Annotated in this window: 107 protein-coding genes (2 of these 107 running past the window's edge); 46 read left to right on the forward strand and 61 right to left on the reverse strand. The window is 44.1% G+C overall.

The features are described from left to right. Both ABXS85_RS09445 and rhaI read left to right on the forward strand, forming a co-directional pair. Positions 1–635 carry the 3' end of a bifunctional rhamnulose-1-phosphate aldolase/short-chain dehydrogenase gene (locus ABXS85_RS09445; RefSeq protein WP_353666277.1) on the forward strand. It extends 1456 nt beyond the left edge of the window, so only the last 635 of its 2091 coding nucleotides appear in the window; the start codon falls outside the window, past its left edge; it ends in the stop codon at positions 633–635. 61 nt (positions 636–696) lie between these two features. Next, complete coding sequence (gene rhaI, locus ABXS85_RS09450) at positions 697–1989, forward strand: L-rhamnose catabolism isomerase (protein WP_353666278.1); 1293 nt, start codon at positions 697–699, stop codon at positions 1987–1989. Between the two features lie 64 nt (positions 1990–2053). On the opposite strand, the gene ABXS85_RS09455 is transcribed toward rhaI, so the two are convergent. The 4 genes from ABXS85_RS09455 to kdgR form a co-directional block, all read right to left on the reverse strand. Beyond that, positions 2054–2995 (reverse strand): pectinesterase family protein, encoded by a 942-nt coding sequence (locus ABXS85_RS09455; RefSeq protein WP_353666279.1) that lies wholly within the window; start codon positions 2993–2995, stop codon positions 2054–2056. A gap of 116 nt (positions 2996–3111) precedes the next feature. Further along, positions 3112–3750: an RpiB/LacA/LacB family sugar-phosphate isomerase gene (locus ABXS85_RS09460; protein ID WP_353666280.1), complete on the reverse strand. Its 639-nt coding sequence runs from the start codon at positions 3748–3750 to the stop codon at positions 3112–3114. Between the two features lies 1 nt (position 3751). Beyond that, positions 3752–4108 carry a cupin domain-containing protein gene (locus ABXS85_RS09465; RefSeq protein ID WP_353666281.1) on the reverse strand — a complete coding sequence of 119 codons (357 nt, stop codon included), beginning with the start codon at positions 4106–4108 and terminating at the stop codon, positions 3752–3754. Positions 4109–4384: 276 nt separating this feature from the next. Then, a complete protein-coding gene (gene kdgR, locus ABXS85_RS09470; protein ID WP_353666282.1) occupies positions 4385–5176 on the reverse strand; it encodes a DNA-binding transcriptional regulator KdgR in 792 nt (263 codons plus the stop codon). A gap of 284 nt (positions 5177–5460) precedes the next feature. Between kdgR and ABXS85_RS09475 the strand changes: the two genes are divergently transcribed. Beyond that, the gene (locus ABXS85_RS09475; RefSeq protein WP_353666283.1) at positions 5461–6612 is read left to right on the forward strand and encodes an oligogalacturonate lyase family protein; all 1152 of its coding nucleotides are present in this window, start codon (positions 5461–5463) and stop codon (positions 6610–6612) included. 118 nt (positions 6613–6730) lie between these two features. Here ABXS85_RS09475 and glmS read toward each other — a convergent pair whose 3' ends face one another. The 3 genes from glmS to ABXS85_RS09490 form a co-directional block, all read right to left on the reverse strand. Beyond that, the gene (gene glmS, locus ABXS85_RS09480; RefSeq protein WP_353666284.1) at positions 6731–8557 is read right to left on the reverse strand and encodes a glutamine--fructose-6-phosphate transaminase (isomerizing); all 1827 of its coding nucleotides are present in this window, start codon (positions 8555–8557) and stop codon (positions 6731–6733) included. 101 nt (positions 8558–8658) lie between these two features. After that, positions 8659–10020, reverse strand: a complete 1362-nt coding sequence (glmU, locus tag ABXS85_RS09485; RefSeq protein ID WP_353666285.1) for a bifunctional UDP-N-acetylglucosamine diphosphorylase/glucosamine-1-phosphate N-acetyltransferase GlmU — start codon at positions 10018–10020, stop codon at positions 8659–8661. Between the two features lie 265 nt (positions 10021–10285). Continuing rightward, the gene (locus tag ABXS85_RS09490) at positions 10286–11191 is read right to left on the reverse strand and encodes a LysR family transcriptional regulator (RefSeq protein WP_353666286.1); all 906 of its coding nucleotides are present in this window, start codon (positions 11189–11191) and stop codon (positions 10286–10288) included. Between the two features lie 163 nt (positions 11192–11354). Here ABXS85_RS09490 and ABXS85_RS09495 point away from each other — a divergent pair, with 163 nt between their 5' ends. Next, positions 11355–11948, forward strand: a complete 594-nt coding sequence (locus ABXS85_RS09495) for an FMN-dependent NADH-azoreductase (RefSeq protein WP_353666287.1) — start codon at positions 11355–11357, stop codon at positions 11946–11948. 81 nt (positions 11949–12029) lie between these two features. Here the strand turns inward: ABXS85_RS09495 and ABXS85_RS09500 are convergent, their stop codons facing one another. Next, on the reverse strand, positions 12030–14192 hold the full coding sequence (locus tag ABXS85_RS09500; protein ID WP_353666288.1) for a Tex family protein: 2163 nt from the start codon (positions 14190–14192) through the stop codon (positions 12030–12032). Between the two features lie 371 nt (positions 14193–14563). Between ABXS85_RS09500 and ABXS85_RS09505 the strand changes: the two genes are divergently transcribed. Next, on the forward strand, positions 14564–14962 hold the full coding sequence (locus ABXS85_RS09505) for an H-NS histone family protein (protein ID WP_353666289.1): 399 nt from the start codon (positions 14564–14566) through the stop codon (positions 14960–14962). A gap of 92 nt (positions 14963–15054) precedes the next feature. On the opposite strand, the gene ABXS85_RS09510 is transcribed toward ABXS85_RS09505, so the two are convergent. From ABXS85_RS09510 to ABXS85_RS09535, 6 genes are all read right to left on the reverse strand, one after another. Further along, positions 15055–16185, reverse strand: a complete 1131-nt coding sequence (locus tag ABXS85_RS09510; protein WP_353666290.1) for a Wzz/FepE/Etk N-terminal domain-containing protein — start codon at positions 16183–16185, stop codon at positions 15055–15057. Positions 16186–16260: 75 nt separating this feature from the next. Next, positions 16261–17007 (reverse strand): tRNA (guanosine(46)-N7)-methyltransferase TrmB, encoded by a 747-nt coding sequence (gene trmB / locus ABXS85_RS09515; protein ID WP_353666291.1) that lies wholly within the window; start codon positions 17005–17007, stop codon positions 16261–16263. A 108-nt stretch (positions 17008–17115) separates the two neighbouring features. Beyond that, on the reverse strand, positions 17116–17478 hold the full coding sequence (locus ABXS85_RS09520; RefSeq protein ID WP_353666292.1) for a DUF423 domain-containing protein: 363 nt from the start codon (positions 17476–17478) through the stop codon (positions 17116–17118). 15 nt (positions 17479–17493) lie between these two features. Beyond that, a complete protein-coding gene (locus ABXS85_RS09525; RefSeq protein WP_353666293.1) occupies positions 17494–18477 on the reverse strand; it encodes a hypothetical protein in 984 nt (327 codons plus the stop codon). Then, complete coding sequence (gene rsd, locus ABXS85_RS09530) at positions 18449–18919, reverse strand: sigma D regulator (RefSeq protein WP_353666294.1); 471 nt, start codon at positions 18917–18919, stop codon at positions 18449–18451. The genes ABXS85_RS09525 and rsd overlap by 29 nt, the downstream gene beginning before the upstream one ends. Positions 18920–19019: 100 nt before the next feature. After that, entirely contained in the window at positions 19020–19529 is a 510-nt protein-coding gene (locus tag ABXS85_RS09535; protein WP_353666295.1) for a disulfide bond formation protein B, read from the reverse strand. 138 nt (positions 19530–19667) lie between these two features. Here ABXS85_RS09535 and ABXS85_RS09540 point away from each other — a divergent pair, with 138 nt between their 5' ends. Beyond that, positions 19668–20084, forward strand: a complete 417-nt coding sequence (locus tag ABXS85_RS09540; RefSeq protein WP_353666296.1) for a flagellar basal body-associated FliL family protein — start codon at positions 19668–19670, stop codon at positions 20082–20084. Positions 20085–20156: 72 nt separating this feature from the next. On the opposite strand, the gene ABXS85_RS09545 is transcribed toward ABXS85_RS09540, so the two are convergent. The 4 genes from ABXS85_RS09545 to ABXS85_RS09560 form a co-directional block, all read right to left on the reverse strand. Then, complete coding sequence (locus ABXS85_RS09545; RefSeq protein WP_353666297.1) at positions 20157–20441, reverse strand: oxidative damage protection protein; 285 nt, start codon at positions 20439–20441, stop codon at positions 20157–20159. 77 nt (positions 20442–20518) lie between these two features. Continuing rightward, complete coding sequence (gene chrA / locus ABXS85_RS09550; protein WP_353666298.1) at positions 20519–21715, reverse strand: chromate efflux transporter; 1197 nt, start codon at positions 21713–21715, stop codon at positions 20519–20521. Positions 21716–21747: 32 nt separating this feature from the next. Next, positions 21748–22803 carry an A/G-specific adenine glycosylase gene (gene mutY, locus ABXS85_RS09555; protein WP_353666299.1) on the reverse strand — a complete coding sequence of 352 codons (1056 nt, stop codon included), beginning with the start codon at positions 22801–22803 and terminating at the stop codon, positions 21748–21750. A 38-nt stretch (positions 22804–22841) separates the two neighbouring features. Beyond that, positions 22842–25190, reverse strand: coding sequence for an AsmA family protein (locus ABXS85_RS09560; protein ID WP_353666300.1), 2349 nt, complete (start codon positions 25188–25190; stop codon positions 22842–22844). Positions 25191–25430: 240 nt separating this feature from the next. Here ABXS85_RS09560 and hisB point away from each other — a divergent pair, with 240 nt between their 5' ends. The 5 genes from hisB to ABXS85_RS09585 all read left to right on the forward strand — a co-directional run bounded on the left by hisB (position 25431) and on the right by ABXS85_RS09585 (position 29982). Continuing rightward, on the forward strand, positions 25431–26024 hold the full coding sequence (gene hisB / locus ABXS85_RS09565; RefSeq protein WP_353666301.1) for an imidazoleglycerol-phosphate dehydratase HisB: 594 nt from the start codon (positions 25431–25433) through the stop codon (positions 26022–26024). Positions 26025–26048: 24 nt separating this feature from the next. Continuing rightward, positions 26049–26711, forward strand: a complete 663-nt coding sequence (gene hisH / locus ABXS85_RS09570; protein WP_353666302.1) for an imidazole glycerol phosphate synthase subunit HisH — start codon at positions 26049–26051, stop codon at positions 26709–26711. Between the two features lie 33 nt (positions 26712–26744). Beyond that, positions 26745–27518 (forward strand): imidazole glycerol phosphate synthase subunit HisF, encoded by a 774-nt coding sequence (gene hisF / locus ABXS85_RS09575; RefSeq protein WP_353666303.1) that lies wholly within the window; start codon positions 26745–26747, stop codon positions 27516–27518. Positions 27519–27785: 267 nt separating this feature from the next. Next, positions 27786–27998: a DUF2892 domain-containing protein gene (locus ABXS85_RS09580; protein WP_353666304.1), complete on the forward strand. Its 213-nt coding sequence runs from the start codon at positions 27786–27788 to the stop codon at positions 27996–27998. A gap of 79 nt (positions 27999–28077) precedes the next feature. Next, the gene (locus ABXS85_RS09585) at positions 28078–29982 is read left to right on the forward strand and encodes an EAL domain-containing protein (protein WP_353666305.1); all 1905 of its coding nucleotides are present in this window, start codon (positions 28078–28080) and stop codon (positions 29980–29982) included. A gap of 19 nt (positions 29983–30001) precedes the next feature. Here ABXS85_RS09585 and yghU read toward each other — a convergent pair whose 3' ends face one another. Further along, complete coding sequence (gene yghU, locus ABXS85_RS09590; RefSeq protein ID WP_353666306.1) at positions 30002–30847, reverse strand: glutathione-dependent disulfide-bond oxidoreductase; 846 nt, start codon at positions 30845–30847, stop codon at positions 30002–30004. A gap of 163 nt (positions 30848–31010) precedes the next feature. On the opposite strand from yghU, the gene msrA reads away from it, so the two are divergent. The 3 genes from msrA (at position 31011) to ABXS85_RS09605 (ending at position 34528) form a co-directional block, all read left to right on the forward strand. Then, complete coding sequence (gene msrA, locus ABXS85_RS09595; protein WP_353666307.1) at positions 31011–31646, forward strand: peptide-methionine (S)-S-oxide reductase MsrA; 636 nt, start codon at positions 31011–31013, stop codon at positions 31644–31646. 86 nt (positions 31647–31732) lie between these two features. Continuing rightward, positions 31733–32470 carry an oxygen-insensitive NADPH nitroreductase gene (gene nfsA / locus ABXS85_RS09600; protein WP_353666308.1) on the forward strand — a complete coding sequence of 246 codons (738 nt, stop codon included), beginning with the start codon at positions 31733–31735 and terminating at the stop codon, positions 32468–32470. Between the two features lie 480 nt (positions 32471–32950). Beyond that, a complete protein-coding gene (locus ABXS85_RS09605) occupies positions 32951–34528 on the forward strand; it encodes an EAL domain-containing protein (protein ID WP_353666309.1) in 1578 nt (525 codons plus the stop codon). Between the two features lie 15 nt (positions 34529–34543). Here ABXS85_RS09605 and ABXS85_RS09610 read toward each other — a convergent pair whose 3' ends face one another. Continuing rightward, positions 34544–35572 carry a cache domain-containing protein gene (locus tag ABXS85_RS09610; protein WP_353666310.1) on the reverse strand — a complete coding sequence of 343 codons (1029 nt, stop codon included), beginning with the start codon at positions 35570–35572 and terminating at the stop codon, positions 34544–34546. 143 nt (positions 35573–35715) lie between these two features. Here ABXS85_RS09610 and ABXS85_RS09615 point away from each other — a divergent pair, with 143 nt between their 5' ends. The 4 genes from ABXS85_RS09615 (at position 35716) to ABXS85_RS09630 (ending at position 45234) form a co-directional block, all read left to right on the forward strand. Next, on the forward strand, positions 35716–36123 hold the full coding sequence (locus tag ABXS85_RS09615; protein ID WP_353666311.1) for a redoxin family protein: 408 nt from the start codon (positions 35716–35718) through the stop codon (positions 36121–36123). 359 nt (positions 36124–36482) lie between these two features. Further along, on the forward strand, positions 36483–41372 hold the full coding sequence (locus ABXS85_RS09620) for an alpha-2-macroglobulin (RefSeq protein ID WP_353666312.1): 4890 nt from the start codon (positions 36483–36485) through the stop codon (positions 41370–41372). Further along, positions 41372–43660, forward strand: coding sequence for a penicillin-binding protein 1C (gene pbpC / locus ABXS85_RS09625; RefSeq protein ID WP_353666313.1), 2289 nt, complete (start codon positions 41372–41374; stop codon positions 43658–43660). The genes ABXS85_RS09620 and pbpC overlap by 1 nt, the downstream gene beginning before the upstream one ends. A 425-nt stretch (positions 43661–44085) precedes the next feature. Next, positions 44086–45234: an IS256 family transposase gene (locus ABXS85_RS09630; RefSeq protein WP_353666314.1), complete on the forward strand. Its 1149-nt coding sequence runs from the start codon at positions 44086–44088 to the stop codon at positions 45232–45234. Positions 45235–45267: 33 nt separating this feature from the next. On the opposite strand, the gene ABXS85_RS09635 is transcribed toward ABXS85_RS09630, so the two are convergent. From ABXS85_RS09635 to hutU, 7 genes are all read right to left on the reverse strand, one after another. After that, entirely contained in the window at positions 45268–45519 is a 252-nt protein-coding gene (locus tag ABXS85_RS09635) for a helix-turn-helix domain-containing protein (protein WP_353666315.1), read from the reverse strand. After that, positions 45516–45653, reverse strand: coding sequence for a hypothetical protein (locus ABXS85_RS09640; protein WP_353666316.1), 138 nt, complete (start codon positions 45651–45653; stop codon positions 45516–45518). Before ABXS85_RS09640 ends, ABXS85_RS09635 begins: the two co-directional genes overlap by 4 nt. A 44-nt stretch (positions 45654–45697) precedes the next feature. Beyond that, positions 45698–45832, reverse strand: a complete 135-nt coding sequence (locus ABXS85_RS09645; protein WP_353666317.1) for a hypothetical protein — start codon at positions 45830–45832, stop codon at positions 45698–45700. A 249-nt stretch (positions 45833–46081) separates the two neighbouring features. Continuing rightward, complete coding sequence (gene hutG, locus ABXS85_RS09650; RefSeq protein ID WP_353666318.1) at positions 46082–46897, reverse strand: N-formylglutamate deformylase; 816 nt, start codon at positions 46895–46897, stop codon at positions 46082–46084. Next, entirely contained in the window at positions 46894–48129 is a 1236-nt protein-coding gene (gene hutI / locus ABXS85_RS09655; RefSeq protein ID WP_353666319.1) for an imidazolonepropionase, read from the reverse strand. Before hutI ends, hutG begins: the two co-directional genes overlap by 4 nt. Before the next feature lie 40 nt (positions 48130–48169). Further along, complete coding sequence (gene hutH, locus ABXS85_RS09660; protein WP_353666320.1) at positions 48170–49708, reverse strand: histidine ammonia-lyase; 1539 nt, start codon at positions 49706–49708, stop codon at positions 48170–48172. A 12-nt stretch (positions 49709–49720) separates the two neighbouring features. Further along, entirely contained in the window at positions 49721–51418 is a 1698-nt protein-coding gene (hutU, locus tag ABXS85_RS09665) for a urocanate hydratase (protein WP_353666321.1), read from the reverse strand. A gap of 272 nt (positions 51419–51690) precedes the next feature. Between hutU and ABXS85_RS09670 the strand changes: the two genes are divergently transcribed. After that, entirely contained in the window at positions 51691–53076 is a 1386-nt protein-coding gene (locus ABXS85_RS09670; RefSeq protein ID WP_353666322.1) for a formimidoylglutamate deiminase, read from the forward strand. A gap of 110 nt (positions 53077–53186) precedes the next feature. Here ABXS85_RS09670 and hutC read toward each other — a convergent pair whose 3' ends face one another. Both hutC and ABXS85_RS09680 read right to left on the reverse strand, forming a co-directional pair. Then, positions 53187–53945, reverse strand: coding sequence for a histidine utilization repressor (gene hutC / locus ABXS85_RS09675; RefSeq protein WP_353666323.1), 759 nt, complete (start codon positions 53943–53945; stop codon positions 53187–53189). A gap of 73 nt (positions 53946–54018) precedes the next feature. Continuing rightward, positions 54019–54669, reverse strand: coding sequence for a cytochrome b/b6 domain-containing protein (locus ABXS85_RS09680; RefSeq protein ID WP_353666324.1), 651 nt, complete (start codon positions 54667–54669; stop codon positions 54019–54021). Between the two features lie 163 nt (positions 54670–54832). Between ABXS85_RS09680 and ABXS85_RS09685 the strand changes: the two genes are divergently transcribed. The 3 genes from ABXS85_RS09685 to ABXS85_RS09695 all read left to right on the forward strand — a co-directional run bounded on the left by ABXS85_RS09685 (position 54833) and on the right by ABXS85_RS09695 (position 60022). Then, the gene (locus ABXS85_RS09685; RefSeq protein ID WP_353666325.1) at positions 54833–55891 is read left to right on the forward strand and encodes an AraC family transcriptional regulator; all 1059 of its coding nucleotides are present in this window, start codon (positions 54833–54835) and stop codon (positions 55889–55891) included. Positions 55892–56185: 294 nt separating this feature from the next. Continuing rightward, complete coding sequence (pepQ, locus tag ABXS85_RS09690; protein ID WP_353666326.1) at positions 56186–57484, forward strand: Xaa-Pro dipeptidase; 1299 nt, start codon at positions 56186–56188, stop codon at positions 57482–57484. Positions 57485–57880: 396 nt separating this feature from the next. Next, on the forward strand, positions 57881–60022 hold the full coding sequence (locus ABXS85_RS09695) for a methyl-accepting chemotaxis protein (RefSeq protein WP_353666327.1): 2142 nt from the start codon (positions 57881–57883) through the stop codon (positions 60020–60022). A gap of 121 nt (positions 60023–60143) precedes the next feature. Here ABXS85_RS09695 and ABXS85_RS09700 read toward each other — a convergent pair whose 3' ends face one another. From ABXS85_RS09700 to purU, 6 genes are read right to left on the reverse strand one after another with little or no spacing between them, the layout of a single operon-like run. Further along, on the reverse strand, positions 60144–60731 hold the full coding sequence (locus tag ABXS85_RS09700; protein WP_353666328.1) for a sarcosine oxidase subunit gamma: 588 nt from the start codon (positions 60729–60731) through the stop codon (positions 60144–60146). A gap of 1 nt (position 60732) precedes the next feature. Beyond that, positions 60733–63648, reverse strand: a complete 2916-nt coding sequence (locus ABXS85_RS09705; RefSeq protein WP_353666329.1) for an FAD-dependent oxidoreductase — start codon at positions 63646–63648, stop codon at positions 60733–60735. Beyond that, positions 63645–63953, reverse strand: a complete 309-nt coding sequence (locus ABXS85_RS09710; RefSeq protein ID WP_353666330.1) for a sarcosine oxidase subunit delta — start codon at positions 63951–63953, stop codon at positions 63645–63647. The genes ABXS85_RS09705 and ABXS85_RS09710 overlap by 4 nt, the downstream gene beginning before the upstream one ends. Before the next feature lie 10 nt (positions 63954–63963). Beyond that, positions 63964–65211, reverse strand: a complete 1248-nt coding sequence (locus ABXS85_RS09715; RefSeq protein ID WP_353666331.1) for an FAD-dependent oxidoreductase — start codon at positions 65209–65211, stop codon at positions 63964–63966. 15 nt (positions 65212–65226) lie between these two features. Then, the gene (gene folD / locus ABXS85_RS09720) at positions 65227–66120 is read right to left on the reverse strand and encodes a bifunctional methylenetetrahydrofolate dehydrogenase/methenyltetrahydrofolate cyclohydrolase FolD (protein ID WP_353666332.1); all 894 of its coding nucleotides are present in this window, start codon (positions 66118–66120) and stop codon (positions 65227–65229) included. A gap of 17 nt (positions 66121–66137) precedes the next feature. Next, a complete protein-coding gene (gene purU, locus ABXS85_RS09725; RefSeq protein WP_353666333.1) occupies positions 66138–66998 on the reverse strand; it encodes a formyltetrahydrofolate deformylase in 861 nt (286 codons plus the stop codon). Between the two features lie 182 nt (positions 66999–67180). Between purU and ABXS85_RS09730 the strand changes: the two genes are divergently transcribed. Continuing rightward, entirely contained in the window at positions 67181–67939 is a 759-nt protein-coding gene (locus tag ABXS85_RS09730; RefSeq protein WP_353666334.1) for an IclR family transcriptional regulator, read from the forward strand. Between the two features lie 126 nt (positions 67940–68065). Here the strand turns inward: ABXS85_RS09730 and ABXS85_RS09735 are convergent, their stop codons facing one another. Genes ABXS85_RS09735 through ABXS85_RS09755 form a run of 5 tightly spaced genes read right to left on the reverse strand, consistent with a single transcriptional unit; the run spans position 68066 to position 72910 of the window. Next, complete coding sequence (locus tag ABXS85_RS09735; protein WP_353666335.1) at positions 68066–69556, reverse strand: aldehyde dehydrogenase; 1491 nt, start codon at positions 69554–69556, stop codon at positions 68066–68068. Between the two features lie 17 nt (positions 69557–69573). Then, positions 69574–70608, reverse strand: coding sequence for an LLM class flavin-dependent oxidoreductase (locus tag ABXS85_RS09740; RefSeq protein ID WP_353666336.1), 1035 nt, complete (start codon positions 70606–70608; stop codon positions 69574–69576). Beyond that, positions 70605–71513, reverse strand: coding sequence for a flavin reductase family protein (locus ABXS85_RS09745; protein ID WP_353666337.1), 909 nt, complete (start codon positions 71511–71513; stop codon positions 70605–70607). Before ABXS85_RS09745 ends, ABXS85_RS09740 begins: the two co-directional genes overlap by 4 nt. Further along, a complete protein-coding gene (locus tag ABXS85_RS09750) occupies positions 71500–72339 on the reverse strand; it encodes an alpha/beta hydrolase (protein WP_353666338.1) in 840 nt (279 codons plus the stop codon). Before ABXS85_RS09750 ends, ABXS85_RS09745 begins: the two co-directional genes overlap by 14 nt. Beyond that, positions 72311–72910 carry an amino acid synthesis family protein gene (locus ABXS85_RS09755; RefSeq protein ID WP_353666339.1) on the reverse strand — a complete coding sequence of 200 codons (600 nt, stop codon included), beginning with the start codon at positions 72908–72910 and terminating at the stop codon, positions 72311–72313. The genes ABXS85_RS09750 and ABXS85_RS09755 overlap by 29 nt, the downstream gene beginning before the upstream one ends. A 166-nt stretch (positions 72911–73076) precedes the next feature. Between ABXS85_RS09755 and ABXS85_RS09760 the strand changes: the two genes are divergently transcribed. The 7 genes from ABXS85_RS09760 (at position 73077) to ABXS85_RS09790 (ending at position 78645) form a co-directional block, all read left to right on the forward strand. Next, a complete protein-coding gene (locus ABXS85_RS09760; protein WP_353666340.1) occupies positions 73077–73739 on the forward strand; it encodes a GntR family transcriptional regulator in 663 nt (220 codons plus the stop codon). Further along, complete coding sequence (locus ABXS85_RS09765) at positions 73736–74134, forward strand: carboxymuconolactone decarboxylase family protein (protein WP_353666341.1); 399 nt, start codon at positions 73736–73738, stop codon at positions 74132–74134. Before ABXS85_RS09760 ends, ABXS85_RS09765 begins: the two co-directional genes overlap by 4 nt. A gap of 11 nt (positions 74135–74145) precedes the next feature. Further along, positions 74146–74445, forward strand: coding sequence for a DUF1330 domain-containing protein (locus tag ABXS85_RS09770; RefSeq protein ID WP_353666342.1), 300 nt, complete (start codon positions 74146–74148; stop codon positions 74443–74445). Between the two features lie 301 nt (positions 74446–74746). Further along, entirely contained in the window at positions 74747–75763 is a 1017-nt protein-coding gene (locus tag ABXS85_RS09775; RefSeq protein WP_353666343.1) for an ABC transporter substrate-binding protein, read from the forward strand. Between the two features lie 75 nt (positions 75764–75838). Continuing rightward, a complete protein-coding gene (locus ABXS85_RS09780; RefSeq protein WP_353666344.1) occupies positions 75839–76690 on the forward strand; it encodes an ABC transporter permease in 852 nt (283 codons plus the stop codon). A gap of 1 nt (position 76691) precedes the next feature. Continuing rightward, the gene (locus ABXS85_RS09785) at positions 76692–77492 is read left to right on the forward strand and encodes an ABC transporter permease (protein WP_353666345.1); all 801 of its coding nucleotides are present in this window, start codon (positions 76692–76694) and stop codon (positions 77490–77492) included. Between the two features lie 22 nt (positions 77493–77514). Beyond that, positions 77515–78645: an ABC transporter ATP-binding protein gene (locus ABXS85_RS09790; protein ID WP_353666346.1), complete on the forward strand. Its 1131-nt coding sequence runs from the start codon at positions 77515–77517 to the stop codon at positions 78643–78645. A 184-nt stretch (positions 78646–78829) separates the two neighbouring features. On the opposite strand, the gene ABXS85_RS09795 is transcribed toward ABXS85_RS09790, so the two are convergent. From ABXS85_RS09795 to glnT, 4 genes are read right to left on the reverse strand one after another with little or no spacing between them, the layout of a single operon-like run. Then, positions 78830–80158, reverse strand: a complete 1329-nt coding sequence (locus ABXS85_RS09795) for an FMN-binding glutamate synthase family protein (protein ID WP_353666347.1) — start codon at positions 80156–80158, stop codon at positions 78830–78832. A gap of 18 nt (positions 80159–80176) precedes the next feature. Further along, the gene (locus ABXS85_RS09800; RefSeq protein WP_353666348.1) at positions 80177–80860 is read right to left on the reverse strand and encodes a protein glxC; all 684 of its coding nucleotides are present in this window, start codon (positions 80858–80860) and stop codon (positions 80177–80179) included. Between the two features lie 12 nt (positions 80861–80872). After that, the gene (locus tag ABXS85_RS09805; RefSeq protein ID WP_353666349.1) at positions 80873–81772 is read right to left on the reverse strand and encodes a glutamine amidotransferase family protein; all 900 of its coding nucleotides are present in this window, start codon (positions 81770–81772) and stop codon (positions 80873–80875) included. A gap of 46 nt (positions 81773–81818) precedes the next feature. Next, on the reverse strand, positions 81819–83153 hold the full coding sequence (gene glnT / locus ABXS85_RS09810; protein ID WP_353666350.1) for a type III glutamate--ammonia ligase: 1335 nt from the start codon (positions 83151–83153) through the stop codon (positions 81819–81821). A 243-nt stretch (positions 83154–83396) separates the two neighbouring features. On the opposite strand from glnT, the gene ABXS85_RS09815 reads away from it, so the two are divergent. The 5 genes from ABXS85_RS09815 (at position 83397) to arsB (ending at position 86785) form a co-directional block, all read left to right on the forward strand. After that, positions 83397–84050 carry an XRE family transcriptional regulator gene (locus ABXS85_RS09815; RefSeq protein WP_353666351.1) on the forward strand — a complete coding sequence of 218 codons (654 nt, stop codon included), beginning with the start codon at positions 83397–83399 and terminating at the stop codon, positions 84048–84050. Between the two features lie 160 nt (positions 84051–84210). Continuing rightward, positions 84211–84546 carry a metalloregulator ArsR/SmtB family transcription factor gene (locus ABXS85_RS09820; protein WP_353666352.1) on the forward strand — a complete coding sequence of 112 codons (336 nt, stop codon included), beginning with the start codon at positions 84211–84213 and terminating at the stop codon, positions 84544–84546. 13 nt (positions 84547–84559) lie between these two features. Further along, entirely contained in the window at positions 84560–85030 is a 471-nt protein-coding gene (locus ABXS85_RS09825) for an arsenate reductase ArsC (RefSeq protein ID WP_353666353.1), read from the forward strand. Further along, a complete protein-coding gene (gene arsH / locus ABXS85_RS09830) occupies positions 85030–85749 on the forward strand; it encodes an arsenical resistance protein ArsH (protein WP_353666354.1) in 720 nt (239 codons plus the stop codon). Before ABXS85_RS09825 ends, arsH begins: the two co-directional genes overlap by 1 nt. A gap of 19 nt (positions 85750–85768) precedes the next feature. Next, positions 85769–86785, forward strand: a complete 1017-nt coding sequence (gene arsB, locus ABXS85_RS09835; protein WP_353666355.1) for an ACR3 family arsenite efflux transporter — start codon at positions 85769–85771, stop codon at positions 86783–86785. Positions 86786–86926: 141 nt separating this feature from the next. Here arsB and aroQ read toward each other — a convergent pair whose 3' ends face one another. Both aroQ and ABXS85_RS09845 read right to left on the reverse strand, forming a co-directional pair. Then, positions 86927–87388: a type II 3-dehydroquinate dehydratase gene (gene aroQ, locus ABXS85_RS09840; protein ID WP_353666356.1), complete on the reverse strand. Its 462-nt coding sequence runs from the start codon at positions 87386–87388 to the stop codon at positions 86927–86929. Between the two features lie 41 nt (positions 87389–87429). Then, positions 87430–88380 (reverse strand): AEC family transporter, encoded by a 951-nt coding sequence (locus ABXS85_RS09845; RefSeq protein ID WP_353666357.1) that lies wholly within the window; start codon positions 88378–88380, stop codon positions 87430–87432. Positions 88381–88502: 122 nt separating this feature from the next. Between ABXS85_RS09845 and ABXS85_RS09850 the strand changes: the two genes are divergently transcribed. The 4 genes from ABXS85_RS09850 to ABXS85_RS09865 all read left to right on the forward strand — a co-directional run bounded on the left by ABXS85_RS09850 (position 88503) and on the right by ABXS85_RS09865 (position 93502). Next, complete coding sequence (locus ABXS85_RS09850; RefSeq protein WP_353666358.1) at positions 88503–89711, forward strand: LysR family transcriptional regulator; 1209 nt, start codon at positions 88503–88505, stop codon at positions 89709–89711. Between the two features lie 124 nt (positions 89712–89835). Continuing rightward, positions 89836–90783, forward strand: a complete 948-nt coding sequence (locus ABXS85_RS09855; protein ID WP_353666359.1) for a Gfo/Idh/MocA family oxidoreductase — start codon at positions 89836–89838, stop codon at positions 90781–90783. Positions 90784–90888: 105 nt separating this feature from the next. Then, entirely contained in the window at positions 90889–91869 is a 981-nt protein-coding gene (locus tag ABXS85_RS09860) for an aldo/keto reductase (RefSeq protein WP_353666360.1), read from the forward strand. A 319-nt stretch (positions 91870–92188) separates the two neighbouring features. Further along, the gene (locus ABXS85_RS09865) at positions 92189–93502 is read left to right on the forward strand and encodes a PAS domain-containing methyl-accepting chemotaxis protein (protein WP_353666361.1); all 1314 of its coding nucleotides are present in this window, start codon (positions 92189–92191) and stop codon (positions 93500–93502) included. 90 nt (positions 93503–93592) lie between these two features. On the opposite strand, the gene ABXS85_RS09870 is transcribed toward ABXS85_RS09865, so the two are convergent. The 8 genes from ABXS85_RS09870 to ABXS85_RS09905 form a co-directional block, all read right to left on the reverse strand. Then, the gene (locus ABXS85_RS09870; RefSeq protein ID WP_353666362.1) at positions 93593–94444 is read right to left on the reverse strand and encodes a class III extradiol dioxygenase family protein; all 852 of its coding nucleotides are present in this window, start codon (positions 94442–94444) and stop codon (positions 93593–93595) included. Beyond that, entirely contained in the window at positions 94444–94803 is a 360-nt protein-coding gene (locus ABXS85_RS09875; RefSeq protein WP_353666363.1) for a protocatechuate 4,5-dioxygenase subunit alpha, read from the reverse strand. The genes ABXS85_RS09870 and ABXS85_RS09875 overlap by 1 nt, the downstream gene beginning before the upstream one ends. A 36-nt stretch (positions 94804–94839) precedes the next feature. Next, entirely contained in the window at positions 94840–95715 is an 876-nt protein-coding gene (locus tag ABXS85_RS09880; protein ID WP_353666364.1) for an amidohydrolase family protein, read from the reverse strand. 63 nt (positions 95716–95778) lie between these two features. After that, a complete protein-coding gene (locus ABXS85_RS09885; RefSeq protein ID WP_353666365.1) occupies positions 95779–96858 on the reverse strand; it encodes a 4-oxalomesaconate tautomerase in 1080 nt (359 codons plus the stop codon). Beyond that, the gene (locus ABXS85_RS09890) at positions 96851–97528 is read right to left on the reverse strand and encodes a 4-carboxy-4-hydroxy-2-oxoadipate aldolase/oxaloacetate decarboxylase (protein ID WP_353666366.1); all 678 of its coding nucleotides are present in this window, start codon (positions 97526–97528) and stop codon (positions 96851–96853) included. Before ABXS85_RS09890 ends, ABXS85_RS09885 begins: the two co-directional genes overlap by 8 nt. 10 nt (positions 97529–97538) lie before the next feature. Continuing rightward, positions 97539–98546, reverse strand: coding sequence for an amidohydrolase family protein (locus tag ABXS85_RS09895; RefSeq protein ID WP_353666367.1), 1008 nt, complete (start codon positions 98544–98546; stop codon positions 97539–97541). Between the two features lie 216 nt (positions 98547–98762). Beyond that, positions 98763–99245, reverse strand: a complete 483-nt coding sequence (locus ABXS85_RS09900; protein WP_353666368.1) for a peroxiredoxin — start codon at positions 99243–99245, stop codon at positions 98763–98765. 61 nt (positions 99246–99306) lie between these two features. After that, on the reverse strand, positions 99307–101283 hold the full coding sequence (locus ABXS85_RS09905) for a HAMP domain-containing methyl-accepting chemotaxis protein (protein WP_353666369.1): 1977 nt from the start codon (positions 101281–101283) through the stop codon (positions 99307–99309). A 561-nt stretch (positions 101284–101844) separates the two neighbouring features. Here ABXS85_RS09905 and ABXS85_RS09910 point away from each other — a divergent pair. The 3 genes from ABXS85_RS09910 to ABXS85_RS09920 all read left to right on the forward strand — a co-directional run bounded on the left by ABXS85_RS09910 (position 101845) and on the right by ABXS85_RS09920 (position 104380). Continuing rightward, entirely contained in the window at positions 101845–103197 is a 1353-nt protein-coding gene (locus ABXS85_RS09910; RefSeq protein ID WP_353666370.1) for a PLP-dependent aminotransferase family protein, read from the forward strand. 207 nt (positions 103198–103404) lie between these two features. Continuing rightward, entirely contained in the window at positions 103405–103815 is a 411-nt protein-coding gene (locus tag ABXS85_RS09915; protein ID WP_353669769.1) for an energy transducer TonB, read from the forward strand. Between the two features lie 49 nt (positions 103816–103864). Continuing rightward, entirely contained in the window at positions 103865–104380 is a 516-nt protein-coding gene (locus tag ABXS85_RS09920; RefSeq protein WP_353666371.1) for a DUF501 domain-containing protein, read from the forward strand. Between the two features lie 60 nt (positions 104381–104440). Here ABXS85_RS09920 and ABXS85_RS09925 read toward each other — a convergent pair whose 3' ends face one another. Together ABXS85_RS09925 and glpK are read right to left on the reverse strand one after the other, a co-directional pair. Continuing rightward, positions 104441–104737, reverse strand: a complete 297-nt coding sequence (locus tag ABXS85_RS09925) for a hypothetical protein (RefSeq protein ID WP_353666372.1) — start codon at positions 104735–104737, stop codon at positions 104441–104443. Between the two features lie 91 nt (positions 104738–104828). After that, positions 104829–106316: a glycerol kinase GlpK gene (gene glpK, locus ABXS85_RS09930; RefSeq protein WP_353666373.1), complete on the reverse strand. Its 1488-nt coding sequence runs from the start codon at positions 106314–106316 to the stop codon at positions 104829–104831. A gap of 151 nt (positions 106317–106467) precedes the next feature. Between glpK and ABXS85_RS09935 the strand changes: the two genes are divergently transcribed. The 3 genes from ABXS85_RS09935 (at position 106468) to ABXS85_RS09945 (ending at position 109787) form a co-directional block, all read left to right on the forward strand. Then, on the forward strand, positions 106468–107241 hold the full coding sequence (locus tag ABXS85_RS09935) for a DeoR/GlpR family transcriptional regulator (RefSeq protein ID WP_353666374.1): 774 nt from the start codon (positions 106468–106470) through the stop codon (positions 107239–107241). A 180-nt stretch (positions 107242–107421) separates the two neighbouring features. Further along, the gene (gene glpD / locus ABXS85_RS09940) at positions 107422–108906 is read left to right on the forward strand and encodes a glycerol-3-phosphate dehydrogenase (RefSeq protein ID WP_353666375.1); all 1485 of its coding nucleotides are present in this window, start codon (positions 107422–107424) and stop codon (positions 108904–108906) included. Positions 108907–109016: 110 nt separating this feature from the next. Continuing rightward, positions 109017–109787 carry a TSUP family transporter gene (locus ABXS85_RS09945; RefSeq protein ID WP_353666376.1) on the forward strand — a complete coding sequence of 257 codons (771 nt, stop codon included), beginning with the start codon at positions 109017–109019 and terminating at the stop codon, positions 109785–109787. Here ABXS85_RS09945 and gcvA read toward each other — a convergent pair. From gcvA to ABXS85_RS09965, 4 genes are all read right to left on the reverse strand, one after another. Then, a complete protein-coding gene (gene gcvA, locus ABXS85_RS09950; RefSeq protein WP_353666377.1) occupies positions 109777–110724 on the reverse strand; it encodes a transcriptional regulator GcvA in 948 nt (315 codons plus the stop codon). The genes ABXS85_RS09945 and gcvA overlap by 11 nt on opposite strands. A 395-nt stretch (positions 110725–111119) precedes the next feature. Continuing rightward, positions 111120–112493, reverse strand: a complete 1374-nt coding sequence (locus ABXS85_RS09955; RefSeq protein ID WP_353666378.1) for a glyceraldehyde-3-phosphate dehydrogenase — start codon at positions 112491–112493, stop codon at positions 111120–111122. Positions 112494–112754: 261 nt separating this feature from the next. Then, the gene (locus tag ABXS85_RS09960; RefSeq protein ID WP_353666379.1) at positions 112755–113084 is read right to left on the reverse strand and encodes a DUF3392 domain-containing protein; all 330 of its coding nucleotides are present in this window, start codon (positions 113082–113084) and stop codon (positions 112755–112757) included. A gap of 14 nt (positions 113085–113098) precedes the next feature. Beyond that, positions 113099–113650 (reverse strand): uridine kinase, encoded by a 552-nt coding sequence (locus ABXS85_RS09965; protein WP_353666380.1) that lies wholly within the window; start codon positions 113648–113650, stop codon positions 113099–113101. Between the two features lie 131 nt (positions 113651–113781). Here ABXS85_RS09965 and ABXS85_RS09970 point away from each other — a divergent pair, with 131 nt between their 5' ends. Continuing rightward, positions 113782–114393, forward strand: coding sequence for a uridine kinase (locus ABXS85_RS09970; protein WP_353666381.1), 612 nt, complete (start codon positions 113782–113784; stop codon positions 114391–114393). Positions 114394–114439: 46 nt separating this feature from the next. On the opposite strand, the gene dnaJ is transcribed toward ABXS85_RS09970, so the two are convergent. Further along, positions 114440–115343, reverse strand: partial view of a molecular chaperone DnaJ gene (gene dnaJ / locus ABXS85_RS09975; RefSeq protein ID WP_353666382.1) — the 3' portion only. 224 nt of this gene lie beyond the right edge of the window; only the last 904 of its 1128 coding nucleotides appear in the window; its start codon lies beyond the right edge, outside the window — the gene reads right to left on this strand; it ends in the stop codon at positions 114440–114442.

Genomic DNA, 115343 nt, shown 5'->3' on the forward strand with positions numbered 1-115343 from the left:
GCGCTGCAAGCATCAAAATGGATGTGACTCAGGAAGAGGATGTTGTTCAAGCAGTAAAACACTGTGCTCTTGCGTTTGGCGGCTTGGATATAGTGGTCTCCAATGCTGGCATTGCCTCTTCTGCCCCGCTAGAAGAAACCTCGCTTGAACTATGGAATAAAAATCAAAGCATTTTATCAACAGGGTATTTCCTAGTTGCACGAGAAGCCTTTAGCTTGCTTAAACAGCAAAACATGGGCGGCAATATGGTGTTTATCGCCAGTAAAAATGGTTTGGTTGCCTCTGCCAATGCTAGTGCCTATTGTGTCGCTAAGGCAGCGGAAATCCAGCTTTCTCGATGTGTTGCGCTTGAAGGCGCACCTCTTGGCATTCGCTCTAACGTGGTAAACCCCGACGCGGTTCTGCGCGGTTCAAAAATCTGGACCGGTAAATGGAAAGAAGAGAGAGCAAGTGCTTATCAACTGTCAACAGATGATCTGGAAGAGCACTATCGTCAACGCAGTATGTTAAAACTGAACGTGCTACCAGAGGACATTGCAGAGGCCATCTACTTCTTTGCCTCAGCCGCCTCTGCTAAGTCCACTGGCAACATTCTTAATGTGGATGCGGGTCACGCGCCATCCTTTACTCGCTAACACATTAATAAATAACATTGAACAAGAACCGACTAAATAAGAAAGATAAAAGGATTCGATCATGACTCTATTAATTGATCAAAACTTGTTACAAGAACAAAACACTAAAACAGCATCGGCACTAAACACAGATTACAACGCACTTGCAGAGAAGTTAGGCCGTTCAGGTATTCAAATTGACACCATCTTAGAGCAAGCAAAACAGTTTTCAGTCGCCCTTCCTTCTTGGGGCGTCGGCACAGGCGGAACTCGTTTCGCTCGCTTTCCAGGCCAAGGTGAACCTCGTAATATTTTTGAAAAGCTCGATGATTGCTCAGTTATTCAGCAACTTTCTCAAGCCACACCAGCAGTCTCATTACACATTCCTTGGGACAGACCAAAGGACCCAAAGGAACTACGACAATATGCTGAGCAATATGGCCTGCATTTCGATGCAATGAACTCCAATACGTTCCAAGATCAAATTGGTCAGAAGGAGTCATATAAATTTGGTAGCTTGACACACACCAATAAAGCAGTGCGTGAACAAGCCATTGCTCATAACATTGATGTGGTGGAATTGGGTCAAAAACTTGGATCGAAAGCACTAACTGTCTGGGTAGGAGATGGTTCTAACTTTCCGGGTCAACAGGATTTCAAAAACAGCTTTAGTCATTATTTAGACAGCATCAAGACGGTTTATAACAGCTTACCTAATGATTGGAACATGTTGCTAGAACATAAGATATTTGAGCCAGCCTTTTACTCAACTGTGATTCAAGATTGGGGCAGCAACTATCTGGCCGCCAAAGAAACCGGCGAACGCTGTTTATCCTTGGTGGATTTAGGGCACCATGCGCCAAACGTTAATATAGAAATGATCGTTAGTCGGCTAGCACAATTTGGTAAGTTAGGTGGTTTCCACTTTAATGACAGTAAATACGGCGATGATGATTTAGACAGCGGGTCAATCAATCCCTATCAGTTGTTCTTAATTTTCAACGAATTAACCAACATACGCGCTCAAAATCCTGCTTACAGCCCTTTCTATATGTTGGATCAGTCGCACAATGTAACCGATCCCATAGAGAGTCTGATGTACAGTGCAGCTGAAGTACAACGTGCTTTTGTAAAAAGCTTACTTGTCGACCGCCAAGCACTATCTCAGTATCAAGAAGATAATGACCCCATGATGGCACAAGCTACTCTAAAAGCAGCATATAACCTAGATGTCGAGCCAATACTGCAAATGGCCAGACAACAAAAAGGTGGAGCCATAGACCCCATTGCATGTTATCGACACAGTAAATATCGCCAAAGATGTGCTAAGCAACGTCCTATTGACCCAAATTCAAGCGGATCAGGCATAGTGTAACAGGAGAAATTAAATTGCCTGGAAAGTACTAACCTCTACTATTTCAGGTTCACAAATACGAAATTTAGGCTCTGCGTTGTGCTCCCGGGCCGGTATTATTCCTCTCATAAAATCTTGCGTCGGTGTCTGGATAAAAAAAGCGTTTGTCGCCGTTTTTATCCAGACCATGCATCTTATCCCAACCATAGATATGATCATCCAAATAACACTCAATAAAAGCGGCATAGCCTATCGCATCAGGATCAGCATAACGGCCATCATGGAAATCTTTGGTCGGATGCCAAGGCCGACCTAATGCATAAGAACCCACTTTAACATCAATATTTTCACGAACAACACTACATCGTAGAAAAACCAAACCAACTTCATTTAGCTTTGAAGTACTGGGTGCTGACACATAACCCATTACCTTTGAGGTGGTTGGGTACGCCTTACAAACCAACTCACACTTTTCAAATAACGCATGGCCTGAACCAAATATAAAATCTATGTTGCCTTTAATCACACACTGCTTCAGCTGACTTTTTCCGCCTAAGGTACAAAAAGTATCTTGAAAACTATCAAGGCACAGGTGTTCAAGCTGAATATCTTTACTATTTTCCGTTAACAATAAAGCAACCGCTTGAGGGTGATGAATTTTAGTTGAGTCAGAAACTTGTTTTTTGACATTGGCGATATAATCCCAACGATTTGAGATGCTAAGGTGCTTTACAGAGACTTGCTGAGCATTTATTGCAACAATTCGACTGCCAAGTGTACTCACCAGTTTCCCTGAATCTTTCAGCATACCGGCACATATAGATTCATAAATATGAGTTTTGTCTTTTCCCGCACCTATGATCTCAACATGATCTCGCGAGATAGAAAAAGACTCTTGGTACTCTCCTGCCGCCAGATAAATACGATATAAAGAATCATCTTGTGGCGCTGCATCCAAAGCCTGTTGGATCGAAGTAAATGCTCCCATCTTGGCTTTTGGTGATACCCAAGCATGATAATTTTCCATCGCTTAACCTCGCAGTCGTTTGATGTTATTCAACAAAGCGCACCATCAACTAAAAAAGGAAGGACAAATGCCCTTCCCTTTTAAATTCTGATCCAAGGATTTGAAATCGCTAGTCGCTATTCTATTAAAGAGCGAACATAGGCTTCAATTTCAGGACTTTGTCCATTTTCAAACAAGCACTGCTGGAAACGCTTGCCTGTTACAGCCGTTGTCACTAGCTCTGGATCCATGGCTTTTAGGGTATCAAGGTAATTATCCTTCATTGTTGCGGCTTTTACTTGGTTCAAAATACCCGCATTACGAACCTGAGGTTCTTTACGTTCAACTGGATACCCTTCACCACGCGGCCCTGTAAAGGCTTTCTCAAAAATGTAACGTGCGTTTAATTCCGCTGCCCAACCAAAGCCTTTAGCAAACGCCATCGCAATGGCATTGCCATTATTAATTTGATTAAACAAAAAGGCGTCCGAAGGCTCCAAGCAATATCCACATACCACACCAGGATGTGCATTTAGAGACATCATGGCACCTTGACCCGTCCCACAGCCCGCAACGACAAAATCGACCGCTTTGGCATTAAGTAAAATGCTGGCCATAATACCAAGGTGAATGTAGGTAAGATGATGATCCTTTTCATCGCTCATACCCACGTTATAGACATCATGATTCAAGCCGCCTGCAACATCATTTAATTGCTCAAGAATGATTGCATTCTTGCCGGCCTGGCTGTTTTCCATCATTAGTGCAATTTTCATATCAAGAATCCTGTTTTTTATAGTAAGAGTCTTCTAGACCCAGAAAGTCTTTGCGCATAGGAGTGAAGTTGTCCAGCAATATGCCAGGCTCTAAACACACGCAACCATGCATCACATTTGGCTCTTTATAGAGTGTGTCGCCTTGGCTCACGATGCGTGTTTCATCACCAATGGTAAATTCAAATTTGCCCGAAAGAACATAGGTTAGCTGCTCGTGAGGATGATTGTGTAACGGCCCCACTGCGCCTTTTTCAAAGTGTACTTCAACAGTCATGATGTTATCTGAGTACGCCATAATTTTGCGAGAAACGCCGTCACCTAAGTCTTCAAGTGGGACTTCTTTATTGTAAACAAACATAGGATAGCTCTTAGTATTCTTGTTTTAGACTCAGATACTATAGCAGCCAAACAAAACATTATTCAATATTTTATGAAAAAGCGTTTCAATTAATTCTTAAAAACAAATGTATCTTAAGATTAAATCTGAAATGGTAAGGTGAGAACACAAGCAATCAATAAGATAAGATCGATAAATGAACTTGTCTAAATCTCCATCCATTGTTTATTGGCAGAGAAGCATGATTATGCGCGGCCATAGAAAAAACATAGCCGCGTTAATGGTAAGGATGGAGGATTAGGCGGCTTTTACGTAACCCAGTTTTTCTGACACTTGTGCTGCCGCTTCTTTTAACAAACTGGTGTAAGTCTCAAATTTTTCTTGAGTATAACGCAAGGTTGGAAAAGACAAGCTCAAACCCGCCACCACATTACCTAAGCGATCGTATATAGGAGCAGCAATACAACGTAACCCTTCTTCTTGCTCCTCATTATCCATGCCAAAACCCTGCTTTTTCACTTCTTCCAATTCCACCAAAAGGGATTCAATGGAACGATGTGTTTTCGCAGTGGATGGAACGAAGTCAATGCCTTTAAAGATTTCACGAATGTAGCTTTCAGGACGTTCAGCCAGTAAAACTTTACCAATTGCCGTTGAATAAAGTGGATTACGACCACCAATACGAGACTGCATACGTAAATTATACTGAGCATCTACCTTGTAGATGTACATAATGCTGTCATGATCACGAATACCTAGGTGCAAAGCTTCTTTTGTCAGCTCACCTATACGCGTCATATGAGGTTCTGTTAGAGACACTAAATCTACGTGCTCCAAGGCTTTTGCTCCAGTCTCAAAGAGCTTCAATGTCAAAGAGTAACGATCGTCTTCCCCTTCTTGACTGACAACTCCTAACATTTTCATAGTTTGCAGAAAACGATATACGGTACTTTTAGAGGTCATGACCTTTTGTGAAAGCTCAGTCACACCTGAAGACTTTTTCTCGGCAAGGGCATTCAGAATAGCGAAAACCTTCATGACTGAAGAGACGGGTTCAATTTGTTGATGGCTATTTTCTTCTTTCGACATAAGCTTCTTCTTCGAACATCAATGGTTTCATTTTTTTTGAAATGTAATTTTGCGATTATAGTGTAAATTCTCAACAAGTAACATCCCTATTAGTTTTACTCATTTTATGCAGGCTAGATGAGAAAAACCTTTCTCGCCATTTTTTTGAATAAATTAAAATTATTTTCGAAACAGCTTTTCATTTTTTGTTGACAGCATCAACTCAAACTTTATATTATCAATTTCAAATGATCCTCATTACCTGTCGACCTTTTCGACCATTAACAAAAATAAGAGAGGGATACATGCCACTCGGTCAGCTTTTATCATTACCTTTTAAGCATGCTAAAGATGCTAAAACGGGTGCAAGCATCTCACAAATTACGCCAGACAACTTTATTTGTAACCGAAATTATTTTTATCAAAAATGCTTCACAAATGATGGCAATAAGTTGTTATTGGCAGGAAATTTTGATCAAAATCGCAATTACCACTTGTTTGACCTTGAGGAAGAAACAGCACTACAACTTACCGAAGGCAGCGGTGACAATGTCTTTGGTGGGTTCTTAACCAGCCAAGATGACGCGCTCATCTTTGTTAAAAACAACAAACAACTCATTCGTGTCGATTTAAAAACTCAAGAACACAGCACACTTTACGAAGTCGCAAAAGGCTGGATTGGTTATGGCACTTGGGTACCTAACTCAGCGTGCACTAAAGTGGTTGGCATCGAAATCAAAGACACAGATTACATTGAGTTGGACAGTTGGGAAAAATTTGCTCAACTTTACCATCAAAGCCCTCGCTGTCGATTAATTTCCATCGACCTACAAACAGGTCAGCGTAATGTAGTCTATGAAGAAAATATCTGGCTTGGCCATCCGCTGTATCGTCCAAATGACGATAATACCGTGGCCTTTTGTCATGAGGGCCCTCATGATTTAGTAGAAACTCGAATGTGGATGGTTGATGAAAACGGTGACAATCTGCGCAAAGTCTACGAACAGAACCAAGACGAATCCTGTACTCACGAATTCTTTGTGCCTGATGGTTCTAAAATGATGTTCGTGTCCTACCGTCCCAATACCAACAAACGTGAACTTTGCTCCGTGGATGCCAACACACTGGAATTCAAAGTGGAAACCGAAATGCCGGCTTGCAGTCACTTAATGAGTAATTATGACGGCAGCCTAGTGGTTGGCGATGGTTCAGGCACCCCAGTGGATGTTACTGACACTTCTGGGCACACCATAGAGAACGACCCAAATCTTTATGTGATTGATCTAAATACAGATTCTATCAAGGCTATCGCTGAGCACAACACCAGTTGGGCAGTGTTGAACGGTGATCGCCAAATCAATCACCCGCATCCTTCTTTTACGCCTGACAATCAATCAGTGTTATATGGATCCGATGTGAATGGCTCACCAGCAGTTTACATGGCTAGTATTTCTTAGTGAGAGAAATAGCTAAAGGAAAGTGAAGTTTTGAGGCTCAAACGAGTCTCACCATGAGTGTTACTCTCTGTAAGAGTTTTGCCCAGTTAGGATACTAACTGGGCTTTTTTAGCACAAGTTATTCCACTGTCACAGATTTCGCCAGATTACGAGGTTGATCCACATCGGTTCCTTTCACCACAGCCACATGATAAGACAAGAGTTGCAAAGGAATAGTGTGCACTATGGGTTCCAAAATGGCTTCCACTTTCGGCACTTCTGAGAAGGTCACATTACCCTCGTTGTGCAAGTCTGTATCCTTGTCCGCAAATACATACAATTCACCACCACGGGCAGTCACTTCCTGTAAGTTAGATTTGATTTTATCCAACATATCGTTATGCGGCACTAAGGTGATGATAGGCATATCCTCGTCCACTAATGCCAATGGGCCATGCTTTAATTCTCCGGCTGGGTAGGCTTCTGCGTGAATGTAGGAAATTTCTTTGAGCTTTAGGGAGCCTTCTAAAGCTATGGGGAACATGGCACCACGACCAAGGAACAAAGCATTATGCTTATTAGCAAATTTGTCCGCAATCTGCTTAATATGATTGTCCTGCGATAGAGCCGTATCCACATGAGCAGGTAAGGAACGCATGGCTTGCACCAATTCCGCTTCTTTCTCAGCACTTAAACCATTCTCAACTGCAATCGCCACACTGGTAATCAATAAAGCCGTTAATTGAGTAGTAAACGCCTTAGTGGAGGCAACACCAATTTCAGCCCCAGCGTTAGTCAATAAGGTCAAAGCCGACTCGCGTACTAACGTACTGGAAGGCACATTACAGATAGCCAGTGTGGTCAGGTAATCTAGTTCTTTTGCCATGCGCAATGCGGCCAAGGTATCTGCTGTTTCACCAGACTGAGAAAGGGTCAAAAACAAAGTATTTTTTGGCACCGCCACTTTACGATAACGATATTCACTGGCCACTTCGACACTGCAGGGCAAGCCTGCTAATTCCTCAATCCAGTATTTGGCAACCATACCAGCATGGTAACTGGTACCACAGGCCACAATATGTATGTTCTCAACTTTTTTCAGGAAATCAGATTCTGCGCCAAAACAGCTGGTCAGCACTTTAGTGTCACTGATACGACCTTCTAAACAAGCGCTGATCACTTTGGGTTGTTCGTAAATCTCCTTCATCATGTAATGACGGAATTCACCTTTATCCGTGGCATCCACATTATGATTAAACACGCTAACAGGACGCTCTTGCACCTTACCTTGCTCATCATAAATGGTCACAGCATCACGCGTCACCTCAACCACATCCCCCTCTTCAAGAAAGATAAATTGGTCAGTCACATGCAACAAGGCCAGTTGATCAGACGCCACAAAGTTTTCCTCGATGCCTACGCCCACCACCAAAGGACTGCCTTTACGCGCCGCAATAAAACGTTCATTGTCGTCTTTTTGCACTACACCAATCGCAAATGCACCTTCTAAACGACCTAAGCTAGCTTGTACGGCTTTCAACAAATCACTGTCTGTTTTTAAGGCATCGTGAATCAAGTGAACGATCACTTCTGTATCTGTTTCAGAGTTAAACTGATAGCCTTTTTCTTTTAGTTCGCGACGTAATGGCTCATGATTTTCGATGATACCGTTGTGAACCAAAGCCAAATCGTCACCTGAGAAATGCGGATGGGCATTGGCTTCGGTTGGTTTTCCATGAGTGGCCCAACGGGTATGAGCAATGCCCATTTTGCCATCTAAAGGCTGCTCTTCGAATTTATCGCGAAGCGCCTGCACTTTGCCAACAGCACGATGTGAATACACGCCTTGATCATTATTAATAGCTACGCCAGAAGAGTCATAACCGCGGTATTCCAAACGGCTCAAGCCTTCAAGTAAAATTTTTGCCACATTTCGACGTGCAACCGCACCCACTATTCCGCACATAAATCTATCCTTATTGGCCCGAGCAAACACCAGTCAGCTCAAGCAATTTATCTTTTAATCTAATCTTAATGATGGTTCAGCTTTTGAAGTTTTCTAAGCCACTACTTTTTCGTTGGGCGTAGCCAATTATCCTTATTTGATTGTCTTGCACGGGCAAAGGCCAATTGTTTTTCACCAACCGCTTTGGTAATAGTTGAGCCTGCTGCAATGGTGGCGCCTTCTGCCACTTCCACTGGTGCTACTAAGGAGGTGTTAGAACCAATAAACACATTATCGGCCACCTGGGTGAGATGTTTATTCACACCATCATAGTTACAAGTAATGGTGCCGGCACCCACATTTACATTAGCGCCCATTTGAGTATCACCAACGTAACTCAAATGGTTTACCTTGCTGCCTTCGCCAATGTGGGCTTTCTTGGTTTCAACAAAGTTGCCAATCTTGGCTTTGTTTGCCAGTTTGGTACCTGGACGCAAACGAGCAAAGGGGCCAATATCACAGGCATCTCCCACTTGACTGTCGTCGATCATGGAGTGACTTTTGATTAAAGTGCCCTCCCCAATGACACAATCTTTTAAATAACAGTTCGGACCGATTTCAACCCTATCGCCCAGCACAACCTTGCCTTCAAACACACAATTCACATCTATGACAACGTCTTGCCCGGTTTGTAACTCACCGCGCACATCAAGGCGGGCTGGATCAAGCAATGTCGCCCCTTGGCGCATCAATTCGCTCGCCACCTGTTGCTGCCATTCGCGTTCTAAAGCAGCCAGCTGAATTCTGTCATTTACACCGGCAACTTCTGCTTCGTTACTCGGTTGCACAGTCACTATGTCTATCCCCTGTTGAGCCGCCATAGCAATAATGTCTGTTAAATAATATTCGCCTTGCGCATTATCATTGGTTAACGCTGCCAACCAAGCCTGCAAATGGGCATTTGGCGCCAGCAAGATACCCGTATTCACTTCTTGAATCGCCAACTCTTCTACACTTGCGTCTTTTTGTTCCACAATCGCCGCTACCTGGCCTTGACCATTACGAACAATACGTCCATAACCCGTCGGATCAGCGAGATTAATAGTAAGCATCACCAAAGTATTTGGAGAAGATAAAGACACCATCTTTTCAAGTGTGTTGGCACTAATTAACGGCACATCGCCGTAGAGAGTTAATGTTGAACCTGTGTTTTGTAGAGAGGGTGCCACACGACGCAATGCATCGCCTGTTCCTTGAGGGTCATTTTGCCAGACCAGATTAACGGAAAAGTCCTGACAATGTTCAGAAACTTGCTCCCCTTGATGCCCTACCACTAAATGTAAATTTGCTTCTGGCATCCTACTGGCAGTTGTTAATACACGCCTTACCATAGCGGTACCACCAACTTTATGCAGCACTTTAGAATAAGAGGATTTCATTCGACTGCCTTTACCAGCAGCAAGAATTACTATGTCCAGACTCATGAAGCTTCCTTGTATTATATTTGATATGAATATAAGCGTATTAGGCTATTAAAACCTGCACCATCCTAAGCAACAACCCAAATTGTCATAAAATAATTGACAATATTAAATGTAAATCAATAAGACTATGATTTATCGATACTATAGGACAAATTTCATACTTATTTTTGTCACCAGTTGACACTTTTATGAGAAAATTTTTGGAGAAATCAAAGGGGACTCAATGAAAAACAGGCTTAACTTGTCCATAAATCAATTAATGCATCTAGTCTTTATGATTAGGACAAACATTACATTCTTCTTGCAGTAGCTCAACTAATAGACGTGTGGCAGGGCCGGTTCTTTCACCCTTACCGAAAATAGCATACAGGTGAAAATTACGTTCCGCACCAGACACTAAATTGAGCCGTTTTAATTTACCGTTTTGCAGTTCTTCCCCTATATCAGCTTTTGGCAACCAAGCAAAACCAACACCACTGACCACAATTTCCAATGCCGACTGCACACTGGATACCGTCCAACGTCGCTCGGTTCCTAACCAACCTGCATCCATGGAAGACTCCACGGCAGAATCTCGTATCACCAATTGCAATTCGCGACTGAGTCTTTCATTATTCACAGCCCCTTCTTCTTCAAAAAGAGGGTGTAAAGGCGAAGCAACGGCTAACAATTCTACTTCCACTATGGGATCGGCCAGATAACCTTTAGGCACTATGCCACTTAACACCAAATCAGGTCGGCCTTTTTGCAAAGCTTCCAAGCCACCACTCAAAACAACTTCTTTTAACTGCACTTGAGTCCCCTGACTTTGTGGCTCAAATGCTTTGAGGGCGCGAAGCAGGGCAGGTGTTGGAAAAGTTTGATCCACAACCAATTCCAATTCTGGCTCCCACCCTTGTCCCAAAGTATGTGCTAATTCTTCCAGTTCCACCGCTTCTTTTATAAGATGACGAGAGCGTCGTAGTAAGACTTCACCACGCTCTGTTAATTTGGCTTTACGGCCCTCAATGATAAGTAGCGGGTAACCTAACTGCTCTTGAAGTTTAGCCACTGTGTAACTGACGGAAGATTGGCTTTTATGCAAGGCTTCGGCCGCTTGGGCAAAACCGCTCTTATCAACCACTGCTTGGAGTACTCGCCACTGTTCTAAGGTAACTCTAGGTGATTTCACTTTGACTCTTCTAACTGTCTGTAAATTTGACCTCTAAAGTATCGTATTATTCGATCAATATCTCCAAAAAAAGTCACTTTTTAATCGAATATTTTGGCTATATCATTTTTTTACTTTCTCAAAACCTAGCCTAAATGGCTTTTCAAGATATCGGAGACATAAGATGACAACATTATTACGTATTGATTCCAGCGCTGCTGGCGCTAACTCTAAATCTCGTCAGTTAGCAGACGCTTTTGTCGAGAAGTGGCTGGCGAAAAACCCAGACGGCAAAATCGTGACTCGTGATGTAGACACCAACCCGCTCCCACACTTTACTAACGAAACACTTAGCGCATTATTTACACCGGAAGAAAACCGTACTGCAGAACAAAAAGCCATTGTCGCTATTGGCGATGAACTGATCGATGAATTAGAAGCGGCGGATCTGATTACTATCTCTGCACCTATGTACAACTTCAGCATTCCTTCAACTTTGAAGTCTTACTTTGACTACATTGCACGTGCTGGTCGAACTTTCCAATACACTGAAAACGGTCCTGAAGGTTTGGTCAAGAAAGACGCTTACGTATTCTCAGCCAGCGGCAGTTTCCTTGCAGACACTCCTATGGATCATCAAGCCCCATACATCAATACATTCCTAGGCTTCCTAGGTCTTAATGTAAAAGCCACCTTCATTGCTGGCGGCCAAGCAATGGGCGAACCAGGAGAGCAAGCATTTGAAGAAGCGAAAACCAAGATAGCTGCAGCAGTTTAAGTCCACTTCCAATTCTCAAAAAGCCAGTTAATCGCTAACTGGCTTTTTTGTTTTCTGCTTCAACAAGATAACAAGATATCCTCAAAGCCCTTGCGCTTTTAAGCCAATACGCTTGCGCTTTACATCCACATCCAGTACTTGCACTTTGACCACCTGCCCAACTCGAACTAAATCACGAGGATCTTTTACAAATCGATCCGCTAATTGTGAAATATGAATCAAACCATCCTGATGTACACCTAGATCGATAAAGGCTCCAAACGCCGCCACATTCGTCACTACCCCCTCTAAGCTCATCCCCTCATGAAGGTCTTCAATTCTTTGTACACTATGATCAAACGCAGCATATTTGAATTCAGGACGGGGATCTCGTCCAGGCTTGGCCAACTCAGCCAATATATCGGTATATGTAAAATCACCGGCAGACTGAAATTGTGGCGCCATTACTTTGAGCTGCTGAATGGCAGCAGCATTATTTAGCAAGTCTTTGCTAGTTAACCGCAGCTGTTGCGCCATTTGTTTTACGAGACGATAAGATTCTGGATGCACACCGGATTGATCCAGCGGTTCTTTACCGTTAAGTATGCGTAAAAAACCAGCACACTGCTCGAAACACTTTTCGCCTATCCCTTTGATCTTTTTTAACTCGGCACGCGATTCTATACGACCCTTCTCTTCACGATATCGCACTATATTTTGTGCAAGGCGTTCTGTTAATCCAGACACATAGGAAAGCAAAGAAGCGGATGCAAGATTTAAATCTACCCCCACACGGTTCACACAGTCTTCCACGACATGTGCTAATGAGCCCGATAAAGCGCTGGCTTTTATGTCATGCTGATACTGACCAACACCAATAGCTTGAGGTTCAATTTTCACCAATTCCGCTAATGGATCTTGAAATCGACGTGCAATCGAGATCGCCCCTCGTATGGTGACGTCGAGATCAGGAAATTCTTCAATAGCAATTTGTGACGCCGAGTAGACCGAAGCACCGGCCTCACTGACGACTATGGCCTGACAGGATAGGACCTGTTCTCGTATCACTTCTTTCGTTAGACTTTCCGTTTCTCTTGACGCTGTACCATTACCAATGGCTATCCAAGGCACTGCATACTTTTTAATGAATTTAATTAATGTTTGTTTGGCTTGCTGCACTTGGTTTTGTGGTGAGTGCGGATAAATAACACTGTGATCCAATACTTTCCCTTGCTCATTTATAACAGCAAGTTTTACACCATTTCGAAAGCCTGGATCCATTCCCAATACTCTATGAGCGCCTGCTGGAGCAGCCATTAATAAGTCTTCTAAATTATTCGCAAAGACTTGAATTGCCCCCTCTTCCGCTTTTTCTTTTAATTGATTCAGCACCTCTGTTTCTGATTTACTCTGTAACCTTGATTGCCAAGCCAAGGTCAGAAAGTGTTTTTGAATAGAGGATAACTGACTTGGCGTAGAAAGATTCTCCTCAAATATATTATTTAGGTGAGGAAGATTTAATTCGTTTGGATAACCCCTCTCAGAAGGCAATTGAATATTTAATTTTAAAATACCTGCCTTTTTACCACGAAATAACGCTAACAACCGATGTGCAGCGGCCTTGGATACGGCTTCTTCATACTCAAAATAGTCTTGAAATTTTTCACCTTCTTGTTTCTTACCTCTCAAAACACGACTCTGAATCACGCCGTCTTTTAATAGTACATACCGTGCCATTTTTAATACATCACTGTCATCACAAAGTGCTTCTATAATGATGTCTTGGGCACCTTGAAGGGCTTCTTTTGATGAAATATTCATCCTATTTTGCTGAATCCAAATCGCTACTTTTGGCTCTTCCGGTAAACAGCGTCCTTGCCAGATTGCTATAGCTAACGCGAGTAAGCCCTTATCACGGGCCAAATCTGCTTTACTTTTTCGTGTCTTTTTAAAGGGGGCGTAAATATCTTCTAATTCCGTTTTTGAAACAGCGGCATGAATTTTCTCTTTTATCACCGCCGTGGCATGAGGATCTTTTTCCAGTAAGGACAAAATACTTTCTCGACGCTTATTTAACTCACCTAAATATTGCCAGCGTTCAAAAAAATTACGCAATTGAACATCTGTCATACCTCCAGAGCTTTCTTTTCGATAGCGTGCAATAAATGGGACACTTGCGTCCTCTTCGAATAATGCAATGATGTTTTCCGACACTTTAATCGAACATAAAAACTCAGAGCTTAAAACCTGTGATACTGACTTCATTTATTATCCTACTCTTTACACTTTTATCACTCATATGGTCTATAATTCTATTAGCATATTTTTCTAATTTTTATTAGAATCCATTGCCAGACTGAAATGAAATAAAATGAAATATTATTTTCATGCATTAATTTTCAGTTTATTTTTATAAATATTGACTATCTTGTCATTTTATAAAAGCTAAGTGAAATAATCGACCTGTACGGAAACAATGGTTGTTATTCATATAAGGAAGTGACGAACAAGTTATCTAAACTTTTTCAAATCTTCATTACGTCATTTTAACACTTACTACTGGGTGTGAAAGATGGATCTATTTTTCAGTACAGGACCATACTCAACCAGTTCTAACAGATAAATAGGGGATATCGATGAGTTTATTACTTGAGTTAGCAGGTAACAAAGCAAAAGCACGTGCAGCAGCAAAAGAATTGAGCGTTGCACAATTGGAAAACCTAATTGCAGGTTTAACTAATGCTTTAGAAAAAGCCAAGGAAGAGGAAGCAGCCCGCGCAGCTCAAGAAGCAGAAAAGTCTGCTCGCGCTGAAGAAATCGCTAACTTGATCGCCAAAAGTGGCCTCACAATGGAAGAAGTTGCCAAGCTGACTTCAACCAAAGTAGGTGCGACCAAAGGCAAAACCGTTGAACCAAAATACCGTCTAACGGTTAATGGTGAAGTATATGAATGGACTGGCCGTGGTCGTACACCTAAGGTATTCCAAGAATATTTTGATGCTGGTAACAGTCGTGAAAGCGTAGAAATAAAGTAACACTTTTATACTAAAACAAAAGTAAAAAAAGCGATCACTCTCTGAACAAGAAATGATCGCTTTTTTATTTCGTAAATCATGGATTACAATATCTATTTATCACGAAAAGCGAAGCGCACCAACACGATTAAACAACCTAACATTCCTCCCAACAACACCCCAAGCAATGCAATAAGTCTTCTGTTAGGCGAAGTTCGACTCAAAGGCTTTTCAGGGGCATCAATGAATCTAAAAGTTTCAAAATCTGCATTTTTATCAATTTTTAAACGTTCAATTAATCTCAATTCTGAATTTACCACATCTAACCTTGGATCTAGAACCGAAAGCTGATCAAGCTCTTCCAAGACCTTTACTTTCGCTGCCAATGCATTGGCACCTATATTGATAGGAAATAAATCACTTACACCCAAATTTTCTATTGGCCTTTGAATTCCAGCAGCCTCAGTTATTTTCAAAGCATATCTACTTTGAGCCAATTCAGCCTCTAAACTCTCTTTAGCTTGATCTTGAAGCATAGAGAGCTCTTGCTGTAATTCATACTCTTTTACCTTTACAATAGAATTAAGGTTAGCAATAGCGATCTTTCTAGCTTGCTGACTAGCATAAATAATATAATTTTGAAGAAGTTCAAAGCTATCTTGATCAGTATCACTTTCTCCCTTCAGGGTATAAACATAAACGTCAGGAGCATCCTTTTTCGTTTCATGCGCTATGTCAAAAAGCTTACTAGCCCAATGGACATACAACTTTTGCTCTTGGCTTAAATATTCATCACCAGTAAACTCTTGCTGAATGAAATTAACTTCTTCTTGAAATGCATCAATTGAGGACAAATATGCTAACTTATTTGATCTCGATTGATATTGCTGAATAAAAATTTTGAAAACATTTATTGGCTCAACCAATACATCAAGCTTTGTCATGATGCCCTCCTCTTCATCAACTTGATAAGTATGAAACAATGGCTGATAGCCATTCACCATTATTTGATATGCTTCAAAATCACTTGGTTGAGGTACAGTTACTACGGCCTCCGAAGTCCATTTCTGTTGCGCCATGAGGGCATACACAATAGCAAAAATGGTGACCATAAAAGTAGAAACAAGGACAATCCATTTACCTTGCCAGAGCGCAAGAAACAATTCTTTTAAATCTATTTCGTCATCCCGATAAGATGGATACTGAGACAATTCTTGCGACTCAATTGACACTTTTCCACTCACTGTTACTTTCCCCTTACTCTGCAAGATATTTTGATTAACGTCAGACTCGTTAACTATTTGATCTTTAACTTTACTTTACTTGACTCTATCAGTCACTCGGTAAATCAAATCCCAAACGCCATGGCCTAATTTCTCGCCGCGCTGTTCAAATTTCGTCAGCGGACGCCATTCTGGACGCGGGTAATATTCTCCCTTTCCTGCAGCATTCTCATATTCAGCTTGTACTTCCATGACTTCCATCATGTGCTCAGCATAAGGTTGCCAATCGGTTGCCATATGAAATTGGCCGCCTGGTTTTAATACGTTTGCCACTTGTTGGGCAAACAAAGGCTGTACAATACGACGCTTATTGTGCTTTTTCTTATGCCAAGGATCAGGGAAAAACAACTGGAAACTACTGGCCGCTCGCTCAGGCAAACAGCTTGCCATGACTTCAATGGCATCGTCACAATAAACACGCAAATTAGTAAGACCAGCTTCCTGCGCTAACATCATCAGCTTAGCGACACCAGGTGGGTGGACTTCAATACCAATAAAATCTTTTTCTGGCGCATTCTTCGCCATTTCAGCCAAGGAAGCGCCCATACCGAAGCCCACTTCTAGCACGACTTCAGATTCACGACCAAATACTTGATGATAATCGATGCGGCCGTCTTCTAAATTCAGGCCATATATTTCCCAATTCGCATCGTAATTTTTTTGCTGACCTTCTGTCATACGACCACCGCGTACCACAAAACTGCGAATGGTCCGCTTTTTAATGGGATCTTGATGGCCTTGAGCAGCGTCTGTGTTGGAGATATCTGTTTGTTGCTCTTTCATGATCGCTCTATTTTTCTTTTTACTTGGTAGAAAATTCAGGCGTATGCTAACGTAAATACGCAAATATGTCGTGGTTTTTCAAACGACTTCAAAGGATGGTGTCTCTTTTTATTGCCACAACTGCCAAGTCAGAAGCAACCAAGCCAATAAATAACTCAATCCACCCAAAGGCGTAATCATACCAAGCCAAGTCATCCCAGTCAGTGCCATTAAACATAAGCTACCAGCAAAAAGAAGATTACCGATAAAGAAAATTAACAGAATACGAGTCGGGTTCTTTAGATAGCCACTTAAGGCCGCTACGACCAATCCTGCTAAAGAGTGATACATGAGATATTGACTGCCTGTTTGCCACCAAGATAAGGCGTTTGGAGCCAATAAATGCGCTAAAGCATGAGCGCCAAACGCCCCCGTTGCCACCGCCATAAAAGCCTGCAAAGCAAATACGGCCGCCCATTTTCCATGCAACATGCTTTTCACTGAAGATCAATCCAATACATTAAAATAGCCGTTACTGCCCACAGCAAAGTAACGATTACTTAAGCCAAATGACAAGGCAATCACACTGGCACCAGAAGGACGCTTTCTGACCTTATGAACTTGCCACTCTTTGAGAACCTGCCCGGTACTGACCTGCAGCAAGGACACCTTGCCTGTTACCTCTCCAGTAAGCAATTGGCGATTGTCTTGGGAAAAAACCGCCTTACTGATGGTAACGTTACGATATTCTAATTTACCCGTATCCACCGCCGTTAGTTCACGACCACTAACCAAAGACCAGATTTTGGCATTCCCTAATTGCGCTGCAGCAAATGCATATTTACCATCCGCAGAAATGGCCACAGTAGAAATACGATTATTGAGTTCCCATTCAAATTTCTTCTGTCCTGTTTGCAAATCCCAAACACTGACTTTTGACAAATCGTCGCCGGTAATCCCCCATCGACCATCTTGTGTTACATCCACAGCGCGCACTGTCGCGCCGGTACGCAAGGTCTGCAAAATACCGCCGCGTTTAATGTCAAAATAACGCGCAGTTTGGTCATCTAACCCCAGTAGAGCATAGTCACCATTTTCTGTTAACTTTAACGATTGAATGTCACCTGGTGTAGTCCAATAACCATCCGCTTGTCCATTCACCGTACGCCACAATACCAAGGTACGAGCGCCACCCGTAGCGGCAAACTCACCATTTGGTGAAATGTCAACGCTACTCATGGAAGAATACTCCCCCTGAGCATGGTTCCAGCTGTAACGCCTTTCATTGACTGAGGTTTTCCAATAGCTTCCGCCATGCTCAATAGAACCAATAAGAGCAAAACTACCATCATTGCTCAAATCCGCTGAATACAATCCTTGCACCGCATATTGAGCAGTGCGCGTCGGCGCCTCGGCAGAGCAAGCAATCAGGGCCAGCACAGAAGCCGTCCAAAAACCTCGCTTAAGCGCTTTTTTCACTGTGCGCTTCATGTAGTTCCTTAATCAATTTATCTTCATATTGAAAACGCTCGGCCAATACCACAGTCAATGCTTGCAAAGAGAAAGGCAAGGCTTCCAACTGAGTATTACAATGGGCTTTGGTATCGTATTTGTCATTGAATTCAATGGCCACTTGAGTCGTGTTGTCGATTTCTGGCAACAATTCACCCAACAACACAATCGCACCATCGTCATGAAATTCTTTGGCCTCGATAGCGAGCTGTTCATAAACCGTAAAATGTCCAGCAGACACATAATCCACAAGCATTTCACACAAGGAGAGAATTTTCGGTGTATCCGTTGGCGTAAACTCACCACGTTCACGAAGATACACTAACGATTCGATCATTTGACGACGCTGAGCTAACCAACGATCAATAATTTCATGCACACCGCCCCACCGCTCTTGGGCTGTTTTACAACCTTCTAACATATGCAGACTCCAACCGATTCATTACTTTTTCGCCTTGTGTCAAGCATATTCCTATCAATTGCCCCCTGCAAGGCGAGACCCTGCAGGGATTTGTAACCTTTTATGGGAAGGATGTAGTTTTTTTAACCATCATTGCAATGCAGGCATTTACAATTGCCATACCAACAAAAGCGACTAGGGTCCAAGCTGGAATACTCAAACCCAAGAAAGTCCAAACCACATCGCCACATTCTCCGGTTCCCATAATCATAGCTTGCATGATTTCCTGCCATGGAAAAACGTCGAACATATAACTTAATCCCGGCAAGCAAGCAGGTAGTTGTTCCGCGGGTAAATGCTGTAGATACAAATGACGAATGGCTAAAGCCGCCCCCAGCAGGGATAACACCACAACCAAACTGGCACTCACTTTTCTGACTTTGACACTCGCTGTCAACGCAGAAAGCAATGACACCAAACCAACACCGAAAAACATAATGCGTTGCAACATACATAATGGACAGGGCTCTAGACCCATTTCATATTCCATATAAAAAGCGATACCTAGCAAAACAAAAGCAAGCAAAGCGATCAACCCATGAAAACGTCGAGCAGAAATCAGCTGGATCATAAATAACATTCCCTAATATCAAGAAAATAAACCACGCCTTCAGACAGCAAGAAACAACAAAAGTGCAAAATTCCTGCTGACAATATGCCAGTTTGCCAGTTAGTATACTAGTTATAGTAATGAATACGAGATACGACCATGTCATTGAAGATGCCTTTAGTTCGCTCCTCCATACTGTGGCTTTTATTTACTACCAGTGGTTTATTGAGTTCGCTTGTTCAAGCCGAAGAGGTGGCTCCGCCTGCCTACGTTGAATTAACGCCAATTTTCATCGTCAATCACCAAAGTGAAGGCTCTCAACTCAAATACATCAAAACCAGTATCAGCATTCGTACCGATGAAGACCGAGTGGAATTGATTGAAGATAATATGCCCGTAGTACGAGATGCCATTGTGATGTTTCTGAGCTCTCGTACCACAGATCAAGTGACAGGTGCCATCGCTCGAGAAGAAACCAGAGAAGGAGCGGCAGAAGCCGTAAACAACGCTCTTAAGACAGAAACCGGCATTACACCAGTGAAAGACATTTTATTTGCCAGCTTTGTCACCCAATAGCCCCTTACTATACAAAACATAATAAAAAGCCCTTTCACTTAACAATGAACGGGCTTTTTTTCACCATAAGGATTACAACTCCATTATGTCATCTGGGCTAACATAACCGGTGACCTTGTCAGTCTCTTCGTTATTAAAGAACTTATCCATCTGCGCCATTATGTATTTTCGTGACTCAGGTTGCATCAGATTAAGTTGTTTTTCATTGATCATCATGGTTTGCAGCAATTGCCATTCTTGCCATGCTTGCTTGGACACATTTTGCAGCACTTCTTGACCTTTCGCTCCTGGCAAAGGCGCCCTATCTAGCGCTTCCATTTCTTTTTGATATTTCTTACAAAAAACCGTGTTTGCCATAACCCACTCTCACTCTAAGCATTTACTTCAAGATAATGGCGTTGGATTCACAAAATTCAAGCGATAACTGAGATTAGTTAGAAAGCGTTAGGTAACCACAAGTAACGCAATAAGCCCACCAGTACAAAGCTTATGATAAGTAAAAAAATAGAAGGACGACGCCAGATCAACCAAACAAACCCGAGAGTAACCACCAAGATGTCCAACCAAGAATACAAGCTGGATGTGCCAATCGGATAATATAGAGCGGCCAGTAAAATCCCCACCACAGCGGCATTTAATCCAGCCACTGCAGCCATAAAACGGCGATTGTCCGATAATTTTTGCCACGCCCCTTGTGCTGCCAACATTAATAACAAACCGCTTAGAAATACGGCCAATGTGGCAACCGCAGCCCACAACCAGATATTCCCTTGTGCTGAAGCCGCGCCCAAATAACTGGCCATGGTAAACATGGGGCCAGGAACCGCTTGCGCCGCCGCATAACCGATTAGGATATTTGCCTCACTCACGCTGTCAGACACAAAAGATGACAGCATAGGCAGCACCACATGGCCGCCTCCAAACACCAAAGCTCCCGCTTGATAAAAATCGGCAAACAATTGTCCAAGCCCTTGCGAAAAGAAAAAGCTTGCCACAAACACGCCAACGGCAATGAAGAAAAACCATCCAGCCAAAGATATTTTCGGTAAAGACGTGTGTTCTTTAGGCTCAGTATCCAAGAGTAAAACCGATAACAGTCCAGCGGCCAAGAGCACCAACAAACTCATCTGGGCACTTGGCATCATAACCAATATCAAAGCGCTGGCGATGGCCAGAAACATGGTCATTTTACTCTTACAAAAAGCACGCCACATGGTCACGCAAGCATCCGCAACCACCACTACAGCCAAAAGTTTTAATGCCTGAACCATTGCTTCAAACATAGCTTCTTGTTGCCAATGATGACCAAACTGAGCCAGTAACACCATGATCAAAAAAGACGGCAAGGTAAAAGCAACAAAAGCGGCCACAGCGCCCAAAATACCAGCCCGGTGATAGCCCAGTGCAAAGCCTACTTGACTGGATCCAGGCCCTGGCACCACTTGACTCAAGGCTACCCATTGCGCGTATTGAGAAGCCGTGACCCACTGTTTCTGCTGTACAAAAGTTTGATTAAAGTAGCCGAGATGGGCTGCTGGACCACCAAAACTGGTCCATCCCAATAAAAAAAAGGAGGCAAACACATCCCATAAACGCGCAAAATACGGCTGTGAGTGCTTATCTTGAATCATACAATGCTACCTATCGGATTCGTTCTTAGTTGTTATACTAAGTCACTGTTTTCTAATATTTTACGCACTGGCGCGGGCAAGCCCAAGGCGAGGGCTTGAGACAAGGTAAACCACTGATATTTGTCGCCTTCAGCGACTAAATTCACCTCATCACAAGACACCAGACTGGGAGAAATATCCAAGTGATAATGACTAAAGGTATGGCGGAAGGATGACAATGGGGTTACAGACGACAACTTGGTCACGAACCTTTGTTCCGCATGCATATAAACAGACTCATCGGAAGCCAGTTCTGGTAAGCTCCACAACCCACCCCAAATGCCAGTGGCTGGGCGCTTTTCTAGCAAAATATTTCCCGCACTATTGATCATTACTAGCATTTGCGTGGCTTTCTCTGGCTTTATTGCTTTTTTGGGTTTACGAACGGGGTATTGGGTAGGGTCTTCAGAGCGCCGACCGAGGCAATCGTCTTGTACTGGGCACAACAAACATTGCGGCTTACTGCGAGTACATAGGGTGGCCCCCAAATCCATCATGGCCTGAGTATAGTCGCCGCAACGTTCACTCGGCATATAGGCTTGTGCCAATTCCCACATAGCTTGTTCAGTTTTCTTCTCTCCTGGCCAAGTAGGGACCGCATGAAAGCGCGCCAACACACGCTTTACATTGCCGTCTAAAATAGCCGTTTGCGTACCACGAGAAATGGACAAAATAGCCGCCGCCGTGGAACGCCCAATGCCCGGCAGTTCACACACAGCTTCCAAACTTGCCGGAAATTCTCCATCAAATTCATCCACCAGCATTTTCGCAGCTTTGTGCATATTTCGCGCTCTGGCGTAGTAGCCTAAGCCACTCCAGTGCGCCAGCACCTCGTCCTGTTGAGCAGCGGCTAACGCCTCTACCGTTGGAAATGACGTCATGAACTTGTGATAATACGGAATCACAGTCGTCACTTGCGTCTGCTGAAGCATGATCTCGGAAATCCATACACGATAAGGGGTTTTATTTTGCTGCCAAGGCAGGTTCTTGCGTCCATGTTCATCAAACCAAGCAAGGACTCTGGGCGCAAATTGTTCAACTGGTTGCATTCTGTTCTCACAACATGGCTATTCCGAGGATTTTTCACTCAGAATAGATTTTTAAGTTTCTCTTTCACTTTCTTTTTGAGACGTTCTTCTTCCGCTTTGCGTTTGGCTTCCAATTCTGCCTTTAAGCGCGCTTCCTCCGCTTTACGCTGCGCCGCTAATTCGGACTTCAATTCCGCTTTTTTTTGTTTCAATTGCGCCGCAAGTTTGGCTTTTTCCACCGCTAATTTTTTCGCCGCTTCTTGCTTAGCAAGCTTAGCAAATAACTGCCCGAAGCCTTTCAAATCAGGACGACACAAGCTCGCGGGAGCATCATTGAACTGACCCTTACAAACAATCGGAAAAGTCAGTTGAGATAAGGTTTCATTGACTCGACAGGCATCATCCAACTGACTGCCCGCAATACCAACATTGGCTTGATAATCAAGCATTCGGTTCGGTAAGGAAATAACACCATCACCCGTTACTTGCAGACCCGCTGAGCGAATCGCCAAACCTGGAGTAGAAACCTTTCCTTGTTGTACGTTGGCCGGGAAACGTAACGTTTCAAACGGCGTATCCTCACCAAACTGGGTACCATTGATTTTTTCTTTGCGCGTAGCGGCGATGCCTTCACACACGGTTTTGGTCAAGTTGGTGCCCACTAAAGCGCCCTGTTTGATTTCAACCAAGAGATCCCCTTGCAGGGATGACATCAAGGCATCCAGACTCTTGCCTTGACTCATTAGCTCACCATTTAAGTATGTGGCTCCAGCCAGCTTATCCATGTCCATAAAGTCCTTCAACAAAGGCTGAATTTGCACGCCATCTATGGCTGGTTGAATATCCATACTCGGTACGGCACCACGTGCATCAAGCGTTAACAGGGCCGATACCTTGCCTTGGTAAAGGCTCGCTTGCAAAGGAGCAACCTTTACTAAACCACGATGTTGTGTACTGTCCAATACCAACTTATCTATGCTCAGATTGCTAACTTTAATGTTATCAAACACCAAACCAAGATGACCGTTTAGACTTCGAATCAGTTCCACTGGAATGAGTTCCGCTGGTGTGAATTGCTGCGCGGCTGAGGTAACATGGTTACTTGACGATTCACTATTGGCTTTTTGTTCTGTACTGGCGATATTTTGCTCAAGCTTGACGGCTTCCTCTTCACTTGGTGGTGGCAAATATCGATCCAAGTCCAAATTGGCACCGGCAAGTTTAATGTCCCAGCGTAAAGGCGACAAAGATAACACCGCATTGGCTTCCATGTTAGTGTCATCCAGCTGTATTGAGATAGGCTGAGCCGTGATATTATCCAAACTGCCTTCCAATGCGAGATCGGCTTTCACACTAGTAAAAGCGGTTTCATCGGCCATCTCAGGTACCGCCAGATCCAATTTTTTCAATAGCAAACGTGGATTAAATCTATGTAAGGCTAGGCTGGCAGTGAACTGCGGTGCGCTCATCACTTGGTAAGCATCAATTTTTGCATCCATATCCAGCCCCAACGCACTGAGAGCCAAACCCTCCACTAACACATTTTCTTGAGGTAAATCCAAGCTCACTTTAGCTGCACTGAGTTTCGCTTCGAGTGGACTGGACAGCAGGTTTTCTGAGGCCACTGTGGCGTTAACTTGTATACCTTCAAACTGCATGGACTCTCGCTCAGGAAAAACCGTCAGCAAACTTTTGACATCCGCTTCCAGTTGCAGAGTTTGCGCGCCACTTAAATCACTTTGCGTAACCTTGACTTGCAGCTGCATAGGCCAAGCCTTGTGCCATTGCACATCTTGCAACTGCACGTCCAACTGAGCCTGTATCCATTGTTGGCTTTGCTCATCACGGTAACTGACCTGCGCGTTTTCGATACGTAATTCATCGAGTTGAATGTCTGGAATGGTAAATTGAGTATCAGAAGTCGAAGTGTTCTGTACACTTGTTATCTCGGTCGTATTGTTTGCTTTGGCGCCTTTTTCTGTCACTTGAGCTGAAGTCATTTGAGACACTTGTGTCTCTGGTAAATTAAATTGCCAATTGCCTTGCCCTTGGGTATTTTTCACCAAGTTAGCTTTTAGGTTCATCAGATTCACTTTATCAACCTGAATGCGACGCTCGAACAATGGCAAAATAGCTAGCCCAAATTCTGCTCGTCCAAACTCCACCACCTCAGCTTGTCCCCCTAAAGCCACACCTATGTCTTCCAATTGCAGCCCTAACCAAGGAAAAAATGACCATCGGATGTCACCGTCTAAGCGTAGATGAATATTGGCTTTTTCCAGTGCTAGGCTTTTTAGTTCGTCCTTAAAATCGTTAGGGTTCACAAACAAACCAAGATACGCCAATGCCGCTCCCAACAAACCAAAGAGAATGAGCAATAAATAAAACACTCGTTTTAACCAAACCATATATAAGCTTCCCTATTCAACGCCAAACCACGCGCCATTGATAACAAAAAAACACCCGCAATGAACAAGATGGGAGATGTCATGATACCACTGCTAACCAGTCTTAATCGATGCAATAGGCAGAACTCATTAAAAAACCTCTCCTCAAGGCATAGCCGCTAACGAGCCCTCGTTCTATAATAGGCGCACTATGTTAATAAAGTGGCGGTCAGTCGCCACCTGCTGTGGAGAATCCAATCAATGTCCGATCGCGTTGCCAGTGTCGAGCGTAATACGCTTGAAACTCAGATCAAGGTGTCGATCAATCTAGACGGTACCGGTAAATTTAACTGCGTCACAGGCGTACCTTTCCTTGACCATATGCTTGAGCAAGTAGCTCGTCATGGCTTAATTGATCTAGACATTCATGCGGTTGGCGATCTTCACATTGACGCTCACCATACAGTAGAAGACTTAGGCATTACCCTTGGACAAGCTTTTGAGATTGCTGTAGGCGATAAAAAAGGCATCAAGCGATATGGCCATGCTTATGTGCCGTTAGATGAAGCGCTGTCCCGTGTGGTGATTGACTTCTCTGGTCGTCCAGGCTTGGAGATGCACGTGCCTTTTACTCGAGCCTCCGTTGGCAACTTTGATGTGGACTTGTTCTCTGAATTTTTCCACGGCTTTGTTAACCATGCCAAAGTGACGCTGCATTTAGACAACTTACGTGGTAAAAACACCCACCACCAAGCCGAGACAGTATTCAAAGCTTTCGGCCGTGCTTTGCGCATGGCGTTGGAAGTAGACGAACGCATGTCTGGTCAAATGCCTTCCACTAAAGGTTGTTTGTAAGCCAAGTTGTTTTAGGACGAAAAAATGAGCCAAGTAAAGACATCAACCGTTGCTGTCATCGACTACGGCATGGGCAACCTGCACTCGGTTGCCAAAGCGCTAGAACACGTTGCCGACGAACACACCCAAGTGATTGTCACCAGCGATCCAAAAGTTATTGATGCGGCCGATCGGGTTTTGTTGCCCGGTGTTGGGGCGATTCGTGATTGTATCGGTGAAATGCATAACACAGGTTTGGTCCCCAGTATTCAAAAAGCCATGCAAGAAAAGCCATTTTTGGCAATTTGTGTGGGCATTCAGTCACTGATGTCACACAGTGAAGAAAACGGCGGTGTGGATTGTTTAAATCACTTTGAAGGCAACGCCTTGTTTTTTGGTGATGACCACAAGGATCACAATGGCAGCAAACTAAAAGTGCCACACATGGGATGGAATCAGGTCAAACAAACAATTAATCATCCTCTTTGGCACGGCATTCCAGACAATGCTCGCTTCTACTTTGTACACAGCTATTATGTCGTACCCAGTCACCAAAATGAAGTGGCCGGAACCTGCGACTATGGTTTGGAATTCTGTGTAGCACTGGCGCGTGATAATGTGTTCGCGGTGCAATTCCACCCCGAAAAAAGCCACCAAGACGGCTTGCAACTCTACAAAAACTTCATCCATTGGGATGGCAAAGCGTAACGCACACAGAGCATTGCACTATTAGGAACCAATATGGGCTTAGCAAAACGAATTATTCCTTGTCTGGATGTTGATAATGGTCGCGTTGTAAAAGGCGTGCAATTTGTTGATATCCGTGACGCCGGTGATCCAGTTGAGGTTGCCAAACGCTACGACGAACAAGGTGCCGATGAAATCACCTTCCTTGATATCACCGCCAGCTCGGATGATCGCGCAACGACCGTTCATATGGTGGAAGCCATTGCGGCTCAGGTTTTCATTCCCTTAACAGTGGGTGGCGGCATTCGTACCTGTGACGACATTCGTCGCATGTTGAATGCCGGTGCCGATAAAGTGGGCATCAATACCGCCGCCGTATTCAACCCAGAGTTTGTTCGAGAAGCCGCGCAACGCTTTGGATCACAATGCATTGTGGTGGCCATTGACGCCAAAAAAGTCAGTGCCGAAGGCGAACCAGACAAATGGGAAATCTTTACCCACGGTGGCCGCAAGCCAACGGGGTTAGATGCTGTTGAATGGGCGATAAAAATGGTCGACTATGGTGCTGGTGAAATTCTCCTCACCAGCATGGACCGAGATGGCACCAAGAATGGCTTTGATTTGGGCGTAACACGCGCCATCAGCGAAGCGGTTCATGTACCAGTCATTGCCTCCGGTGGTGTTGGGAATCTGGATCATTTAGTTGACGGTGTTACCGAAGGCAAAGCCGATGCCGTCTTAGCCGCCAGTATTTTCCACTTTGGCGAGTACAGCATCCAGCAAGCGAAACAGCGTATGGCTGACGCAGGCATTGAAATGCGCCTATGAATCTGCTGAAAAATAAACAAAAAAAGCCTACTCGTTTAAGTAGGCTTTTTTTATCACTGTTTGCCAGAGGGCAAATATGTCGAGTTAAAAAACTCACTCTTTAAATCTAGACGATGACTAACCGCTTCGCCACCTAGTATCGATTGAATTTTATTATCAACTTCCAACTTCTTACACTCAGATTCAATTTCTTACAATAGACTTCTTGTTCACATATTAAACAATCTCATATAGTGAAGGTAATCCACTTGTGGAAAGGAGATTAAAATGAACAAAAATCTGCATGCTATTGATCGTTCATTACGCGGCTTTATTGGCGTAACAGTGACCAGTTTCGCTGCATTTAATGGCGACTACCTACAAGAGCCAGTAGTGGAAATATTACTTGGCGTATTTGGCGCGCTCAACTTGATATCACTCGCAACTGGTTGGTGTCCTATTTATCACCTGGCAAACATCAGTACTCGTAAACCAGAATAACACTTCACGCATGTCAGATTTTAAAGAACTAGATCAAGGCAAATCCCTGAGGCTCAAGCTGATTTTAGGCTGTCTGGCTATGGCATTTTTTGTTTCCGTCATTTACATTACGGTGTCTTATCGTCTCGCCGTCGATTTAGGTCTTAAAACCGAGCTGAATGCATTGCATCAGCAAACCATGATACTGATGTCAGAAATTGAACAAGATTCTCAGCTCTCTTCCCAGCAATTGGAGCGCTTTGTTAACATTGTGTATCTGCATCATCATGTATCCGTACCAACCCTGTATGTTCACGTAGAAGGCAAAAAGTTAACTTGGACTAAGCGCCATGGTATCTCTGAGTCAGATGCTCAACACTTGTTCAACGCCATCCAACAACAACTCAATAGCAAAGACGCCTTTGACCATTCTATGCCAAACGGAGTAGAGACCTTTTCAGGAAGTAAATTCTTATGGCAGTTTGGTCACACAGGCCAATATAAAACCCTTGTCATTATTCAATCTCAAAGCCTTGATGACACTTTGTCTTATATTATAAAAAGGTTATTCATCACCTCCCTGTTTGTATTTTGGTTGGCCATTTGGCTCGCATTGAGCATTTCATCATGGATAAATCGCAAGATCAGCAAAAAAAATGACGCTTTACGAAAATTAGCCACTTATGACTCTTTAACCAATTTGCCTAATCGTTTGTATCTCAATCAGGTGATGAGTCGGTTTATGCGTCATCAGACCAATTCAGCAAGGTCAACCAAAAACCAAGAAAAGCAAATAAAGGAAGGTTGTTTATTTGTTATTGACCTAGACAATTTTAAAGAAGTTAACGACACCTTTGGGCACGCAGCGGGTGACGAATTGCTCCAATCTGTTGCCAAAAAACTTTCTGCCAGTCTAACGGAACAACAGATTCTGTTTCGGATAAGTGGCGATGAGTTCATTGTCTGGTCGCCAAATACGCCCATAGAAACTGCCAAAAACATAGCGAAAATGCTGATCGTGGCATGCAATGAGCCCGTCATGATCAATCATCTGTACATCAATACTGGAGCCAGCATTGGTTTTGCTCATTACCCTTCACATGCTAAGGACTTTGAGACTCTATTATTGTGCGCAGATTCCGCCATGTACGATGCTAAACAAGGCCGCAAAGGCTGGAGTATTTTCAGCAAGCATACCAATTCACAAGGTGCAAAACGCTTAGAACTGCGAGCCGATTTGGAAGACGCGTTCAGTGCACAGCGTATCAAATTGGATTATCAGCCCAAGGTATCATTAAATGACTATAAAATTACGGGGGTTGAGGGTTTAGCACGCTGGCACCATCCTCTTCATGGTGTACTGTATCCTTATCACTTTATTGAACTAATCGAGCAAAGCGGACGCATTCAAGAATTTGGTCGCTATATCATTAAACAAGCAATAGAACAGCTAGCCATCTGGCAAAAACAAGGTATCGAGTTACCCATTGCCATCAATATTTCGCCTTTTAGTTTATTGGATCCTAAGCTACTGGATTTTACCTTATCGCTCTTAAAACAACATGCTATCCCTTCACACATGCTAGAAATCGAACTGGTCGAATCCTCTATTAGCATAAATCTAGAATACATTTTTAAGCGTTTGGATGAGTTCAAACAAGCGGGCATCAAACTTGCGATTGATGACTTTGGAACTGGGATGAGTTCTCTTTCTTACATCAGTCACTTAAATGTGAATTTTATCAAGATAGATAAATCATTTATGCAAGGTGTCGAGCAAGATACGAAGAAAAGGGCGGTGATTTCCGCTGCCATTCAATTGGCAAGAAACTTCAATAGTTCTGTCATCGCTGAAGGCATTGAAACACAACAACAGGTTGATATTGTTAAAAAAATGGGATGTGAATATGGGCAAGGTTATTACTTTGCTAAACCCATGTCGGCACAAAGAATTGCTCTGTTGATAAAGGCAGATCAAGCACTCCCCTTATCAACAGAGCCCTAGAGTCCAATCCCCTTAATGGCTAACCCAAGTCGAGGCCATCGAAGTCACTAGAATCATGACGTTCGTGTAACTGCGCTCCATTTACCAGACTACCTCGTTTCACTGCCGGACGCTGTCCAATGGCTTTTGCCCAACGCAACAGATGCGTATAACTGGTAACCTCTAAAAACTCAGCAGCATTGTACAAATTACCTAATACTAAATTGCCATACCAAGGCCAAATAGCGATATCAGCAATCGAGTATTCATCACCAGCAAAGTAGGTATGTTCAGCCAAATGCTTGTCTAATACATCCAACTGACGCTTGGCCTCCATCGTGAAACGATCAATTGGATATTGCATTTTTGTCGGAGCGTAGGCATAAAAATGTCCAAAGCCACCACCTAAATAAGGCGCTGACCCCATTTGCCAGAACAACCAATTACGGCACTCGGTATTCGCTTTATGATCTTTTGGAACCAGCGCATCAAATTTTTCCGCCAGATATTGAAGAATTGAACCCGATTCGAAGACGCGAGTAGGTGGCGTGGTACTGTGATCCATCAAAGCAGGAATCTTTGAATTCGGGTTGATATCAACAAAACCTGAAGAAAACTGATCGCCCTCACCAATGTTAATAAGATAAGCATCGTATTCCGCTTCTTGAATACCCATTGCCAACAGTTCTTCCAACATAATGGTAACTTTTTGACCATTAGGCGTTGCCAATGAATGTACCTGAAGTGGGTGCTTACCTATTTCCAAAACCTTATCATGTGTTGCCCCTGAAATTGGACGATTGATATTAGCAAACTGGCCGCCACTCTTACTTTGCCATTGCCAAACTTTCGGTGGTACGTATTCCTGCTTATTGTCATCACTCATATTACTTTCCTATTAATACTTTGTAAGAAATGTTAGACCTAGGTCGTCTATTCTCTATGGTTATTAAAAATACTTAATTCATTATGGGCTTGAATCATGTCTAAACAAGCACTTATCACAAATTTAATGGGTAAAAAATAAGAAAACCACATGAGGTATAAAAATGAAGCATCTAAGTTCTATCACTCTATTTCATAAATTAGCGTTAACTGCAGGGATAAGTTTGTCTGTGACAATGACGCCATCAGTACAAGCAGAGCAACAGAGCATGATAGTGGCAGGTGGTTGTTTTTGGTGTGTGGAATCTGACTTTGAAATGGTGCCTGGCGTCATCGATGTTATCTCGGGCTACACAGGTGGACACACCCTAAACCCAAGCTACAAACAAGTCTCTGTAGGCAAAACAGGTCATTTCGAGGCCGTCACCATTTTATTCGATGATCAGCAAGTTTCATTAAACGCACTGGCTGAGTATTTTTGGAAAACCATAGACCCGACAGACCCAGATGGTCAATTTTGTGACAAAGGTACTCCTTATCGAACCGCCATGTTTTATCAAAACGCGGAACAAAAAGCGGTATTTGAAGCATCACTGGCTAAAGTAAAGTCAACCAAACCTTTTTCCGCTGACATAGTCACACCTATTTTGCCTGCCAATGAATTCTATCCAGCGGAGGAATATCATCAAAGCTATTACACTAAAAATCCAATTCGCTATGCTTTTTATCGATCAAGCTGCGGACGCGACCGACGTATTGAAAATTTATGGGGAGAAGTGGCCAGCAAGACATATCATTAATATGAAAAAACTGAGTCTTCATTAATTTGCCAAAAGGGTTCAGACTTGGGGAACGAGATGAACAAGTTCACTGGAGGTAATGACATTTGAACCCTATTCTGCAAGCTCAAAAATCTCATAAGTCGATTCGCCAATATACCGATCAAAGCATCGACAGCAGGCTGTTGGAAGAGCTAATTGAGGCGGCACAAGGCGCTGCGTCATCGAGTTTTATCCAAGCCTATTCCATCGTTCAAGTCATTCAACCTGAGCATCGCCGGCACATAGCCAGTTTAGCAGGGGGCCAAAAGTGGATTGAACAGGCAGCAGAGTTTCTCGTTATTTGTGCCGATTTAACCCGAGTGGAATATTGCAGCCAAAAGCAAGGCCTTGGCAAACTGGAAGGTCAAACTGAACATTTTATCGCCGCTACCACGGATGCCACCTTTATGGCGCAAAATCTCATGTTAGGGGCAGAATCTGTCGGTTTAGGTGCGGTATTTATTGGCGGTATTCGCAATGACCCTCAACAAGTGGTGGATCTATTAGCTTTACCAGATCAAGTGTATCCCATTTTTGGTCTTTGTTTGGGCTACCCTGACGCAGAACCTGAAATCAAGCCTCGCCTGCCCGTCACTAGTATTTTGCACAAAGGCCAATACGATGCCTCACGTTGCGCGGCTGACGTCGAAGCCTATGACGCACAAATGCAAGCCTATTATGCTGGTCGCGACAGCAATAAAAAACAAAGTAACTGGTCTGAACAAACCGCCCTTGCTGTACAAAAGAAAAAACGCCAGCACATGCTGAGTTTTTTACAAACACGAGGTTTTCTTAAATGCTAATTCATTTGATGTCCCTCAATGAAAGTGTTTTTTCAAAACACAAGAGTCTGATATTGCGGTAATGTTTAAAGAGGTACAAATAAGTTCACTGACTACGGCAAGGTGCTCCTGCCTTGCTCTAATCCCCCATTATATCCATATAAATCTCCTTCCTTAAGTTAACGCAATATTCTATTAGGTCAAATACCAGACTTTTTATAACGAAAAGGCATGTCTTGTTATTCCCCTCTAAAAATACACTTACCATTCTGATCTAACTAAAATAAGACTAAGGAGTTGATTAATCTTTTTTATGTAACAGATTTCGTGTTTAATGGATTTAGGAAGTCAGTGAACTTATTCGCGCCTTCTTTAACTGCATATTTCTATTTTTTTCACCTTTAGTAGGATCGTTTTCAGTAGGTGCTAAATTTATTAAGGCAAAAGTCTAATCAATTGGACTGGGTATTCAGATCTGTTTTTTTGCCTTCTTGGCAAAAAATGATCTTATGTCTGTTATCGTCGATTTTTCTCTCTCTCTACCTTCACCATAAATACTGTCTTTATCAAGAAGCACGTTCTCTCGAAAACTACATCAATGTTATTAACTACAGAACAAAACAAGCCGTATTTCAAATGAGAAGAAGTGTCGCACAGGTACAAAATTCGGTGGATATTTGCTCTACGAAGGATTTAAATCAATTACGAAAACTCGTCTTACATTATCCCTACATTGAAGACTTAGGGCGCATCACACCAGACAATAAACTTATTTGCTCCGCATTATGGGGACAGTTTACTCCGCCAATCCAGTTACCCGACCCTATGATCCATAACGGTATATTGACACAAGTTTGGCCTAAGTTATCCAACATTTTTAACACAGGTCAGATGCGCGATATTTTAAGTTCTTCCAATGTATTTATTGTGTCTTCTCCCACTATTTTTTTGGAACTATCTCGTCAAATGCACAACACTGGAGGCGTCCTTTACGACAAATACTCCAAGCAAATTTTTCATATTTTTGATGATATGACTCATCAAGAAGCCATTGACGCCATACAAACAGCACCGCAATCCTTTTCATTCTTTCAAACTAATCAAATACTTACTCTTACCATGTGTCCTGCCGGTTTTAATTTTTGTATATCCGGCATAGACAAAAGCATTGGTATCTTTGATATGAGCCTCTGGCAGTGGCTAAGTGGTATGTTGCTAGGAGCTTTGATGGGTGTTTCATTGATTTTTCAATGGATTTTTATTCATTCAAAGCGTCGTTCTATGAAGTATCGCCTTAAACTTGCCCTTAAACATCAACAATTCTATTCACTCTATCAACCTAAGATTCAACTGAAAACAGGAAAAATCATTGGTGTTGAAGCCTTAGCACGCTGGCAAGATAAAGAACTAGGACAAGTACCAGCCGATCAATTCATCGCTTGCGCTGAAAAAAATGCGCTAATCACACCTTTAACTCGTCAATTATTCAGTCAAAACCTAATGGAAATGCAACACATTTTGCGTGCAAAGCCTGATTTTACTCTGAGCATAAATCTATCTATCCAAGACCTGACTGACCAAAGCTTCCTGCTTTTCGTCGAAAAACAAGTGAAACAGCATAAGATTAAACCTGAGCAAATTACCTTTGAAGTAACAGAGCGTTCAGCGGCCCAAAGTGATACTCTCAAACAAGCAACCAAGCGCTTTATTCGTAAAGGTTATCAAATTTCCTTAGATGACTTTGGTACTGGCTTTTCAAATCTCTCTTGGTTAACGGCCTTTAAGCCTAACGAAGTAAAAATTGATCGCATGTTTATTCAATCTATTGGCACACAAACGGTTAATCAAATTACTTTGAAGAGTATTTTTCATCTAGTCAGTAACCTCGATGTCACTCTGGTATTTGAAGGTATTGAATCGATTGAAGAAGTAAATTATCTACTGCAACATACCAGCAATGCGATAGGACAAGGGTGGCTATATTCTAAAGCAATTGAAGCGACCACCCTCGATACACTGCTAAGGAATCAACCTTTTATGAATAATGCTTTTCTAGAAAATATCAGTAATAAAAATTAGGGCAAAGTCATTTTTTTAACTGTCCAGAAGCTCCATCTCATCTATTGCTTTAACAAGATTTTGCTTTAGTTCACCGCTACTTTTTGTCAATTGAGATAATTTTTTTATTAATTCAACAAGTTGCAATACTAGACTTTCACCTTCAAAAGTAAGCGAGCCATTGTCTTTCAGCGAGGCAATCAAGTGTTCCACTTTAGCTTGTGTGGTCTTCTGCTCATCCAAGACAGATCGCAAAGACTCATCAAGTACGGAGCTTTGCGTCGTTACTTTCTGCATTATATCTTGTACCTCATCGCAAATCTGTTGAGATTGATAAAAACGCTCTTGAACCAGTGATAACAAACTTCCCTTGTTAAACTCATCCCTAATAAAATGTTCAATACCTTCTGTCTCTACCCTGCGCAATATTGTCAGAGCTTGCTGAGGATCTCGACCAACCAAATTTAACGTACTAAAATAAAACCATAGCAATACTAGGGCTAATAGAATCCATAAAATGCCTCCTACTATTACCAGCAATAGAATAGTAGGAGAGAGAATGTTATCCAATTCGTCTATATACACTCCAATTCCTATCATCCATCGCCAATCAGGCAATAATGTCATACCGTTCACTTTAACGTATAAAGCATCCGAGTGAGGTTTTTTGCTTTCACCTGTGGTAAAAAAAATGGGGGATTGCTGCGTAATAGCATTTACATATTTAGGATAAGACGCTTGAAAAGCTCCTAGAACCGAATCTTTAACATGCACCCGTGCAATGCCGTTAGCATCATTCGCCCAGATATAATAATTGTCATATCTTGCTCTCGATAAAAGTGTTATCACTTTATCTTCCGCTTCTTGAAGAGACAATTGACCCTTTTTTTGTTGTTCAATATAAGGATGCACCTGACTAACAGTAAACTTCAGAATGGACTGTATTTCGTGTTTTCGAGCTTCTATTAAGTTATGTTTAAGAAGCTCAATAGAAAGACAAATTAAACCAGAGACAATCAAGGTCATCACAATCAACAGCAAAGCAAACTTATTGATAAGCTTCATACTTACTCCATTCAACTCACACTCACGTAATGCAATTCTACAATGACTCTAAAAATTTTTTGCCAGTTTACGCAAAGTATCTTTAAAACTGATCACCTTAAAAGTGTCGTTTATTTATATCGTCTTGTTGAAAACAGCATCCTATGGCCAACTGGTTTACAGTCAAACTGTCTAGTTTTGATAAGCGATTCAATAGATATCCACAAGCAATTCTTAAGCCATCTCGTAGCAAACAAACGGCCAAAGTAATTGACTGGCGCAAATGGCTAGCAAACGATGCGTTTGTGATGTTTCAATGGGGGAAAAGCCAAAATGCCAAAAATGTTTTCTTACTACCAGACGGTAATGGCGACTTTACTCGTCAAATGGGCATGTTAGTGAAAAAGGAAAACTTAGGCTTTGGTATGCGTAGCTGGCGGTATGCTATGCACGTTGAAAACGGCGAAATTAAGCAACTGTTTACAGAACCGGGTTACCAAGACGATGCGCCAAGCGACCCATTTGAGGTATCCGATGCTGACACCATGCTAAATTATCTAAAAAATCGCTAAGCCTTAGCACTTCGCTTATATGGATTAATAAAAAGGGATAACTTCTTATCATATTGTCCCTTTTTTATTACCCGTCTTTGAGGCCTAAATTTATGATGTTTTAAATGAATTAAGTCATTCTTAAAGTGGGAGTCGATTTGTCATGCTAAATTCTTTGAAGCAGAAATCCATTCTCATTTACTTGGCGCTTGCTACTAAAGCTTCGCGGCTTGGCGCAAGCTGCCGGTCTTTAGAACGGACCATAACGCCCAATACTAGAACGACATGTATGTTCATTAATACTGGCAATAACATATTTAGTTGAAGGTAGCTCACATTTGCCATAGAATTTCGTGCGAATGTAATATACAGGGAGTCGCATGAAATTGAATTCATTCAAATTTTATATCACCTTCATGATTTCGTTGGTGGTTTCATCTGGCCTACAAGCAGCCAATTTTTATATTTCTAATATCAGTGAAACAACCCAGGATAATGCTCCCGCATTGGTCATACGTTTTACGGAAGCAATCGATCCATCATTCGATTTGGGTGATTCCATTTTAGTCACTCCCCCCCCGTCTAATGACAATATTTGGATACCACAAAACCAGGGGCGTCAATGGGTATTACCTTTTGTCGAACCTAGCACAACTTACACAATTCAAGTTCTTGACCAACTCACCTCAACAAAAGGCAATCGCTTAGAAGAAGTGAATGATAAAGAGAGTGCTTTTAAGCAGAGCTTGACGACGCGTAAAATTGAGCCTGGAGCAAGTTTCACCGGATCAGGAACTTTCTTGGTTGGCAGTATTCAGCGCGCCATTCCTGTCACCGTCGTCAACCAGCCAAAAATAGACATAGATGTCTTTCGAGTGAGAGACGAAGACATCGGACGCTTTATCGATAACACGTCCTATAATGGCACCAAAAGTTACTACAACATCAATCGTATTCGTCAATATGCCGATCTGGTCCATTCAGCACGTTTTGAAAATGATGCCCCCACCAATCAACGCGTAACATACAACCTAAATTTGGACCCTATCGTCGAGAAGAACATTCCTGGCATTTATGTCGCTGTGTTACGTAAAGCTGGGGTATACGAATACACTTATGACACCACCGTTTTCACCATTACAGACGTTGGCTTACACGCTCGTAAATTCAAAGATTCATTAGAAATTTATAGCCACACCATTTCAACGGCAACGCCCTTAGCAGGAGTAGAGTTAGAGTTTTTATGGCCAGAAACGGAAGTGCAGTCTGCGTACAAGCAAACCGCCACAACAGATAACAAGGGAAGCTATCGTCTCAATACCAACGATATTCCAAACCTTGTCGTCGCGCGTTATGGTGATAGCATCACTTACCTAGCACTACGTCATGGTGAACTCGACCTATCGGCCTATCCAAATGTGCCCACTTTGCATAATCAATACCAAATGTACCTGTATGGTCCAAGGGATCTCTATCGCCCAGGAGAAACCGTTTCTATCAACTTAATTCTGCGCGATTTTGACGGTAATAAAGTACCGAATCTACCCATAAAAGCGGAATTATTTGATGCCCGTGGTGAACGAAAAAAACTTTTCACTTGGCAAGCGGATGAATCAAATCTATACCAAACCCATTTTAATCTTGACGAGAATGCGCCCACTGGTAATTGGCGTTTGATGGTCAGTATTGATGAAGAATACAGCAATGAATATTGGTTTAAAGTAGAAGACTTTCTACCAGAAATGTTAACGCTGTCTTTTTACGATGATCAGCCAGATATGACCCGATACGTACCCAATGGTCATTTCCTAGTACCGATTCAGAGTGATTACCTTTATGGTGCGCCAGCCGCTCATAATAAAGCCGATGCGGTCGTGACTGTTTATCCATCGACCACGCCATTTCCAGAACATAAAGAATTTTATTTTGGCAATGCTAAACAACGTATTTCAAATCGCTCTTACAAGACCTCATCCATTAAGTTAGATGAACAGGGCGCGGGCAATATTCACGTTGTGGATCATATCCCCAATGTTGAAGTGCCATTAACTTATGTGGTTAGCGCCAGTGTCTATGCTTCTGGTGGGCGTCCTGTGACACGTAGCCAAAAGATTATTCAGCTGCCCAATTTTAAAAAATTGGTTGGCATACAACCTATGTTTGAAAAGAAGCCCGCTTCAAATCAAACCTTACCCTTTCAACTTATTAGTACCAATCAACAAGGCGAGCTCGTTGATGACATCGTTAAGCTTCGTTTGACACGCGAGTACCGCGAGTACTTCTGGGAATATGATAACGCACGAGGCTGGCAATGGAATTACAATACACATGATTATGTTGTTGCCAATGAGACAGTTAGCTTAAATAAAGACATTGGCAAAATAGAGTTTCCCGTTCAATGGGGGCATTACACACTTGAGGCCACTTCTTCTCTGGGCGCCGTGACCAAGTTCGAATTTGAAACAGAATGGAGCTGGGATCACCAACAGAGCACGAATCTGAAACCCGACATGCTGCACATGTCTTTAGATAAGAAGCATTACTCAGCGGGTGATTTGGCCAAATTACGTATCATTAGCCCATCTGCGGGTCAGGGCATTATCAATGTCGAATCTTCGGATGGCGTTCAATTAAGTCTGCAACATGATATTCAAAAAGGGGACAACACGGTTCCTTTGACTATTGCAGAAGACTGGAATCGACATGATCTTTATATCACAGCAATGGTGTTATCACCGGCTGATCAAGTGAGCGAAGTGTCGCCTAAACGAGCCCTTGGCATTACCCACCTTTCCGTCATACGCCCTAATGCCGTTGCCCACGTCGATCTGGTGACGGCAGAAAAAGTACAGCCGAATAAAACCGTATCTGCTCATATCAAGGTGACCAACCTTGCGGAATTAGGCAATCAAAAACTGTATGCAACGGTCGCATTGGTGGATAAAGGCGTACTGAATATTACTAACTTTAAGACACCGAAACCTGAACAATTTTTCTATGCGCCTCGACGTTTCGAATCCGCCTATTTAGATATTTATGGCGACATAATCAACAACCTTGGCTACGATTTACTCGAACAAAAATTTGGCGGTGACGCTTTTAAAGACTCTGATGGCAGCCTAACTCGAGGGGGTAACAAACCAAAGTCTGATGTGCAAATCGTGTCTTTCTTAAGTCAACCTATTCCATTAAAAAATGGGGAAGCAGACGTTCACTTTGAACTGCCAAATTTCAACGGAAGATTGAAGTGGATGGTGGTCGTTTATGGTGATCACAGTTATGGAAGCACTGAACAAGAAACCATAGTCGCGGACAAAATCGTGACGCAAATGGCCATGCCAAGATTCCTCAGTATGGGGGATACTAGCCAAATAAACTTGGACTTACATAACTTGTCAGATCAACAGCAACAGCTTGAGATCAAGCTGACAGTTGATGGCGCGTTGGACAGTCCAGACCTTGCGCAGACACTTGAACTTGCCGATAAAGAAAAGCAAGTCTTCTCCATTCCTATCAAGGCAAAAGACAGTGAAGGTCAGGGCGTCATTTCCCTTACCATTACCAATAACAACGAAATCAACATACATCGTACATGGAAGTTAGGCGTAAGAAGCCCTTATCCTTGGTCCACTCAGGTTGAACGAAAAACAATCTTAGCAAACGAGAAATGGACGCCTACTCCTGATATCAGCTCTCTAAGAGACGGTACCGTTGAGGCGATGCTGACCATATCAAATCGTCCAGCCATCAATTTTAATAGCCACTTTGATTACCTTCTTGCATACCCATATGGATGTTTAGAACAAACAACCAGCTCGACTTATCCTTGGCTACTGACAGACCAAGAGATGGTGAAGCAACTTAATCTTACCGACAACCTCAAGAAACGTTTTGATGATGACTATTCTGAATCATTCCGTTTAGCACAAATCCACAAAGGTCTGGAAAGTTTAAAGTCGAAGCAGCTGAGCAACGGTGGTTTTGGCTATTGGGACTCACGTTCATATGAATCTCGTTGGGGCAGTGTTTATGCTACCGAGTTGCTGGTTGATGCCCGCAATGAAGGTATTGCTGTCGACGAGGCGATGCTTAATAAAGCCATAAAACGATTGAAGTATTTTGTTAATAACCAGTCTGACGACAGCTTGTGGAGTGAAAACAGAGCCTACGCTACATTTGCGTATCGTGCTTACGCGGCCTATGTGTTAGCGAAAGCCAACGCCATCAACCTTAGTTATGTGCGCAGATTATATGATCAAGCAACCATTAAAAATAAGTCGCTTTTTTCTCTCGCACAAACCGTCATAGCAAAATACGAAAATTCTGGACTCGCTTGGATGCATCTCGCTGGGGCTTTTCATTTGCTCAACGACGCTTCACGAACTGAGCAATCACTGAAATTTGCTTATCTATTTGAGCGTCCTGCGCACGCTTACTATCGTGATTATGGCTCTGTTTTACGCGATCAGGCTTTAAAACTTGCCGTCGCACTAGAAACGGATTTAGATGACGGCAATCAAAGCGATAAAATTATTAACAGTCTCAGAAACAAACGCAGGTTAAGCACGCAAGAACGCCTTGCCCTGTTGAAAGTTGCACGTCAATTTTCAAACAAAGAAAGTACTTGGCATGCCAGCCTTGAAACAGCAAGCGGGACACAAAACATCGCCAAACAGCAAGCGTTCAACGCTATTTTTGATGGCGAAATGCTTGAAAAATTAAAGTCTGTAGGTGCTAAAGATCAATCGCTTTATGTTAGCTTGCAGTACCAAGGCGCCCCTAAACAAGGGCCACAGCCTGAAAGCAATGGGCTGAGCATTGCTCGCCAATATTACGATCTAAACGGACAAGTGATGACGGCAAATCGTCTGAAAAGCGGCGATTTGATCATCGTTGGGTTAGAGGTCTCAACCACCCATGAACTCACTATCCCCGATGCACTGGTGGTGGACTTATTGCCTGCTGGCTTAGAGCTAGAGAATCAAAACTTAGCAAACGCTAGCGTTGACCTTGATGGTATTGTCATTAATCAACAATCCCTTGGTGAGTACTTCCGCACCATCAAAATGGATTTTCAGGAATTTCGTGATGATAGGTACGTGGCAGCAATTAGCCTAAAAGCGAATAAGAAAACAACGCTCTTCTATCTGGCTCGAGCCGTGACTCCGGGCAAATATCAAGTCTCCCCACCATTCGTGGAAGACATGTATCGTCCTGATTATCGGGCAATAGGTACTTCCCTTGATAGCATGGAAGTTACAGCAGAATAATGCGTGCTTTTTGGATGAGCTTCCGGCCATTGATCATTTTGTCTCTGGCCGGCCTCTTCTTCATTTTCTCTTTCTTCGTCTACGATCTGGTTAAGCCTGTTGACCTCAATTCAAGGTATCTTAGCCAGACCGTTCTTGCCGATGATGGCTCTATCCTAAGAACCTTTCCTGATCAACAAGGTGTGTGGCGTTTTCCAGTCCGTTTAGAGGATGTTTCACCGAATTATTTAGAAGCACTCATAAACTACGAAGACCAGTATTTCTACCAACATCCAGGCGTCAATCCATTGGCTCTTATACGCGCAACTTGGCAATGGATTCGCTCAGGTAGAATCATATCGGGTGGCTCGACCTTAACCATGCAGGTTGCTCGTATACGTTATCCAGAACCTCGCACCCTATGGGGAAAAGCAAAAGAAATTGTTCGAGCATTGCAAATAGAGTGGCATTTCAGTAAAGCAGAAATACTGACTTACTACTTAAATCACGCTCCCTTCGGTGGCACCTACGAAGGCATTCAAGCGGCTTCTATTGGTTATTTTGGTCATACCGTTAAGCAACTGACTGATGCCCAAGCGGCGCTGTTAGCGGTACTGCCTCAATCACCCAGTTACTATCGACCTGATATCCATAATGATAGAGCCGTGATCGCAAGAAATAAGTTAATGCAACGCTTAGTCACTCAGCAAAAGTGGTCTCAAGCGCGTCTTGAAGACGCATTAATTGAAGACATCCCCATCTTAGCGAAGCAACATTATCAATCAGCACCTTTATTGTCCCGTAGGCTGATTACATCTCACGCTGATATTCAAATAAACACCTTTATCAAGCCACAGTGGCAGCGTCAGGTCAGCCAGTTGCTCAAAGGGCACGTTAAAACCATTGGTAGAAAAGTCTCTGCTGCGGCCATGATTGTTGAAAATGCAACAGGAAAAGTCAGAGTCTATGCAGGTTCTGCGGACTTTAGTGATAATAGCCGCTTTGCTCACGTCGATATGGTGCAAGCCATTCGCTCTCCTGGGTCAACACTTAAGCCATTCATATTTGGATTCGCCTTGGATAAAGGACTGATTCACAGCGAAAGTTTATTAATGGATGTGCCATTAAAATTTGGCGATTACCAGCCAGCTAACTTTAATGGTGAAGTCAGCGGCCCAGTTTCTGTCACCAGCGCCCTTCAAAAAAGTCTCAACATTCCTGCGGTTCAAGTGTTGGAGCAATTGAACCCCGTCTATTTTTATCTGAACATGATAAAAGCAGGCGTTGATTTGCACTTACCCCAAAATGCCAAGCCTAACTTAGCCATTGCTCTTGGCGGTATAGGCACCAACTTAGAAGAACTCATATACGCCTACACCAGTTTAGGTAACAAAGGCCAAGCGCGAACACTTAAATTCAGTACATTAGATCGAGAGCATCAGCAATCACTAATGAGTGAAGGTGCAGCTTGGATAATACGCAAAATCCTGTTAGGTAACCCTGATGCGCCACATGGTTTAGCTATTAAAACGGGGACCAGTTATGGCTATCGCGATGCCTGGGCTATTGGTGTGAATCAGGATTACACCTTGGGAGTTTGGGTAGGTAGACCCGACGGTACACCTATTCCTGGTCACTATGGACAAGTCACCGCAGTACCGCTGTTGAATGCTATATACCAATTGATAAACGAACAACGCCCTTTCCCTGCTATGCCAAGCCAAGTGTCTAAGCAAAGCATTTGCTGGCCACAAGGTGATGCGTTTGCCGTTCCTTGTGAGCAATCTAGAGAAGCCTATATTCTAGACAGAACCATTCCTAAAACTTGGTACAACACGAAACAATCCAGTCAAGCATTTGACCAATCACAGTTTCAATATTGGCAAGCAAAAGATTCAAAACTACGAGTAAACCTTGATTGTCAGCTTAGTGCAGACAAAAAATTTATTACCGTCTGGCCAGCGCCACTTGATAACTGGCTTGATAAACAGCAACGAAGAGCTTCCAGAATCCCAATATGGGATCCAAGATGCAAAACTGTTGGTGAAATAGTGAGTCAATCAGGCGTAAAAATTCGCGGTTTGAGTGATCAAAGTGCCTTTCAAATTCCAAAGTCACAAAGTCGCATTCTCCAACTGACAGCAGAGGGAGGGGAAGCCCCTTTCTATTGGCTTCTCAATGGTCGCTTACTTTCTAGTAAGCAAAGAAAAATCTCGATTCATGATCTGGATTCTGGCAATTATCGACTCACTCTACTGGATCAAGCAGGTGCCAGTGATCAAAAGAGCTTTTCATTAAAGCGCTACTAGATCAGCCGCCATCGTGCTTCCCATTATTGCGAAGCCAGACGCTCATAAAGGGTTTTCGACTCTTTTCTTAAGCCCGCTTGGGATGAGAGTCTACCGATTCACAGCAAAACCTTTCTCGGACAGACGCTTCAACACAGCTTCACAAGCATTTCTTAACCCATCTCGAAGCAAACGTACGGCTGGAGTAATCGACTGACGGCTGGGGCAAATCAACACTTAATAGGCCTTCCAGGACTTATCTGAGCAATATCCGTTAACCATGCAATGCCTTTAGCGCATGTTCAGGGTCGGCATCAACGATTTTGAGTAAGGCACGCATACCGTCCCAAGTAAGTGTGTCTACGGGGCGTTGAATTAGACGCCTCTCTTCCATTAAATTGATTTTGTTTCGACCAAAAAACAAGCAATTTAACAAAAGAGAGACTATGGATACTTTAAAACTAAACCCAGCACAGATTCAAGCTGCTGTTGATCAGCTTACCTTAGAGCCTGAAGGCTTTAACAAACTTATGGAAATTGCCTTAAATAGTTTGATGAAAGCAGAGCGCGAGGTGTACCTTGACAGTGCTGCGCAGGGGAATAAAGCAAACGGCTATCGATCCATCAACGGTTTTGGTATCGGTGATGCGTTGTCCCTTCAGATTCCAAGAGATCGTTTAGGCCACTTCAAACCGACACTACTCAACGTGATGCGAGACCAAAGCGATAGTCTCAATGAACTTTGCTTCGAGCTCTACGCCAAAGGGCTAACCACGCGAGATATAGAATCGATAACAAGCAGTATTTATGGTCAGCATCTCTCGAAGAGCCAGATCTCGCGTATTACGGGTAGTTTATCTGAAGCTATGCTAGCGTTCAGAGAGCGATCGTTAGCGGATTACTATCCGATCATCTACTTAGACGCGACTTACATAAAAACAAAGCGCGACCGAGTTTCAAGCGAAGCTTACTATGTTGCTTTGGCTGTTTTACCAGATATGACGCGAGAGGTAATAGGCATTTATAACGCTCCTACCGAATCAGCCTGTGTTTGGGGAGAAATTTGTGAGGATCTGAAACAAAGGGGACTTAAGCAATCAGACTTGTTTGTCATTGATAATCTAACAGGGTTAGATAGTACACTCGAACGTCATTTTGGCGCCTCTATTCAAAAGTGTGTATTGCATCTAAAGCGTTCAATACTAGCCAAAACAAAAAAGAGCCACCGTATTGAAATGGCAAACGATCTTGCCAACATCTTCCAGCTAGATAACACGGATGACACTCAAGAAGCCTTGATGAAGCGAGCAAAGCAGGTATATCATCGTTGGAGTCGGCATTATAGTCATCTCGGGATTTTCAATGCCCCAGATAGTTTACAATATTATGTTACTTATCTCGATTACGAGTTTGATATCCGCAATATGATCTACACGACAAATTGGATCGAGCGTCTGAACAAAAGCTTTAAAAGAACGATAAAAATCAGAAACTCTATGCCTAGTGTGGAGTCGGTTCTGACGCTTTTAAGCAAAGTAGCAATAGATTTAAACAGTGGAACCCGATTTAGAAAAAGCCACCTGTTTGATAAATAGAAAGGAATGAATCATTTTAAGGTAGAGACACACTTATTGGGACGGTACCAAGGCACGAGCTGGCCCTGTTGGCTGACGGCGGCCTTGTTCCCAATTCTCTAAAGTGCGTTTGCTGACCCCTAGCAAGCTAGCAAAGCGGCTTTGACTTAAACCGGTTTTAGTCCGAATCGCTTTTACTTCTGGTTCGGCAAATTCCGCGATGCGTGCTGCTGTGTTTTGGCCTTTTATGATGCCATCGGCTTGTTGCACGCTTTCAAGTAGTTCGTTAAACATATTGTCCTTCATAGCGACCACCTTTCCACTATTTGTTTTAAGGTTTTAATCTGTGCATTGGTTAAGTTTTCTTGTGTATTTTTCGAAAACGCATACAGCATATAAACTTGATCTTGACTGGTCATCCAGTAATAGATGATTCGCACACCGCCCCTTTTACCACGACCATCCAGTGACCAACGGACTTTCCTTAAACCGCCACTGTCTTAATTAAGACACCAAGATCAGGCTGAATCACCAAGGCTTCCTGTAATGCTTTATATTCGTCATCTGTCATTAATTCAGTGATGAGTTTGGTGAAAATAGAGGTTTCAATAATCACCATAGCATCACCAGATTATACGTCATTGACGTATATTGTCGATCATAATTTATACAGAAATAATAAAAAGTAGAAGACGCTAAGAAATAGCTTTTGAACATATAAGAATTCCTTTTCCTATAAATTTGAGTCTTTCACCATGACGCTCCATTCCCTTGGCGTCAAGAGAAATGAAAGCGAGTAAATCCTATGACCAAAAAATCCCCATATCGTTTTGCAACATGGGGATTCTCTGTAAGGAACAGAAAAAAATTAGAATTTTACCTGCAACAGACCTTCAATCACTTCCCTAAGCTGTTGTTGAATAAAGGGTAATTTATTTTGATCCAAGTGATAGTCGTTTTGCTGAGCAGCGATTTCGTCGAGGTAAGTGGCTTGGGACAGTTCCAGCTGAATGGCATGTATGCCGTTTTCTGGTTGACCAAAAGAACGAGTGATGTAGCCACCTTTAAAACGCCCATTCAGCACTTGCGTGTAATGTGGGCCAAGTAATTGCGTCAATAGACTGGGCAATTGTATATCGCAGGATTCACCGTCATTTGTACCCCAATTGAAGTCCGGTAATTGCCCTTCAAACAGCATGGGCACCTGAGACGCAATACTGTGCGCATCAAACAAAATAGCGTAACCAAATTTGTCTTTAAGGCGTTCTAGTTCGTTACTAATGGTGTCATGGTAAGGTCGCCAAATCTGTTCTTTACAGGCGAGTCGATGGGCATCAGAAGGCGTTTTTCCCGTTTGAAAAATCGGCTCATCGGTGAACAAAATATCAGGAAATAAGCCCGTGGTTTTGCTGCTATACAAGGGTTTGTCATCATAAGGGCGATTCAAATCGATCACATAGCGAGAGTAATTGGCCTTAATAGAGCCCACACCTAACTCAGCTAAGTCGCCATACAATTCAGGAATATACCAGTCCGTATCCGGTAATTTGGCGGCTTTCTCTGTCAAACCTGCTGCCACTTCTGGGGTTAGATTGAGACCAGAATGGGGCATGCTGACCAATAGTGGCGAATCGCCTGCGTGAAAATCAAAAGGCGATGGAATGCTGGAATTCTCTAAACTCATGTGATGTTACCCTGCTGAATACGGTGTTTAAGCAACTGACCTCCCAACCAATAGCACAGCTCTCCCGGGCTTTCCACATCCCAACAGACAAAATCCGCCACCTTGCCAACTTCTAGACTGCCGTGGGATGCGGACAACCCAAGGGCTTGCGCAGCATGAAGTGTCGCACCTGCTAAAGCTTCCTCTGGTGTTAACGCAAACAAGGTACAAGCCATGTTCATCATCAAGCGTAAGGACAAAGCCGGAGAGGTACCGGGGTTCGCATCCGTAGCAATGGCCATAGGAACCGCATTCTTACGTAGCCAATCAATCGGCGGTTTTTGTGTTTCTTTCAGGGTGTAAAAAGCACCGGGTAACAACACCGCTACCGTGCCCGCTTGCGCCATGGCTTTGACATCCGCTTCCTCAATGAACTCAATATGATCCGCCGACAACGCCTGAAAGGATGCGGCCATGCGAGTACCGCCTTGTGAAGTAAGCTGCTCAGCATGTATCTTCACTGGCAAACCTAAAGCCTTGGCTCGTTGAAAGTAGCGTGAGACTTGCTCAGGGCTGAAGGCTATACCTTCACAAAAAGCGTCCACAGCATCCGCCATGCCTAACTTGGCGATTTCTGGCAACACCTCGTCACACAGATAATCTATGTAAGCGTCTTTGTTATCAAACTCAGGTGGCATGGCATGGGCAGCCAAACAAGTACGTTGAATATGAATCGGCAACTCTTCACCCAATTCACTGGCCACACGCAGCATTTTTAGCTCGCTTTCTAGGGATAAACCATAGCCAGATTTGATCTCGACCGTGGTCACGCCATCTTGCATAAGGCTCTGAATTCGACGCTTAGCAGAAGTGAAAAGTTGCGCTTGCGTTGCCTTTCGCGTGGCATTAACCGATGCAGCAATGCCACCACCTTGAGCGGCAATTTCTTGATAAGAGACACCATTGAGGCGCTGCTCAAACTCCCCAGCACGATTGCCACCAAACACCAAATGAGTATGACAATCGATTAAACCGGGGGTCACCCAGCCACCCGCAAAATCATGCTCTTGCAAAGCCTCGTAAGCAGGTAAATCCGCCTCTTGACCCAACCAGACGATACGACCATTCTTAACACCAATGACGGCATCCTCAATAACGCTGTATCGTCCTTGTTGCATGGTCGCCGCATGCGCACCATACCAAAGACTATCGAAGCGGATTGGCGTATTTGCCGAATGGCCAGTCTGACTCATCTTCTTCCTCTTTTCTCTCGTTAACGGGCGTATCGCTCAATTAGCCGTCAAGACTCGGCAATAAGCCTACAGGCATCATGCTGTTGTGAGAGGCTTCTTGCAGTAACGCATTGGCTTTCTCAATGTCAGGCGCAAAGTATCTGTCTTTATCGTAAAACGGCACTCTAGCGCGCAACGCAGCACGAGCTTGCTCTAGTGGCTCGCTGGTTTTAAGTGGCTTACGGAAGTCCAAACCTTGCACGGCAGACAAAATTTCCACCGCCAAAATGCCTCGCGTGTTTTCCGCCATGTCTTTTAAACGACGAGCCGCAAAGGTCGCCATGGAAACGTGGTCTTCTTGGTTAGCAGACGTGGGTAAACTGTCCACCGACCCCGGATGCGCGTAGGTTTTGTTTTCGCTGGCCAAGGCCGCTGCAGTGACTTGCGCAATCATAAAGCCTGAGTTAACGCCTCCATTGTCTACCAAGAAAGGTGGTAATTTACTCAAGTTACTGTCAATCAACAAAGCCATACGGCGCTCGGACAAGCTACCGATTTCAGCAATGGCCAACGCCAGATTGTCTGCCGCCATGGCTACGGGTTCCGCATGGAAGTTACCTCCTGAAATGATGTCACCTTGCTCAGCAAATACCAAAGGATTGTCCGACACAGAATTGGCTTCAACACACAAGGATTTCGCCGCGTTGCGGATTTGCTCCAAACATGCCCCCATCACTTGTGGCTGACAACGCAAAGAATAAGGGTCTTGCACCTTCTCACAATCTTGATGTGAATCTCCCAACTCACTGCTTTCACCCAATAAATGTCGATAAGCGGCTGCCGCGTCTATTTGTGTTTGATGACCACGCACTTGATGAATACGTGCATCAAATGGACTGCGACTGCCCAACGCCGCTTCGACAGATAAAGCACCACAGGTGATGGCGGAAGCGAATAAGTCTTCCGCTGCAAACAAGCCTTCTAGAGCAAAGGCCGTCGATGCTTGAGTGCCATTCAATAATGCCAAACCTTCTTTTGGCGCTAGGGTAATGGGCGACAAACCTGCCACGGCCAAAGCCGCTTGTCCTGAGATAATCTCACCGCGATAACGGGCTTGGCCTTCGCCTAATAAAATCGTACTCATGTGCGCCAAAGGCGCTAAGTCACCCGATGCCCCCACCGAGCCTTTCTTCGGAATACAAGGGTAGACTTCCTTGTTAATCAAGGTAATCAATGCTTGGATCACTTCCAAACGAATACCGGAAAAACCGCGAGCTAAGCTGTTCACTTTCAGCGCCATGATCAGCTTAACCGTGTCATCGTCCATCAGCTCACCTATGCCCGCCGCATGAGATAATACGATACTGCGCTGTAGCTCCTCGAGATCATCCGCCGCAATGCGCGTATTGGCCAACAAGCCAAATCCGGTATTAATGCCGTAAACCGTTCTGTCTTCGGCGATTACATCGTTCACCACCTGTGTGCTGGCGTGAATGGCCGGAATGGCGGCTTCATCAAGGCTTAACTTAACCTGTTGACGACGAATGTGACGTAAATCACTCAAACTCAGTTGGCCAGGCTTAATAGTCAGTTCAAACATGCTGTTTCTCTCTTAATGTGATTTTTCGCCAGTGATCATAGGCAAGTTCAAATTTTGTTCATGGGCACATTCTATCGCAATGTCGTAACCTGCATCCGCGTGACGCATCACACCAGTGGCCGGATCATTGGTCAAGACGCGCGCGATTCGCTCTGCGGCCTCGTCACTGCCGTCACACACTATCACCATGCCTGAATGTTGAGAAAAGCCCATCCCTACGCCACCCCCATGATGCAATGACACCCAAGTCGCGCCAGAAGCGGTATTCAACAAGGCGTTCAACAAAGGCCAATCGGATACCGCATCCGAGCCATCTTGCATGCCTTCTGTTTCACGGTTTGGACTAGCTACAGAACCAGAATCCAGATGATCGCGACCGATGACAATAGGCGTAGACAACTCGCCTGATCGCACCATTTCATTGAAGGCCAAACCTAATTTGGCACGCTGCCCAAGACCAACCCAACAAATACGCGCTGGCAAACCTTGGAATTGAATACGTTCACGCGCCATGTCTAACCATTGATGAAGATGCGCATCGTCGGCAATCAATTCTTTTACCTTAGCATCGGTTTTGTAAATGTCTTCTGGGTCACCAGATAATGCCGCCCAACGGAAGGGCCCAATACCACGGCAAAATAATGGTCGAATGTACGCTGGCACAAAACCCGGGAAATCAAAGGCATTGTCGACCCCTTCTTCCATCGCCATTTGACGAATATTGTTACCGTAATCAAAAGTAGGAATGCCCACTTGCTGGAAGGCCAACATGGCTTTTACATGTTCTGCCATGGATTGTTTGGCAGCTTTTACCACGGCTTGAGGTTCGGTTTGTGATTTTTCGCGGTAGGTTTCCCAGCTCATGCCTAATGGTAAATAGCCATTTAATGGGTCGTGTGCGGAGGTTTGATCTGTCACCATGTCTGGACGAACACCGCGTTTTACCATTTCCGGCAAAATCTCAGCCGCATTGCCACACAAGGCAATGGAGATGGCTTTGCCTTCTGCAGTGTATTTCTTGATACGCGCTAGGGCATCATCCAAATCGTCCGCTTGTTCATCCACATAACGTGTGCGCAGACGGAAATCGATGCGACTTTGCTGACATTCAATGTTCAATGAACACGCCCCTGCCAAGGTCGCCGCCAATGGCTGAGCACCGCCCATCCCGCCCAGACCCGCGGTCAATACCCAACGGCCCGTTAAGTCGCCGTTATAATGTTGGCGTCCGGCCTCAACAAAGGTTTCATAGGTTCCTTGCACTATGCCTTGGCTGCCAATATAAATCCACGAACCTGCAGTCATTTGGCCGTACATAGCAAGGCCCTTGGCATCCAATTCATTGAAGTGCTCCCAATTAGCCCAGTGCGGCACGAGATTGGAATTGGCAATTAAGACACGCGGTGCATTGCTGTGAGTTTTGAACACGCCAACGGGTTTACCAGATTGCACCAATAAGGTTTCGTCTTCTTCTAGCTGAGTCAAAGATTCCACTATCTTGTCATAGCATTCCCAGTCACGAGCAGCACGGCCAATGCCGCCATACACCACTAACTCTTCTGGGTTTTCGGCGACATCTGGATCCAAATTATTCATCAACATGCGCATTGGCGCTTCAGTCAACCAAGACTTAGCGGTGAGTTTTGTTCCTGTTGCGGCTTTTACCACACCAGCGCGGTAACGCTTTGCTGTATTGCTAGAGTGAGACATTTCAACCACCTCATTTATGCCATGTATTTACTGCCTTTTCATCGGCAGATTTTAAGTAAGATATCGACAATCAATTTAAATGTATATACAACTTAAAATCTAAAATAGTGATCTAAAGAATAATATGCAAGGATTTTTTATCATTTATAGAGATTTTTCAGAGGATTATATTGGATGAAAAACAAAACTTGTATATACAAAAATTCTATAGAATACTTACTCCACTATTCGAATCTTTGGTTTTGTGCTGAGCTTTGTTAAAGGAAAGGTAGATGAATATCAACAAACAGCGTCAAATCTTCTTTGCCAAACAAGCTTGGTTAGCCACAGGTTGGCAAGAAAATGTCTTGTTTCATGTTGAAAACGGCATGATCACTGAATTGGCCATCAATCAAATGGCTACTGCCGACAGTCTGGTGTTATCTGGCCCAGTGTTGCCCAGCATGCCAAACCTACACTCCCATGCTTTTCAGCGCGTCATGGCAGGCATGGCAGAAGTCAGTTTGAACCCTAATGACAGCTTCTGGAGCTGGCGTGACTTAATGTATAAGGTGGTGCAAAAACTGACGCCAGAGGATGTCCGAATCATCGCTACTCAGTTGTACATAGACTTACTCAAAGCCGGATACACGCAGATTGCAGAATTCCATTATTTGCACCATCAGGTGGGCGGTAAGCCTTACCAAGATACAGCCGAGATGTCGCACCAGATGATCCAAGCCGCTAATGATGCTGGTATCGGCATCACGTTACTGCCCGTACTCTATAGCCATTCTGGTTTTGGTGGGCAAGCGGCGAACAATGGCCAAGCTCGATTTATCCACTCCACAGAGGATTATCTCCAACTCTTTGCGAGTTGTGAACAAGCCCTACAAGATCAGCCCTTACATAAGCTTGGTGTGTGTTTTCATTCCTTGAGAGCCGTCACCAAGGTACAAATTGAAACCGTACTGGACGCGATTAAAAGCGCATGCCCGATTCACATTCACATTGCTGAACAGCAAAAAGAAGTGAGGGATTGTTTGGCTTGGAGTAGCCAACGTCCAGTGCAATGGTTGCACAATGAAATTGGCTTTGATGCGCGTTGGTGCTTGGTACACGCCACCCATTTAGATTCACAGGAAATACAGACCATTGCTCAGCAAAAGGCCGTAGCTGGCTTGTGTCCTACTACGGAAGCCAATCTTGGCGATGGTATTTTCCCCGCCACAGAGTTTGAACAAGCCAATGGTCGCTGGGGAATCGGCTCAGACAGCCATGTAAGTTTGTCGCTGGTAGAAGAATTGCGCACCTTGGAATACTCCCAACGCTTGCGTGATCAGCAACGCAATCGTCTTCATCGCCCTTCTCAAGCACGCATTGGTGATAATCTGTATCAACAAGCCTTATTGGGTGGAAATCAGGCCTGCCAAGTATCCATTGGCTTACAAGAACATCATCGCGCCGACTTTATTGTGCTGGACGAAAATGCGCCATTTGTTGCCGCCAGCCAAGCCAAAGACTTGCTCAACCGCTGGTTATTTGCCTGCAATGACAATCTAATCAAAGATGTCTATGTGGCAGGCAATGCGGTAATCAAAGACTTTCATCATGCCGAAGAAGAGCAACACAAAGCGGACTTCATTAAGGTGGTCAAAAAGGTCATGTATGACAGCTAACATCAAGCAGGACTTTATTGTGTTCGAACAAGCAGACTTACATACAGCCTCTTAATTCCATACAAGCCCTTAATAAAGACAGCTTAGGCGGTAAAGGTGAATTCTTCGGGTTAACGGCCAAAGTGACCAAACAACTGGAAACGAGAGCCAGGATGCAGTAAACGGGCTACCGTGACAATATCGTCATCCGACCAAGTACGGCGTTTAATTTGTAGACAAGGCTCTTGTGCAGATATTTGCAGGCGTTGGCACTCTTCGGCACTCGGCAAAATGGCTTCTACCAAATGTTCCCCTTCTGTCATGGGCGCCACTCTCATCAAATATTCGTAAGAAGTATGTGCGACAAAATCTTGTTGATCGTACTCAGGGGCCAACCTAGCATTGACGATGCGCTCTTCAATCTGAATCGGCAAATCGTTTTCATAATGCAGCACAACGGAGCGAAAAATACAGTGGTTGGTACGAACCCCTAAACTTACGGCCTCTTCAACACTGGCCTTTGTCGACTCCAATACCAAGAGTTCAGACTTGTGTTGATGTCCACGGGCTGCAATTTCTTCGGCAATATTATGAACTTCAAACAAAGCAGAATGCGCTTTCTTTTCCGCCACAAAAGTGCCTAGCCCTTGATGTCGAACCAAAAAGCCTTCCGCTGTCAGCTCACGCAAAGCACGATTGACCGTCATGCGACTCACACCCAATGCTTTAACCACCTCCAATTCGGAAGGAACACGCTGGTTAACCGGCCATTCTCCAGAGGTGATTTTCTGCATAATGGCCTGCTTTAGCTTGGCATAAATAGGCTGTGACGCATTAGGCAAATCGTTAAAAAGATTCGCGACATTGATCCTAGTTACTGGCTCAGACACAAAAAAATCCGTTACTATTTGAAAGTGTGTAAATTATACCGTTAGTCAATCGAAACAAACAATTACCCCATACTTATATCGGCATTAGCCACAAAGCTGCCAACCAACACAGCCCCATGGCTAAGGAAAAAATGACACCCCAACGAGGAGTTTGCGCTGGTATACCCTGTTGTTTCTTTATACCCCGCACCATGCCTTCAATAAGACGCTCATTGAGACGAATTTCATGATACAAGACCGCCAAAATATGAATCGCAACCAAGCCTAATAAATAGTCTGGCAAAGTATGGTGAATCGAGACTAGAAAGCTGGCCGTGTCTTCTGACACTAAACCATTGAAAGGGCCGAACCAAAAAATATCATCACTGGAAAATAGACCACTTACCCACTGCACCGTCAAAGTCACTAGCAAGGCAATCACCATGAGGGCTCCCAAAGGATTGTGACCAAGGTAATGCAAAGGTTTGCCAATGATCAAAGATTTAGCGAAGTGCCAAACCACTTTAGGACCTCGCAAAAATTGACTAAAGAGCGCATAGCGAGAACCATAAAAACCATACAAAACCCTCGCGATCACTAAGCTAGAAAGACCATAGCCAAAATAGAAATGGTATTGCATGTAATCCTCTTCCGCTTTGCCCGTTACAATCAAACCCGTAAATAACACCACCAATAACCAGTGAAAGATCCTTATTGGCCAATCCCATACCAGTGTCGATTTCATCTTCATCCCCTGCCCGTTTGAAAATCGTTTTTTACTTGTCATCTAGGTTACATAACCACTATGCTTCAAAAGTGTGATCTAAGAAAGGCTCGAACAAGTCTGCTGGCTTCATAAGACTTATTCGCACCTTACTTATAAAGACAACTATGACGAAGTAAGTTCAATGATGATACTGATTTTATTAGTAATTCTTAGCCTATTAGCAGGTTCATTGATATACACCAAGCTATTCAGTGGACGTTTTTTTAAACGGCATCACCTGTTAGTAGAATCCGCCCAAGAAGACTTAATTGAACATTTACAAGATTTGAGTAACTGGACAGATTGGTTACCTTGGTTGCTATTCGACAAATCTGCGAAGATAACATTCGAATACGCGAATCCTTTATCACCACTAGCTTCATGCTTAGTTTGGCAAGGCAAATTAATTCAATCAGGCTGCGTCTATTTAGAAGCCAGTCGGCACAATGCACCTTATTTTCACTGCTTAATTGAAGCGCCTGCTTTCTACCCAAGCGACCTTCACTTCAATATCGATGTTACTAAGCAAAAACAAGGCACCCTAATCAGTTTTCAGGTGACAGGCAAATTGCCTTTCTGGCGTCGTTGGCAACAGGCGGATTATGCCATTCGCGCTGACAAGGACGCGGAGCTGGCGATGCTATTATTACATCAGCATTTACAGCAAAGCACCTTATCGACAAGTTTTGCAGAGCAAGTAAAACCTTCGTCTGAGGTAATGACGCAGCCCATCTTTGATTTTTTAGGCACCACCCAATTAACCAACCTAGATGCTGTAACACGACCCTTTACCGTCAACCATCAACCCATGTCACAAAAAATGGATCAAGGCTTTCATGAATTGATCACCGCATTAGGGCCAGAAAATCCTCCTGCAGGCCCCAGCTTTGCTTTATACCGACAGGTTGATCTTGCTCATCATGTATTTACCGGTAGATTGGGCATTCCCGTGCAAAATATGGTGCCCTGTGAATTGTGTCCGGAACGAATCACACTCAAGGGCAACTATTTAACCTTACGCTATACTGGGCGCTATCAATTCTTATCTGTAGCCTGGCATGTTTTATACAGTTACATGCGCCTGAGCAAGATCAAGCCTCGTCGTCATCATGAAGGTCTTGAGATATTTGAAACAGGTCCAAATCAAGCCGATCAACCCAAAGACTATGTCACTAAAATTTGCCTCCCTGTTAAATCATAGAAAGATTACGTCCTAAAAAAGTGTTGAAAAAATAACTCTAATGACATTCAGCCCTTTAACCCAGTTGAAAACATCAGCCTATTCGCTTTAGTATCCAAATAGATTGCTCTTGTTGTGCCTCTTTGCAATTTGCCTTGACCAAAAAACACCTCAAAGCAAAAACAAACGCCAGAAACATCAGCTTTATCTTCCCCCTGACCGTTACGACAAGGCTCAATGGATGATTTCCCATGTCGTGTTTAAATTATCGAATGTTGAACCGTTCGCAGCTTCGTTTAACGACAAGAGTTTGCTATGACAACACTATATAAAAATCACATTGACACCTTGTGTGCTCGCTATGAAGCGGCCATGCAGCATTTCGCATTAGATGCCATTGTAATAGCATCAGGGAACAAGACTTATTACTTCCAGGACGATCACAGTCATCCATTCCACGCCTACTCCGGAGCTCAACAATGGCTTCCCTTTAACCTAGGCGCCGAAACCTTCATCGTGCTAAAGCTGGGTCAAACACCAGAATTAATTTGGCCTGTCCGTGACGATTTTTGGCACGCAGCCAATCCTATACCTGAGGGCGATTGGCAATCCTCATGGCAACTTACCCCCTGTCGAAAAACAGACAATTGGCACCTGGATTTGCCCGCCAAAACCGCTTGGCTTGGCCCAAACAAACTCGTGTCCATTCCAATATGTGAAGGATTACAAGCCTATGTGGACTTTGATAAAGCGATAAAAACGGATTTTGAGATTCATGCCATGGAACAAGCATCCAACGCTGCTGTAGCAGGTCATTTGGCTGCCCATCAAGCATTTCTTGAAGGTAAAAGTGAATTGGATATTTATCTCGCCTTTTTGTCTGCTAGCCAACAATCGTCCTCACAAGAACCCTATCCTGGGATAGTGGGTTTAAACCAACATGCAGCAGTATTGCATTACGAACACAAAAGCACCCAAGCCCTTGAAAATTCTCGTACCTTATTGATCGATGCTGGGGCCAGTTGTCACGGGTACGCCAGTGACATCACTCGCACCCACACACGACATCAAGATGATTTTGCCGCCCTTATCACCAGTCTGGACGAACTGGAACAGTCACTTTGCCAACAGGCTATCAGTGGTGTTGCTTTTCGTGATCTGCATCAAACAACATTATTAGGCATAGCCGCCTTGTTACAACAACATGATATTTGCTCTTTAAGCATTGAAGAGCAACTGGCAAAACGCATTCCCCAAGTATTTTTTCCACACGGTTTAGGTCATTTATTGGGATTGCAAGTACATGATGTGGGCGGTCATCAACAGGATAAATCTGGTACCCTACGCCAACCTGATGACGCCGCGCCATTTTTACGCCTCACTCGCTCTTTGCAAGACAATATGGTGATTACCATTGAACCTGGCCTGTATTTCATTCCCATTTTGTTAGAAAAAATGCAGGCCGAGATAAAGCAACATGGCTGTAACCTAAAGCGTATTAAAGACTTCTTACCTTATGGCGGAATCCGTATCGAAGATAATATACAGGTCAAAAGGAACACTTCTATAAACCTCACCCGCGACGCTTTTGACCGTATAAACAAACCCAACTAATGCCTTTAAATTGAGCAGCCTGCACCTCTTCAAAGAACAAAATTGGTGCAAGGCTGTGAAATTCAAAATACGGGGAAATCGACGACAATTCGTTAATTTACATTATCTTTTTAGTCAAGATTAATATGATGCAGAGTTCTATATTGAGTCATAAAATCCAAAAAATAACCAAATTGGTGCAAAAAATAAAAAGACTCAATTTATTAAATGTTTAGAATCTTCTATCTTTTACTCAAGTTTCAGTCAAAGAATCTAGATAAATGTTTAGTAACTAGCAAATAAAACTAAACTTCTATCAGCACCAATCAAGTGGCAAAATTTTTGCTTTTTTTATGTTCTCCCCCTTCGCAATTACATCAAACGTAGTTGAACAAAGTGCAACGGAGCATAAAAAAAATGACATTAAAAAGTAACAGCATGGCGCTTTCCCCAAATGAACGAAAATGGCTTCCTTGGTTTGGAACCAATAGTCGTTTGTCCCTCTTTAAATCTTGTTATCTCAACCGACACACCTACGCAAATGTTGAAAAAACCTTTGAAGGAATTGCGAATACTCGCGTAAAACTCCTCAACACTTGGGTTAGTAATCAGTGGTCTCAATTGGAAGTTCTGCTAGAGATCATCTCTGAAGGTTTCCCTAACATTGATTCAGCGGCACTGGAAGAAAGATTCAATATCGTCGCCGACGTCAGTGAATATTTTGTGATTGATGATCAAGGAAAAGTCATCAACTCTACCGAGAAAAGCCGTATTGGCCAACGGGATCTCGATCAAAAAGCCGTCAATGAAGGACTCAAAGACTATTTTCTACATGGTCCTTACGTGGATCAAAACACATTGAACATTGGCCCATCTAGCTCAAAGTTCCATGACGCTGTGACCATCATGTTTTATCTGCCAATCAAGCATGATGGTAAAGCACTGGGTGCGGTTTGCGCGCGTGTGCCAAACGATGTCTTAGGTGACATCATTCAGCGAGAAGCGGGTCACATTTATAAAGAGTCGGGTGATAATTACTTGTTTATGGTCAAATCTCATTTTGATCCGAGCATTTTGCCAGGAATAGCCTTATCCAGATCACGCTTTGAGGATGACACCTTCAGTCATGGCGAAAACCTCAAAAGTGGTGTTAATACAAAATGGGGCGTCGTCAAAGTACAACGACATACCGAATTTGAAATACGCTTTACCGACCCAGCTACACAGCAATTGCACCCAGGAGTACGAGAAACCATTAAGAATGGTCACAACCTTTTTGTCACCTATCCAGGTTATTCCGACTATCGCCACATTCCCGTCATAGGTAAAGGCGTCACCTTTCAGCTAAAAGGCAGTCCAGACACATGGGGCATGATGTGTGAAGGAGATTTAGAAGAAGTTTACCGACGTCGCTCAATAAACATAAAATTAATGGAAGGTTATTTGCTGGCGTCTACGTTACCTCTGCTGATCTGCTCAGGTTTGCATGCCTTTACTGACCTTTCTATTACCAGTGATTTAGCCATTTCGTTTGCCTGCTTATTGCTTGCTGGTCTGTTATTCAATCATTTCGGAACCAAAAAAATCAGCCGAAATATGAGCCAGATGACGGAAGTCATTCAAACCATTGCAGAAGGCGAAGGCAACCTTAAACAACGCCTTCATGGAGAGCTGAGTAACGATGAAACTGGGGATCTAGGCCGCTGGATGAATAGCTTCATCGACAACCTTGATCACACCATAGGGGAAGTCATTTCCGCCAGCAAAAATGTGAAAAACTCAAATCAATTCATGGTAAACACCAATGAAGAAGCCAAAGATGCCTCTCATTATCTGGCCAGTACTGTGGAAAGCATGCTCAGCATGTTTCAAAAGCAAGTGAACGAAGTAGAAAGCGCTTCTCAAACCGCCAACAACCTCAAAAATACCATGGATCAAGTGGTCGCCAGTGCCAAGCAGCGTCTGCAAGACGCCAAAACAGGTACGCAAGAAATTCGCGACGTGGTGCGTACTACGGCAGAATCGGTCAAATCCTTAGATCAAAAAACCAATGAAATTGCTGGTATCATCACCACCATTTCTGACATCACCAATCAAACCAACCTATTGGCCTTAAACGCCGCCATAGAAGCAGCGCGGGCGGGCGAACATGGTCGTGGTTTTTCTGTGGTAGCAGACGAGGTACGCAGTCTGGCGGCAAAAACTTCAGACGCAGCGGAAGAGATTCAAAGCATGCTCGAAGGCATACAAACCGAAACGCGTAATGCAGTTCACTTCATGGAAAAAGGTGCCGAAAACGTAGATCGCAACCTACAAGTTAACGAGCAATCTGGTAACGAAGACAACAGCCTGTATGAATTGGTGGATACGTTATTTGAGGCCATGTCGCTACTCAATGAATCCAACAAGGAAAATGCCAATACCGCGCAAGAAATGGGTGCCGCCACTGAGCAAATGAAGCGCTCTATCGCCGCTTTACAGCGCCGCTCATCCCGTGTGGGATTGTCTGCTTTGAAGCTCAATTCCCTGGTAGGACAATTCCAAGTGAGCAAAAGCTAACTCTAGAAAAGAAAATGACGCGATATTAACGACTCTGTTTACTCCAAAAGCGCCATCACGGCGCTTTTCCTGATCGCAAAAGAGCTTGATTGCACAAGAGCCTGATTGCAAAAGAGCCTGATCATGCAAATTCTTCCGCTGCATCCCATAAGGCGTCCCATAAATGCTGCGAGCTGGCAATATCACTTAGTACCAAAAAACGGCCAGACTGAGATTCCGAAGCCGCATTGATAACGATGGCGTTCACTCGCGCGACAGAGGTCTGAGCAAGCTGATTGACCAAAAAAGCATGCCGACTCAAATCCACACCACAGATTTTTGCAAACATAGATTCACAATCTTCACCCACACAAACAAACATGGCGTGACTGTGCTGGCAATATAAACGGTATATGCCTTCGCCCTTAAGTGCCGACACTTCCATATCCATTATGCGCTGGGCATTCTGCTGCGTTTCATCCAACAACCAAAATTCAGTATTGCTTAAACGCACCACACGAATACCTGACGCATCTAACAAAGAAAGGTTTGGCTGAGTAGGAACCGGCAAGTTTTCAGAGGCTAAAAAAGCTTCTACATCAGGGCCTCGAAAACCAATTCGAGAAACTTGTGTGTAATCCTCTATCTTAATGCGGCTTGTTATTGAGGGCGTATGATGAATTTGTGTTGTTCGCAACTCAGGCATAGCATTGACAGTAAATACAGACATGTTAAACCACCTCCTGACGACTAGCTTGCGGATCATAAAATGGCAATTCCACTACCCTTGCCAATACTGCTTGTCCCGACACTCGAATGGGTATTTTGTGACCTATGTCTTGCTGATCAATTCCCACAAAGGCAAGGCCTATGTATTCCCCTAAGGTAGGAGAATATTCACAGGAAGTGACATTACCCGTGATATTAGCGTCATCGCCTACACCATCCAGTACAATGTGTCCTTCCTCTGGTTTCGGCTGGGTCTTGTCCAATGTAAAGCCAACCAGTTTTCGCGTTTGCTGACGTGCCATCACGATATCAACCGAGCGACTACCAACATAAAAAGGCTTTTTGCGGGCGATCGCCCATTCTAATGACAACTCGCCGGGATGAGACATGCCATCTGTATCTTGACTGACAATGATGTGTCCCTTTTCAAGGCGCAATAAACGCTGGGTCTCGACACCAAACGGACGCATATCAAATTCTTCGCCAGCCACCATCAACAAGTCCCAAATCATGAGAGCAAACAAACTGGGCATATGTACTTCATAGCCCAACTCACCGACAAAGCCCACACGCATAAGACGTACCGGCATACCCTGTATGGAACCTTCTCGGTAACCCAGATAGGGAAAAGCCTCATTGCTAAAGTCCACATCCTGACAGACTTTCTGCAGCACTTTACGCGCCAGCGGGCCAGCCACATTTACCGCAGCAAAAGCAGAGGTCACGTTGGCAATATCCACCTGCAAACGCCATTGGGCATTCCACTTCGTCATTTCTCGATAGACAGCATCCACCCCACTGGTCGTAGCCGTCACATAAAAGTGATTTTCCGCAATTCGGCAAGCCACCCCATCGTCTACCACCACACCTTGCTCATTGGTCAATACCGCATAGCGGGTTTTACCAATCGGCTGTTTTACAAAGGCAAAGGTGTAAATACGATTCATGAATTCGGCGGCATCTGGACCACGTAATTCAATCCCTCCCAAGGTGCTCACATCTATCATACCAACGCCATTACGTACCGCTAAGGCCTCGCGCTCAATCAAGGCATTGCGATCTTGTTTTGGGCCATAAAATGCTGGACGTCGCCAAATGCCCGCCGGGATCATATGCGCGCCCAATTCAACATGACGCTGATGCATGGGCGTGTATTTATGGGGGTTGAAAATACGCCCAGCAATATTAGCCAACTTCTCTGGCACAAAAGGCGGACGTGCGGTTGTGACACCCGTTTCACTGACGCTTCTTTGCGTGGCTTGAGCGACCAAACGAGCCGTTGGCAAGGCTGAATGACGCCCTTGTGACGGCCCCATGCCGACCGTTGAGAAACGTTTCACCAATTGCACATCTCGGTAGCCAAGACGGGTCGCATTGATAATATCCTTGGCTTGTAAATCTTCATCAAAGTCAACAAAGTCTTTGCCTTTTGGATGTTTGAAGATAGGCCAATCAAAGTTGGTTTTTCGATCACAGATGACTTGAGGAAGACTTGTGTCACTTAACTTGAGCGCCAACAGAGCTTCTTGCGCTGCGCGCTGCCCATCCAACAACACCTTCTCCAGTTCATGAACACAGTTTACCGAGCCGGCAATGAACACATTGTTGGGTAAATTCGATAAGCTAAAGCGAGCACTTACATCATCGTATTCCAGCTTGGCGCCACCCTGACAGAGCAATTGATAAGCCGGCATATAGCCTGCCGACATACACAAGAGGTCACATGGAATGGTCACCCCATCCATAGCTACTTGTCCCTGCCCTTTAATGCTATGAACTTTTACTGCCGCCAGATGTTTTTTATCACTGGTCGCAAGGGCTTCATAAACCGTCGACTGCCCCTTGACCTTAATACCCAGTTGCTCAACTTCTGCGAGCAAGGTTTGCTCAGCGCCCTCTTTACGCATATCCACCAGCAAAGGCACCTGCACACCATTCTTTGTCAACTCAATAGCAGCAAGGTAACCGTCATCATTCCCCGTCAAGACAACGGCTTTTTGCCCAGGCTTCACCGCATAATGTTTCATTAAGCGCAGGGCGGCACTGGACATCATGATGCCCGGCACATCGTTATTGCGAAACACCACATGCTGCTCAAACGCCCCGGAGGCCACCACGCATTGTTTGGCGCGCAACTTAAACATTCTGTTGCCTTGAATGACGGGCAGGTAATTATCAGCAAACCAAGCGTTACAAGTAGCGTTAACCAGTACACGAATCTTAGGGTGTTGCTCCACTTTTTCCACCAAGCTGGATAAGGTTTCTTCTGCCAACTGACCTGCCACATCAAAACGATGATAGGTTAACGCTCCTCCCAGTTGCGGGTTTTCATCGATCAATATGACATCCGCGCCCCCGTCTGCCGCATGAATAGCGGCCGATAAGCCTGCAGGGCCAGCACCAATAACAGCAAGATCACAAAATCCGTAGGCTTTATCATGATAAGTCGGTGTGAAATCAAGATCCGCCACACCTAGACCGGCTTTTTTACGAATAAAGGGTTCCCATTTATCCCAAATGCCTTTTGGCTTATAAAAGGCACGATAATAAAAACCCACCGGCATAAAGCGGCTGCCATAGCCCAGCTTGGCATCTTTGTCATGCTCTAGCGAGCCATTGTAGTTTTGTCCCATCACCACAGTTTGGTCGGCCACCTCAACTCGGTCGCCTAAGACATTGGGCTCTTGGGGCAATTGCACCAGTGTATTGGCATCCTGACCTGCCATGGTCAAAGGGCCTCTTGGTCGATGATATTTAAAGGAACGTGACATTAACCATTGACCATTCGCCACTAAAGCACTGGCAATAGAGTCACCTTGAAAACCACTATAACGAGTACCTTCAAACTCAAAACGGATTTCTTTATTGCGGTCTATTAATGAACCCAGTGGTAGTGCCAGACGCTCTAAGCCACTCATTTTGACACCTCCGAAGCAGAGTCTGCCTGATCAAATTCAACACGCTCTTGATATAACTCACTTGGATCAAAAGTTCGTACAATTTCGTCTGAAGCCGTATGACGTTCGGCAATAAACCAATATCCAGAGGGTGAATGGAACCACCATTCTAGAACCAACCTAATGGTATTATCTGAGTAGAAAACATAGTCAGCCCATTCTTTATCAGTGCAGGTTTTATGGTTAGGCATGGTTTTTACTTCGCCACCATAAACAAACTCTGAAATGTTTCTTGGGCCATTCAGTGGACAAGTCATTAGTTTCATTTTGCATCTCCTAGTGGCTAGCGGCCGTAGCACCCATTTCATTGACTTGACGGAAAACATCAAAACGATCCATGGCAAAAGGCGCAATCAATTCAGGCACTTTGCCGCCACTGGCAACCAGCTCAGCCATGGTCTTGCCGCAGATAGGTGTTGATTTGAATCCCCAGGTTCCCCAGCCCGCATCAAGGTAGTAATTCTCCACTGGGCTTAACCCCATGATGGGACTGTAGTCAGATGTCATGTCCGTGATACCTGCCCATTGACGCATCAGTTTGAGATTTGCCATGAAGGGAAACATCTCGACGGCACTGGCTAGCAAGCTTTCTTTGAGATCTAAGGTAGAACGAGTGTTATAAAGCGGATAAGGATCTGATCCGCCGCCAAAGACAATTTCGCCACGACCGGTTTGCTGAACATAACAATGCAAGGCAGATGAGCTCACCAAAGGGTCTAAAAATGGTTTTACCGGCTGAGTCACCATAGCCTGTAATGGATATGTGGTGATCGGCATTTTAATCCCCGCCATAGCAGCAACAAGAGAACTGTTACCTGCAACCGCTTGCACCACACAACCACAGCTCACCTTGCCACGATTGGTTGTCACTCCCGTCACCTTACCTTGTTCAACTGTCACTCCTGTGACCTCAGTAAGCTGATGCAATTCAACGCCACGCTGGGTAGCACCTTTGGCATAGCCCCACGCCACCGCATCATGACGCGCGGTAGCACCATCAATATGCCAAAGACCTGCAAGAATGGGCATATCAGCCGGATTCATATTAAGAGTAGGGACAAGCTCTTGTATCTGTTGTGGGTCAATCAACTCAGTACGTCCGCCAAAGTGTTTATTGACTTCGGTACGTTGACGAAATGAGCGCACTGTTGCGTCGGTATGGGCTAGGGTTAACTGACCACGAGAGGAATACATGATGTTGAAATCAAATTCGTTGGACAGACCTTGGAACAAATCTACCGATTGCTTGTAAAACTTGACGCCTTCAGAAGTGAGGTAATTTGAACGAATCACCGCCGTGTTTCGAGCTGTATTGCCACCCCCAAGATAGCCCTTTTCCAATACCGCAATGTTCGTCACACCATGATACTTGGCAAGATAATAAGCCGTGGCAACACCATGACCACCACCGCCGATAATCACTACATCATAGTGGCTTTTGAGTTCTGTTGGCGCAGGCAAGTCTGCGTTTTTCTCAAATGGGTAATCGTTAGAAAGCCCATATTTCAACAATGAAAATGGCATAGACTGTGTCCTCACTTAGCTAAGTGTATGGTGTAATCCGTTCGCTTGATCTCTGGCATATTGAGCGGCAACTAAGGTGTTTTTCATCAAACAAGCTATGGTCATGGGCCCTACGCCACCCGGTACTGGTGTAATGGCTTTGGCGAAAGGGGCCACCTTGGAGAAATTCACATCCCCCACCAATTTACGTTTGCCCGCTTGCTCAACCGCATTAATCCCCACATCGATCACCACAGCACCCGGCTTAACCCAGCTTTCGTCAATCAACTCGGGTTGTCCTACTGCGGCCACTAAAATGTCCGCCTGACGAGCAAGGAGATTGGCTTGATGGGTTTTCGAATGGACCACAGTGATGGTGCAATTGGCTTGCAACAGTAGGTTTGCCATGGGTTTACCCACGATATTGGATCGCCCTACAATCACAGCATGCTTGCCCGATAAGTCGCCCAATTCGCGCTGCAAAATTTCAAGGCAACCTAAAGGTGTACAAGGAATTAAGCTGGCTTGCCCTGTAGCCAAGAGTCCAACATTATGCGGATGGAAACCGTCCACATCTTTTTGCGGTGCGATTAATCGAATGACTCGCTCTGCTGATAAATGCTTTGGCAAAGGCAACTGCACCAAAATACCATGCACATCTTCTCGTTGGTTTAGCTCTTCAATGATGGCTTCCAAGGTTTCTTGAGTACAGTCTTCTGACAGGCGTTTTTCAATGGATCGCATACCAGCTTCTCGGGCACGCTTAATTTTATTACGCACATACACAGCACTGGCAGGATCTTCTCCCACCAAGACAACCGCTAAACCAGGAGCAGGCAAATCAGCGTCAAGTAAATGCTGTACTTGCTCGCTCACCTCTCGAATGAGATTGTCGGCCAGTCGCTTACCGTCAATAACACGTGTCGACATGGACTTCTCCTACCCTTTTATTTAAAGACCACGGTTTTATTGCCGTACATAAAGACACGGTGTTCCAAATGAAGGCGTACTGCACTGGCTAAAGCCACCGTCTCAGTATCACGACCCACAGCTACCAAACGTTCTGGGGAATAAGAGTGATCAACCGGCTGCACTGATTGTTCAATAATGGGGCCTTCATCCAAGTCTGAGGTCACATAGTGAGCTGTGGCGCCAATCAATTTAACACCGCGAACATGGGCTTGATGATAAGGTTTGGCCCCTTTAAAGCCGGGTAAAAAAGAGTGATGGATATTAATCGCGCGACCATGTAACTCTTTACAAAGAGCGTCAGACAAGATCTGCATATAACGCGCCAATACCACAAGATCGGTGTCAGTCTCTTCCACAATTTGCAACAATGCTGCTTCCTGCTCAGGCTTATTTTCTTTGGTAATGGGCAAGTAAACAAAACGAATACCTTCACGCTCTGCCATTGCCCGTAAATCTTTATGATTAGATACAATGGCCGTAATTTCCATTGGCAATTCACCTTTACGATGACGATACAGCAAGTCATCCAGACAGTGATCAAACTTACTGACCATCAATAAGACACGCATCGGCTTTGTCGCATCAAAAATCTCCCAATCCATATCAAATTGGGTCACTTGCGCATCAAACCCATCACGAATTTTATCCAGCGTGGTGTCGTCCGATTCAATACGACACACAGCACGCATAAAGAAACGTTGATTTTCTTCATCATCATACTGATGCATCTCAGAGATGTAGCAGCCTAAACCCGCCAAGTAGGAACTTACCGAAGCCACAATACCACTGGTGGCATGACAAGCAGCCTTAAGTACAAACGTATTTGATTCCGACATTTTTTCTCCAACATCTCGTTCATTTACAGCTGAAAACAAATGATCAACACTTTGCATTTGTTTATCAAAAGTAAATTAAATATATTATCAGGAAACAGAAATGACAATAACTTCCCATTTCTAAATTGAAAATATCGAAATTTCCTACGCTGACGAAGTTATCTTTTATATTTGGAGAAAACATGAACAAGTCGACTGACTATCTTGTCCCAGCACTAAGCCGTGGTTTGCACATCCTTGAGCTGTTTGATGCACAACACAGAATCTTGACCACTCAAGACTTCGCTGAACAGCTGAAGGTCAGCCCATCTTCCACCTATCGGATAGTGCAAACCTTGCTTGATCTAGGTTACTTAAAAAAGGTGGCGCGCAATGCGTACGAATTGGGCCCACAAATTGTTTCCCGAGGTTTCGCTTACCTTGCCGGAAAAGAACTGATTGATATTGCTGCTCCATACCTTAACAAACTGCGCGATGAAACCTCTATCTCTTGCCATTTGGCCGTCAGAGATGGCTTAGACAGCTTGTATATCTATCGGGCTCAGGCGTCTCAGCGTCTATCCGTTAACATTCCTTTAGGCACACGATTGCCCTGTCATACCAGTGCCATGGGGCGTGTATTATTACAGCAATTAAGTGATATTGAGCTGAGTGCCATGTATCAAACCCAGCAACTAGACATGTACCCAAGTCCTCATCCGCAGACCCTCTCTGAACTCAAACACCTACTCCAAGAGGAATGGCAACAGGGCTATTCCAGCAATCGCTCCGATAATGCCACCGCCATTGCCGCGCCGATAAAAAACTATCTCGGCAAAACCATTGCCGCCATCAATATCTCGGGGGCAGATCAAGTAATGAACAACCCAGAAAAGTTCGATATTGCCAAAAATCAATTATTAAAAACAGCGCAGTCTATATCTCAGGTAGCGCCAGCATAACCAGCATAACCAGCATAACCAGCATAACCAGCATAACCAGCATAACCAGCATAACCAGCATAACCAGCATAACCAGCATAACCAGCATAAAAGGTAATCTGATAAACCTGCTAGCTGGCTTTTTAGTTAGCGCATAATAAAAGGATTCGACATGGGTTCAGAGGATGTACTGATCCAGGTCGTGCGCACACGGGTGTAATCTTGTATCGCCTGAATACCAGCTTCACGACCATAACCGGACTGATTCACACCACCAAATGGGGCCATGTAAGAAACCGCACGATAGGTATTCACCCAGCAAATACCTGATTGAATCTGCTGGGAAACACGCAAGGCTTTTGCTAGATTCTCAGTAAATAGACCCGATCCTAGACCAAACTCTGAATCGTTTGCTAAGGCAATCGCCTCTTCTTCCGTATCAAAACAAGCAATCGACATCACTGGTCCAAACATCTCAACATGCAAGGTGTCAATCTCGGCATGTGGGCATTCCACTATGGTCGGTTCAAAATAAAATCCAGAGCCCAACGCATTCAGTCGTCGCCCTCCCGTCAACAGCTTCGCCCCTTGCTGTATTGAGTTTGCCAATGCTTTCTCAATGCCTTCTATTTGCGCTAATGTACAAAGCGGGCCAATATGAGATTGCGGATCCAAGGGGTCACCGACACGAATTTGTGCCGTTCTTTCTAATAAGCGATCACGTAACGCTGGATAAAGGTCTCGTTGCACATAGACTCTCGAACCCGCCACACAGGACTGACCTGATGCACCAAAGTTACCAGCAATAATACCGTTCGTTGCACTTTCTAAATCCGCATCATTGAACACTAAAATCGGCGACTTACCGCCCAATTCCAGTGATGTGACCGCAAAATTATTGGCGGTATTTCGCACCACATGTTTGGCGGTTTCTGGGCCGCCAGTAAAAGCCAGACGATCAATGTCCGGATGACTGGTCAAGGGAATCGCGCAACCTTCCGCGTCTCCTGTTATCACCGATACTACGCCCTTTGGAAACCCGGCTTTTTCAATCAATTTGGCGAATTCTAATATGGCCACTGGAGCCAATTCAGAAGCCTTGATAATCACGCTACAGCCCGCCGCCAACGCGGGAGCCAATTTAGTGGCCGTAAGGAACATTTGGGCATTCCAAGGCACCACTGCCGCCACGACACCAATGGGTTCTGGTTTAGTAAAGACATGCATATCTGGCTTATCAATGGGTAAGGTCTGACCTTCGATTTTATCGGCCAAACCCGCATAATAACGATAATAATTGGCAACATATTTCGCTTGCGATTGGGTTTCTGCGGCCAATTTACCACTGTCTGTGGTTTCCACTGCGCCCAATACTTGAGCATGCTCCTCAAGCAGGTCGGCCAATTTATGCATTAATTGACCTCGGGCGGTGGCACTCAGACCTGACCAAGCAGGCTCAGACAAGACGCGACGGGCCGCTTTTACTGCGCGATCCACATCTTCTGGTGCAGCACATGCAAAGCTTGCCCATGGCTCCCCTGTGGCAGGATTGACAGTAGGCATCACTTTTCCAGCAGCGCCTTCCACCCACTCGCCATCAATGAATAACAAATAATGCGGTAAGCTAATCTTTGACATATGGCCTCTTCATACTGTTAGTTAAATGCAGGCATAACTTGGTCAACAAATCGACGTAAGGATGTTTCTTTTTCTACACGGCTCAAGCCAGAATCGCTCCAATAGGCAAATTCGTCATAGCCTAACGCTTCATAGTGTTTGAGACGTTCTATGATCTGTTTAGGACTTCCTATCATAAGATCTCTGCCAATGTCTTCGCGCTTATAAAAAGGATGATTATCGATTTCTTCTTGACTGAGCGCTTGAATCAGACCTTGACTGATTGGCCTTTCATTTTTAAACCAAGCACCAAAATAGCAGTAAAATTCATGAAGCTTACGCGTGGCCTGCTCAAGTTCGGCGGCATCATTGGACACATAAGCATGCTGTAAGATCATGATCTTAGTACGTTTTTTATGTTTTTCGCAGGCTTCATTGTATTTAGCAATGAGAGACTCTACTTCTTCAACACCTTGCCATAGGGGAGTCACCTGGACATTACAATCTTGGCTCACTGCAAATTCATGACTGTTGATATCTCGGGCAGCAATCCAAATTGGCGGCCCGTCAGGGGACAAAGGTTTTGGCGACGAGGTGGTCTTTGGAAACTGATAATGCTTGCTGTCTTGGCTGTGATCGCCTTGCCACAGACCTTTAATTGCAGGCACCATTTCACGTAGACATTCACCTGCTTGCCAGGCATCCATGCCACCAGGCACCATACGTTCATATTCAAATGAATAAGCCCCACGAGCGATGCCCAGTTCAAGACGACCACCTGTGACTATGTCTGTCATAGCCGCTTCGCCTGCCAATTTAATGGGATGCCAGTAAGGTGCTACAACTGTACCTGTACCCAGTCGAACCTGCTTAGTTTGGTGAGCAATATCAATCAAATTCAAAAATGGATTCGGCGCTATGGTAAAGTCCATTCCATGATGTTCACCCGTCCAGACGGTGCTCATGCCGCCTTGGTCAGCTATCTTACAGAGCGACAAAAATTCGTCATATAACTCTTTTTGACTTTGCTTTTCGTTAACTCGCTCCATATGAGCAAACAGTGAAAACTTCATCGAACTTCTCCTTCTAACTCATTGCCGAAGTACAACCGGAAGACGCCATTTTGCTTTTCTGTGACAAATCGCTTCACCATGCTAGTCAGATCTGATGAGATAAATGAAACCTCATTTAACGAACTTAACGGCAGGTATTCATAACCCGCTGGAACCTGCTCAGTCATTCGATCCACACGATAAAAAGCAATGAAATTCTCAGTACTGGCCTTCTCATAGACAGAAAATACTTGCCCAATTTCGAACTCACCACCTAACCCCTTCATCAGGCTTTCAAGTGATGCACGCGAGCCTTTGTCTGTTGTAATGTCCATGACAGGCAAACGGTAACCCTGATCTGTTTTTTCCACCAACAATCTGTCATTTGTTTCAATCAAAGCACCCACTTGTGCACATTTCTCATGAGCAACGTCTTCGGCTTTATGTTCCATACCTAAGCTGAAGTACCCACTCTTTGCATAACCCAAGCCAAATTTTTCATTGCTCTCAAACCTCTCCACTTTGCCCACCAGCATGAGGTGATCACCGGCTGGGATCTTGTCAAATGCGGAACAAGAAAAATGCGCCACGGCACCACTGATAAGGGGAGTATTAAACTCATCGTCAAACCAATCTACTTGCGCGAAGCGATCACCTTGTGCACCTGCAAAGGTATTAGAAACATGCTGTTGATCCTCTGCTAACACACTCACAGCAAAGTGTTCACATTGCTCAAACACTGCAAAGCTCGACAATTTATTAGCAGGACACACCAGTAATAACGGTGGATCCATGGACACTGAGGTAAAGGAGTTGGCAGTAAAACCGACTTTTTCTCCAGTTTTACTCACGGCGGTCACCACAGTGACACCTGTCATAAAGGAGCCGAAGGCATTACGCAATGCTCTAGGATCATGCACGCTCATATGAAGTCTCCTGTTTTAGGGCAAAACACTCTTGTCCAAATTTGATGATTAATGGGTTTAACTCTTCAGAATGGGTCATGGGCGCCATGTGACGAGCCTTGTCGATAAGATGAACAATACCTTGAGGGCATAATGACGCCATGGTTTCAGACATGACTGAGGTTGAGTTTGGATCCTCTTTGCCGGTCGAAAAAAATGCCGGCAGGGGTAAGCTAGTTAAGTCTTCGATGGCAGGCCCATCATTAGAACAAAATACTTCATAAGCTTGGAAATAACCTTCTGAAGACGCCTTTGTAAGCCACTCACTGCATAACGCAGCATTTTGTACATCGTCCCCTTGTAGTGGATAATCAAACCAACGCTTAACGGGGGCCGTTACATTCTCGATGGTAAGCTTGTCTTTCATTTGCTCTACACGACTCTGAATGGCTTTTTTTGCTTCGTTTGAACGGCGAAAAACGGAATTCAAGGCAATCACACCAACACAATCCTTCACATATCGAATGGCAAAGTTCAGTGCGATCATAGAACCCATAGAATGCCCTGCAATCAATACCGGCTTGGAAACATCCGTTGCTATCCAATCAGCAATCACGTCCGTGTAATCGGCAATATCTCGACACTGGGGGAAACAATCACTTTCACCATGCCCCGGCATATCGACGGCGTATAGGGTGAAGTGTTGCGCCAACTCATCAAGCTGTTTTAGCCAGGCATCCAGTCTCAAGCCAACCCCATGAATAAGCACTAAAGACGGCCCCGACCCCATCTTGATATAGGCTAGCCCTTGCGGTGATTTAAACCGCTGCGGGATTTTCGACATCATGTCCTAGCTCCTTTAGCTCTTGATAACGATCTCCTATACGATGATGTGGTCGGCCACCAGTTGACGCCCCTAAAACAACAATAATTTCGTTATCCGCAGGGGCATCGCAAATATTGAATTGCAAGGTTAGGTAGTGAGAGCGGCGGCCACCATCGTTTTTATCCATCATGGGGACAGAAATCACGGCATTGGCTGGCCCACGAGTATTGGTGAAAGACAGAAAGGATTTGGCTTGGACTGCTTCTCGGTATAAGTTACCAAAATGCAAGGTATGAATGAGTGCAGAGGCATGTTCAATCTCGCCATTCATACCCACAACGGCGGCTTTACCGAACGCTTCGATCTTATCCGCCCCGCCCGCTAAATCACAAATGCGATCCGTCAACAATTTGCCAAGTTGTGGGCCGTATTCTCGTACCACAGGTTTAAGATCTTCAACATATTGACCTGCCCAAGGGTTTTTCACGACGGCCGCAACGCCAAGCATGCGCAATGGTTTATCCGCTTTTTTAAAGCCTTCCACTAGAGTTTCTTCTTCAAAGCACACTATCTTGCGAATTTCTAAACTCATAATAATTTTCCGACAGAGTTAGTTTTTATATAAAAGAGTTAATTTCTATATTTTGTAATATGGTATACCATATTATGCAAACATAAACATACTATCTTATATAGTTCAACCAGTAATGTGCTAAAATTTTGAAACACTTTTCATCGATCAAAGGAAAAAAAATAGAATGCAAAAGGTTGAACGACCGAAGACACTCAAAGAAAGCGCTCTTATGACACTTAGAGACGCCATCACCAGCAACACGTTAAAACCTGGTACACGTTTAGTGGAACGCACCCTTTGTGAAACCATGGGGGTCAGTCGAACAGTGGTACGAGAATGCATACGCCATTTAGAAAGTGAACATCTAGTAAAAGGCATTCCTAACTCAGGCTTTATCGTCGCCTCTATTAGTGACGAAGAGGCACGCGAAATCTATGAGATACGCGCCTTGCTTGAAGGTACTGCGGTAAAAGCGTGTTGTGAGGTCATTACCCCAGAAGTCATTAGCCAACTCTATGCCCTGCACGATGACATTGCGTTGCACCTTAGTAAAGACGACATAAAAACGGCTTTAAAACTCACCACCGCTTTCTATGAACTGATCTTCAAAACGGCCCACAAACACGTGGCTTGGGTGTTGGTTGAGCAACTGAATTCCAGAATCTCCAGATTAAGGGCCTACACCCTAAGCGCTAAGGGTCGAAAAATATCCGGACCAAAAGACCTATATGACATGGTGAAAGCGCTCGAAGATCATAACCCTGAGGCGGCTGTTGAAATATGTGAACGACATTTACGCGAAGCCTATGAAATAGCATCAACCATAGACAAAGGAAGTGACACATGAACAAAACACGATTCGAACTCGGTCTCGCTAAACGCAAAGCGACGTTAGGAAACGACTATGTTGAACGCAATTTAGAAAAAGCCGATGCCTTTAATCTCCCCTTTCAAGAAGCCATGACGGAATGGTGCTGGGGATTCGGGTGGGGCGATGAAACCATAGATGCTAAAACTCGATCCATGATGAATCTCACCATGATAGCGGCATTAGGCAAGATGGAAGAATGGGAACTTCATCTCAATGGCGCTGTGAATAATGGCGTCACCCTGGATGAAATCCGCGCGATTATTCATGCAATTGCAATCTACTGCGGCGTGCCACAAGGTGTTGAATGCTTTCGTATTGCTCGTACAGTGCTTACCGCAAGAGGCCTACTTAACGCAGACAATTCACAGTGAGGGAAAACGCGATGAAAGGTTATTGGATTGCTCACGTACTGGTTGAAGATGCAAATGCCTATCAAAATTACTTGGCCAGCGCTCCGGCGGCGTTGGCAGCATTTGGTGCAAAGATGTTATCCCGTGGTGAAGACTTCACTCTGCTGGAAGGTAACCTACCCACCCCTACCCGCGCTGTTGTGTTCGAGTTCGACAGTTATGAAACGGCATTAGCTTGTTATCACTCGGATGCTTATCAAGAGGCTCGCTCACATCGACTGAGCTGTGCTGACGCCACCATTTTGATCCTTAAGGGATTACCTCAAGCATAAATCTTTTGCCTGCAGTAACTCATACATAGGAGCACTTATAGCTACGAGTACTTCTTCCTAACTCGTTAGAGTTACTGCATCACATTCTTCTGTCTTTAAATAGCTTCAGACACTTTTGCCCTCCCATTGAAAAGTCAAACTGCGTCAAAAAAGGCAAAAAACTGCTTGACCATATCATGGTATACCATAATATGGTGTGTGCCGAGTGTGTTTTTTGATCAATTTTATTTCCTCCATTTTTCAAAACGAACACCCCAACGGCGACTAAAAACGACAACACATTAGGAATAGGAACATGAAGATGAACAAGACACTAAAGAGCAGCGCTATTGCGTTGACCTTGACAATGGCTTCTATGATAGCCAATGCAAACGACACTATGAGCTTCGTCAGCTGGGGTGGCTCCACCCAAGAAGCGCAACAAGAAGCTTGGGCAATACCTTTCTCAGCGATATCGAATATCAAGGTAATTCAGGATGGACCAACCGATTATGGTAAATTAAAAGCCATGGTTGAAAGTGGCAATGTGCAATGGGACTTAGTTGATGTGGAAGCCGACTTTGCCTACCGTGCAGCGGCAGAAGGTTTGTTGGAGCCACTGGATTTTTCCATTATCGATACCACAGACATTGATCCGCGCTTCGTTTCCGATTATGGCATCGGCTCTTTCTACTTTTCATTTGTTCTTGCTTATAACAAAAATAGCCTATCCAGTGAGCCCAGTTCTTGGGAAGCATTATTTGATCTTGACACATACCCTGGCAAACGCGCGCTTTACAAATGGCCAAGCCCTGGGGTTCTGGAAATGGCACTTATTGCCGATGGCGTAGAGCCTGAAAATCTTTATCCACTTGATCTAGACCGCGCTTTTGCGAAGCTGGATACCATCAAAGACAACATCATATGGTGGGGCGGCGGTGCTCAATCACAACAACTACTCGCCTCAGGTGAAGCCAGTATGGGGATGTTTTGGAATGGACGCATCTTCTCCCTACAAGAAGATGGCCTTCCTGTAGGAGTCAACTGGAAAGAAAACCTCGTTATGTCCGACTTTCTGGTCATCCCCAAAGGCGCGAAAAACAAAGACGCTGCAATGAAGTTTTTAGCCTATTCAACCAGCGCCCAAGGTCAAGCAGACTTTGCCTCATTGACTGCCTATTCACCCATCAACAAGAAGAGTGAAGAACTCATTGACTCTGGCTTAAACGCTTATCTACCAACCAGTTATACCAGCGATCAAGTATCATTGGATTACCAATACTGGGCAAAGAATGGACAGGAAATCAGTGCTCGTTGGAACACCTGGTTACTGAAATAACTTGCTACTAGTCACCCTGTATTCACTGACCACTGGACAAACTTAGGTTGTTCAGTGGCTTTTAAGGTAATCATTATGTCTGTACGTATCTATCGTCAAAAGTGGAAAGATGCCTCTCTTCTTCTGCCGATTATATTGTTTCTGGGGGTTTTCTTTCTGATTCCTCTGATCGGACTTCTTGTCCAGAGTGTCACCCAACCCCAGCTTGGTCTTACCAATTTTGCTGAACTACTGGCCACTTCTACTTACCTTAAAGTATTAGGCAACACCTTTTTGGTCGCCACTTTAGTGACAATATTTGCCGTATTATTAGGATTTCCTTTGGCATGGTGTATCACCTTATTCCCCAAAGGCTGGGGACGTTTCCTACTCAATGTTGTGCTGCTCTCCATGTGGACCAGTCTGCTCGCTCGCACCTACTCGTGGCTGGTGTTGTTACAATCCTCTGGCGTGCTGAATAAGATCTTAATGGGTCTGGGTATCATCGACCAACCTTTGCCGCTGGTTCATAATCTAGCTGGCGTCATCATTGGCATGACCTACATAATGATTCCATTCATTGTACTTCCCCTACAAGCCTCTATGAGCGCCATCGATCCTATGGTGTTGCAAGCCGCGTCAATCTGCGGAGCGTCTTCTCGTACGGTGTTTTTCAAGGTGTTCCTACCATTATGCAAGTCCGGCATTTTCTCCGGATCGTTAATGGTATTCGTCATGTCACTTGGCTATTACGTCACTCCTGCGTTACTCGGCGGCGTCAGTAATATGATGCTACCTGAGTTTATCGTTCAGCAGGTACAAAACTTCCTTAACTGGGGCATCGCTAGTGCTTCGGCATCGATTCTCATCGCTGTGACTTTGGTCTTGTTTTACCTCTACCTAAAAGTCCAAACCGAATCACCAACTTCATCAAATACCAAGGACTAATATGCTACTCACGCAACAATCGTTAGGATGGAAAATTAAGTCCGCCCTGTATTTTATAACGGGTTCTATTGCCGCCTTTTTGGCATTGCCCATTTTCTTCATCATCGCTCTGTCATTTGGTTCATCCCAATGGCTAGTTTTTCCACCACCGAGCTGGACCATCAAATGGTACGAGCGGTTTTTTAGTAACCCGCAATGGATTGAGTCCGCATTAACCAGCTTGCAAGTCGCCATCATCACCTCCATTTTGGCAACACTCATCGCTTTACCAGCTTCTTTTGCTCTGGTACGAGGAAAGTTCCCGGGGAGAGATTATCTTTATAGCTTGTTTACTTTGCCTATGATTGTCCCTGTGGTGATTATTGCAGTAGCAACCTACAGCATGTTTTTGAGCCTTGGACTCACGGGCACCTTAGTCGCTTTTGTTATCAGTCATGTGATCGTAGCGGTTCCGTTCGCCATGATTTCCATCATCAATTCACTTAAGTTGTTTGATCAGTCCATCGAAAATGCCGCTGTCATTTGCGGAGCTCATCGTTTACAAGCCATTTTAAAAGTCACCTTTCCATCCATTAAACCGGGCATTTTTGCTGGCGCCCTGTTTGCCTTCTTGGTGTCTTGGGACGAAGTGGTGATTAGCGTAATGATGGCCAGTCCTGAGTTGCAAACCTTGCCCGTGAAAATGTGGTCAACACTGCGCCAAGACCTCACTCCGGTAATTGCGGTGGCGTCTACATTACTGATTTTCTTATCCCTATTCATCATGCTTGCCGCTAACTTTTTACGTAAGCGCAGTCACTAGGCGAAGCATTAGGAGCTTTATTATGACGAGAGCAAAGCCTTCATCTCCTCTGGTTACCCTGAAATTACTGAATAAAAAATACGGTCAATTTACAGCGGTTAATGACATCAATTTAGAGATAGAAAAAGGAGAGTTTTTAACCTTTTTAGGTTCCAGTGGTTCGGGAAAAAGCACCACACTTTCTATGATCGCCGGATTTGAGTCGCCTTCCTCCGGCGACATTCTATTACATGATGATTCGTTGATTCCTGTCCCTTCCCATAAACGTGGCATTGGCATGGTATTTCAACACTACTCGCTGTTTCCACACATGAGTGTGCGTGACAATATTGGCTTCCCTCTGGACATTCGTAAGGTCCCTAAAACTGAGCGCAATAAAAAAGTGGATGAAATTCTGCAGCTTGTGCAGCTAAGCGACTTTGCTGATCGTCGACCCGCTATGTTGTCGGGCGGACAAAAACAACGCGTGGCCATCGCCCGCGCCCTAGTTTATGAACCAGAAATCCTCCTGATGGACGAACCGTTAGGCGCTTTGGATAAAAAGCTCCGTGAAGATTTACAAGACGAGTTACGCCAACTCCATAGACGACTTGGCATCACCATCATCTACGTCACGCACGATCAAGATGAAGCCATGCGTCTATCGGAACGCATCGCTATCTTTAAAGACGGTGAAATCGTCGGTCTTGGCTCAGGTACAGATCTCTATAACACACCACCTAATGCTTTTGTCGCCTCTTTCTTAGGCAATTCCAATTTTCTTAAAGTCCGCACTCAAGCCCATGATCAGGTTCTCTTCGAAGATCAAACCTTAAAACTTGGTAAGCAGGCTCAATCTGTAGCAGAACAAACGGATGTATTGCTAATGATTCGTCCTGAAAACATTCACGTACTCTCTAAAGAAGTTGCTGCCTTACAGCCACTTAATGAAGACGTAAATGAAATTACCGCCACGGTTGAGGAAACCGTCTTTCTAGGGGAGACCTACACCTGCTCTTTGGTAACGGCTTCAGGTCAACGTTTAATGGGCAAAGTCGTTGCTCGAGAACACTCGGAAGTCTCAGCGGGAACAGAAGTATGTGTTCGTTGGTCTGTCCAACACTCTTGTGTGTATGACAAATGGAGTGAGCAGGACATTATGAAAGCGAGTTAAACACTCATGATATAACTCGGTGTCAACTCATTGGGAGCATTTGCTCCCTTTTTTTGTTTTCGAAGCAGACAAATCCTTACCATAAGACGCTCACACCTTACGCCAATAAATCTAGCCTCACTATCACTTGGCAAAAAAAACCACGCAAAAGCGTGGCTAAATGGTTTAATTGAGTTAACCAGTGTTAATACTGCTGTCCAGGAATCCAATTCGTCCCCGCTAAAGGGACTCGCGCCATGGCTGCGGCTTCGACATTCAAGGCCACCAAATCTTCGGGCTCCAAATTTCGCAGATCATTTTTACCACATGCCCTTGCCAAGGTTTGTGCTTCCAAGGTTAAGACACGCAAATAATTCGCTAACCGATTACCCCCGGCCACCGGATCCAAACGCTTCATTAGTTCTGGATCCTGAGTAGATATACCGGCGGGATCCTTACCTTCTTGGTAGTCGTCGTAAAAACCGGCTGCCGAGCCAATTTTTTGGTAATCTTCTTCCCATTTCGGGTCATTACAACCCAAGGCCACCAAAGCAGCCGTTCCAATAGCCACAGCATCTGCGCCTAGCGCCATACACTTGGCTACATCCGCACCATTGCGTATGCCACCCGAGACAATTAACTGCACTTTACGGTGCATGCCCATTTCTTGCAGCGCTTGAACCGCTTGTGGAATGGCGGCTAATGTCGGAATACCAACGTGCTCAATAAAAACGTCTTGGGTCGCCGCGGTTCCACCTTGCATGCCGTCAACCACGATAACGTCTGCCCCTGCTTTCACAGCAAGTTTTACATCATAGTAAGTACGGGTTGCCCCCACTTTAATGTAAATTGGTACTTGCCAATCTGTGATCTCACGAAGCTCTTGAATCTTGATCGCCAAATCATCTGGGCCAGTCCAGTCAGGGTGACGACAGGCTGAACGCTGGTCAATCCCCTTTGGCAGGTTACGCATTTGGGCCACACGATCAGTGATCTTTTGACCTAACAACATACCGCCACCGCCGGGCTTAGCGCCTTGTCCCAAGACCACTTCGATGGCATCCGCTTTACGCAAATCATCTGGATTCATACCGTAACGGGATGGCAAATATTGATAAACTAACTTTTTCGACTGACCACGTTCTTCTGGCGTCATGCCACCATCACCCGTAGTGGTAGAGGTTCCAGCAATAGAGGCGCCTCGTCCCAACGCCTCTTTCGCATTGGCTGATAAAGCACCAAAGCTCATCCCTGCAATGGTCACAGGAATGTCCAGCTTAATGGGATTCTTAGCAAAGCGATCACCCAGCACAACGGAGGTATTGCAGGTTTCTCGATAGCCTTCCAAAGGATAACGCGACATACTCGCCCCCAAAAAAAGCAAGTCATCAAAGTGTGGCACTTTACGCTTGGCACCAAAGCCACGAATATCATAAATTCCTGTATTGGCCGCACGGCGTATTTCCGCCATGGTGGCACGGTCAAATGTGGCGGATTCTCTTAAGCTTGTATTGTAATTGGATTCGTTACTCATGCTTGTCACCTCTGTTATCTAGTATGCCGATGCGTTGTCAACTTTGAAGGTATAAAGCTGACGCGCCGAGCCATATCGCTTAAAAGAAGCAGGGTCTTCATCCACTCCTGCTTTAGCCAGTAGTCCGCTAAGTTCTTCAAGATGTTCTGGTCGCATTTCTTTTTGAATGCAATCCGCGCCAAGTGATTTCACTTCACCTTTAACGTAAATATGCACTTCATAAAGCGAGTCACCCAAGGCTTCACCCGCATCGCCACACACTACAAGAGAACCAGATTGCCCCATAAAACAACTCATGTGGCCCACACTGCCTTTGACAACTATGTCCACACCTTTCATGGAAATACCACAACGGGCCCCGGCATTGCCTTCAATGACCAACAAACCGCCTTGCGCGGTCGCGCCAGCAGCTTGTGATGCGTCACCTTTCACACGTACCACGCCTGACATCATATTCTCCGCCAGACCTTGGCCGGCATTACCATGAACCGTGACACTGGCTGTTTTGTTCATGCCAGCACAGAAGTAACCAGCATGACCGTGGATATCGACCTGCAAATCCGCGTCTAAACCAACGGCAATATTGTGATCTCCCTTGGAATTGGTAACGCGCCATTCTTTTTCAGTAAGAGAGGTCTGTTGAGCATGCAGGGCCTGGTTAAGTTCACGAATGCTGCTGGTGGCTAAATCAAATGTTTTCATGTTATTCCCCTACTACTTGCGTTCCCAAATGTAGAATCTTGCTGGCTCTGGTTCCCACACTGTGGCATTTTCAACACCAGGCAATGAAGCCAAAGCTTGGTACTCAGAGGCCATCGCCACATAGTCTTCTGTTTCCGCTAATACCGCAGGTTTACAGGCAATAGGATCACGCATTACGGCAAAACCATCTTTGGTACCTATGGTGAAAGTGAAAAAGCCATCTAGATCTTTCAACGCATTTTCTAGCGCAACTTTTAACGAATCACCCTTATTCAGTCGCCACGTTAGGTAACCAGCTGCGACCTCAGAATCATTTTCGGTTTCAAATGTGATACCTTCGCGCTTCAATTTATCGCGCAGGCGGTTGTGGTTCGACAATGAGCCGTTATGCACCAGACATAGATCGGATCCAGTAGAAAAAGGATGGCTACCCTCCATCGTCACTGCCGACTCGGTAGCCATGCGAGTATGGCCAATAATATGACTGCCTTTCATACCCTCTAAGTTAAATTTCGCAGCAATGTTTTCCGGCAGCCCAACTTCTTTTAGAATTTCAATCGATTGGCCCGCACTCAAAATCAACACATCCTTAGCATTTTCAGCAAACCAATCACGAACGCTTATTTCCGTTGCTTTCACTTTCAGCACCGCCACATTAGCGTTCTGCATCCAGTCCACTTCACAAGCCAATGCCGTGGCCAATTGATCTGCAAGACCAGCCCAATCAAAAGAGTCACTTGGATGACGTAAGGTTAACTTCACCCAATCAGAGGCAACATCATCACCATAAATTGCAAAACCTGCACTGTCCGGACCACGATCCGTCATCGCGACCAACATGGGCTCAAAAAGCGCACCCAATTTGCCTTCATATTTATCGTTTTTCAGATAAAGACCCACTATTCCACACATGGCAGAAACCTCTGTTTAATTAAATTATCCTGCTAACAGATAGCAATTAGAAAAATTCTGAGTAGTGTTTGAGTTCCCAATCAGAAACATGGCGTAAATATTCGCCCCACTCGGCACGCTTAACTTTCACAAACTCTTCGACAATGTCACGCCCCATTGCTTCAACAAAAACCGTGTCTTTCTCAAGCTCATCAAGGGCATCTCCTAGGGTCTGCGGGAGAATGGAAATGTTTTTCGCAATAATGTCTTCAAGGGTTAAATCGTATAGGTTGATATTCATTGGTTCACCGGGATCAAGCTCACGCTCAATGCCATCTAAACCCGCCGCAATCAAAGCAGCATGAACAAGGTAGGGGTTACAACCTGAGTCAGGTAAACGGAATTCTAAGCGACCATATGGCACACGGATTAAAGCAGAGCGGTTATTATCACCATAACACTCATAAGCTGGCGCCCAAGTTGCCCCAGAACTATTACCCCCAACCACCAAGCGCTTGTATGAGTTCACTGTTGGCGCTGCAAAGGCACAAATTGCCTTGGCATGAGCAAGAATACCGGCCGTAAAGTGATAAGCCATTTTTGATAGCCCCATACCATGCTTATCACTGTCATCACCAAACAAATTTTTACCAGATTCATCTGTGATGGATAAATGGAAGTGCATACCATTGCCTGTTTTGTCCGCTGCAGGTTTTGGCATAAAGGAACAAATGATGCCCATATCATTGGCAATCTCACCCGCGGCCATACGAACAAAAGTAAAACGATCCGCGGACTCAAGAGCATCACTGTAGGTATAATTGATTTCAAACTGACCATTCGCATCTTCGTGGTCTATTTGATAAACATCAAAATCAACCGCTTGAAGCGCTTCCACTAATCGCTCCAAAAATTCTCGTGAGCGCGACAATCCTTTATAGTCATAACATGGCTTGTCTAGGGTATCCGATGAATCCACCGGAAGTAATTGCCCACTTTCTCCCTTTTTAAATAAATAAAACTCTGGCTCCAATCCGGTGTTCAGTGTCCAACCTTTTTCCTCCAAACGCGCCAATTGTTTTTTTAGCACTACGCGCGAGCAGTATGGATGAGGGGCGTTATTGACATAACCATCACAAGCGAGACGCGCATAACCTGGCTGCCAAGGAACAATACTCAAGGTTGCAAGATCTCCACGAGCGAGAAAATCAGGACCATGAGGCTCCATCGCCAGTCCTGTAACCGCAAAGCCGGCAAAACCAGCGCCTTCTTCAACCACATCAAAAATGTTTTTTGCCGGTACCGATTTAGTTTTGGCCACACCATGAATGTCAACAAACTGAGCAAGTACATACTTGATTTTGTTTGCTTCTAAAAAACTTGTGACTTCGTTATATTGCATTACATTACTCCTAAGTTAATTTGGACAACTTATGGAACATCCAAAGCAAGCGATTGTTATCTTATTCGCTAGAAAAATTCCTAAAGGGAAATTATTATTCCTTACAAGAAAGCAAATATCTTGCCACGACATTCTCTTTAAGTAAATTTATTTTCCTAAAAAGAAATAAGCCTATGCCAACTAGGCTATGGCTCAAAAAAAAGCTGCTACAATGGGCACACGAAGAATAAGGGTTTTAAGAAAATGACAAGCGATGCACCATCAAGACACATAAAAGCACTTAAAGAGGGCGAAATTAGCCAAGAAAGAGAACAATCCCCTCGCTTGAAATTGGAAGACTATATTGCCATGCAAGTAAAACGTAAGCGGATGGCTCAAAATCTGAAAATTGCCGATGTCGCCCGTATAGCAAAGCTCAGTCAAGGCATGGTAAGCAAAATAGAAAACGCGCAAGTATCGACTAGCTTAGATACCCTTGGACGTTTATGTGATGCGATTGGCCTATCTATTTCACAACTCTTTGCCGACTATGACCGTCCCGAAGGAGGGGCGCAACACACAAAAGCAGGCCAAGGAATGGAAGTAGTAAGAAGAGGAACAGAAAAAGGACATACTTACCATCTACTGAATTACACTCGCGGTGAAACTCAGATTGTTGAGCCTTTTCTCATCACGATGGACGATGCAAGCGAAATATTCCCAACATTTTCCCATCCCGGTCAGGAGTTTATTTATATTCTAGAAGGGGAGATCATGTATCGTCATGGTAATAAGCTTTACCACATGGAAAAAGGGGATTCTTTATCTTTCGATTCCAGCATTCCACACGGGCCAGAAGAATTGCTTGAAGTACCTATCAAACTGTTATCTTTTATCACTCACAGTAACGATATATAGTAACCTAATACATCAAGCTATGACTCCTATCTGCATACTATCTACTTGAGTTTAGGGTCTATCCTGCCCTAATTAGGGGTACATCTAACTCTACTAGGGCTTGACTTTCAATTAAATATATATGAAATTTCACATATATTATTTATCACATATTTAAACTATGACGCCCTTAGCTTTTTATAAATGTTTGGCTGACGACACTCGCTTAAAGACCTTATTACTGATTTCTCAGACAGGTGAAGCCTGCGTTTGTGATCTACAAGAAGCCTTACAATTAGACCAACCCAAAACCTCACGCCACCTTGCAGAACTACGTAAATGTGGAATTTTGCAGGATCAACGCCGAGGCAAATGGGTGTATTACCAGATTCATGAGCAGCTACCGGAGTGGGCAAAACAAGTCATTCAGGACACAGCTCAACACAACCCTGACTATTATCAGCAAGCCTTAGATATTTTAAAAACATGCCAAACGGCATCCAACCATTGTTGCTAACCATGAGGTTGATATGAAAATTTTGTACATCTGCACTCACAATCGTTGTCGCAGTATTTTGTCTGAAGCCATTACCAATGGCATGTCAGGCAATCTGATCGAAGCCAAAAGCGCTGGCAGCCAACCTGTGGGTGAAGTGCATCCCTTATCCATAAAATATTTACAACAAGCAGGCTATTCAACTGAGCATCTACAAAGCCAGTCGTGGGATGACTTTGAAGATTTCGCTCCTGATTTGGTCATTACCGTATGTGACTCAGCGGCTGGTGAAACCTGCCCAGTTTACTTTGGTAAGAGTTTAAAAATGCATTGGGGACTGACTGATCCTTCCAAACTGGAAGCAAATGAAGAGCACAAGCAGCAAGCTTTTATGGCCTGCATTAAGACCATTGAAGAGAGGGTCGCACAACTAAAGGTCTTGGCCTCTCGCCAATTGGATAAAAATCAGTTGAAATTTGAACTTGAGATATTGGGAGCCCAATAATGAGTCTGCAAGATAATTCGCTACCAAATGTCGACATAGAGCAGTTTCACGTCCCTCATCACGATCAATTACAGGTTCAACCCAGCACTCACAAACCGCGCATTTTATTGCTTTATGGTTCCTTGCGAGAGCGCTCTTACAGTCGCTTAGTCGTGGAAGAAAGCGCGCGTATACTCACGGCGATGGGCGCTGAAACGCGTATTTTTAACCCAACTGGGCTACCGCAAACTGACACTGAAGACGAACATAACCCCAAGGTAAAAGAACTGAGGGAGCTCATGATGTGGTCAGAAGGGCAAGTCTGGTGCTCTCCTGAGCGTCACGGTTCGATGAGCAGCATTTTCAAAAGCCAGATCGACTGGGTGCCATTAAGCCTTGGCGGTGTCAGACCAACACAAGGGAAAACCTTAGCGGTCATGCAAGTGTGCGGCGGCTCTCAATCTTTCAACACAGTCAATCAAATGCGTATCTTAGGTCGTTGGATGCGTATGGTGACCATTCCCAATCAATCTTCTGTCGCAAAAGCTTTCCTAGAGTTTGCAGAAGATGGTCGTATGAAACCGTCGCCTTACTACAACCGCATTGTAGACGTAATGGAAGAGCTGATGAAATTCACCCTACTGCTTAGAGACAACAAAAAGGTATTTGTCGATCGCTATTCAGAGCGCGTTGAAAGTGCTGAAGAATTGAGCAAAAGAGTCAACCAGAAATCCATTTAACGCATTATTAGGACAAGATATGGGATTATTTGAACGTTATTTAACTGTCTGGGTTGGACTGGCAATCCTAGTCGGCATGCTATTGGGTAGCCTTATTCCGAACACCTTTGCAGTCATTGCCAGCATGGAATACGCCAAGGTCAACTTGGTCATCGCCGTACTGATCTGGCTGATGATTTACCCTATGATGGTGCAAGTAGACTTTTCGGCCATCAAAAATGTCGGTAAACAAACCAAAGGCTTGTCCTTAACTATAGTCATAAACTGGTTAGTGAAACCTTTTTCGATGGCTTTATTAGGCTGGTTGTTTTTCAAAGGCTTATTTGCAGATTGGGTCGATCCCCAAACCGCCAACGAATACATTGCCGGTATGATTTTACTCGGCGTGGCACCTTGTACGGCCATGGTCTTTGTCTGGAGCCAACTCACCAAAGGCGACGCTAATTACACTCTCATTCAGGTGTCAATCAACGATGTCATTATGATTTTCGCCTTTGCTCCGATTGCAGGTTTCCTACTTGGCGCAACCGACATTCATGTGCCATGGGACACATTACTGGCTTCTGTGGTGCTCTATGTACTGATTCCATTGATTGCGGGGGCCATCACACGTAAAAGGTTGGACAAAGCCAACGATCACTCCCAATTAAATGGCTTTCTTAGCAAGATGAAGCCTTGGTCTATCATAGGTCTCATCGCAACTGTGGTGCTCTTATTTGGCTTTCAATCAGAAACCATTCTAGCCAAACCTCAAGCCATTCTATTAATCGCCATTCCATTGCTGATTCAAACCTATGGCATTTTTGCCATCGCCTATTGGTTGGCAAAAAAATTCAAATTACCCCACAAAGAAGCGGCACCGGCCAGTTTGATTGGTACCTCTAATTTCTTTGAATTGGCCGTCGCAGTGGCGATTTCTTTGTTTGGTCTGCAATCTGGTGCGGCCTTAGCGACAGTCGTCGGTGTGTTGGTCGAAGTACCAGTGATGTTGTCCTTGGTTTGGTTTGCCAATCGCACCCGACATTGGTTTGCATAAAGTGGTTTTAAAAAGGCAATTCGCGCAAGACTCTACACTGTAGGCAAAGCATTCTTAAACATAGACCTCTAAAAGAGCAGAAACATTTTTACTCTTTTAGAGGATCACCTTGGTATTATCAATACCTCTCAGACTTGGATGTTATGCACCTTTGGCCTGATATTTGTGAACCAGCCCCTGAATAGCAAGCACATAACCTTGCACCCCCATTCCTACCACTATGCCGCTGGCGACTGGGGAAACGTAGGAATGGTGACGAAAAGACTCACGAGCATGAACATTCGAGATATGCACTTCCATCACAGGAACATCCGCTCCCTTGATGGCATCATGAAGTGCTATGGAGGTATGAGTATAGGCCCCCGGATTAAACACCACACCTAATAATTCACCCGACTTCACTTTCTGACCAGCCTGATGAATCCAGTCTATTAGAGCACCTTCATGGTTAGACTGGTGACATTCTACTTGATAACCCAAAGCCGCTGCCGCTTGCTCACACATTTGTTCAACATCCGCTAGGGTTTCATAACCATATTGCGCAGGCTCACGGGTTCCTAACAAATTTAAATTTGGACCATTAAGCACCATGATGCTTGCCATATTTTACTCCTAAACATTGGCCCCAACTTTGGAGCTCGCCATTAACTAACTGCCATAAAGCGTAACAATAAACTTAATGTCAGAAACGATAACACAGTTGTGAACAATAAAGTGCTGGCACAAAAACTTCGTTCGCCATATTCACCACAAATAATGGGATAAGTACTGAACATTGGCATAGCCGCAAACAGGATGACCGACCATTTTAAGCTTTGCGCCATATTCGGTGTGAAATTGAGTAATAACACCACCAGCAAGGGAAAGATCAATAATTTCCCTATTGCGACCAGCAAAATAGGAGAAAACTGACCTTTAATAGACACTCCCACCAAGGCACCACCAATCACCACCAAAGCCGTAGGCGCAGCTCCCGCCGCCAAAAATTCAAGACTTTGCTGGGCAAAGCTTGGCATTGGCAAATCAAACAGGGAAAACACCAAACCTGCACTTAAAGCAATGAGCAAAGGATTACCGACAATGCGCTTGCTAACCACTCGCCATAAGCCCACAGAGTGATGTTTTTGACTTCTCTTTTGATGCCCCACCAGAGTTTCGATAAAAATCAAACAAACGGGCAGCAGTATTATATTTTCCACCATCAGAGCCATTGCAAAGGCTTGTGTCATAGGTTCATCAAAAAACTGCAGTAATACCGGAAAACCGATAAAGGCGCTGTTTGACATGGTCGCCCCAACGCCCATCACACCACTGCGAATCCAGTTCTGACGCAGCATTTTTGCTGCGATCAACACAGTGATAAAAAAAGAACCTATGCCGCCCAAGGCATACACCAGCATATAGCTAGGATGAAACACCTCATGTATGTCCATCACAGACAAGTTGACAAAAATCAGGGCAGGCAATGCCAGATAAAGCACAAAACGGCTCAAACCAGATAACGCCTCGCTGGCGATTAAACCAAAGCGAACCGCCAGAAAACCAATAAGAACTAATAAAAAAATCGGTGCCGTTACCTCTAACACCACTTCCATAGCAATCCGCCTTAGTTAACTAGAAAATTCGATTGGGATAAAACATGATTACTGATGTAAATTACTTATCTCAGGATTCATTTTTGATATAGTCTCTTAAAACTATAAGATTTGAGGGTTCTATGGAAGCATCCATTCCAAACTTAAGGCACCTACGCGTGTTTTTGGCGGTGACCGAACTAAAGAGCATTACTCGCGCTTCAGACAGTATCTTTCTGTCACAACCAGCGATTACTCAGGCCATTGCTAAATTAGAATCCTCCCTAGGCACCTTGCTGTTTGAACGTCATTCAGACGGCATGTACCCAACCGCCTCAGGGGAAATTTGGCAAAAACGCGTCAGCCGCGCCATTAATCATATTCAAACAGCCACCCAGGACATAGTGAAAGATAACAAAGACACGGCACCCAAAAACCTAGTCGCTCTCATCAGCACCACCCAGTTACGTGCCTTAGTGGCAGTCAGTGAAGCGCAAAACTTCAGTATTGCTAGCCGTAATTTAGCTGTGTCTCAATCTTCTGTACATCGTGCCGCCAGGGACCTAGAACGTTTACTGGGTGTGACCCTTTTTGAAAAGAACAGTCTCGGCACGAGCGCCACCAAAGCTGCACAAACACTGGCTAAAGCCACCAAATTAGCTTTCAGTGAATTACGCCAGGGCATACACGAGATCAACGCCTTGCAATTTAAAGACGTGAGCACCATCACCATCGGCAGCATGCCATTGGCACGTATGACCATTTTACCCAAATCCATTTTGCGATTTAATGAACGACATCCAGATGTCAATATTAAAGTAACAGAAGGGCCTTATAGCGATTTACTTCACCATTTACGTCAAGGTGATATTGATATCATTTTGGGCGCCTTACGCTATCCATCACCGGCGGATGATGTGATTCAAGAAGAGCTTTGGTCACCCCCTTTGTCCATCATTGCTCGTAAAGATCATCCGTTACTTCAACACCAGCAGATCGACGCCCAACAATTGGCACAATATTCTTGGGTCGTACCCACAGAAGGCACACCGACTCGACAAGCCTTTGAAGACATTTTCGCTGATGCCAAGATTCCTTTACCAGCACGCTTGGTAGAGTCCAGTTCACAAATTTTAATCCGTGAATTATTGTTGGAAAGTGACCGTCTAACCCTAATGTCTGCACATCAAGTGGAGCGAGAAATTAATATTGAATTACTCAGCGTCATTCCTTTTCCATTAGAACATACGCGTCGTCCAATCGGACTATGTGTGCGAAAAAGCTGGCTTCCAACCCTCACACAGTCTCATTTTTTAAGCCTACTAAGGGAGATATCGGAGCAAGTACGTTAAGTCTTTTGAATTTAGCATTGCAAAAAACGAATAGCATAAGCGCTTTATGGATTACCCCTTATAAAAGTCCAGTGCTAGATTGTCTAGCAAAACAATAAACCTTCTTCCCATTAGGAGTAAATCAATGAGAATTTGTATTGCAGGTGCCTCAGGCGCTTTTGGTATGAAACACATGGACGCCATCGCAGCGATTGAAGGCGCAGAAGTCACTTCCGTTGTGGGAACTAAAATCGATACCATTAAAGCTTTCGCTGAAGAACGCGGTGTCGCACACTACACAACAGACCTTGCCGAAAGTCTTGCCCGTGATGACGTAGACGCTGTCATTCTTGCTACCCCTACCCAAATGCATGCAGCACAAACCATCCAATGCCTTGAAGCTGGCAAGCATGTGATGTCTGAAATTCCTATGGCAGACAATATTGAAGACGCGCGTAAAGTCGTCGACATCAAAAACGAAACCGGGTTGGTGGCTATGGCCGGTCATACCCGTCGCTTCAACCCTTCTCATCAGTGGATTCATAATAAAGTACAAGCGGGTGAACTCAAGATCCAACAAATGGATGTACAAACCTACTTTTTCCGCCGTTCCAATAAAAACGCCTTGGGCAAACCTCGTTCTTGGACAGATCATTTACTATGGCACCATGCTTGTCATACGGTGGATTTGTTCCAATATCAAACGGGCGAGACAGCAACTAAAGTGCAGGCCATGCAAGGGCCTATTCATCCTGAATTAGGCATTGCCATGGACATGAGCATAGGTATGAAGGTGGCAAATGGGGCCATTTGTACCTTGTCATTGTCATTCAATAACGATGGCCCATTTGGTACTTTCTTCCGTTACATTTGTGATAATGGCACTTATCTTGCGCGTTATGACGATTTATATGATGGCAATGACAATAAGATTGATCTCAGTGGCGTGGCCGTATCCAACAATGGTATTGAGTTACAAGATCGTGAATTCATTGCCGCTATTCAAGAAGGTCGTGCTCCAAATGCCTGTGTAACCCAAGCCATTGATGCTATGGAAACTTTGCACAAATTAGAGCAATGTCTGGACGACTAACTTTGGGGAAGTACAAATAAACCCCTTTGCCACCAACAGGAAGCCATGGCTTCCTGTTTTTGTTATTGTCTCACCATGATGATTAAGGACTAAAAAGGACATCTTATGTCAAAACATCCGCACCTATCCGACCCGAGTATTGGCCTTGGTTGCATGAACTTATCTCATGCTTATGGCTCACCCGTTCCTCATGAAGAAGCCGTAAAAGCATTACAAGCAGCATTTGACATGGGCTATCGTCATTTTGATACGGCAACTTTATACGGCGGAGGGAAAAATGAGCTGTTGGTAGGTGAGGCTTTAAAAGAGCGTCGCAACGAATTCTTCCTTGCCAGCAAGTGTGGTATGGCCATGGTGGATGGGAAAAAAACCATCAATGGCCGCCCTGAAAATATTCGCCAACAATGTGAAGACAGCTTGCAGCGTCTGCAAACCGATTACATAGACCTTTACTATTTACATCGTCTGGACCCAGAAGTTGCCATAGAAGAGAGTGTGGGAACCTTGGGGGATCTGGTTAAAGAAGGCAAAATTGGCTCAGTCGGCTTATCTGAAGTGTCAGCCGATACATTAAAAAAGGCACACAGTGAATTCCCCATTACCGCCTTACAATCTGAATACTCCTTGTGGACACGAAACCCAGAAATCGCCACCTTAGCGACTTGTAATGAATTGGATATCCACTTTGTGGCATTTAGTCCATTAGCGCGTGGCTTTCTAACAGGTTCGTTGATGGATGCTTCTCAACTAGAAGCAAAAGACATACGTAATAATATGCCTCGTTTCCAGACAGAACATTATGAACACAATTTAGCATTGCTTAATGATTATCTTTCTTTAGCGAAAGACATAGGCTGCACACCAGCGCAATTGGCTTTAGCTTGGTTAAAAGGAAAAGGCAATAATATTGTCCCAATTCCCGGTACTCGTTCGGTACAACATATGAAGGACAATCTAGAAGCTGGACAGTTAATATTGGACAAACAGCAAATGGCTTTACTAGACAATATGATCAACCAAAAAAACGTATCAGGTCCTCGCTATAATGCAGCTCAGCAAAAAGAGATTGATACCGAAGAATTTTAATTACACTCTCCGCCCGGCTGCTTATTTTAGAAGCTGGGCAACAGCTTCCCACACTAAATTAAATCCAAAAAAAATCAATTAGTTGAAACAAAACAACTGAATTTTGTTACCTACTTGATGATTGCGAATACATTTCTCTACTTAGCATTTCACTCCCTTACGGTTTCAGTACGATAAGACCAAATAAGTTTTATACTATGAAAGTTATAGTTTTTTTTAATATGTAGGAATAAACTTACAAGTCTGTAGTTTAGACTTCATACAAGAATGTTTAATTTTCAGCACATTCGAATAATGGATAGCAAGGAGAAGTGTTGTTATGTTTTTTAACAAAGCTAAAAATGAAAAATTATCATCAGAGAAAAATTCCTTCTCTGAAAATGTGGCCTTTATTTCAGCAATGAACAAATTCTGTGCCACCATATGTTTCCTTCCAGATGGCACCATCATCGAAGCAAACCAACACTTTCTCAACGCAGTGGGCTACAGTTTAGACGAAGTAAAAGGTCAAAAACACAGGATGTTTTGTCCAGAAGATGTGGCTAACAGTGTGGAATATCAAAACTTCTGGCCTCAACTTGCTGCTGGACACTGTCAGCAAGGAAGCTTTCATCGCATTAAAAAGAATGGCGATGACCTTTGGATAGAGGCGACATACTTTCCCATCGAGCAAGATGGCAAGATAGTGAAAGTGGTCAAAATCGCTTCCGATATAACCGCAGCAAAACACGCTGCAGACAGTCACAAAGCGGTATATGATGCCATCAATCGTTCTAGCGCGACCATAGAGTTTGAGAAAGACGGCACCATCATCACAGCAAACGATAACTTTTTAAAAACTATGGGCATCAATACAGTACAAGACATCATAGGCACGCACCATAGACAATTTTGTAAAGAAGACTTTTACCAAAAAAATCCAAATTTTTGGCAGGAGTTAGCCAGTGGTGACTTTAAATCAGGTCGTTTTGAGCGCGTCAATAAACAGGGTGAAACAATCTGGTTAGAAGCCACTTACAATCCTATTTTTGACGACAATGGTAAGGTCATCAAGGTATTAAAAGTCGCTTCTGACATTACGGCTCGAATTAACGAACAATTAGCGATTCAACATGCCGCTGAAGTGGCACATTCTACCTCAGTAGAAACCGCACAAGTATCAGAAAATGGTGCACGTATTTTACAACGCACAGTGGAAGCCTCGAACCAGATTGTCAGTGACATTGATGCGTCGACCAAACTGATCGAGAGCCTGAATCATCAATCCGAAGAAATTGCTAAGATAGTTACCACCATTGGTTCTATCGCTGATCAAACCAACTTATTGGCTCTAAATGCGGCGATTGAGGCAGCTCGCGCCGGCGAACAAGGCCGAGGTTTTGCGGTGGTTGCCGATGAAGTTCGTACCTTGGCTGCACGCACCAGTACTTCTACAGTAGAAATCGAAACTATGGTCGCACAGAACAGCGACTTAACTCGTCAGGCCAAAGCCAGTATGAATAAAGTCAGTGAACGATCAGACGAAAGCTCAAGGCTTATTGAAGAAGCAGCAGGTATCATTCAAGAAATTTTAACTGGCGCAGAACACGTAGCAGGAACTGTCAACAAATTACTCAACGAAAACCGAGACTGATCAAAGCATAATAATTTGTCTTGGGATAATGAAAAACACCATCATAGACCATGATGGTGTTTTTCTAGCTTTTAAACTAATAGCCTAGATCTATTTAGCAGGCATCTCGTGTTCAAGCAATAATACGCCAGCCCCGGTATTGGAAATAGGCGCATGATAATTACGATGCAATTCGGTCACTTTTCCTCTTAGTACGCCACGCATCGCAATCCACATATTGAGCTCAACGGTCTGCGCACCACCAATTTTAACCAAATCGAGATTAGAGTATGTAGTCAGCTCTTCTGGCGTATCCACAAGCTTATCCATGCACTCAATATCAAACTGTCTGTTCAAGGTACCAGCCGCCTCACCATCCAATTGATGAGATAAACCACCCGTCCCAAAAATAGCGACTTTCATATCTGAATCAAAAGACTCAATGGCCTTACCAATTGCTTGCCCTAAAGCATAACAACGCTTAGGTTGTGGCATTGGATGTTGCTCACAATTGATACAAACCGGGATCACTTTTACATGGCCATATTCATTACCTGGCCACATCAAACTGAGAGGCACAGTTAAACCGTGATCCACCTTCATTTCTTGGCAAATGGTCATATCAAAACCATCTTCCACTAGGCTGTTGGCAATATGCCAAGACAACTCAGACTCTCCCGTTACTGGAGGAATGGTCGCGATACCCCAACCCTCATCTGAATTGTGATATTCATCCGCCACGCCAATCGCAAAGGTCGGTTTTTTATCAATAAAAAACTCTAAACCGTGGTCATTATAAAAAAGCACAATCACATCAGGTTTTTTCTCATTTAGCCATTTACGCACTGGCGGGTAACCATCAAAGAAAGGCTTCCAATAAGGTGTTTCCTCAGCTTTATTTGCCATTGCATTGGCAATTGCAGGAATATGAGACGTTGTTACTGCACCAATAATATTCGCCATTATACTTCTCCTGAGCCACGTTTTTCCAACATGGCCTTGAACTCATCGACACTCATACCAGTTTGAATGGCGCCAATATCTTGCATGTTAAGTTTTAACAAACCTGCAAACTTAGCCACATAATAAATGCTACCGCCTTGTTGTAAGAGTCCAATGATGTCTCGCTCATGAATGGCCTTAATCTGTGCTTCCGTTAAACCAAATTTGGCACAATAAGCATCTGGGTCTTTTTTAAACTCGTCACGGGCCGATTGCTCATTAAACGAGTAACACATTTTGTTCAACCCATAGCCTTTCTTAGCCATTTTACCGTCAAACAGATAAGTGCCTGGAATTTCTTGTGTGTCATTTGCTGCCATAGTCAGCCTCTCTTTATTCTGTTACGCTTTTTTAGCTCAGTCTTGCCAATACAAACGCATTGGATTATCCACCAGCAAAGCCTGTTGCAACTCTTTTGTAGGTGCGATCAACGGAATCACATCCACAAGATGACCATCGTCTGGAACGTGCGTTTTCATATTAGGATGTGGCCAATCCGTTCCCCACAACACACGCTCAGGAAAGGTTTCAACTAAACGATGAGCAAAAGGTACCACATCACTATAATCTGGTGCCTGCAAGGTCAAACGCTCAGGGCAGCTGACCTTACACCATACATTGTCGTTGTCCGCCATGAAATCAATAAAACGTTGAAAGTCAGGATGCTCCACCCCTTTCTCAACATCAGGACGTCCCATGTGATCGACCACAATTGTGGTATTGAGCGCTTTTAAAAACGGAATCAGATCTTCAAGATCAGGCGCTTCAAAATACACTACAATGTGCCAACCGAATGAACGAATTTTATCAGCGATGGAAAAGAAGACCTCCCGAGGAGTGCTATCCACTAAACGTTTCACAAAATTAAAACGTACCCCTCTTACACCCGCTGCGTGCATTTTTTCCAGTTCTTCGTGGGTAATTGTGTCGTCAACAAAAGCAACGCCTCGTGCCAACTCTCCTGCAGTGTCCAAAGCATCCAGCAAAGCAGAATTATCCGTACTATGACAAGACGCTTGCACAATCACATTGCGCGAGAAACCAAGGTGATCGCGCAGGGCAAACAATTGCTCTTTTGACGCATCACAAGGTGTGTATTTACGCTTTGGATGATAAGGAAATTTCTCGGCTGGGCCGAACACGTGACAGTGTGCATCTACTGCCCCAGCAGGCGCTTTATATTTGGGCTTGCTTGGGTTTGGATGAAATGGAAGATAATCTTTATCCATCATAATTCAGTTGCCTTATTATATTTGTTCAATAACTTGTCTTGCTCATTTTCAACGCTCGGCCTTTTAGGCAGACTTGTTATTAGCGTGAGCAAACACCTGACCATCAAAGAGTTTTCTGGCAGTACGTAGAATCGCCGCCGTCTCCAACTCCCCTTGGGCGTTCTTATCTAAAATCACAGTCATGGCACCAATCGGATGTTCAACGTCCAAAGACAATTGCTCACCATCAGTGTAATGCGCCACTTCATTTGCAGGAGAACCGGGCAAAATCGCTGCTGTGGCTACACTGACGGCACCCAAAACGCCAATCGAAGCATGACAACGGTGAGGAATAAAGGTTCGAGTTGAAATGGCACCGCCTTGCATTGGCTTACTCACCATGGTCATTTTGGGAACCGACTTATCTTTCACATCGCCCAAATTCATGCGCGGCCCCAGCTGCAAACGAATGGATTCCAACTTAGCTCTTAATTCCTCGTTGGCTTCCAGTTCTTCTCTGGATTCCGTACCTTTAATCCCCATATCGGCGGCCTTTAACACCACCACGGGCATACCATTATCGATACAAGTCACTGATACGCCATCGACTTCATCGACCACATTACCGGTCGGCAATAAAGCCCCACAAGTAGAGCCTGCAGTATCTTGAAAAACAATAGGCACTGGCGCGGAATAACCGGGAACCCCATCGATACGAGCATCTCCTTGGTACTCTACTTGCCCCGCTCTTACTTGGACACGAGCGACTGCCACCTGTTGCGTATTTTCCATGAAAATACGTACCGAAGTCTCACCCTCTTGGGCGTTAACTAAGCCACGTTCAATGGCAAAAGGCCCGACACCAGCCAAAATATTGCCGCAATTTTGTGCATCAGTCACCACAGCTTGATCGACAAAAACCTGCAGAAACAAGTATTCCACGTCCACATCATCACGCTGAGCTTTTTTCACAATCGCAACTTTGGACGCCAGAGGATCAGCACCGCCAATACCATCAATTTGTCTGTCGTCAGGAGAGCCCATCAAACGTAACAATAGGGCATCTCGCTCCGCCACATTATTCGGTAGGTCATCAGCAAGGAAATAGGCTCCTTTGGAAGTGCCACCCCGCATCCACATGCAAGCAATGCCTTGGTTAGACATACTTCAACCCTTTCTCTTTTAAACGTGGGCGCATGTTGTAAATGTCTAAGCCCAGTTCACCATTGGCCATGCGTACTCGTTTGGCTTCTTCATTGGCCATTCGAGCGCGCGCCAGCTCCAAGACTTCTGCTGCTTTTTCACGACGAACCACTACAACACCATCGTCATCCGCGACAATCACGTCTCCTGCATGCACGGTTTCATCCGCGCAAACAATCGACACGTTTACTGAACCTAGCGTTTCTTTAATGGTGCCCTCAGAGAAAATGGCTTTTGACCAAACTGGAAAGTCCATTTGACGTAAATCACGAGTATCACGTACACCACCATCAATCACCAAGCCAACTACACCACGAGCTTGTGCCGAGGTGGCTAAGAGATCACCAAAAAAACCATGATTAGAAGGCGATGTTGGTGCAAACACCATAACATCACCCGCCTGACATTGCTCTATGGCCACATGCATCATCCAGTTATCACCCGCTGCACCAGAAATGGTAATGGCAGAACCGGCAATGGTTTTATCCATTTGAATCGGACGCATATAGTGCGCTAACAGACCAACTCGACCTTGTGACTCATGAATGGTCGCAACACCACATTCCGCCAAGCCATCAATCACAGCTTGATCGGCACGCTCGATATGTTGAACTACGATATTTTCTCGCATGGTTAACCCCTTATGCTTTCAGACGGCTGAACACGCGTCGCGCATTGCCTTCGAAAATTTCTTGTTTTTGAGCTGGGCTCAGGGCCGTATTGTTATCAATATAGCGCTTAGTATCATCAAAATAATGGCCAGTTTCTGGATCGATACCACGAACAGCACCAATCATCTCAGAAGCAAATAAGATGTTCTTAGTTGGAATAATATCCAGCAGTAAATCAATACCACGCTGATGATAAACACAAGTGTCAAAGTAAATGTTATTCAACACACGCTCGGCCAAATCAAACCCTTTATCCTGAGCTAAACCACGGAAACGTCCCCAGTGATAAGGCACAGCACCACCACCGTGAGGAATAATGATCTTCAGGTCAGGAAAGTCTTTGAATACATCCGACATCATCAATTGTTGGAAACCCGTCGTATCTGCACCCAAGTAATGTGATCCTGTGGTGTGGAAACAATCATTACATGCCGCAGAAACATGTACCATTGCGGGAATGTCGTACTCGCACATTTTTTCATAGATAGGATAGAAAGAACGATCCGCAAGGGACGCATCTTGCCAATGACCACCACTTGGATCAGGGTTTAGGTTAATACCAATAAATCCCATTTCTTCTACTGTACGGATAATTTCAGGAACCGACTTAGCTGGGTCCACACCTGGGGATTGTGGAAGCTGTGCAACTGGCGCAAAGTTATTCGGAAATAGATCGCAAACACGACGAATCAAGTCGTTTTGGTGTTCTGTCCAATATTGGCTAGTGTATTCATTGCCAATGTGATGTCCCATCCAGCTGGCACGCGGCGAAAAGATCGTCAGATCAGTACCGCGTTCTTGTTGAAGTCGTAACTGGTTGTTGATGATGCTCTCACGAATTTCATCATCTGAGACGACAACCTTGCCTTTTTCGCCAACAAAGGAGGGGTCTTTGGCAACTTGTTGCTTTTGTCTGTCGCGGTATTCGCCAACACCGGGTGGTGTTGTCGTGTAGTGACCATGGCAATCTATAATCATGTTACAACTCTCTATTCTTATTAACAGTAACAAATGAGATGCGTTACACGCCTCTCTGATTTCATTTTTATGATAGAAAGTATTGGTTTACGAAGGGATTTTGGCTATTTCAATTTAGCCGAAAGGGTATTACATTTTGAGATAGTCAGTTGTTAGTGAGAATATTCAAGTATAAAAAAAGCCGCTTGTCGCGGCTTTTCTAGAAGAGCTAAATCCTTACTGTATCTGACTTAGCACGTATTCTGCAGAACTGACTTTGTATTCACCTGGCTCGTCTAGCCATAACTCTTGTACTATACCATTGCGAACTAGCATGGCGTATCGACGACTGCGGATACCCATTTTGGCCGCCGAAATATCCAGTTCTAAGCCCATAGAACAAGTGAACTCAGCCAAACCATCTGCCGCCATCACTATATTCTCAGCATTATTCGCTTGTCCCCAAGCATGCATAACGAACACATCATTCACAGACAAGCAGACCACTTCGTCGATGCCTTTTTCTTTTAACGCATCATAATGAACAACAAAACCCGGTAGGTGGCTGGCGCTGCAAGTCGGGGTAAAAGCCCCTGGTAAAGCAAACATAAGAACCGTTTTATCTGTAAAGAATTCGGTTACATCGATGGTCTCAGGACCTTCTTCTCCCATCACCTGAAATGTGCCATAGGGCAACATATCTCCAACAAGAATCGACATTCTATTTATCTCCAGTGGGTTAGGTTGCGCTATAGTAACGCAACCTTTCCACAAAACACCATCACACAATTTTAAATTGACTGAGCAATTCTTTTTGCCGTGTCGCTAATGAGGCCAAACCTTCACTGTCACGAGCGCTAGTTTCAGCGCCTTGTGAAGCTTCTTCCGACATACTGGAAATCTCAATGACATTATCACTGATTTCATGTGCAACAGCTGATTGCTGTTCCGCCGCTGTAGCAATTTGCGTACTCAGGTCACGAATTTCTGCCATATTATTTTGCAGTTCCGACAAAGAAGAACCCACAGAACGAGATTCTTCCACACTGGACGTCGCATTTTCTCGACTTTCTTCCATGCTACTAACGGCCTTTTTAACACCTTGCTGTAATTGGCCAATCACATGTTGAATTTCTTCCGTAGAGTTTTGAGTTCGGGTTGCCAGTGTTCGAACTTCGTCAGCTACCACAGCAAACCCTCGTCCCTGCTCACCCGCTCGTGCTGCTTCAATTGCTGCGTTCAATGCCAACAAATTGGTCTGCTCAGCAATGTCTTGTATTACATCCAAAATATTGTCGATATTTTTCGAGTATTCATTTAACTGATTCACTACACCAGTAGAGTCTTCAATCTGAGCTAAAAGCTGCTCAATCTTGAGAATGTTTGCATCCATCTGTGAACGATTCTGTCCTGCCCTTTGATCAACGGATTGAATCTGGCGCAAGATGAATTCAGAGCTCTTCGCCACTTGCTCTACGGTAGATGCCATCTCCGACATGGAAGAAGCGACTTCAGTCGTACGCTCATTTTGCGCTCCCATTAAACGCTTAGACTCACCTGCTATGCGAACATTTCTACTTGCCGATTCTGCTACCTCTGACGATGACTGATCAATTTCTGTCATGACTTTTTGTAGCCTTTCTACTAAGCCATTTACCCATAAAGATAAGTCACCAAACTCATCTTTGGTTTTTACTTGGCTACGTTGTGTGAAATCGCCTTCGGAAATTAAGCCCAATACTCGCATTACCTCTTTCAATGGCGAACGTATACTTCGACTGACCCATAAGGCCACCAATACAGCAATAACGATAGAGATAACAAAGACAATCACGATAATCATACGAGAAACATTGGCCGTACTATTGGCCTCTTGTTTCGCTGCCGCCGCCATCGCTGCCGTTTCATCAAGCAAGACAGCGACCGTTTCTTCTACGACCTTCATACCATCAGATAATTGCTTAGCCAGCTGCTCAGATTCCTGGGTCAGAAGGGTATTTTCGTAATATTTATTGATGACCCCATCTTCCGATTGCACACTGGCTTCAATTTCATCCAATAAACCATTGATATTATCGTCATTTAAGTAAGATTGTTTTTCACGCAGACTGGATAGAACTTTATTCATGTCTTCACGTAACCCTTGCATACTAGAGAGGTCATGCAAATCAAAATAATCGTTTATGGACACTTGTAAGCTTTGCGCCTGACTGACCATGTAAGAAGCGGCAAATTTGATTTCAGAAGTTTCACCATCTTCCTGTAAAAATGCCAAATCTTCAGTAGTAAAATTGACAGCGTCTTTTAAATCGAGTTTTTCATCAGGAATAGCGGCTTGCAGATCTAACATGCGCTTGTGATTCGAAAAGGCCGTCTCTGTGTTCTTCAAGAAAGTATTTACTTGTAAGGTAATGGTGTCTAGGGCTTCTTGCATAACAGGTGAACCATCAAGTTCTGCTGTCAAATCCATCATCACTTGCTGATAATCGGCTTGCAAGGTTTCAAAACGCTGCGACAAAAGAGTTAGCGCATCAGGGGATTTACTGAGCAAATACTGCAAAACCGTTGCATTGGATAACGCCAAGTCATCCTTCAGTCTATTACTATTATTAGTGATACTAGCAACTTTACCTGTCACCACATTTAATCTGTCTTCCACTTTGTTGGTGCCAACAAAACCTGACGTGGCTATCATCAATAAGAGTAACAACAACACACCAAATCCAAGTAAAATTCTTTGTATCACGGATAACGACATAATTGTCCTCTAAATCATCTTTACTAATGACATTTTTTCGAATTCGAAAAAAAATTTGACCGAACACTCAAAATCATACCACTATCTTTACTGACTTTAATAACCTACACATAACAATTAACGACGTTTTTGGAACATTTAGTTGAATTATTGTCTCTAATTTCCTTCATCTTAATGATCTGTTAGATTTAAGGAAGGTACGAACAAGTCCACTGACTTCAGCGTGTGGATAACTCTCTTTTATTCGAGGCAAGCTTCGCCGTCCAATATAAGTATATTGGCAAGAAGCTTAACAAAGAATAAAGAGAGCTTAGAACACGCCCTTCGGGTCTTTCAGAGAAACGCCCTCTCTGTGTTAAGAGTGATTGAAAGGTATTAACATTCCTGCTCACTCTTGCCTTGATAGGCCGCTTCTCTGATAAGACTGATGTTCAGAAGACTTATTCGCACCTTCCTTAACTTCTTTTAATCATAGCCAATAAATTACTTGCCATTATGGATCTTCCTCTTTACGAAAAGATTGCTAACCAAATAGAGCAACAAATCCTCGAAGGGATTTTTTTGCCTGGCGTCAAAATTCCATCGGTTCGTAAATCCAGTAAACAACTTGAAGTCAGTGTCGCCACCGTTTTACAAGCATATAGCTTGTTGGAAGATCGCGGAGTCATTAAAGCGCGCCCACAAAAGGGTTACTTTGTCCAAGAAACCAGCCTACAACCCGATCAAGCTTCGGCTACGCCTCTGCAGCAGACTGAAGAATCCATACAGGCTTTATTAAATAAGTTATTGCATGTCTCTCAGGATGAAAACATCATCCAATTCGGTGCAGCCATTCCAAAAAGCCATTTCCTCCCCATACGACAGCTACAAAGATCTGTTGGCCGTTTAATGCGCCTCGAACCGGAAATCTGTGCTGCTTATGAATTCACACCAGGATCATTAAGTCTGCGCAGACAAATTGCCATTCGTATGCTCGACTGTGGCTGCCAGTTGCAACCTAGCGACATCACCATCACTCTGGGCTGTCAAAATGCCTTAATGTTAGCCTTGCAAGCAGTCACCCAAGCAGGTGACACCATCGCCATTGAAAGCCCTGCTTACCACGGCGTACTTCAAGCCATAGAAGTCCTTAGGCTCAATGCCATAGAAATTCCGTGCCATGAACTTAGTGGCATAGATTTGGACAAATTGGCAGAAACTCAGAAGCAATATGACATCAAAGCTTGCGTGGTCACACCGAACAACCAAAACCCAACGGGTGCAACCCTGAACCAACAAGCCCGAAGAACATTGATTAATTTGTCGGAAAAGCAGGATTTCATCATCATCGAAGACGATGTATATGGGGAACTCAGTTATCGAGACAAACGAGAACGTGCTCTCAAAGCTGATGATATTTATAAACGTGTCATTTATACCAGTTCGTTTTCGAAAAGCATCGCACCTGGTTTTCGTATTGGTTGGGTCGTAGGAGGACGCTTCCAAGCTCAAATAGAGCACTTAGCCTATGTGCAATCCTTAGCCATCCCCACCTTAACACAAACAGCGATTGCTAATTTCTTGGAAAATGGCGCCTATGATCGCCACTTACGCAAAACCCGAGCAACCTATCAAGAGAACTTAACACGCTGCCAGACTCTCATTGCCGAACATTTTCCCAAAGGAACCTGCACCTCTGCTCCGAAAGGAGGTTTCTTATTGTGGGTCACACTGCCCAAACAAATTGACAGCATGCAATTACACACCCAAGCCTTAGCAAAGAATATTGGTATCTTACCCGGCTTGGCTTTTAGTCTAAGCGGTCAATACATGCATCATTTTCGCTTAAATTACGCGCTAAATTGGGACTACAAAACAGATACGGCCCTAAAAGAGTTAGGCTTTTTATGCCAGCAAATTATGACGCAAAACTAGGTTCATATTCGCAAATAAATAGGGTAGGATCGAAAATGAGCAATTAGTTAATCTGTATATAAGTAGAAGTTATGATTATAGATATACGCATGTTTAAATCCATCTGTACAGGCCGGACAAAAAGCGTACAATTCGCATTCTTTTTAAATACTCAGCCATTATGGCCGTTAACTTGAATATCTGAATGAAAAACTGGCTTTTTTTGTGATGGAATTTGTAGCACATCCGAGAGAACTTCCTTTAGACATTACCCTAATTGAAGATCAGCCTTTTCCAGCGGTTTGCGAAAATCGCGATGGTTTTGTCGGTATCACTTACTTGAGTCATAACCCATTTGCAAATGGTTGCTCAGTACAAATAACACTTGAAGAGATTGACCCGAACTTTTGTGTGTCAGGACGCATTGCGTCATGCGACAAAGAAGGTGAAGAATATCTTATCGCCATAGAATTCCCCACTAAAGAAGAATGCTATTGCGTACGTATGATAGAACAACTTTCGCAGATTGAGCATTATCGACGTCAAGCTAAAAATCAAGGACGACGCTTAAACTATAATGAAGCCGCTGCCGAATGGATTCAGAAATTTGCCGCTAGCTTCCCTGCATTTACCGTCTAAAATTAGACATTCATTTTCCTAACAAATACTTTTCAAAACGAATCTTCTTATGACTGCAACCCTTTCCCAAGATGATCTTGAAATCATCACTGCACAACTTGGTCGTACCCCTAGTGGCATTAATGCAATTGCACACTACTCACCCAAAGGCACGCCACAAGTTCTAGAAATGGAAACTTGGGTATTTGACCAACCTTTTCCGACATTGTACTGGCTTTCTAGCAAAGCCATCGACAAGGCGCTGGCTAAGATCGAAAGCCAAGGGGTAGTAAAAATATTAGAACAACGCATCAAAGAAGATCCAGAATTACGCCGAGCGCATCATGCATCACACCAAGATTATGTTAATAAACGCTGGCAAGTGATGAGCGAAGAACACAAAAGCATCATCGAAGAAAAAGGTTTTAAATCCTTATTTGAAAAATTAGGCATAGGTGGCATTGCCAATTGGGATCAGGTGCGCTGTTTACATATGCACTATGCGCATCATTTGGTCGGTGATAATGTGATTGGCCGTATCTTGGACGAAGAATACCAGATTCGCCAAGTGGCAGACGCTGAATAATCGAAACCAATAAAAAAAACAGCATTGCAGAGCACCGCAAAGCTGTTTTTTGAAGAAGGATTATTTTGCAGCCGCCGCTGCCAATTTCTTTTTTAATTCCTCTGCCGTTTTAACCGTTGGCAATATAACACGGATACGATTAAAAGCGTTTTGAGCCACTTCAGCACGTTGAGCATAGGTTGTTAAAGCACCGCCAGTCCAACCAGCAAGTTTCACCATCTCATTTTTAAAGTTATTTCCTGCCACTCCGTGACCACCTAACTCCATAAGTGCATCTTCGATTAACAAGTAGCTCGGACGTTCTCCGCCGAACTTCATAAAATCATCCTGTTGCACTTCAGCAAACTGCTTTGACATCACTCCAACCTTTCTTTGTACTTAAGATACATTTAAATTAGCCACAATTCTAAATTGGCACAAGTCAACTCATGTAGCAAATCGTAAATCTTTATTGCGAGTTAGTACGAACTCGATCAACCGCTTTCTGCCACCCCAAATATAGTGCATTGCTGGAGGCTTCATCCATTTGCGGTTGAAAAAGTTTATCGGCCACCCATAAGTCCGTAATATCCTCTAGAGAATGATATATTCCCACCTTAAGACCTGCTAAAAAAGCCACCCCAAGAGCCGTCGTTTCCGTCACTTTAGGACGCTCAACCTTAACCGCTAACAAATCACTCAAAAACTGTACCATAATGTCGTTTACCACCATACCGCCGTCGACGCGCAAGGTGCGAAACTTCGCCCCATCTTGTGCCATAGCATCAACAAGGTCTCGTGTCTGGTAACAAACCGAGCGCAAGCCTGCGCTAACAATGTCTTCCACACTGGTATCACGGGTTAAACCAATCATAGCGCCACGGGCATCTGGATCCCAATAAGGCGCGCCCAAACCAGTAAAAGCGGGCACTAGATAAACTGAATCGCCATTCAAGGCTTGTTGCGCCAAAGCTTGCGTCTCTTTGGCATCGCTGAAGAGTTTCAGACCATCGCGCAACCATTGAATCGCCGCACCAGCAACAAAGATGCTACCCTCTAACGCATAGGTCACCTTGCCGTTGAGACGATAACCCACTGTGGTCAGCAGTTTGTTCTCTGACTTTAACACTTTATCCCCTGTGTTCAAAATCATAAAACAGCCTGTTCCATAAGTGCTTTTCACCATACCTGGCGTAAAACAAGCTTGCCCCACTAAAGCCGCTTGCTGGTCCCCTGCGATACCATTTACTGGCATCTCAGCACCAAGCCAAGACGCATCAATCACACCAAAATCAGCACTGCAATCCATTACCTCGGGAAACAACACATCGCCAATTTCAAACAGTTCGATCAATTCTTGATCCCACTCCTGCTGATGAATATTAAAAGCCATGGTGCGTGCAGCATTAGTCGCATCCGTTTTATGCGACTGCCCTTTGGTTAGGTGCCATAGCAAATAACTGTCCACTGTACCGAATGCCAATTCACCCGCTTGTGCCTTCTGCTTAGCCCCTTCGACATTCTCTAATATCCAACGAATTTTGGTGGCTGAAAAATAAGAGTCTATCAACAAACCTGTTTTGTCTTGTACCTTTTGCGCCCAACCTTGTTCTACCAAAGATTGACAATATGCACTGGTGCGACGATCTTGCCACACAATCGCATTGTAAACTGGCTTGCCTGTTTTGATGTCCCACAATATGGTGGTTTCACGTTGGTTGGTAATACCTACGCTGATAATATCTTGAGCTGCAATACTGCTTTCGTTAAGCACAGCCTGACACACTGACAAGGTCGAAGACCAGATATCATCTGGGTTATGCTCTACCCACCCGTCATTAGGAAAGATTTGCGGGAACTCTTGCTGTGACTGAGCGATGCGGTTTCCGCTTGCATCGAATATAATAGCGCGTGAACTAGTCGTACCTTGGTCAATAGCAAGAATATAGTGGGCCATGATGTATTCTCTTTGAGTTCGTGGTCACTTTAACAAGCGACTTATTTGTTGTTTTGTTTTTTGAACATTAATATTCAAATTCGAATATTCTATATTAAAAACCAATGGGGACGCCTTTAGCAAGGGTTACCTTTTAGGAGTTGAAAACGCTATGAGGCAGCTTTCTCGCCAAGACAAAATCGTCGCTTTAGTTAAAGAAAAGGGCTATATCTCCATTGAAGAATTGGCCAGTCACTTTGCCGTGACACCACAAACCATTCGTCGTGATATTAATGATTTGGCCAAAGCCGGTCAGCTTCGCCGTCATCATGGTGGCGCCAGCTACGAATCCAGTACCACCAATGTGGCCTACGCTACACGGCAAATTCTTCAGCATGAAGCGAAAGAACAAATCGCCAAACGCATTGCTGCTGAAATCCCTAACCATGCTTCTTTGTTTATTAATATAGGTACGACAACCGAAACCGTAGCCCGCGCTCTGTTAAATCACCAAGGTTTACAAGTCATCACTAACAACTTGAACGTTGCCACGATTTTAAGCAGCAAAGAAGACTTTAATGTCATCATTGCGGGCGGTACAGTGCGTTCTCGTGATGGCGGCGTCATGGGAGAGGCTACCATAGACTTCATTAATCAATTCCGAGTGGATTTTGGCATAGTCGGCATCAGTGGTATTGACCCTTTAGATGGCTCGTTACTAGATTATGATTATCAAGAAGTACGGGTCGCGCAAAGCATTATTTCCAATTCAAGAAATGTGTTCTTAGCAGCCGACAGTGCCAAGTTTGGCCGCAATGCTGTAGTACGTTTAGGCAACATCACGCAAGTCGATCGCTTATTTACCGATGCACAACCACCAAAAGCGATTCTCAAGCTAATGAAAGAACACAAAGTTCGCTTGGAACTTTGCCCTGCTAAACACTAGCGCGACCACTATCGAAATATCCTGGCACCCCCTGTCTTAGTTTACTTTACACCTCTATGAAGGGGCGTTTGGTCATGAAAACTTCACATTCATACTCTTGATATCTTTACACTACAAGTTTAATATCGAAAATAAATGTTCGTTTTCGAACATGATAAATTTTCGATTGTGAGGCTCAGTATGATTCGAATACATTTTGATCTCTTCGTTGTGGGTGGTGGCATTAACGGCACCGGCATCGCAGCTGATGCGGCTGGCCGAAGCTTAAAAGTCGGTTTATGCGAAATGGGCGACCTTGCTAACGCCACCTCTTCATCAAGCAGTAAGCTAATACATGGCGGTTTACGCTACCTAGAGCATTATGAATTTCGTCTGGTTAAAGAAGCCTTGAACGAGCGTGAAGTACTTCTCAAAGTCGCGCCACATCTAGTCACTCCAATGCGTTTTCAGATGCCGCACCGTCCGCACTTGCGACCAGCATGGTTAATTCGTATCGGCATGTTCCTTTACGACTTCTTAGGCAAACGCGAAACACTTCCAGGCTCTAAGGCTGTAAAATACGGCACTGATAGCCCATTAAAAGATGACATCTCACAAGGCTTTGAATACTCAGACTGCTGGGTAGACGATGCTCGTCTCGTTGTTACCAATGCATTGAGCGCTCAGCAAAATGGGGCTCAGATTTATGCACGTACTCGCTGTACTTCCGCCAAGCGCATCGATGGCAAATGGCACATCCATTTGGAAGACTTACTCAGTAAAGAAACCTTTGAAGTAACCGCTAATGGCTTGGTCAATGCTGCAGGGCCTTGGGTATCTTCCTTTATTGAGAGCAAGGTGGAACGCAAAGCACCTTATGGTATTCGTATGATCAAGGGCAGCCATATAGTGGTGCCTAAGCTTTACCAACAAACTAATGCTTTCATCATGCAGAACACTGATAAACGCATTGTATTCGCTATTCCATACCGTGAAGACTACACACTGCTTGGCACCACGGATGTGGAATACAATGGCGACCCTAAACAAGTAGCAATTTCGGCAGAAGAAACTAACTACATATTGCAAGTAGCAAACGACCACTTCAAGCAAAGCCTAACACCAAAAGATGTCGTATGGAGCTATTCTGGTGTACGTCCACTCCTAGAAGATGAATCTTCCGACCCATCCGCGGTAACCCGTGATTACACTTTGCATCTTGATGATGATTTAGGTGCGCCATTGCTGAGTATCTTCGGCGGTAAAATCACCACTTATCGCAAATTAGCCTTATCAGCGATGAAAAAGCTGGCTCCTTTTTACCAGCAAATGGGCAATGAATGGACACACAGCAAGCCATTACCAGGCGGTGAATTGGGTATGTCATTGGACGCTTACGCGATAAAGCTACAACAGGACAACCCTTTTATTAGCGCACATTTAGCACAGCGATTCGCGAACAGCTATGGTAGCCGCACACAGTTAATTCTCAGCGGCCTTGATTCCGTTGCCGCATTAGGAAAAGAATTCGGTTCAGAGCTATATCAGGCTGAAGTGGATTATCTGATTGAACAAGAATGGGCTCGTAGTGCAGAAGACATTCTATGGCGCCGAACTAAGCTTGGTTTAGAGTTCACAGATGACCAAGTCACTGCATTAGAAGAGTACATTCAGTCTAAGCTTTAATCGGCTAGTTCTTTTGTACCTTAGCCCGCCTAATCGGTTGTTTAGGTGGGCTTTTTTTGCTTTACTAGCGGCCACTTATTTCTTTTACGCTAACCATGGAAGCTTGCCATATGGATCTTACGCTGTTCGACTTGTCTATTTGGATCTATTTGGCCCTGTTTGCTACCGCCTTTATTGCTGGCGCCATTGATGCCATTGCTGGCGGCGGAGGTTTGATTACCGTACCGGTTTTATTAGCGGCTGGATTATCACCCGCTCAAGCGCTTGCGACCAATAAACTGCAAGGCTGTGCAGGTACTTTATCCGCTTCTTATCACTTTATTAAAAAAGGGCAAGTCGACCTAAAAAAAATGTGGCCAGCCATCTTTATGACGGCCATTGGTGCGGTTTTGGGAACCCTATTAATCTCTTATTTAGACAGCAGCTTACTGCTCAAAGCTGTGCCAATTATCTTAATCGCCGTTGCGATTTTCTTTTTCTTCTTACCAAAGGTTCAGCCTTACCTCGTCAGTAAATTCGCCCTCAGCCATCTACAATTCGCCGTTATCATAGGCACTAGCATCGGCTTTTATGACGGCTTGATTGGCCCAGGCACAGGTGCTTTTTTCTCTACAGCCTATCTGTGCTTGATGGGCTTTACTCTGATATCAGCCACAGCACATACCAAAGTCCTTAACGCTACCAGTAATGTATCTTCTTTGTTGGTATTCACCTTCAGTGGTCACATTATATGGACGCTGGGCATTATCATGGGAATAGGTCAGTGGTTGGGAGCGCAAATAGGCTCACGCTTAGTCATTACCAAGGGGGCCAAATTGATCCGACCAATGGTCATCATTATGTGTCTGGCCATCTCAATAAAATTGCTTTTTAACCAATAGCCGCCAAATCTTCCGGCTTTGTTAATACATCTTCTGGTGAATAACGGTAACATTCCGCTACCAACCAAGTTAATAGCTGCTGAACTGGCTCTCTCTGATATTGGGCTTCCGGACAAGCAAAAACATAGGCATGTTTTTCGTCCAACACATAGTCAAATGGCTTTACCAACCGCCCTTGTTGAATATCATCCATCACCAATGGTGTTCTTCCTAACGCCACCCCCTGACTGGCGATGGCGGCTTGAACAGCGAGATCACCACGATTAAAGCTAATACCACGTGATGGCTTAACCCCTTTAGCATCGACTAACTGTAACCATCTTTCCCATTCCGCATAAGGGCTCGAAAAGCGCCATTCCGAATCGTCATTGAGTAAGGGTACACTCGCCAATTGGTCGACATGAGTTAAGCTTCTTTGCTGTAAAAAAGCAGGACTGCAAACAGGGAAAACCTGATCCTTCATTAACGGCACTAGGTGGCTTTTAACCTTATGTACATAACTATGAACAATAGCAACATCGATTCGATCACGCTGAAAATTGACTTCCCTATCATTGGCTTGGATACGCAATTGCAAATCTGGATAGGTTTCTTGCAGACTACCAAGGCGGGGGATTAACCATTTAGTGGCAAAAGACGGCATCACAGAAACCGATAAAATATTCGAGCTTTCCTCTTGTTGTAAATCACTTATTAAGCCACTGATTTCATTGAAACTGTGATTTAATTGCACTGCTAATCTTGCTCCTGCCACCGTTAATTCCAAGCGCTTGTGATGACGGGCAAACAAGCTAAATTTTAAACGTTCTTCTAGCTGACGGATTTGTTGACTCACGGCACCTTGAGTTAGATGCAGCTCTTGCGCTGCTTTCGTAAAACTCAAGTGGCGAGCTGCCACTGAAAAAGTATTTAACCCTGTCAAAGGAATCGATTTCATTACACACAGTCCAGAAAGACAAATGAAAAGTGTAGCAAAAAATAATCCTTTTTTGCATTAGTATAGCTAATGCAAAAACCTAAATTATATCGTTTGTCAATTAACTGAGATTGCCTAAAATGAACATCATAACTTTGGATTTAATACTGATCCTAAGTGTTATCCGTGCAGCCCTAACTGTACGGTACCTAAGACAAGTTCCCACAGTCTTGCCTTAGGTGAATATCACCATTCCCACAGGATGTTGCTATTCAAGCTGCTAGTTACTTTTATTTAAGCTGGACTTTTGTCCGGCTTTTTTTATGCCTTCAACTAATTAAAAAGAGAATTAAGACACAAAAAAAAAGCGATGACATGGTCACCGCTTTTCATTAACTTTGGCTAAATTCAGTCAATCAAGCCGCTTGATTTTCCAATAGCTGAGCTTCTGAGAGTTCACCTTGAGCAAGCTTCTCCATCAAGCGAACCACTTGGCAGCTGTAACCGTATTCATTGTCGTACCAAACGTACAAGGTTGCTTGGTTACCACGCACTTTGGTAGACAAAGCATCTAAAATACCCGCTTGCTGAGAACCAATGAAATCTGAGCTCACTGCATCCGCTTCTTCACTGTATCCAATTTGCCCCGCTAACTCTGCACTGCCAGCCGCTGTTTTTAATAGGGCGTTGATCTCTTCGACACTAGTATTAGCATTTAGATTCAAGCTCAATACAGCTATGGACACATTAATAACAGGGACTCGAATCGCACTACCACTTAGCTTGCCTTCTAATGACGGAATGGCTTTTGAAACCGCTTTCGCCGCGCCGGTTTCTGTCATCACCATGTTCATGCCAGCAGCACGACCACGGCGGTCCCCTTTATGAATGTTATCAATCAAGTTTTGATCATTGGTATAGGCATGCACCGTCTCAACATGACCAGACTCAATACCAAACTTGTCTTCTAAAACTGACAAAATAGGCGTAATGGCATTGGTTGTACAAGACGCCGCCGATACAATCTTGTCTTCTTCCGTTAAGTCTGAATCATTTACGCCAAACACCACATTCTTCATGGCTTTGCCGGGGGCCGTTAGCACAACACGATCAATTCCTGGACGATTTAGATGCACACTAAGGCCATCATGGTCACGCCAGCGCCCAGTATTGTCTACTAATAAAGCATTATCGATACCGTGAGCCTGGTAATCCACTTCGGCAGGATCAGACGCATAAATGACTTTTACTGTATAGCCATTAATCATTAAAGCTTGGTTTTCTTCATCGACTTTTACGATACCGTCATAAGCACCGTGCACAGAATCATATTTGAGCAAGCTAGCACGCTTTGCCAAATCCGCTTTACCCGCATTACGTACAACAATAGCGGCCAATTTCATTCCCGGTGTAGTGTGACCCAAAGCACACATACGACGAGCTAATAAACGACCAATACGACCAAAACCGTAGAGTACAACTGGCACTTCTGTTCCTTCGGTCGATTGCACTTTCAACAAGCTCGCAAGATCCGCTTCAGCCAATAAGTCTTCCAGTTCCACACTGGTTTGTCTTGCATCACTGGCATACAAATCTTCCAAGGCTGCATACACTTGTGTTAGATCCACTTCTGGATGCTGATCAAATGTTGCCATCAATCCGGTGACAGAGTCAGCCATCAGAGTATTACCTGCTAGCTGAACCTTAATGGCTTTTTCACGGCCTAACTTACCCAAAAGAGGAATCATGGATTCGACTTGTGAGAGTGATTGTAACCAAGTGCTTGTCATGCTGTTGCTCCCAAGTGACGCTATCGTATCAATATGGGCGCAAGTTTACCGTCAGATTTGACCAATAACAAATTGTAAGAAGACTACAAAAAGTCTTTAAAATCCGTAATTTAGAGAGTTATTTTATAGAAATAACGAAATATCAGAAGGAAGTTAGAAACTTTACTACAGAATAAAATTCAAAAAGCAAAAACCAGCAAATTCGACCCTCTTTTGTTGTAAGTTAGCAACGAAAACCGATAGGAAATTTCATCATATTTTTTACAATTGGCGCTTTCTTTCCGCCAACACTCCTAAAAAACTAAAACAAGCGAGTACTAATACTGGACGATATACCAAATCAACTTGGGTAATACCCCAATACACGAGTGGTTGGGTCCATAATGTCAGCAAACCATAGCCAAAGGTACACATGAGAATAAAAGCCGATATGCGCGCAATGAATATCCACGACGCCACCATACGCTTCAAGTAGCCATTAATGCGATCACCGTAAATGACCAAACAAGTAGCCACCAAAGCCAATGAAACATCCTGAAGATGCGGTTGTAATAACTGAGCTAAACGAAGATTGAGATCAAGAAAAAACATAGCAAAACGTCAAGTTAATTGTTACGAGACAGAGATTCTACATCAATACGGCCTGAGCGATTAATCACTCTAGGACGCTCATCGACATACATGACAGACACATCAAAAGTGGTGTTTTTAAGCATGATCTTGGTATAGTCTCGCAACCACCATTCCACTTCCCCAACATTATCCGTCAGGCTACCCACACTGGGAACGCCATACTTGTTGAACAAGAGCTCACCTAAAGCACTACGTTTAGAGTCACTTTCCACCACACCAGACAATAAAGCTTTTTCTATAAAACCAGAGTCATTGCTATAGACAATCAAATCTGTGACACCCAAAATACCTTCTGGTCCCAAACTAAAGCTTTCTACACCTTCTTCTTGATAAGAAGGGTAACCCTCAACCCCCATGGATTTAAGATGTTCTTCTAAATCCGTGAGTTTAAGATTATTGAAAGGTAAACCAAACAATTCTGACGTTGCCGCCACACGCACCACGTTCGGTTGCGTATTCGCCCATAAATACTGAGTCACCAAGAAAGACAAGGCGAGAACAGCAGAAGCAATCAGCTTAAGCATGAAACTATCCCTACATACATCGATATTCCACTTTTTACGACACTAAAAACACACAACCTGTTATATAATACAACACGATTCGCTCCGACAACTCAAGGAGCACAGACGGTTTATTTTATTTGAGGTAATACATGGCACTTGTTATTGGCATCACTGGAGTATCTGGCAGCGGAAAAAGTCGACTTTGCTCCTTACTAGCAGAAGGCCAAGATTCAAAAATTACGGTTCTTTGCCAAGACAGCTTTTATAATGGCTGCGGTAGCATAGACCCGGATGTCTACAACTTCGATGATTTAAGTTCATTAGATATAGAAAGCCTGACATTGGCCATTCATAACTGCAAAAATCGTCAACAACCAAATGAAATTCCTGTGTACGATCATTCTCAACACAAGCGTGTTGGCTATCGTAACTTAGAACCCACTCACGTGGTTTTGGTGGAAGGTCATATGATGTTCCAAGATCCGGGCATTCGGGATGCTGTGGACTATCTATTGTTTGTCGATACTGATATGGACATCGCCATTGTACGTCGCTTGAAACGAGACATAGCAGAGCGTGGCCGCGACGTAAATGAAGTGACCAGCCGTTACATGCGCCATGTACGCCAAGCCGCCATTAAAACCATCGGCATTCGTGATAAAGCGGACTTTATTATCCCTAATAATCAAAGCTTCACCAATGCGGCCAATTTATTACGCAGCCACATTGATTATCTACTCAAAGAAAAAGGCGCTAAATAAGCGCCTTTTTTATGAAACTTGACCCGTCCTAGAATAGGGTTAACCCTTACTTCTTAATATCATCAAAGAAGCGTTTAACCCCATCAAACCAACTTTTTTGTTTTGGAGAATGATCCGTACCTTCTCCCATGGTTTCCGCTAACTCAGTAAGCAACTCTTGTTGACGCGCTGTTAAGTTCACAGGGGTTTCCACCACCACTTTACAGATCAAATCACCCACTGGGCCACCACGAACTGGTTTCACACCCTTATTACGCAGACGGAATAATTTACCTGTCTGACATTCCGCAGTCACTTTCAAACGCACACGACCATCTAATGTGGGCACATCAATTTCGCCACCTAATGCCGCAGTGGTGAAGCTTATGGGCACTTCACAATACAAGTTCGCACCATCACGCTCAAAGATACTGTGCGGTTTTACCGACACCTGAACAAATAGATCTCCCGCTGGACCACCATGAGTACCGGCTTCGCCTTCACCAGACAAACGAATACGGTCGCCGGTGTCTACTCCGGCAGGAATTTTCACATTCAGTGTTTTGTATTCTTGCTTGCGACCTTGACCATGACAATCAGGGCAAGGATCAGCAATCACCTGACCTTGGCCGTGGCACTCTGGACATGTCTGCTGCACCGAAAAGAAACCTTGTGACATGCGCACTTGACCAGCACCGCCACAAGTTCCACATGTCTTCGGAGTAGACCCTTTCTTAGCGCCTGTGCCATCACAAGTATTACACGACACCAAAGTTGGAATACGAATTTTCTCTTCGCAACCCCAAACTGCTTGCTCTAAATCCAGTTCTAAAGTGTAACGTAAGTCGGAACCACGACGCGTACGGCTTTGACCACCGCCACCGCCGCCGCCAAAGATGTCACCAAATACGTCACCAAAAATATCACTGAAACCACCTGCACCGGCACCGCCAAAGCCACCTGCTTGACCA

It is taken from the genome of Marinomonas sp. THO17 (assembly GCF_040436405.1).
Lineage (GTDB): Bacteria > Pseudomonadota > Gammaproteobacteria > Pseudomonadales > Marinomonadaceae > Marinomonas.

Excerpts from the sequence above, each read along its gene's own strand:
- ABXS85_RS09680 (WP_353666324.1), bottom strand. The coding sequence starts at position 54,669 with ATGAAATCGACACTGGTATGGGATTGGCCAATAAGGATCTTTCACTGG.
- ABXS85_RS09935 (WP_353666374.1), top strand. The coding sequence starts at position 106,468 with ATGAGGCAGCTTTCTCGCCAAGACAAAATCGTCGCTTTAGTTAAAGAA.
- ABXS85_RS09915 (WP_353669769.1), top strand. The coding sequence starts at position 103,405 with ATGGAATTTGTAGCACATCCGAGAGAACTTCCTTTAGACATTACCCTA.
- ABXS85_RS09580 (WP_353666304.1), top strand. The coding sequence starts at position 27,786 with ATGAACAAAAATCTGCATGCTATTGATCGTTCATTACGCGGCTTTATT.
- ABXS85_RS09745 (WP_353666337.1), bottom strand. The coding sequence starts at position 71,513 with ATGAGCGTGCATGATCCTAGAGCATTGCGTAATGCCTTCGGCTCCTTT.
- ABXS85_RS09740 (WP_353666336.1), bottom strand. The coding sequence starts at position 70,608 with ATGAAGTTTTCACTGTTTGCTCATATGGAGCGAGTTAACGAAAAGCAA.
- ABXS85_RS09890 (WP_353666366.1), bottom strand. The coding sequence starts at position 97,528 with ATGCGAGAAAATATCGTAGTTCAACATATCGAGCGTGCCGATCAAGCT.
- purU (WP_353666333.1), bottom strand. The coding sequence starts at position 66,998 with ATGTCGGAATCAAATACGTTTGTACTTAAGGCTGCTTGTCATGCCACC.
- ABXS85_RS09850 (WP_353666358.1), top strand. The coding sequence starts at position 88,503 with ATGGAAGCATCCATTCCAAACTTAAGGCACCTACGCGTGTTTTTGGCG.
- ABXS85_RS09825 (WP_353666353.1), top strand. The coding sequence starts at position 84,560 with ATGAAAATTTTGTACATCTGCACTCACAATCGTTGTCGCAGTATTTTG.
- ABXS85_RS09945 (WP_353666376.1), top strand. The coding sequence starts at position 109,017 with ATGGATCTTACGCTGTTCGACTTGTCTATTTGGATCTATTTGGCCCTG.
- ABXS85_RS09605 (WP_353666309.1), top strand. The coding sequence starts at position 32,951 with ATGATCTTATGTCTGTTATCGTCGATTTTTCTCTCTCTCTACCTTCAC.
- ABXS85_RS09775 (WP_353666343.1), top strand. The coding sequence starts at position 74,747 with ATGAACAAGACACTAAAGAGCAGCGCTATTGCGTTGACCTTGACAATG.
- ABXS85_RS09695 (WP_353666327.1), top strand. The coding sequence starts at position 57,881 with ATGACATTAAAAAGTAACAGCATGGCGCTTTCCCCAAATGAACGAAAA.
- hisH (WP_353666302.1), top strand. The coding sequence starts at position 26,049 with ATGAGCCAAGTAAAGACATCAACCGTTGCTGTCATCGACTACGGCATG.
- gcvA (WP_353666377.1), bottom strand. The coding sequence starts at position 110,724 with ATGAAATCGATTCCTTTGACAGGGTTAAATACTTTTTCAGTGGCAGCT.
- msrA (WP_353666307.1), top strand. The coding sequence starts at position 31,011 with ATGAAGCATCTAAGTTCTATCACTCTATTTCATAAATTAGCGTTAACT.
- glnT (WP_353666350.1), bottom strand. The coding sequence starts at position 83,153 with ATGCAATATAACGAAGTCACAAGTTTTTTAGAAGCAAACAAAATCAAG.
- ABXS85_RS09705 (WP_353666329.1), bottom strand. The coding sequence starts at position 63,648 with ATGAGTGGCTTAGAGCGTCTGGCACTACCACTGGGTTCATTAATAGAC.
- glpK (WP_353666373.1), bottom strand. The coding sequence starts at position 106,316 with ATGGCCCACTATATTCTTGCTATTGACCAAGGTACGACTAGTTCACGC.
- hutH (WP_353666320.1), bottom strand. The coding sequence starts at position 49,708 with ATGTTTGAACTGACTATTAAGCCTGGCCAACTGAGTTTGAGTGATTTA.
- ABXS85_RS09620 (WP_353666312.1), top strand. The coding sequence starts at position 36,483 with ATGAAATTGAATTCATTCAAATTTTATATCACCTTCATGATTTCGTTG.
- hutG (WP_353666318.1), bottom strand. The coding sequence starts at position 46,897 with ATGAGTTTAGAGAATTCCAGCATTCCATCGCCTTTTGATTTTCACGCA.
- ABXS85_RS09545 (WP_353666297.1), bottom strand. The coding sequence starts at position 20,441 with ATGGCAAACACGGTTTTTTGTAAGAAATATCAAAAAGAAATGGAAGCG.
- ABXS85_RS09685 (WP_353666325.1), top strand. The coding sequence starts at position 54,833 with ATGATGATACTGATTTTATTAGTAATTCTTAGCCTATTAGCAGGTTCA.
- mutY (WP_353666299.1), bottom strand. The coding sequence starts at position 22,803 with ATGCAACCAGTTGAACAATTTGCGCCCAGAGTCCTTGCTTGGTTTGAT.
- ABXS85_RS09465 (WP_353666281.1), bottom strand. The coding sequence starts at position 4,108 with ATGTTTGTTTACAATAAAGAAGTCCCACTTGAAGACTTAGGTGACGGC.
- ABXS85_RS09900 (WP_353666368.1), bottom strand. The coding sequence starts at position 99,245 with ATGTCGATTCTTGTTGGAGATATGTTGCCCTATGGCACATTTCAGGTG.
- ABXS85_RS09760 (WP_353666340.1), top strand. The coding sequence starts at position 73,077 with ATGCAAAAGGTTGAACGACCGAAGACACTCAAAGAAAGCGCTCTTATG.
- ABXS85_RS09860 (WP_353666360.1), top strand. The coding sequence starts at position 90,889 with ATGTCAAAACATCCGCACCTATCCGACCCGAGTATTGGCCTTGGTTGC.
- ABXS85_RS09475 (WP_353666283.1), top strand. The coding sequence starts at position 5,461 with ATGCCACTCGGTCAGCTTTTATCATTACCTTTTAAGCATGCTAAAGAT.
- ABXS85_RS09615 (WP_353666311.1), top strand. The coding sequence starts at position 35,716 with ATGGCCAACTGGTTTACAGTCAAACTGTCTAGTTTTGATAAGCGATTC.
- hutU (WP_353666321.1), bottom strand. The coding sequence starts at position 51,418 with ATGTCTCACTCTAGCAATACAGCAAAGCGTTACCGCGCTGGTGTGGTA.
- ABXS85_RS09965 (WP_353666380.1), bottom strand. The coding sequence starts at position 113,650 with ATGCTTAAGCTGATTGCTTCTGCTGTTCTCGCCTTGTCTTTCTTGGTG.
- pepQ (WP_353666326.1), top strand. The coding sequence starts at position 56,186 with ATGACAACACTATATAAAAATCACATTGACACCTTGTGTGCTCGCTAT.
- ABXS85_RS09875 (WP_353666363.1), bottom strand. The coding sequence starts at position 94,803 with ATGGCAGCAAATGACACACAAGAAATTCCAGGCACTTATCTGTTTGAC.
- glmS (WP_353666284.1), bottom strand. The coding sequence starts at position 8,557 with ATGTGCGGAATAGTGGGTGCGGTTGCACGTCGAAATGTGGCAAAAATT.
- glpD (WP_353666375.1), top strand. The coding sequence starts at position 107,422 with ATGATTCGAATACATTTTGATCTCTTCGTTGTGGGTGGTGGCATTAAC.
- ABXS85_RS09790 (WP_353666346.1), top strand. The coding sequence starts at position 77,515 with ATGACGAGAGCAAAGCCTTCATCTCCTCTGGTTACCCTGAAATTACTG.
- rsd (WP_353666294.1), bottom strand. The coding sequence starts at position 18,919 with ATGTTAGAAGGTTGTAAAACAGCCCAAGAGCGGTGGGGCGGTGTGCAT.
- ABXS85_RS09920 (WP_353666371.1), top strand. The coding sequence starts at position 103,865 with ATGACTGCAACCCTTTCCCAAGATGATCTTGAAATCATCACTGCACAA.
- ABXS85_RS09955 (WP_353666378.1), bottom strand. The coding sequence starts at position 112,493 with ATGACAAGCACTTGGTTACAATCACTCTCACAAGTCGAATCCATGATT.
- kdgR (WP_353666282.1), bottom strand. The coding sequence starts at position 5,176 with ATGTCGAAAGAAGAAAATAGCCATCAACAAATTGAACCCGTCTCTTCA.
- ABXS85_RS09905 (WP_353666369.1), bottom strand. The coding sequence starts at position 101,283 with ATGTCGTTATCCGTGATACAAAGAATTTTACTTGGATTTGGTGTGTTG.
- ABXS85_RS09880 (WP_353666364.1), bottom strand. The coding sequence starts at position 95,715 with ATGATGGATAAAGATTATCTTCCATTTCATCCAAACCCAAGCAAGCCC.
- ABXS85_RS09865 (WP_353666361.1), top strand. The coding sequence starts at position 92,189 with ATGTTTTTTAACAAAGCTAAAAATGAAAAATTATCATCAGAGAAAAAT.
- ABXS85_RS09785 (WP_353666345.1), top strand. The coding sequence starts at position 76,692 with ATGCTACTCACGCAACAATCGTTAGGATGGAAAATTAAGTCCGCCCTG.
- ABXS85_RS09755 (WP_353666339.1), bottom strand. The coding sequence starts at position 72,910 with ATGAGTTTAGAAATTCGCAAGATAGTGTGCTTTGAAGAAGAAACTCTA.
- ABXS85_RS09800 (WP_353666348.1), bottom strand. The coding sequence starts at position 80,860 with ATGAAAACATTTGATTTAGCCACCAGCAGCATTCGTGAACTTAACCAG.
- ABXS85_RS09925 (WP_353666372.1), bottom strand. The coding sequence starts at position 104,737 with ATGTCAAAGCAGTTTGCTGAAGTGCAACAGGATGATTTTATGAAGTTC.
- ABXS85_RS09505 (WP_353666289.1), top strand. The coding sequence starts at position 14,564 with ATGAGTTTATTACTTGAGTTAGCAGGTAACAAAGCAAAAGCACGTGCA.
- aroQ (WP_353666356.1), bottom strand. The coding sequence starts at position 87,388 with ATGGCAAGCATCATGGTGCTTAATGGTCCAAATTTAAATTTGTTAGGA.
- ABXS85_RS09715 (WP_353666331.1), bottom strand. The coding sequence starts at position 65,211 with ATGCCATTTTCATTGTTGAAATATGGGCTTTCTAACGATTACCCATTT.
- ABXS85_RS09535 (WP_353666295.1), bottom strand. The coding sequence starts at position 19,529 with ATGATCCAGCTGATTTCTGCTCGACGTTTTCATGGGTTGATCGCTTTG.
- hisF (WP_353666303.1), top strand. The coding sequence starts at position 26,745 with ATGGGCTTAGCAAAACGAATTATTCCTTGTCTGGATGTTGATAATGGT.
- chrA (WP_353666298.1), bottom strand. The coding sequence starts at position 21,715 with ATGATTCAAGATAAGCACTCACAGCCGTATTTTGCGCGTTTATGGGAT.
- ABXS85_RS09520 (WP_353666292.1), bottom strand. The coding sequence starts at position 17,478 with ATGTTGCATGGAAAATGGGCGGCCGTATTTGCTTTGCAGGCTTTTATG.
- hisB (WP_353666301.1), top strand. The coding sequence starts at position 25,431 with ATGTCCGATCGCGTTGCCAGTGTCGAGCGTAATACGCTTGAAACTCAG.
- yghU (WP_353666306.1), bottom strand. The coding sequence starts at position 30,847 with ATGAGTGATGACAATAAGCAGGAATACGTACCACCGAAAGTTTGGCAA.
- ABXS85_RS09885 (WP_353666365.1), bottom strand. The coding sequence starts at position 96,858 with ATGTCTAACCAAGGCATTGCTTGCATGTGGATGCGGGGTGGCACTTCC.
- ABXS85_RS09700 (WP_353666328.1), bottom strand. The coding sequence starts at position 60,731 with ATGTCTGTATTTACTGTCAATGCTATGCCTGAGTTGCGAACAACACAA.
- ABXS85_RS09710 (WP_353666330.1), bottom strand. The coding sequence starts at position 63,953 with ATGAAACTAATGACTTGTCCACTGAATGGCCCAAGAAACATTTCAGAG.
- ABXS85_RS09805 (WP_353666349.1), bottom strand. The coding sequence starts at position 81,772 with ATGTGTGGAATAGTGGGTCTTTATCTGAAAAACGATAAATATGAAGGC.
- ABXS85_RS09735 (WP_353666335.1), bottom strand. The coding sequence starts at position 69,556 with ATGTCAAAGATTAGCTTACCGCATTATTTGTTATTCATTGATGGCGAG.
- ABXS85_RS09630 (WP_353666314.1), top strand. The coding sequence starts at position 44,086 with ATGGATACTTTAAAACTAAACCCAGCACAGATTCAAGCTGCTGTTGAT.
- ABXS85_RS09795 (WP_353666347.1), bottom strand. The coding sequence starts at position 80,158 with ATGAGTAACGAATCCAATTACAATACAAGCTTAAGAGAATCCGCCACA.
- glmU (WP_353666285.1), bottom strand. The coding sequence starts at position 10,020 with ATGAGTCTGGACATAGTAATTCTTGCTGCTGGTAAAGGCAGTCGAATG.
- ABXS85_RS09495 (WP_353666287.1), top strand. The coding sequence starts at position 11,355 with ATGACAACATTATTACGTATTGATTCCAGCGCTGCTGGCGCTAACTCT.
- arsH (WP_353666354.1), top strand. The coding sequence starts at position 85,030 with ATGAGTCTGCAAGATAATTCGCTACCAAATGTCGACATAGAGCAGTTT.
- ABXS85_RS09455 (WP_353666279.1), bottom strand. The coding sequence starts at position 2,995 with ATGGAAAATTATCATGCTTGGGTATCACCAAAAGCCAAGATGGGAGCA.
- ABXS85_RS09895 (WP_353666367.1), bottom strand. The coding sequence starts at position 98,546 with ATGATTATAGATTGCCATGGTCACTACACGACAACACCACCCGGTGTT.
- ABXS85_RS09585 (WP_353666305.1), top strand. The coding sequence starts at position 28,078 with ATGGCATTTTTTGTTTCCGTCATTTACATTACGGTGTCTTATCGTCTC.
- pbpC (WP_353666313.1), top strand. The coding sequence starts at position 41,372 with ATGCGTGCTTTTTGGATGAGCTTCCGGCCATTGATCATTTTGTCTCTG.
- trmB (WP_353666291.1), bottom strand. The coding sequence starts at position 17,007 with ATGAAAGAGCAACAAACAGATATCTCCAACACAGACGCTGCTCAAGGC.
- ABXS85_RS09845 (WP_353666357.1), bottom strand. The coding sequence starts at position 88,380 with ATGGAAGTGGTGTTAGAGGTAACGGCACCGATTTTTTTATTAGTTCTT.
- arsB (WP_353666355.1), top strand. The coding sequence starts at position 85,769 with ATGGGATTATTTGAACGTTATTTAACTGTCTGGGTTGGACTGGCAATC.
- ABXS85_RS09540 (WP_353666296.1), top strand. The coding sequence starts at position 19,668 with ATGTCATTGAAGATGCCTTTAGTTCGCTCCTCCATACTGTGGCTTTTA.
- ABXS85_RS09855 (WP_353666359.1), top strand. The coding sequence starts at position 89,836 with ATGAGAATTTGTATTGCAGGTGCCTCAGGCGCTTTTGGTATGAAACAC.
- ABXS85_RS09500 (WP_353666288.1), bottom strand. The coding sequence starts at position 14,192 with ATGAAGTCAGTATCACAGGTTTTAAGCTCTGAGTTTTTATGTTCGATT.
- rhaI (WP_353666278.1), top strand. The coding sequence starts at position 697 with ATGACTCTATTAATTGATCAAAACTTGTTACAAGAACAAAACACTAAA.
- ABXS85_RS09750 (WP_353666338.1), bottom strand. The coding sequence starts at position 72,339 with ATGATGTCGAAAATCCCGCAGCGGTTTAAATCACCGCAAGGGCTAGCC.
- ABXS85_RS09610 (WP_353666310.1), bottom strand. The coding sequence starts at position 35,572 with ATGAAGCTTATCAATAAGTTTGCTTTGCTGTTGATTGTGATGACCTTG.
- folD (WP_353666332.1), bottom strand. The coding sequence starts at position 66,120 with ATGTCGACACGTGTTATTGACGGTAAGCGACTGGCCGACAATCTCATT.
- ABXS85_RS09560 (WP_353666300.1), bottom strand. The coding sequence starts at position 25,190 with ATGGTTTGGTTAAAACGAGTGTTTTATTTATTGCTCATTCTCTTTGGT.
- ABXS85_RS09730 (WP_353666334.1), top strand. The coding sequence starts at position 67,181 with ATGAACAAGTCGACTGACTATCTTGTCCCAGCACTAAGCCGTGGTTTG.
- ABXS85_RS09970 (WP_353666381.1), top strand. The coding sequence starts at position 113,782 with ATGGCACTTGTTATTGGCATCACTGGAGTATCTGGCAGCGGAAAAAGT.
- ABXS85_RS09670 (WP_353666322.1), top strand. The coding sequence starts at position 51,691 with ATGAATATCAACAAACAGCGTCAAATCTTCTTTGCCAAACAAGCTTGG.
- ABXS85_RS09820 (WP_353666352.1), top strand. The coding sequence starts at position 84,211 with ATGACGCCCTTAGCTTTTTATAAATGTTTGGCTGACGACACTCGCTTA.
- ABXS85_RS09770 (WP_353666342.1), top strand. The coding sequence starts at position 74,146 with ATGAAAGGTTATTGGATTGCTCACGTACTGGTTGAAGATGCAAATGCC.
- ABXS85_RS09765 (WP_353666341.1), top strand. The coding sequence starts at position 73,736 with ATGAACAAAACACGATTCGAACTCGGTCTCGCTAAACGCAAAGCGACG.
- ABXS85_RS09525 (WP_353666293.1), bottom strand. The coding sequence starts at position 18,477 with ATGAAGCGCACAGTGAAAAAAGCGCTTAAGCGAGGTTTTTGGACGGCT.
- ABXS85_RS09635 (WP_353666315.1), bottom strand. The coding sequence starts at position 45,519 with ATGAAGGACAATATGTTTAACGAACTACTTGAAAGCGTGCAACAAGCC.
- ABXS85_RS09960 (WP_353666379.1), bottom strand. The coding sequence starts at position 113,084 with ATGTTTTTTCTTGATCTCAATCTTCGTTTAGCTCAGTTATTACAACCG.
- ABXS85_RS09815 (WP_353666351.1), top strand. The coding sequence starts at position 83,397 with ATGACAAGCGATGCACCATCAAGACACATAAAAGCACTTAAAGAGGGC.
- ABXS85_RS09870 (WP_353666362.1), bottom strand. The coding sequence starts at position 94,444 with ATGGCGAATATTATTGGTGCAGTAACAACGTCTCATATTCCTGCAATT.
- ABXS85_RS09780 (WP_353666344.1), top strand. The coding sequence starts at position 75,839 with ATGTCTGTACGTATCTATCGTCAAAAGTGGAAAGATGCCTCTCTTCTT.
- ABXS85_RS09645 (WP_353666317.1), bottom strand. The coding sequence starts at position 45,832 with ATGGTGATTATTGAAACCTCTATTTTCACCAAACTCATCACTGAATTA.
- hutI (WP_353666319.1), bottom strand. The coding sequence starts at position 48,129 with ATGAGTCAGACTGGCCATTCGGCAAATACGCCAATCCGCTTCGATAGT.
- ABXS85_RS09460 (WP_353666280.1), bottom strand. The coding sequence starts at position 3,750 with ATGAAAATTGCACTAATGATGGAAAACAGCCAGGCCGGCAAGAATGCA.